Origin of the sequence: Priestia sp. JSM ZJ58, assembly GCF_044383985.1 — a bacterium.
Taxonomy (GTDB): Bacteria; Bacillota; Bacilli; order Bacillales; family Bacillaceae_H; genus Priestia; species Priestia zanthoxyli.
Map to the genome: position 1 here is coordinate 227,341 of NZ_JBISEM010000002.1, position 115,343 is coordinate 342,683.

Consider the following 115,343-nt stretch of genomic DNA (forward strand, 5'->3'; position numbering starts at 1 on the left):
TTTCATGTGAAAGGTGTTTAGAAATCTTACGAAAGCGGATTAAAAGCTTCCGGTCTGTTTTCACGGCGGTTGAAATAGTAGCTAATAGCATCACAAATGCGTTTAGAAGCTAAGCCGTCTCCGTAAGGATTCGATGCTTGTGACATTTGCTTATATACGTCTTCATCTATTAACAGCTCTTTTGCTAGCGTATAAATCGTTTCTTCTTCCGTGCCTGCTAGTTTGAGCGTTCCTGCTTCAATTCCTTCCGGGCGCTCTGTTGTATCGCGAAGTACCAATACAGGTACGCCTAATGAAGGAGCTTCTTCTTGAACACCGCCCGAATCTGTCAAAATAATATGAGCGCGCTCAGCGAAGTTATGGAAGTCAATCACATCTAACGGTTCAATTAAATGAATGCGCGGGTCATTTCCTAAGATATCGTTTGCTGTTTCTCTAACTACTGGATTCAAATGAACAGGATACACAACTTGCACATCTTCATGTTCATCTACAATACGCTTAACAGCACGGAACATATTTTTCATTGGTTCGCCTAAATTTTCGCGGCGATGTGCCGTTAACAAAATAAGACGATCATCTCCCAATTTCGTTAACACTTCATGCTCATATGTCTCTTTTACTGTTGTTTTTAACGCATCGATAGCTGTATTTCCAGTCACAAAGATTCGCTCTTCTTTTTTGTTCTCTGCTTGCAAATTAGCTGCAGACTTATCTGTTGGAGCAAAGTGCAAATCAGCGAGAACACCTGTAAGCTGACGGTTCATTTCTTCCGGGTATGGAGAATATTTATTCCATGTGCGCAAACCTGCTTCAACATGCCCGACCTGAATCTGATTATAAAAAGCTGCTAGCCCAGCAATAAACGTCGTAGTTGTATCACCGTGTACAAGTACCATGTCCGGCTTTACTTTTTTCATTACGTCGTCCAAGCCTTGTAATCCTCTGGTCGTTACGTCCATAAGGGTTTGGCGATCCTTCATAATGTTCAGGTCATAGTCAGGCTGAATGTCAAAGATGCTCAATACTTGGTCTAACATTTCACGGTGCTGAGCCGTTACTGTAACAATTGCTTCGAACTCTTCTGGTCGCTTTTTAAGCTCTAATACTAGAGGAGCCATTTTAATTGCTTCTGGTCTTGTCCCGAATATCGTCATTACTTTAATTGGCTGCTTCATGTTCATCACCCAAATCTACAAATTATTTTGTACCGAATAAACGATCCCCTGCATCACCTAAACCTGGAACAATATATCCATGGTCATTTAATTTTTCATCTAATGCTGCAATGTAAATATCTACGTCAGGGTGTGCTTCTTTTACAATTTCCACGCCTTCAGGAGCAGCAATTAAACACATAAATTTAATGTTTTTAGCGCCTCTTTTTTTCAGAGAGTTGATTGCTTCTACAGCTGACCCTCCTGTTGCAAGCATAGGATCTACTACAATAAAGTCACGCTCTTCTACATCATTAGGTAGCTTTACATAATATTCAACAGGCTGTAATGTTTCTGGATCACGATATAAGCCAACGTGTCCAACTTTAGCAGCTGGCATTAGTTTTAAAAATCCATCTACCATGCCGATACCAGCACGAAGAATTGGAACGATACCAAGCTTTTTCCCTGCAATAACTTTTGACTTTGTTTTGCAAACCGGTGTTTCAATTTCAACATCTTCTAGCGGTAAATCACGTGTTGCTTCAAAAGCCATTAAGCTTGCCACTTCATCAACTAATTCACGAAACTCTTTCGTTCCCGTTTTTACATCGCGTATGTAAGTTAATTTGTGTTGAATAAGCGGGTGATCAAATACGTATACTTTGCCCATTGATATCTCTCCTTATATATAAAGATGTACACATTAAAATACCATTCAACGAATTGAATGGTACGTACTAGTAAAAACATATCTCTTGCTAATTAAATTTATACATTGCATTCATTTTACAGAAAAAAGTTTTTGAGTTCAAGCATTATTCAAAAAATGATTGAATTGCTACCACTTTCTCCATAAAAAAAACAGGCACAAAGGCCTGTCTCTCTTAAAGTGATTTATACATTTCAAACTTGCTTGTTAAAGCTTCAACACGTGTTTTAGCTTCAGCTAACTTTTCTTCATCTTCAATATTTTTAAGCGTTAATCCGATGATAGAAGCAATTTCATCCATCTCTTCTAAGCCAAATCCGCGAGTTGTAACCGCAGCTGTACCAATACGGATACCGCTTGTTACAAATGGGCTTTGCTCATCATAAGGAATTGTATTTTTGTTTGTTGTAATACCTACATCATCAAGCGCTTTTTCAGCTACTTTACCTGTCAAATTCATTGAGCTTACGTCGATTAACACAAGGTGATTGTCTGTTCCTTCAGATACAAGAGCAAATCCTTCTTTCTTTAATCCTTCTGCTAAACGATTAGCATTGTCGATGATATTTTGAGCATAGTGCTTAAACTCATCTTGTAATGCTTCACCAAATGCTACTGCTTTTGCAGCGATAACGTGCATCAATGGACCACCTTGAATACCAGGGAAGATCGACTTATCAATCTTTTTCGCAAATTCTTCTTTACATAAAATCATACCGCCGCGTGGTCCGCGTAGTGTTTTATGTGTTGTAGTTGTAACGAAATGAGCATGTGGCACAGGATTTTGATGAAGTCCTGCAGCTACTAGACCAGCAATATGAGCCATGTCTACCATTAAATAAGCGCCTACTTCATCAGCGATTTCACGGAAACGCTTGAAGTCGATTGCGCGTGGATATGCGCTTGCACCAGCCACAATTAATTTTGGTTTGTGTGTACGAGCTTTTTCTAATACGTCATCGTAGTTAATGCGATGTGTTTCGCGATCTACACCATATTCGATGAAATTGTACTGAACACCACTAAAGTTAACAGGACTTCCGTGCGTTAAGTGACCGCCGTGCGATAAATTCATACCAAGTACTGTGTCTCCAGCCTCTAAAACAGTGAAGTATACAGCCATGTTTGCTTGTGCACCTGAGTGAGGTTGAACGTTCACGTGCTCTGCTCCGAAAATTTCTTTTGCACGATCACGAGCTAAGTCTTCTACTACATCCACGTGTTCACAACCACCGTAGTAACGTTTAGCTGGATAGCCTTCAGCATATTTATTTGTTAAAACTGAACCTTGTGCTTCCATTACCGCTGTTGTTACAAAGTTTTCTGAAGCAATTAGCTCAATCTTAGTACGTTGTCTTTGTAATTCATCCTTGATCGCATTATAAACTGCTGGATCTTGTTGCATTAGTTGTTTCTCCATCAAAATCCTCTCCTCGTTTCGTATTCGCAATGTTCGTTATTTGTTAATTCAACTACATTGTAACATGATTTATTTAGAATAAAAAAGAAAAAATGTGTATTATTTTAATATATTTAATTACGAAAGTTCGTAAAACGCTCTCATTCCACCGATTAGTTTTGGACGCGTCTTTGCTAAAGTAACATGAGCGTGTCCAACTGCGTTCAACGTACAACGAACGGGTACTGCGACATGCTTTAAATGCATACCAATGAATGTATCTCCAATATCAATCCCAGCATCAGCTTTAATAAACTCTACTAAAACAGGATCTTTAAGCTGGCCATAGGCCTGTGTAGCCATCGCTCCACCTGCTTTATGAATAGGAACAACACTAACGATTTCTAAGCGTTCTTTACGAGCTAATTCTCTTTCTACTACCAGTGCTCGATTAAGATGTTCACAGCATTGAAATGCTAAGTGGACACCCGTTTTTTTTCGAAAATCTGCTAGTGTATCAAAGATCATTTCTGCAACTTCCATTGCGCCTGCGGTTCCTATTTTTTCACCAATTACCTCGCTTGTACTGCATCCAATGACAAGTGTATGTTCTGAAGATAACTGCACTTGTGCTGAAAAATCAGATAAAACTGTTTCCAACTGCTCTTTCCATTTCGTAAGTTCAGACACGTTTTTCTTCCTTTCTTCCATTGAATACGTTCACATTATGCCGTTACTGTTGCATCACTTTGCTGCTCATACTGTTTAATTTTATTCACGCGATTTTCATGTCGCCCGCCTTCAAATTCTGTCGTTAACCAAATTTTCGCAATTTCACGTGCAAGTCCCGGCCCAATGACGCGTTCACCCATTGCTAAAATGTTGCTATCATTATGTTCTCTTGTGGCTTTTGCACTAAACGTATCATGCACTAGAGCGCAGCGAATTCCCTTTACTTTATTAGCTGCTATGCTCATACCGATGCCTGTTCCGCAAATAAGAATGCCTCGACTTACTTCTTGGCTCGCCACTTTTTGAGCAACGGGAAGTGCATAATCCGGATAATCGACAGATGCTGAGCATTCACACCCTAAATCCACATATTCAATATTTAATTCTTCCATTAAAGAGATAATTTCCTGTCGTAAATTTATACCGCCGTGGTCAGATGCAATAGCTACTTTCATCTTTGTTTCCTCCTCATACATACCTTCATCTTCTATTAATTTTTGTTCAGTTTAAGTCTGCAAAAATTTATGGGACCTTTTATAATTTGTCGACTATTTTGTTAATCATACGCTCTAACTCTTCTAAAGTCTGTTCGTACGTCTGTAATGATCCGCCGAACGGATCAGATACTTCACCTTGCTCGCCGGCAAATTCTTTTAGCGTAAATAATTTATCACTTACGTATGGAGCTTGGTTCAAAATTAGCATTTTATGCTGCTCCGTCATCGTAAAAATATAAGTAGCCCACATCAATTGTTCTTCCGTTAATGCTGCCGAAGCATGAGAACAAGCTATGCCTTTCTGTTGAAGGGCAACTTGTGCATGAACAGAAGCTTCACTTCCATTTGAAGCGAATACACCTGCAGACTTCACGTTTATTCCATCTATTTTTTTAGCTTTCAGCAACGCTTCTGCCATAGGGCTGCGGCACGTGTTTCCTGTACATACAAATAAGATGTTTTTCAAGATACATCCTCCCTTGCTTTCACTATGTGCGACTATGTTGATATTCCACCCTATTGTATCTCTATTGCTTGCATAAATCCAGTTAGCTTTTTTGGGTGTTTTTTATCCATGATCTCTTTATTTATCTTGAAAAAAACACCTTCGCTTTCCTTTTTTTATTGCTGTAATTTAAAAGAAGCAAAAAAAGACCATAACCTGCATGGTCATGATCCTTTACCTATTTATATATAGTTAAAAAGGTAATAGCAATTTGATGCCAAAAGCTAATAAAATGCTCCCGCCCAGTGCCTCACTATATGAACCAAGCCAGCCTTGTACTCTTCTGCCGAGCAACAGTCCTAACCAAGTTAATAGCATACTCACTACGCCAAAAACAATAATGGTCAAAAACGTTCTTGCCCCAAAAATACCTAAGCTAAGTCCAACAGAAAAACTATCTAGACTCACGCTGAGCGCAAAAAATAACAGTCCAAAGCCAACTGGTTTGATAAACGGCGTATCGTCATGCTTAAAGGAGGAATAAATCATCTGCGCCCCAAGAATCAGCAATAAAATTCCACCGCCATAGGTAGCAAACATTCCAAGTTTATCAGACAAAAGTCGTCCAATAAACATGCCCAATAGCGGCATCCAAATATGAAATATACCGATAACAACACCAATGTAGAAAATTTGGCGAAAGCGTAAACGAATTAACCCCATTCCCAAACCAACTGAGAAAGCATCCATTCCTAAGGCAAACGCCATAATGACTAACGTGATCATTTCACTAATTAACTGAGATACATTCATCTTTACCCTCCTCGGACGTGCTCCTATTTCAAAATATGCACATTCGAAAAGGTTTAGAAGATGAATTTTATTGCTTAATCACGTGATGTCCTGCAGCTTTCATTAATCGATTCATAACGGCATGACCGACTCCTTCTTCAGAAAAACTTTCACTAACGATAATATCTACATCGCACTCATTAAATGAACGAAGAGACTCATATAAGTGGCTAGCAACCGTCTCTAAATTTGAGCGAGATCCACATGTAATGACGGCATCGGCTTTATACACATTTTCATGTTCAGATGTCGTTAATACCCCTACTCGCTTACCCTGATCTTGATAGTGATCAATAATAGATTGGAAAAAATCTGAACTGCCGTCAACAATGACAAGCGGTGCATCAGGTGCGTAATGCGTATATTTCATACCTGGAGATTTTGGCGCTTCTTTATCACTTATTAACGCTCGATCTACTTTTACGGGACCAATTACACTTTCTAACTCTTTCTGAGTAATGCCGCCTGGACGTAAAATAATAGGAATCTCTTCAGTACAATCAAGGACAGTCGACTCTACTCCTACCCCTGTCGCTCCTCCGTCTACAACTCCGCTAATACGCCCTTCTAAATCATTCATCACGTGGTGAGCTAAAGTGGGGCTTGGCTTGCCGGAGAGGTTTGCACTAGGAGCCGCGATAGGCAAAGCCACTTTTTTCAATAATGCAAGAGCTACCGGATGTGATGGCATTCTCACTGCAATGCTGTTTAAACCAGCCGTAACCTTATCTGAAACTTGATCTTTTTTAGGTAATATCACGGTAAGAGGACCTGGCCAAAAAGCATCAATCACTTTCTCTGCTTTTGAAGGAATTGACTCTACAAATGTATGCAGCTGCTCTTTATCTCCAATATGAACAATAAGAGGGTTATCACTAGGACGTCCTTTCGCTGCAAAAATTTTATCCACAGCTTTATCCGATGTTGCATCTCCTCCTAATCCATACACCGTCTCTGTAGGAAAAGCAACCACTTCGTGGTTGCGCAGCAAATCTGCTGCTTCTTCTATATGTGGATAAATATCTTTTTCGTTCATAAAATTATCCACAACCCATAACTTAGTTTCCATCTTCTTCAACTCCTTTTTCTTTCTATATCTAGGTTTTTTTTACTTTAAAAGTACAATATGTATCAAAAACAGTAAAATACATGCATTCATTATATCAGCAAACAAGCTTTATCCACAAAATGTGGATAAAGCTTAGATTTTTGTGAATAACATTGTGGATACCCCATTAAAATGATTTATCCACATTTCCTTTTAACTAGCTGCATAAAACATCACGTAGACATCCTTAGGATTTGGTAACTGTTTTAAATACGAATGTTCTTTTAACAAATCAGGTAGCGCACTATAAGATGTTTGCTGAAAATTCATCATTTGAAAAAAATGCAGAGAGGATGCCTTATTTGTTAGTAAATATAGTTGCTTCACACCATGCTTTTGAGCCAGCTGAACGATACTTTTAAATAGCAGCAGAATATCAGATTGCATCAAAGAAGGTGACACGACAAGGGAGCGAAGAATTCCGTCCATGCCTTCTTTTTCAAACCCAACTGTTGCTAGCAGCTCGCCTTCATCACTTTCCATGATGACAAATTGATGAATATGTTCTTCTACACCCGCTGTGCTAATACCCGCTTTTTGTAAAAACTTCTGAATTCGAATATAATCATTTTTACTGGCAATTTTTAATTGTTCTCTCATTTTAATCACCTCAACTTGTTTTCTAGTAACAAATCTATGAGATGGTTAAAAAAAGTAGAACTGAATTTTATTTTTAATGATTCTATTAATTAAATACGGACGATACCCATTCTACTACAAAAAACTTAACTTCTACAGAATCTTCTTTCGATTTAGCATCAGCTTTTTTCTTAGATGAAACAGACTTTTCAGCTTCCTTACTTTCCTTTTTCTCAGCCTTAGCGCTTGTTTCTTCTTTCGCTGTGTTGCTTGTATCCTTTGCAGCTGCTTCTTTAGAAGATGCCGTTGGTTGAGAAGGTTCCTCAGCTTTCTGCTTAATAGAATCCGATGTAATAGTTGCAGATTGAATTTCTGTCTTCACTGCGGGTTCTTTACTTTCAGCCGACGTATCATCTGTTTTGTCTGCAGATTTTAATTCAGAAGCTGCTGGTTTTTCTTTTTCTGCCTTTGGTTCTTCTTCAGATGGCTCTGGCGCTTTTACCGCTTCACCGTTTGAAAAATCTAAGAAGCATAAAGGAGGAAATAGTACACACCACCAGTTTGCTCCTTCTCCTTTACCAAGAGTAATAAGCACGGCTTCATACTCACCTGCTGGATATAAAAACTGACCGTACAACTTAGTAGGAAACTCTACTTTTCCGAATTTAACGTGAACAGATTCATTTACGCCTTCTTCTTTTAGCACTTCTTTCGCAATTGTCTCAAGCGCTGGCAAATTTTCTTTAATTGTTTTTCGAGCTACAGTTACAGATGTTAAATCTTTTACCCATTCTGTAATTTGTTCGTTCACACGGTCACGAATCAGACGTTTTACGTACTGATCTTTTTCACCGTCGCTGTTTGCTAAAATACGCAGTCGAATTGCCTCGTCTGGAATGACTGCAGGCTGATCTGCCTGCACTTGGTTATGTGTATATATAAGTTGAGCATTTGCTCCAATAATTAATAAAATAAAATAAATGATAGCATATTTCTTCATTTCGGCCACCGCCCTTTCATAGGAACAGTATGGCCGAAAGCAAGATATCTTAAACTAGTAATTTAGTAAAAAAATGCATGATTTTCAAAAACCAAAGGGAAAATCATTCCCTCTGATTTTTTTAGTTATCACGAAGTTGTGCAAAAACCATTCGATCTTTTCCATTAATATCATATACACATTCTACAAAAGCTGTAGGAAACGTTTTTTGCAGCATCTCAGCTACATCTTTTGTCTGTCCGGCCCCGACCTCAAATCCAATAATACTGTTTGACTTCGTCACATATGGCAACTCTTCCATAAAACGTCGATAAAAATCCAGACCATCTTTTCCACCAAAAAGAGCTCGATTTGGCTCATGATCTTTTACCACTGTGGACAATTCATCATCTGCTGGAATATAAGGCGGATTAGACACAATTACATCAAATTTCTGATTTGATGATAGGAATGGTTGTAATAAATCTCCCTGTATAAACGTGACAGCAGCGTCCAGATTTTGAGCATTCTCCTTGGCTACATTTAAAGATTCTATAGCTATATCTGTTGCTGTAACATTGACGCTGTCAAGCTCCAACGCTAAAGTGATAGCAATCGCCCCACTTCCCGTTCCAATATCGACAAGCTCAATAGACTGGTGTTGAAATTCTTTTTTCATTCGAGAAATCATTCCATATACGAGCTCTTCTGTTTCCGGTCTTGGAATTAATACATGTTCGTTTACAATAAATGAACGTCCGTAAAATTCTTCTGTCCCGATGAGATATTGTACAGGCATCCCTGCTTTATGAGCATGGACATCTTGTTCAAACCTTTTTAGCGTTTCTTCTTCTAGTTCTTCCTGCAGAGCACCTAGCAAATGAGTTCTCGTCATCTGTAAGTGATGGCGAAGCAAGAGTTCTCCCGCGTTTTCATCTCGCTTTGCCTCTTTCAAAAAAGAAGAAGCCCACTTAAGGGCTTCAAATACTTTCATTAGTTCGAATCTTCCATTCGGCGCGCTTGGTCTTCCATTACTAATGCATCGATAATTTCATCAAGCTTGCCTTCTAAGATTTGATCTAGCTTTTGAATCGTCAGACCAATACGGTGGTCCGTTACGCGATTTTGCGGGAAATTATACGTACGGATACGCTCAGAGCGATCTCCTGATCCAACTGCTTGTTTGCGCGTTGCATCGTACTCTGCTTGTGCTTCTCGCTGGAATTTGTCGTACACGCGAGCACGCAATACTTTCATTGCTTTTTCTTTATTTTTAATTTGAGACTTTTCATCTTGACATGATACCACTGTATTTGTTGGTAAATGTGTTAAACGAACTGCCGACATCGTCGTATTAACACTTTGGCCACCAGGTCCACTTGAAGCAAATGTATCTACACGGATGTCTTTTTCATGAATGTCCACTTCAACTTCTTCCGCTTCAGGAAGACATGCTACCGTTGCTGTAGATGTATGAATACGACCGCCTGATTCTGTTTCAGGAACTCGCTGAACACGGTGTGCACCGTTTTCAAATTTCATCTTTGAGTACGCACCTTTACCGTTAATCATAAAGATAATTTCTTTATAACCGCCTACTCCAGTAGTCGTTGCTTCCATTACTTCTGTTTTCCAGCCTTGTGATTCAGCAAAACGAGAATACATGCGGTACAAATTAGCTGCAAATAACGCTGCTTCATCTCCACCAGCCGCTCCACGAACCTCCATGATTACGTTTTTATCATCGTTTGGATCTTTTGGAATTAATAAAATACGTAGCTTTTCAACTAGCTCTTCTTGCTGCGTTTCTAACTCGGCAATTTCTTCTTTGACCATGTCGCGCATATCTGCATCAAGCTTATCTTCAAGCATCGTTTTCGCTTCTGATAACTGCTCTTTTACATCTTTGTATTCCTGATAAGCGGCTACCGTTTGTTGTATATCTGATTGTTCCTTCGAATATTCTCTCAACTTAGAGGGGTTGTTTACGATCTCAGGGTCACTCAGAAGTTCGTTTAACTTCTCATAGCGCGCCTCTACCGCTTCTAAACGATCAAACACGTCATTCACCTCATTCTTTATCCATAACATTGTAATTATAGTATAGCTTTAAAATAGAGTCAAAACCTTGTTAATACACGTATATGAACAAAAAAACAGAACTGCGCGTTCTGTTTTTATCATCATAAAATTCTTGCTTTATTTTTCGACCATTTCGCTTGAGTCCACAGACACAGCCTGTCCTTTGGACTTTTGCACAACGTGGCAATGACGACATCTTGGTTCGTACGATTCAGACGCACCGACTAAAATAATAGGGTCGTCATAAGAAGCAGGCTCACCGTTAATCAAACGCTGCGTACGGCTCGCAGGAGAGCCACATGAAGCGCATACGGCCTGTAGCTTTGTTACCGATTCTGCAATAGCCATTAACTGGGGCATTTGTCCAAAAGGTTCACCTTTGAAGTCTTGGTCTAACCCTGCTACAATCACACGAAAGCCTTGATCTGCTAAAGATTGAACAATTTCTAAAATATCTGTGTCAAAAAACTGTACTTCATCTATCGCTACTACGTCTGTCTCTTCATTTACTCGCTTTAAAATATCGCGCGATGCTGAGATTGAATAAGCCATAACAGATGTACCATTATGTGAAACGACAGCTTCTTCACTATATCGATTATCAATTGCAGGCTTGAACACTTGTGCTTTTTGTTTAGCAAACTGCGTACGGCGCACACGTCGAATCAACTCTTCTGATTTCCCTGAAAACATACTGCCACAAATTACTTCTATCCAACCGCTTTGTTTCATTACGTACACCACTGCGGGACTCTCCCTTCTTCTCGTTCCGTTTCTGAGCGAACCGCTACTAACTTAATCTACGTCTTCTATGTAGATCTTATTCCTATGATAAAGTACCCACTTTTTTATCAAGCAGACACTGTTTTTCTACTTTTTTAAGCAAAAAAACAGGCAAGAAGTTAAGCTACTTGCCTGTTTGTTTCGACAATGTGATTATTTAAGACCGTATTTTTTGTTGAAGCGATCAACACGGCCACCAGCTTCAGCGAATTTTTGACGACCAGTGTAGAATGGGTGACATTCAGAACAAGTCTCAACGCGGATCTCTTCTTTTACAGAACCACTTTCAAATTCGTTTCCGCAAGTACATTTAACCATAACTGTTTTATAGTTTGGATGAATTCCTGTTTTCATTCGTTTCATCTCCTTCCGCCCTGAATCATTCTGAAACAGAGTTTATTGATAAAGATAGTGATGAAATAATAACTATTTCACTGTGTACTTTATCAACACACATGATGAAATTATAACAAGGGTTGTATGCTTTTGCAACCACATGTTTTATAACTTATCGTTTATTTGCTAGAAGCGTTTTTTTCTCTTCCGTTAACATCGAAAAGAACTCTTCATTTGTCTTTGTTTGACGTAAACGTTTTAAGAATTTTTCTGCAAAATCAGGAGCATCTGCCATTGATTTGCGAATTGCCCATAAGTGGTCTAAATGCTCTTTTGGAATTAACAGCTCTTCTTTACGTGTGCCTGAACGACGAATGTCAATCGCAGGGAAGATACGTTTTTCAGCTAGTGAACGATCTAGATGCAGTTCCATGTTACCTGTACCTTTAAATTCTTCATAAATAACATCATCCATACGAGAGCCTGTATCAATTAAGGCTGTTGCTAGAATGGTTAAGCTGCCTCCATCTTCAATGTTACGCGCAGCTCCAAAGAAGCGTTTTGGACGATGAAAAGCAGCTGGATCAATACCCCCTGATAGTGTACGACCGCTCGGTGGAATAACTAAGTTATAAGCACGAGCAAGTCTTGTAATGCTATCCATCAAAATGACAACATCTTTTTTGTGTTCGACAAGTCTCATCGCACGTTCAAGGACAAGTTCCGCTACTTTAATGTGATTTTCTGGCACTTCGTCAAATGTAGAACTGACAACATCACCGTCAACCGAACGCTCAATGTCCGTTACTTCTTCAGGACGCTCATCAATAAGAAGAACAATCAATTCCGCATCAGGATGATTGGTTGTAATGCTATTGGCAATTTCTTTTAACAGCATCGTTTTACCTGCCTTTGGCGGCGCAACAATTAGTCCCCTTTGCCCAAATCCAATTGGTGAAATCAAGTCAATAATACGCGTAGAGAAACTTCTTGGCTGAGTTTCCAGCAGCATTTGCTCATTTGGATAAATCGGGGTTAGTGCTGGAAAATGTACGCGTTCTTTTGACGTTTCTGGGTCTTCTCCGTTTACTGCTTCTACATGCAGTAACCCGTAGTAGCGCTCATTTTCTTTCGGAGGACGAACTTTCCCCGATACCTTGTCTCCATTACGCAGATCGAAGCGACGAATTTGTGAAGCTGAGATATAAATATCTTCTGAACTCGGTGAATAGTTAATTGGTCGTAAGAAACCGAATCCTTCTGACTGAATAATTTCAAGAACGCCTTCCATAAATAAAAGCCCATCTTGTTCAGCTTGAGCCTTTAAAATAGCAAAGACAAGTTCTTTTTTCGTTAATTTACTATAGTACGAAACTTTATACTCACGAGCATGTTCATATAGCTCTTTTAATTTCATATTTTCTAAACTGGATAATGTTAAGTTCATTAGGACACCACGCTTTATAATGAATAATTTTTAACCGTTCCTCCCATATTAAATTCAAATATAAAATTGAGAGATGATATGGATGGAATAAATCTGTGAAAATGGAGAATATAACCTTTGAAGTATAATAAGTAGAATCAATTGATTAACCATACACTTTTAGAAGAATAATTCCGACATAAAACCATTTATATTATCTTGATAAATTTAACGTAGCAATTTATATTCTAACCTTTTTCTATCTTTTTAATCAATCTTTTTTTACTTTAGAAGATGAATAAAAAAAAGGAAATTTAATAGCTTAAGAGAAGCAAGGAAAACCTTTTCATAATTTCACATTAAAGGAAATAAACTGGACGTTAAAATAAGAAGTGAAATTTATCTTTTAGCTTCCCCTTTTTATCTATTTACCCTATTCATAAATATATAAGCTACACAGACATAGAAGAACGTTCCTACACCTGTGTAGCTTATTTAACGGCTCATTTCTAGAATTTGCTTTCCTGACTGTTGTGCAATTTGCCTCTATGAATTTTGAAATTGTTCAATTTCTTCTTGAGTCATCTCTTCACGCCAAATCATTGCCCCTAAATCCGATAGCTTGTCTACTAAATGGCTGTAACCTCGGTCAATGTGCTCTAAACCCGTTACTTCTGTAATCCCTTTGGCCATTAAGCCTGCGGTTACAAGGGCTGCTCCTGCTCGTAAGTCCGACGCTTTCACACGTGCACCTTGTAAGTGAATGGGACCATTAATAATAGCTGAACGTCCTTCTACCTTAACAGATGCATTCATTCGTCTCAGCTCGTCAATATGCTTAAACCTTGCACCGTAAATTGTATCTGTCACAACGCTTGTACCTGATGCTCTTGTTAGAAGCGTCGTGAATGGCTGCTGTAAATCAGTTGGAAAACCTGGATATACTAACGTTTTAATATCTACGGGCTTCAACAGCTGACGAGTCGCTACGAGAATCTGATCTGAGCTTGTTTCGATATGAATACCCATTTCCCGCATTTTAGCCGTTAATGACTCTAGGTGCTGAGGGATAACGTTGTCAACAACAACTTCTTTTCCCATACTCGCTCCCATAATCATATACGTGCCTGCTTCAATTCGGTCTGGAATGATGGAATGACGGCATCCTTTTAATTGATCTACGCCATCAATTCGAATAACGTCCGTCCCTGCACCTTTAATACGGGCACCCATACTTGTCAGTAACGTAGCTACATCGATAATTTCAGGCTCTTTAGCAGCATTCTCGATAACGGTACGCCCTTTTGCTCTCACAGCAGCTAGCATGATATTGATTGTTGCTCCTACGCTCACAACGTCTAAATAAATTCGAGCACCAATCAGTTCATCAGCTCGAATGTAAATAGCTCCTTGCTCATTTGTTACTTTCGCACCAAGAGCTTCAAAGCCTTTAATGTGCTGATCGATTGGTCTTGGACCAAGGTAACAGCCTCCTGGAAGACCAACTACCGCTTTTTTAAAGCGTCCCAACATCGCCCCCATTAAATAATAAGAAGCGCGTAATTTTTTTACTTTTCCGTTCGGTAAAGGCATTGCAACCATTCCGGATGGATCTACTGTTAATTCGTCGTTATCAATGGTTACTTTCCCACCAATTTCTTCAACTAAATCCCCTAATAACTGCACGTCTGAAATATCAGGCAGACCTTCAATTGTAACAGGTGACTCGGCTAAAATTGTTGCTGGAATAAGCGCAACGGCACTATTTTTAGCACCACTGACGCGGACGGATCCACTTAAGGTAAAGCCACCTTGTATTTTTAACTTTTCCATTTATAGCTCCCTTCTAGTGAAAGAAAGTTTCTCACCTAGTAATTGAGGAAAATTTTGGTACAAAGAATACCTAAAAGAATGGTTATTTTTCCTATTACCTACTAGTGTACACGAAAATGAAAAAATCATGTATAGTTTCGACAAGATAAAAGAAAAATATGGCATTCACCTGTCAGGATGGTAAATGCCACACAAATTTATACATGTTTAGACATTTCGTTTTTCCCAATCTGCTAAAAATTGGTCAATTCCTGCATTTGTTAACGGATGTTTGAACAATTGCATTAAAACTTTGTAAGGAATTGTCGCAATATGTGCTCCATTTTTTGCAGCTTCTGTTACGTGCATCGGATGACGAATAGATGCTGCAATAATTTCGGATGGAATGTCATGAATTGCAAAAATATCTGCAATATCTGAGATTAAATCGAGGCCATTAAAACCAATATCGTCTAACCTTCCCAAGAAAGGCGATACGTAAGTAGCACCTGCTCTTGCTGCCATTAACGCTTGGTTAGCTGAGAAAATAAGCGTAACGTTTGTCTTAATACCTAAACTAGTAAATTCTTTTACTGCTTTTAAGCCATCTGGAGTCATCGGTACCTTGATTGTAATATTCGGCGCAATCGCAGCAAGCTCTTTTCCTTCGCGAATCATGCCTTCTGCATCAAGCGCAATCACTTCTGCACTTACAGATCCTTCAACGAACTCTGTAATTTCACGAAGACGATCTTCAAACGTGATGTTCTCTTTAGCTACTAAACTAGGATTTGTTGTAACCCCCGCTAACAAACCTAATGAATGCGCTTCCTTAATCTCGTCTAAATTAGCCGTATCAATAAAAAACTTCATGAATGCCATCCCCCTGTGTTATGTATTCAGAATGATAAGAAAATTATAGTAAAAATAAAACCGCCTTACAATAAAAATAAGACGGTTTTATTTTTCAGACTCAACTAACTGCAAACAGGCCATCCGAAGATTTCAAATTATGCTTTGTTAGAAGAACCGAATTCACGCATTTTACCTTGAACCGTTTCTTTGATTGCTTCGCGAGCAGGTCCTAAGTATTTACGTGGATCATATTGTTCAGGTTGCGCAGCTAATACTTCACGAACAGCTTTAGCTGAAGCAATTTGGTTTTCAGTGTTTACGTTGATTTTAGCAGTACCTAAAGAAACTGATTTTTGGATATCTTTTGTTGGAATACCAGTTCCACCGTGTAGAACTAATGGTAAGCCTGTACGATCTCCGATTTCTTTCATTTCAGCAAAACCTAGGTTTGGTTCACCTTTGTATGGTCCGTGAACTGATCCTAATGCTGGAGCTAAGCAATCGATACCTGTACGGTTAACAAGTTCTTCACACTCGTTAGCATCTGCATAGATAACACCCTCAGCAATAACGTCGTCTTCTTGTCCACCAACAGTTCCTAGTTCTGCTTCTACAGATACTCCGTGGAAGTGAGCTAGTTCAACTACTTTAGAAGTAATTGCAATGTTTTCTTCAAATGGGTGGTGAGAAGCATCGATCATTACAGAAGTGAATCCAGCATGGATTGCTTTTGCACATGATTCAAAGCTTGAACCGTGGTCTAAGTGAATTGCAACTGGTACTTGAACGTCGTAATCTTCGATTAGAGCTTCAACCATTGCTACAACAGTTTTGAAACCGCCCATGTAGCGTGCTGCACCTTCAGATACACCAAGAATAACTGGAGAGTTTTCTTCTTTTGCTGCTTGAAGAATAGCTTGAGTAAACTCTAAGTTATTTAAGTTAAATTGACCTACTGCATAGCCTTGTTCTTTTGCTGTAATAAGCATTTCTTTCATTGATACTAAAGGCATATTGAAATCCTCCTTAAAATCAACCTTAGATTAGATGCTAACCAAAAGGCACACTCAAATAGTATGCTCTTGAATTGAGTGTTTCATGTAGAAACAACGCGCATCTTTACATAATAGATTGTCGAATTATGAATACAGTAATTAGGATACCAACTAACAATGAAAACAGCAACATTTTTAGGCTGATATTCAAAATTTGTTAGTATGAAAACCCTACCAAAACCTTAATTCGACTTTACTGGTATATATTCCCTAACAACTTTACGGATTTCATCAATATCAAAAGGTTTTGCAAAGTGAGTTAACGCTCCTAGATCTTTTGCTTCTTGAATCATATCCAATTCACCATAAGCGGTCATAATGATGACTTTAATCGTTTCATCGTGCTGCTTTAACCTTTTTAAAATTTCGATTCCATCCATTCCTGGAATTTTCATATCTAATAAGACAAGATCCGGTGCTTGCTCTTTTGTAATATCAATCGCCTGGAAGCCGTTCGCCGCTTGAAATGTCGTATAGCCTTCTTTTTGCAGCACTTCCGTTAATAAAATACGTATACCATACTGATCATCAACAATTAAAATTTTCTCTGCCAATATAATCCCACCTTTTATATTCCTCTTCTACAGACAAAACTAACATATGTATTTCGCCTTTAAAACAAAAATCCCTGCTAATTAGAGAAATTGTTACAAAACATAGCTTTTTTTGTCATCCATCTAACTTCATTGCACTTTACTTTCATTGTAGCTCATTTCAAGATAGAATACAGATAGCTTTTTTCGTTATAATGTGTAGATAGACGGCTTTAGCCGCTTAAATCGAAGGGAGATTCTATGCTTAAAATTTTCACAACTCAACTTTCAGGTTTTTTTAAACGAATTGAAGAACAAGAAGAATTCCAATTTGAAGATGCCGCGCGTATTTTAGCACAGGCCTCTGTCGGAGAAGGATTTATCTATATTTATGGTGTAGAAGAAATGCATGCCGTTACACTAGAAGCACTAAGCAGTGCAGAACCTTTAAGTCAGGCAAAACCTTTGCCTTTACATGAATTGGATCAGCTGACTAGCGTCGATCGCGTACTGCTTGTCTCTCGATTTTCAACAGATCACAAAGCTGTGGAAATAGCTGAACGTTTAAAGAAACGCGATATTCCATTTGTCAGCATTGCTGCTGTCCCTAAAGAAATAACCGAACCTTCTTTAACAGCACTCGCAGATGCTCATATTGATACAAAATTGTTAAAGCCCCTTATTCCTGGAGAAGACGGCTCAAGATTTGGTTTTCCAGCAATGATGGTCGCTTTATACGCGTACTACGGTTTAATTTTTACATTAAAAGAAATCGTAGAAGAATATGAATAAAAAACACGCTGTCTAAAGACAGCGTGTTTTTATTTCACTTATTTGTTTTGGCCTGACTCCATTGATGCGCGAATAAATTCTTTGAACAATGGTTGCGGTCTTGTTGGACGAGACGTGAATTCTGGGTGGAATTGTGAAGCCAAGAACCATGGGTGGTCTTTAAGCTCTACAATTTCAACTAAACGGCCATCCGGGCTTGTACCAGAGAAGATAAAGCCTTTCTCTTCCATTTGCTGGCGATATTCGTTGTTAAATTCATAGCGGTGACGATGACGCTCATACACCACTTCATCTTGATATGCTTCATATGCAAGCGTATCTTCAGACAATTTACAAGGATATAATCCTAAGCGTAATGTACCACCTAAGTCTTCTACGTCTTTTTGTTCCGGTAATAAGTCGATAATTGGATAATTTGTTTCAGGTGCAATTTCTGCTGAATGTGCGCCTTCTAATCCTAATACATTGCGTGCAAACTCAACTGATGCTAGCTGCATACCTAAACAAATACCTAAGAATGGAACTTTTTGCTCACGTGCATATTGTGTTGCCACAATTTTACCTTCGATTCCACGATCCCCAAATCCACCTGGAACTAAGATACCGTCTACATCACCAAGTAAATCTTGAACATTTTCTTTTGTTACAAATTCAGAATTTACCCACTTGATATTTACATCTGCATCGAATGCATATCCAGCATGTTTCATTGCTTCTACAACAGAAATATAAGCATCTTGAAGCTCTACATACTTACCAACTAATGCAATTTTTGTTGTGTTTGAAAGTCCTTTTACTTTCTCAACAAGTGCTTTCCACTCAGTCATTTCTGCCTCTTTGCAATCTAATTTCAAGTGATCGCATGTGATTTGATCTAAGTGCTGCTCTTGTAGAGATAGTGGAATTTCATATAATGTTTCAGCGTCTGCACACTCAATAACTGCTTTTGGATCAATGTCGCAGAATAAAGCTAGCTTATCTTTCATATCTTCAGAAATTGGCATTTCTGTACGAACAACAATCACGTTTGGCTGAATACCTAAGCTACGTAATTCTTTTACACTATGCTGTGTTGGTTTTGTTTTCATTTCACCAGCCGCTTTTAAATATGGCACAAGTGTACAGTGAATATACATAACGTTGTCACGGCCAATATCGCTTTTGATTTGACGAATAGCCTCTAGGAAAGGAAGTGATTCAATATCTCCTACCGTTCCGCCGATTTCAGTAATAACAACATCTGCGTTTGTTTCTTTGCCTGCACGGAAAACGCGTTCTTTAATTTCATTTGTGATGTGCGGAATAACCTGAACTGTTCCGCCTAAATAATCACCGCGACGCTCTTTTTTCAATACTGTTGAATATACTTTACCTGTTGTTACATTGCTGTAGCGATTTAAGTTGATATCGATAAAACGCTCATAGTGACCTAAGTCTAAGTCTGTTTCCGCGCCGTCATCTGTTACGAATACCTCACCGTGTTGGTATGGACTCATTGTTCCTGGGTCTACGTTAATGTATGGATCAAACTTTTGAATCGTTACGTTCAACCCACGGTTTTTTAATAAACGGCCTAAAGAAGCTGCTGTAATCCCTTTTCCTAGAGATGATACAACACCGCCTGTTACGAAAATATACTTTGTCATCTATACTTCCCCCTCTAAATAATTTGAACTGTACAATATTAAAAGTTTTCACATAAACAATCACAATTCATTCATTGTGCATGCGAAATTATAAGAAACCTTATGAATGTGAAACGTTCAAGAACCAAAAGAAAGTTTCTATCAAGGATTTATAAGAACATATCGGGGTGTAAAACATTGATAAATAAAATAAAAAAATTGCTCCCAATACCAAAACTGGATTGGGAGCAATAGTCTATTTTAAATAAAAACTTTTTAAATGCTTGTTTAAAGAGCCCAAAAAAGATTCTACCTACTTCGCTTGAAAAAGTCAAGAAGGATTATTTTTCTTTTTCGTCCTCATAATCGTCTTCTTCATCTTCCTCATCATCGTCTAGATCATCTTCTAAATCGTCAAAATCGTCTTCTGCAAGATCATCTTCATCTTCTTCTAGCTCGTCGATGTCTTCAAAATCTTCTTCTTCGTCTAGATCGTCAACATCTTCATAATCTAAATCTTCTTCTAGATCATCAAAGTCTTCAACTTCTTCAACAACAGCTTTTTTCGCTTTTTTCTTTTTAGGTTTTGCCACCGGAATAACTTCTTCTTCAGCCTGGTCAAAAGGATACCATCCACGAAGACCCCAATGGTTGTCCCCTACTGTTAAAAAGCGACCATCAATATTAATATCTGTATAAAACTGAGCTAATCTCGTTTTTAATTCTTGATCTGACATTTCCGCTGCTGCTTTAATTTCAGCAATAATTTCTTGGAATGACATTGCTTGACGATCTGTTTTTTCTTCTAGAAGCGCGTAAGCAATCTCAATCATCGACATTTCTTTTAAATCCGTTTTTGAGTACTGTGCTAAACTCAAATCTGGCACATCCTTTCTATGGCTATGTATATCGAAAATCTATTAAATCAATTCATCATATGTGTAAATGATGGAAACGAATAAATACATACCATTCATTATAAACAAATTCAATACATTTATGCTAGCCTCGTTTCTAAAATTCTCGAGAATTTCGCATAAAACAACGAAAAAATAGACATTTTATTACTATAATACATTCTACTTGATACACCAACAGTATCCTTTGACCAAAAGGAATTCACCATCAGTTATTCTGAGTCCGTTAGGGTTAAGTCTATAAAAGCCGCGATGACCAAAAATAGTCATCGCGGCTTTTAATATATCACTATATACTAACGATACATTATTACATATTTCGACGATATTGCCCACCGCATTCATATAAAGCTCGCGTAATTTCTCCTAAGCTGGCTACTTTAACAGTCTCCATTAACTCTTTGAAAATGTTCTCTCCTTCTGTTGCAGCTTTCTTTAACCTTTTCAGCGCGTCTTCTCTTTTTTCTTCATGCTGCTGTTGAAACTTCTGAAGCTGATTAATTTGATGATTTTTTTCTTCTTTTGATGCGCGGGCTAACTGCATGTCATCAACTGAGGAACTTTCCTCTTCATTTGGATTAATATACGTATTTACTCCTATAATAGGTAAAGCTCCCGTATGTTTTTGCATCTCGTATTCCATGGATTCATCTTGAATCTTACCTCGCTGATACTGCATTTCCATCGCACCTAAAACGCCGCCTCGATCATTTAAGCGTTGAAATTCAGCCAATACCGCTTCTTCTACCAAGTCTGTTAGTTCATCAATAATAAAAGAGCCCTGTAATGGATTTTCATTCTTAGTGAGTCCATGCTCTTTTGTAATGATTAGTTGAATGGCCATCGCTCTACGTACAGATTCCTCTGTCGGTGTTGTAATTGCTTCATCATACGCATTGGTATGAAGAGAGTTGCAGTTGTCATGAAGAGCCATTAAGGCTTGGAGCGTCGTACGTATATCATTAAAATTAATTTCCTGTGCATGAAGCGATCGGCCGGATGTTTGAATATGATACTTAAGCTTTTGACTGCGTTCATTTGCGCCGTATTTATCACGCATCACAATTGCCCATATTCTTCTTGCCACACGTCCAATAACCGTGTATTCAGGGTCAAGTCCATTACTAAAGAAAAACGATAAATTAGGAGCAAAATCATCAATATGCATCCCTCGGCTTAAGTAATATTCCACGTACGTAAAACCGTTGGCTAATGTAAACGCGAGCTGAGAAATTGGATTCGCCCCTGCTTCAGCAATATGATAGCCTGAAATAGACACAGAATAATAGTTGCGCACTTTCTCGTCAATAAAGTACTGCTGAATATCTCCCATCATTTTTAACGCAAATTCTGTGGAAAAAATACACGTATTTTGGCCTTGATCTTCTTTTAAAATATCCGCTTGAACGGTTCCTCTTACTTGTTTCAACGTACCCGATTTTACTTCCTCGTATTCCTGTTCCGTTAAAGGACGCTTTAATTCTTCTTCTTTCTTTTCTACCTGCTGGCTGATAGCTGTATTCATAAACATAGCTAATAATATCGGAGCCGGCCCATTAATCGTCATCGAAACGGAAGTCGAAGGATGGCAAAGATCAAATCCCTTATACAAAAGTTTCATATCATCAAGCGTACAGACATTTACGCCGCTTTCGCCAATTTTCCCGAAGATATCCGGCCTTGGATCCGGATTTTCTCCATAAAGCGTTACAGAATCAAACGCTGTACTTAAACGCTTGGCCTCATCATCTTTTGACAAATAGTGAAAGCGGCGATTGGTTCGTTCTGGTGTTCCTTCACCTGCGAATTGACGCTTAGGATCTTCACCTTTTCGTTTGAACGGAAAAACACCTGCTGTGTATGGAAATGCACCTGGCACGTTTTCTTTATAAAGAAAACGAAGAACTTCCCCGTATTCATCAACCTTTGGAAGGGCCACGCGCGGAATACGCAGTCCTGATAGCGTATCAACTTGCAAAGACGTTTTAATTTCTTTATTTCTTACCTTTGTAATAAGTTCTTCTTGCCGATACTGACTTTTTAATTTAGGCCAGTTTTCCAGCTTTTCAATCGATTCGGCCGTTAGCTGTTTTTGATATTTCTCCTTTAGCTGAGTGAGCTCTTGCTTGGCTGTTTCTGTTTCCACTTCTTCGAGAGCACCCTCTAGCTGATAAAATTTACGCGCTGTTTGCGCTTGAACGTCCGTATTGCGGTGATAAGAGCGAACGCTGTTTACAATCTCCTGTAAATATTGCTGTTGATCATTAGGAATGATGGTATATTTCTTTTCACTTACGCGCTCTGATGATTTTTCTACGTGCCAAGACGTACGGTATGTTTGATACAGATGATTTACAAGATCTTCAAATAAAATATTTGTTCCCCCGTCGTTGAACTGACTCGCGATTGTTCCGTAAATTGGCATCGTAGAGAGACTATTTTCAAACAGCTGATGATTGCGCTGATATTGACGCTGCACTTGTTTTTTTGCGTCTTCGGAACCTTTTTTTTCAAATTTATTGATGACAATAAAGTCTGCGTAATCAATCATTTCAATCTTTTCTAACTGCGACGGCGCGCCAAATTCGCTTGTCATGACATAAAGAGAGACGTTTGCAATATCTTTAACTTGAGCATCAGCTTGCCCGATGCCGCTTGTTTCGACAATGATAATGTCGAAGCCCGCTTTTTTCACGACGGCAATTCCATCTCGAATGGCCGCCGATAGCTCATGTCCAGATGAACGCGTGGCCAAACTTCTCATATACACACGAGGAGACGCTGCGATGTTCATGCGAATTCGATCCCCAAGAAGCGCTCCTCCGGTCTTTTGTTTAGTTGGATCAACGGATAAAACAGCTACATGAATATCTGGAATATGTTCAATAAACCTTCTTACTAATTCATCCGTAAGCGAACTTTTCCCCGCTCCTCCTGTTCCTGTGATTCCAATAACCGGTATTTTTTGATCTGTCTCGCTGTCGATTACACTTTCTCGTATTTCTTCAAGAGCGGCTGCATGCTCTTTTGTGTATTCATAGGCTTCATTTTCAGCACATGTAATAAGCTGGGCAATTAAACGGTCATTAGCCGGCGTTAAGGTTCGATCATTCGGCAGTGCAGGGGGATTTGTGTAATAACAATCATCGATCATGAATTGAATCATGCCTTCTAACCCCATTTTTCGTCCATCTTCCGGAGAAAAGATTTTAGAGATGCCGTAATCATGAAGCTCTTGAATCTCACTCGGAATAATTACCCCGCCGCCGCCGCCATAAATTTTAATATGAGAAGCCTGTTGTTCTTGGAGTAAATCGTACATATACTTAAAATATTCTACATGGCCGCCTTGGTAAGAAGAAATGGCGATCCCCTGAACATCCTCTTGTATGGAAGCGTTAACAATTTCTTCAACAGATCGGTTATGCCCCAGATGAATGACTTCTACCCCCTTGGCTTGAAGAATCCGTCTCATAATATTAATAGACGCATCGTGGCCGTCAAACAGGCTAGAAGCGGTTAAAAAACGAAGCGGTCTTTTGCTTGTATTCAAACTGTCTCCCCCTCACACAGTTGTTGAAATGAAAAATTTTTAAGTAAAAAATCCAACTGCATATTTGTATATTCTTCTAGTGAATAATGCTTTTGCAGCCACCATCTGCGAAATGCCCACATCTGACCTTGAACAAATAAATGATGAGCAAACAGCGAAATTTCTTTATCCGTAAGTGCAAATTGATTGTTTTCTACGCAGCCTTCGATAATAACCTTAAACATTTCAACCATATCCAGCTCTTTTTTTAATACATATGGAAGCGCATCTTTAGACAGCGATTTCGCTTCTTGGTACATAACTAATACTTCATCTTGAAGCTCATCTACAACTTTAAAATAGTGTTGAATCGCTTGTTGAAGCTCAGCGATTGTATAACGATCCACTACCATCTCTTCTAATCGCTCTCTCACTTCGTCGTAAATGTTGTCACATACAAGATATAAAACATCTTCTTTAGATTGAATATATTCGTAAAGTGTACCGATACTGAACCCAGCGGCTTTGGCAATTTCCCTTGTTGTTGTTCGGTGAAAACCTTTTTCCTTAAATAGCGTGACGGCCCCTTTAATCATTTGATTACGACGCTCTACAATCAGCTTTTCATCTTTAATGGATGTGAGAACTTCTCTCTTTTTCATTTTTTCACCTCTCCTACAACAAGTGTTTTATTTAGCAAGATACCTAGAAATGACGAGACGCTGAATTTCTTGTGTACCCTCATAAATTTGCGTGATTTTTGCATCTCTCATAAAACGTTCTACTGGATAATCTTTTGTATAACCGTACCCTCCAAATACTTGAACAGCTTCTGTCGTTACTTTCATTGCTGTATCCCCAGCATATAATTTTGACATGGCTGATTCTTTGCCGTATGGCAGCCCTTGAGACTCGAGCCAAGCAGCTTGATAGGTTAACAGTCTGGCAGCTTCTATACTCGTGGCCATGTCGGCTAACTTAAACGCAATTCCTTGCTGAGAAATAATGGGCTTTCCAAATTGCTGACGTTCCTTTGCATAAGCCACCGCCGCATCTAACGCTCCTTGAGCAATTCCTACCGCCTGCGCTGCAATACCATTTCGGCCGCCATCTAGCGTCATCATGGCAACTTTAAATCCTTCTCCTTCATTTCCTAGCAAATTTTCTTTTGGAACACGGCAATCCTCGAAAATAATTTCTGTGGTAGGTGAGGAGCGAATGCCCAGTTTCTTTTCTTTTTTACCAACTGAAAATCCCGGCATATCTTTTTCAATAATAAAAGCGCTCGTGCGTTTTTCATTAGGATCGATGCGAGCAAATACGACGTAAATATCCGCTTCGCCGCCGTTTGTAATAAAGATTTTAGAACCATTTAAAATATAATCTTCTCCGTCCTTTACAGCGAGCGTTCTCATTCCTCCTGCGTCTGATCCAGCACTCGGTTCCGTTAACCCATAAGCACCTATTTTCTCACCCGTTGCCATAGGTTTCAGGTATTTTTGTTTTTGTTCTTCTGTTCCGAATGTATAGATTGGCCAGCCGGCAAGAGAAGTATGAGCCGACAACGTAACGCCTGTTGATGCACATACTCTAGATAGTTCTTCAACGGCAATGCAATAAGCTAGATAGTCACTGCCGATTCCTCCGTATTGCTCTGGCCATGGAATACCTGTTAATCCTAGATCAGCCATTTGTGTAAAGATTCCTCTGTCAAAACGCTCTTCTTCATCTCGTTGTGCAGCTGTCGGAGCCACTTCGTTTTTGGCAAAGTCTCGCACCATTTTTCGAATCATTTCGTGCTCTTCTGAAAGTTTAAAAAACATGATTATTCCCCCTATAGTTGACTGCTAATGACAATGCGCTGAATTTCGCTTGTACCTTCGTAGATTTCGCACACTTTGGCGTCACGAAAATACCTCTCTACTGGATAATCTTTCATATAACCATAGCCTCCCAAAACTTGAATCGCATCGATTGCTACATTCATAGCCGTCTGGGAAGCAAACAATTTCGCCATTGAGGCTTCTTTTTTGCAAGGAAGTTTTTGATCATATAAAAAAGCGGCTCTGTACATTAAAAGCTTCGCTGATTCAACAGCCGTTTCCATATCAGCCAGTTTAAAGGCAATTCCCTGCTGAGATAAAATCGGCTTTCCAAATTGATATCGTTCATTTGCATAGTTTTTGGCTGCCGTTAACGCACCTTCAGCAATTCCTACCGCCTGAGCAGCAATACCAATTCTTCCAGCATTTAAATTAGCCATAGCAATTCGAAATCCTTCACCTTCTTCTCCGAGACGATTTTCTACAGGCACCTGCATATTTTCAAAGTGCAGTTGAACCGTTCGAGAACCGTGAAGACCCATTTTATGTTCATCTTTTCCTACTGAAAATCCCTCCATCGTCTTTTCAACGATAAAGGCGCTCATCCCTCTCGACCCGCGTTCGGGATTCGTTTTAGCAAATACAATATATGTATCCGCTTCTCCCCCGTTTGTAATGAAAAGCTTTGACCCATTTAAAAGATAGTGGTCTCCTTTTCGTTCTGCTTTTGTTTTTAGGCTTGCGGCATCAGACCCTGCACTAGGTTCTGTTAGGCAAAAAGCACCTAAATATTCACCTGTCGCAAGTTTTTTTACATACTTTTGTTTTTGATCTTCCGTCCCAAATACGACAATAGGATTCGTACCTACAGAAGTATGAACAGACAAAATGACGCCGAGGGCTGGACTTACTTTTGATATTTCGTGGATGGCAATCATGTATGACACAAAGTCCAGTCCACCTCCTCCGTATGTTTGAGGAACGGGAATGCCCATCAGGCCAAGATCAGCCATCTGCTTTAATAAACCTCGAGGAAATTCACCCTTCTCCATGTTTGGCACAGCCGCAGCGACTTCTTTTTCACTAAAATCAGCTACCATCTTTTTAATCATGTGTTGTTCAGACGTAAAAAAGATCATTTTGCCACTCCTTTATGTTTCGTACGTAAAAAATCCTTTTCCTGTTTTTCGACCAAGCCATCCTGCCTTTACATATTTCCTAAGCAATGGACAAGGACGATATTTGTCATCACCAAACCCTTTATGGAGCGTTTCCATAATAAACAAACATGTATCGAGGCCGATGAAATCTGCTAATGTCAAAGGTCCCATTGGATGGTTCATTCCTAGTTTCATCACTTGATCAATATCCTCTTCGTTTGCTACACCTTCATAGAGCGTAAACACAGCTTCGTTAATCATTGGCATTAAAATTCGATTTGAAACAAACCCTGGAAAATCATGAACTTCCACCGGGGTTTTATTTAATTTTTTTGTTGTTTCATAGACTGCTTGATACACTTCATCAGCAGTAGCCAGCCCTCTAATAATTTCAACGAGCTTCATCACGGGAACAGGATTCATAAAGTGCATGCCAATTACTTTTTCAGGTCGAGTGGTCACAGCTGCAATTTCAGTAATAGGAAGCGAAGACGTGTTGGTTGCTAAAATAGTATGACTCGGGGCTAACGAATCCAACTCCGCAAAAATGGCTTGCTTGACTTCCATCTTTTCCACAACCGCTTCGACGATTAAATCTGCTTTTTGTGCTGCTGTTATTTCATTTGCCAAGTGAAGGCGCTCCATAATCCCTTCATATTCCTTAGCTGAGAGAGAACCTTTTTCCACCTGTTTTTTCAGACGTTTATCAATACCTTCTATTCCTTTTTGTGTATTTTTTTGATCAACGTCATACAAAGAAACTTGATATCCGTTCGCAGCAAATACTTGCGCAATGCCTGCTCCCATCTGACCTGCTCCAATAACCATAACTGTTTCAATATTCAAGTTGATTTCCCCCTTTTACACTTCTACCATGATGGCATCACCTTGGCCGCCGCCGCTGCAAATAGAAGCAATGCCTAGTCCGCCGCCTCGTCGTCTTAATTCATGAATGAGCGTTACAACAATACGGGCGCCGCTTGCTCCAATCGGATGTCCAAGTGCCACTGCCCCGCCGTTCACATTTACTCTTTCAGCCGGAAGCCCTGCAATCTCCATACTCATTAATGCTACTGCTGAAAAAGCTTCATTGATTTCAAACAGCGCAATATCGTCTACTGTCTTCTTTGTTTTTTGCAGTAGCTTGTTAATAGCAAACCCAGGCGTTTTCGGAAATTCCCTTGGCTCCATCGCAAGAGAAGTATGGTTTATAATCGTAGCCAACGGCTCATAGCCATTTGCTTTCGCCACATCTTCATCCATTAGCATGAGCGCAGCTGCTCCGTCATTCACGCTAGGTGCATTTCCTGCTGTAATGGTTCCACTGTGGCCAAATACAGGCCGAAGAGACGAGAGTTTTTCTAACGACGTATCTTTTCTTGGTCCTTCATCTTTTTGAACCGTTATCGTTCCTTTTTTAGACGGAATATCAACTGAAATTCTTTCTGCATCCCATCTCCCTTTTTCTTCTGACTCTACCGCTAATTGATGACTGCGAAGCGCCCATTCATCCTGCTTTTCTCGGGAAATATTCATTTCAGAAGCTATTTGATTTCCATACGTACCCATTTGCACCCCTGTAAAGCTGCATGTCAAACCGTCATGAACCATCAAATCCGTCACCACGCTATCTCCCATCCGGAATCCCCATCTTGCTTTTGGAAGAAGATACGGCGCGTTACTCATCGATTCCATTCCACCTGCAATGATTGTTTTTGCTTCTCCTAATCGAATCAGCTGATCAGCAGTTGTAATACTGCGCATACCCGATGCACAAACTTTATTAATGGTTTCCGTCTCTACTTGCCACGGTAAACCTGCATAATGCATGGCTTGCCTAGAAGGTAGCTGTCCTTGGCCCCCTTGCAGCACGCACCCCATAATAACGGAATCAATTTCTGTACGTCCCTTTGATGCTGCTTGAATCGCTCTCCCCCCTAGTTCTGCCGCTTTTAGTCCGCTTACGCTGCCACCTAATTTTCCAAAAGGTGTTCGAACTGCACTCACAATAACTGTTTTCCCCACTATTGTTTCCTCCCCTTTTTCCTACTCTTTGTCCTTGCCGATTGAACGCTTGCTCAATTTCTTTTCTTTAAAAAGTAGAGATGAATACCATCTCTACTTCTCCTTTATGAAACCTGTTCTTGCACGTCACCATAAATTGACTTTTCAAGCAGTTCTGCTACGTCATACGTATGAACCTTTTCTTCTACTTCTTTTGCTTTTGTTCCGTCACTTAGCATCGTTAAGCAGTACGGACAACCTGAACTGATAATGCTTGGATTAACGGCTAAGGCTTGTTCCGTGCGCGCTACGTTAATGCGCTGGCCGGTCGTTTCTTCCGTCCACATTAACCCTCCTCCTGCTCCACAGCACATACCATTTTCACGGTTGCGATCCATTTCAATCAAACTAACACCTGGAATCGCTTTCAAAATTTCTCTTGGTGGACTGTATACTTCGTTATATCTTCCTAAATAACAGGAATCATGGAAGGTAATTTTTTCATTAACCGCATGTTTTGGTGTCAGCTTACCTTCTTTCACCAACATAGCTAATAATTCTGTGTGATGATACACTTCTCCTTCAAAACCGAAATCTGGATATTCATTTTTGAAGATATTGTAAGCATGTGGATCAATCGTAACAATTTTTTTGATTTCATTTTTTTCAAATTCAGCGATATTTTTAGAAGCTAACTCTTGGAATAAAAATTCATTGCCCAACCTGCGGGGCGTATCACCAGAATTTTTTTCTTTATTTCCTAAAATCGCAAATGAAACACCCGCTTCATTGAGAAGCTTAGCAAACGATAGAGCGATTTTTTGACTGCGGTTATCATAAGATCCCATCGAACCTACCCAGAACAAATACTCAAACGTTTCACCCGCTTTACTTACTTCTTTAACAGTCGGAATGTGAACATCTTCTCTTACATGTCGCCATTCTTCACGCTCTTTTCGGTTTAATCCCCAAGGGTTTCCTTGACGCTCAATATTCGTCATGGCACGCTGAGCATCCGCGTCCATCTTTCCTTCGGTTAATACTAAAAAACGTCGTAAATCTATGATCTTATCTACATGCTCGTTCATTACGGGACATTGATCTTCACAGTTTCGGCACGTTGTACATGCCCAAATTTCTTCTTCCGTAATGACATCTCCAATTAGGGCGGGATTATATTCCGCTGTTGCTGCGGCTTCTGCTCCGCCTTGGCTGGCCGCCATCATCGCCAGCTGATTTCCTTTTGTTTTAGAGAATGCATACGTAGGAACCCAAGGAGCCTTAGATGTCACAACCGCTCCTTTTTCTGTTAAGTGATCGCGCATCTTCAAAATTAAATCCATTGGAGACAAAATTTTCCCCGTACCAGTTGCCGGACACATATTCGTACATCGACCGCATTCTACACAGGCATATAAATCAATGAGCTGATGCTGCGTGAATTCTTCAATCTTACCAACCCCAAACGTCTCCTGCGTCTCATCTTCAAAATCAATCTTTTCAAGCTTACCTGGCTTAGAAACACGGTTAAAAAATACGTTAGCCGGTCCAGCCAGTAAATGAGCATGTTTTGATTGAGGAACATATACTAAAAACGTCAATAACACGGCTAAGTGAATCCACCATGAAACATAAAAAATGGAGATAGCGGCAGTATCATTGATTCCCTTAAACAAGATGGCAATAGATGACGCAATCGGTTCTGTCCATGCTGGTTCATGATTATGCCAGATGATTGACATGCCGTTTCCAACAAGCACTGACAGCATAAGTGCTCCAATAAAAATCAGTACTAAACCAGATTTAAATCCTCTTTTTAAACGCACAAGCTTTTCTACATAGCGACGGTGAAAAGCCCAGACAACTGCTACTAAAATCAAAAACGTCACAATTTCTTGGAAAAATGTAAAGCCGGGATATAAAGGTCCAAGCGGCAAATGTTTACCTGGAAGCAAACCTTTTATAATGAAGTCTAACGCGCCGAACTGAACTAAAATAAACCCATAAAAAAACATGACGTGCATAATTCCACTTTTTTTATCTTTTAACAGTTTCTTTTGTCCAAACACATTCACCCAAATTTTTTGCAGCCTTTCTTTTAACCGCTGATCAAATTCAACTTTTTTTCCTAATTGAATGTACTCAATGCGTGTGCGAATTAAATATACAAACAAAGAGATAGCGTAAGCGGTTACAATAATAAAAAAGAGAAAATTCACCCACAGCAACCCTGTCATCTCGTCCCCTCCTTGAATAATTTGTTACCTTTCTTTCCTCCTGACGACTAAATTTTCTGATAATATATCTGTTTTCATTGTATATAATGAATGAGCATTCAGTCAATATCTTTTCGTTCTTTTGTTCATATTCTATTTAAACAAGGTGACACTAAGAACAACATAAAATGTATTTACATCGGGAAAAGAGGTGACATGATGAGCGGCATGATTGTGATTTTACTTTTTATTATTTTTATTGCTTGGCTTGCAATTGACCTTGGTGTTGGAAAGAAAGTATTTTCCCAGGCTGAAAATACTTTTCCAAAACGCCGTGCTTCTCTCTTTTTGTTCGCAGACGGGAATGTCTTGTATAAAGATTTATTTCACGAAATAGAAAATGCCTCTTCATTTATCCATTTATCGTTTTACATTGTACAAAATGATGAAATTAGCCAAGAATTTTTAGATTTACTAGTCCAAAAAGCACAGCAAAATGTTGAAGTCAGATTATTGGTAGACCGTGTAGGAAGCTATAAAATCAAGAAAAACAAAATTGCATTCTTAAAGAAACAAGGTGTTCATTTTGCTTACAGTCGAACGCTACGGTGGCCTTATTTGTTTTATACACTCAACGCACGCAATCACCGTAAAATGGCCGTTATTGATGGGAAAGTTGGCTACATTGGCGGTTTTAATATTGGAAGAGAATATTTAGGACTCGACGCCAAGCTTGGGGTGTGGAAAGATTACCACCTGCGTATGGAAGGGGAAGGTATACAAGACCTTCAAATGCAACTATTGAGCGACTGGTATGCTGCTACCGGCTTAGACCTGCGTAAAGTGGAAAGATACTTTCCACCAACCTCTGAAGGAGACTATGTTATTCAGCTAAAGTCGACTGAAGGTTTTTCACTTGAAGAAAGCTTTTTATCGATTATCAACCAAGCCAATAGGGAATTGTACATAGGTACTCCTTATTTTATTCCAAGTGAACCTTTGATGAATGCTTTACTCCAAGCTCGTGCACGGGGAGTAAAAGTTCATATTTTAATTCCAATGCGTGCAGATCAACCGCTTGTTCATCATGCTGCGTTTGCTTATCTTCCCACATTACTTCAAGCAGGTTGTATGATTTATCAATATTATTACGGTTTTTACCATGCCAAAGTATTAATTGCAGACAATGTTATCTGCGATGTAGGAACGGCTAATTTTGATAAAAGAAGCTTGTTCTTAAATGCTGAAATCAACTGTTTAATCTATGATGCAACGTATATTGAAGAAGTAAAGAACAGCTTTAAAGCTTGTATGGGGGAATGCCCAATTTTGTCTTTAGAAGATGTCAAAAACCGAAAATGGAGTGAAAAACTAAAGCAAGGATTTGCAACCTTTATTTCTCCGTTACTTTAATGAACGAAAAGAGGAAGATTTATCATGAAAATTAGATTTGGCTATGTATCACATGCACTGTCGCTTTGGGACTGCTCACCTGCTAAAACCCTCACGTTTACTAGATGGGGAAAAATGAAAAAAGATGAGAGGCTGGATAAGCTTCATCACGTCACAAAACAAAATTTGAATCATACTAAGCGCGCTTTGCATTTTAATATTGCCCACGAAATTATGCTGTATCGATTGTCATCTTCTCTTGTCCCTTTAGCTACTCATCCTGAAGTAGCTTGGAATTACATTGATGCGTTCCAAGAAGACTGGTCAGAGATAGGAGAATTGATTCGGAATCATCAGCTGCGCGTGAGTTTTCACCCCAATCAGTTCACATTATTTACAAGCGACAAAAAACACATTACAGAAAATGCGGTAAAAGATATGGATTATCACTATAGAATGCTTGAAGCGATGGGAGTAGCTGATCAAGCTCTTATTAATATTCATGTAGGAGGAGCTTATGGCAATAAAGAAAAAGCGATTGGTCGATTTCATGAAAACATTCAAACGCTGCCGCCTGCCATTAAAAAGCGCATGACTCTTGAAAACGATGATAAAACATACACAACTGAAGAAACATTAGCCGTATGCGAAAAAGAGAAAGTCCCTCTCCTCTTTGATTATCACCACCATAAAGCAAATGAAGGAGAAGAACCTCTTGACCTATTGCTCCCTCGTATCTTTGACACGTGGAAACATATCGGATTAAAACCAAAAGTACATATCTCTTCTCCTAAATCTGAAAAAGAATTTAGAAGTCACTCTGATTATGTCTCAACTGATTTCATCGCACCTTTTTTGCAAATAGCTAAAGATATGGGACAAGATTTTGACGTAATGATTGAAGCAAAGTTAAAAGATAAAGCGCTGCTAAAATTAGTGGAAGATTTAGCATCAATGAGAGGAGTAAAGCGTACGGGAGGCGCCACGCTTGTTTTTTAAATAAAAAAAGAGCCAAGAGGCTCTTTTTTTATTTACATTTTTTCAGGTGCTGAAACACCAATTAGTTTTAAGGAGTTTTGAAGCGTTACTTGAACAGCTTTCACTAGTTCAATACGCGCTTTACTTGTTTCTATATTATCGCTGTCTAATACTTTTTCTGCATTATAGAAGCTATGGAACGTAGAAGCAAGATCAAATACATAGTTCGTAATGCGGTGCGGAATACGTTTTGTTGCTGCTTCCGCTACGGCCTGAGGGAACTCTCCGATTTTCTTCAGCAGTTCCATTTCTTTTTCTGCACTAATTAATGAAAGGTCGGCGCCAGATGTTGATTGAATCCCCATCTCTTCACCTTGACGAAGAATACTGCAAATACGGGCATGAGCATATTGCGCGTAGTATACAGGATTTTCATTAGATTGAGAAACAGCTAAATCTAAATCAAAGTCTAAATGTGTATCCGCACTTCTCATCGCAAAGAAGTAGCGAGTTGCATCAAGGCCTACCTCTTCTACTAGGTCACGCATTGTTACTGCTTTACCTGTACGTTTGCTCATCTTCATTTTTTCGCCATTTTGATACAGTTGAACCATTTGAATAATTTCTACTTCCAGCGTATCTTTTTCATAACCAAGCGCTTGAATCGCCGCTTTCATACGAGGAATATATCCATGGTGGTCGGCTCCCCAAATATTAATTAGCTTATCAAATCCGCGTTGAATTTTGTCTTGGTGATACGCAATATCTGGCGTTAAGTACGTAAATGAACCGTCATTTTTAATTAACACACGGTCTTTATCATCACCAAATGTTGTAGAGCGGAACCACGTAGCACCTTCTTCTTCATATACGTGGCCTTGTTTTTTCAACGTTTCAAGTGCAACTGAAATTTTATCATTTTTATAAAGAGACGTTTCAGAATACCATACGTCAAATTTCACACGGAACTGTTCAAGATCACGCTTTAATTTAGCTAACTCATAATCTAATCCGTATTGACGGAAGAATTCAAAACGCTCTTCTTCAGAGGCGTTTACATACTTGTCTCCGTGCTCTTTTGCTAACTCTTTTCCGATGTTTATAATATCAGCACCATGATAGCCGTCTGCAGGCATTTCTTTCTCTAAACCAAGAGCCTGCATGTAGCGTGCTTCTACTGAATAAGCCAGGTTATTAATTTGGTTACCAGCATCATTGATATAGTATTCACGTGACACATCGTAACCTGCTTTTTCAAGAACATTACATAATGAGTCTCCAACTGCAGCACCGCGGGCATGTCCTAAATGTAAATCTCCTGTCGGATTAGCTGAAACAAACTCAACCTGTACTTTTTGTCCGTTCCCTACGTTTGTCTCACCGTATGCTTCACCAGCTTTTATAATCGTTGGAATAAGCTCTGTTAAATAAGAGTTATTCATATAAAAGTTGATGAATCCAGGGCCTGCAATGTCAATTTTTTCGATAGATGCTTTTGATTTATCGAAGTTTGCTACAAGCTCTTCAGCGATAACACGCGGTGCTTTTTTGGCAATACGAGCTAGCTGCATAGCCATATTGGTAGAATAATCACCATGTGTTTTATCTTTTGGTGTTTCTAATAGAACTTCTGGAAGTTCTGCTTTTTCAGCAAGTCCTGCTTTGACCACAGCATCTTGAATTTCAGCTTTTAATTTTTGCTGCACTTGTTCGACGATGTTCATTTTTTCTCCTCCTTGAATGTAATGGTTAACGCATATTTCCCGGTAGGCTGACCCTGTACTTCTAGATCATACGTTAAAAATAACCGACCCTTTTGAGTCATTTGTTTATATTCAATGTTATGAGCGAATGTTAGTAAATCCATACGTCCATAAGGGCTTATATAAGTTCCTTCGATCTGTACCTTTTTACGAAACGATTGCTTCATTTGAACAGCACCAGTTCGGTTAATTGATACTTCGTCTTCGCTAATTTTTACCATTGTTCTAATATCTCCGATTTCCTCTTGGCGCTCTGTGTATGTAAGATAAATTTTCGATCCTTTTTCATAATACATACCTTTTGCATTTACCGATGTTGTCTCTTTTCGGTGACCATCACGGATATCCGTCACAATTTTAACTTCAATGGGTTTTTTGACTTCTGAAGCGTTACTCACAAAAGACACTTCCTTATTAAAATGAATACGTTATAACTTAAATAGTATAAACATTCTAAAGAAAGAATTCAATAATACTTCAAAGGAAATATGATAGATAAGCCGAGAATTCCTTTTTTCACTGTGTTTGACGTACTCACATATTTCAAACAAAAAAGGCGGCCGTAGGCGGCCGCCTTTTTACTTTATTTATTTCTTTTGAACCCAGCCTAAGATCATTTCGCGAATAAGCTTGCTTGCTGTATTAGCTGTTTGTTCAGACGGATCATAAATTGGAGCTACTTCGACTAAATCTCCTCCGACAATACGAAGATCTGATTTAGCAATTGCGTGAATAGAAGCTAAAAGCTCTTTTGATGTGATACCGCCTGCATCTACTGTTCCTGTACCAGGAGCGTGCGCTGGATCTAATACATCGATATCAATTGTTACATAAACAGGACGACCTGCAAGTGTTGGTAGAATCTCTTTTAACGGCTCTAGAACTTCAAATTTTGAAATATGCATACCGTTTTCTTTTGCCCATTGAAATTCTTCTTTCATTCCTGAACGAATACCAAATGAATAAACATTCTCCGGTCCGATTAGTTCAGCAACTTTACGAATTGGAGTGGAATGAGAAAGTGGTTCTCCTTCATACTCTTCACGAAGGTCTGTGTGAGCATCCATATGGATAATGGCTAAATCCGGGTATTTTTTATACATAGCTTTCATAACAGGCCAAGAAACCAAATGCTCTCCGCCCATGCCTAATGGGAACTTGTCCGCTGCTAAAAGCTGGTCGATATACTCTTCAATTATGTTCAAGCTGCGCTGAGGATTCCCAAATGGAAGTGGAATATCTCCTGCATCAAAATATTTCACTTCTTCTAGCTCCCGATCTAAATACGGGCTGTATTCTTCTAATCCAATTGATACTTCACGAATACGAGTTGGGCCAAATCGTGAACCTGGACGATAGCTAACTGTCCAGTCCATTGGCATTCCGTAAAGAACCGCTTCACTTTCTTCAAAAACAGGGTGACTGCCAATAAATACATTACCTGAATAAGCTTCATCAAAACGCATATTTTGTTCCTCCTTCATTACTCATAGAAAAGATGCCAGCCTTAAACCTCTGGCATCTCACTTGTATGTGATAACTTATTTAATAAGATCTTGCACAAATTTAGGTAAGGCAAATGCCGCTTTGTGCAATTCTTTTGTGTAATATTTTGTATCAATATCAAAGAAACGATCTTCGCTTACTTCCAATGGATCATGTTTCTTTGAGCCCATTGTAAATGTCCATAAACCGCTTGGGTACGTTGGAATATTTGCTACGTATAGACGTGTAATCGGGAAGATTTCTCTTACATCACGCTGAACATTTGAGATAAGTTCTGGCGTGAACCAAGGGTTGTCCGATTGAGCAACAAAGATACCATCTTCTTTAAGTGCTTTTGAGATACCTGCATAGAATCCTTTTGTAAATAAATTCACAGCTGGACCTACTGGCTCTGTTGAATCCACTAAAATGACATCGTATTCGTTCTCGCTTTTAGCGATGTGCATAAATCCGTCATCTACTTGTACATCAACACGAGGATCTTCTAGTTTACCCGCAATTGAAGGTAAGAATTTTTTTGAGTACTCAATAACTTTTCCATCGATATCAACTAACGTCGCTTTTTTTACGCTTGGGTGTTTTAAGATTTCACGGATTACGCCTCCGTCTCCTCCACCTACAACTAGTACGTTTTCTGGATTTGGATGCGTAAATAACGGTACATGCGCAACCATTTCATGATAAACGAACTCATCTTTTTCTGTTGTCATAACCATACCGTCAAGTAGGAGCATGTTACCAAACTCTTCTGTTTCAACCATGTCTAATTTTTGAAACTCCGTTTGCTCTGTATGTAAAGTGCGATTAATTTTAGCTGTAATACCAAAGTTCTTTGTTTGCTTTTCTGTGAACCATAATTCCATTTCAAAATCTTCCCTTCTATTTTGAGAATTAACCTATGCATAGATTACCCTAACATAATTTATACAAACATGAAAAAAGTATAGATGAATTCAGCAAAAAAGCAAGTAAAATTTTTAGCAATGGAGGTTTAAAACCTCCTTTTCTATTTCATACTGATGATAGATACAAGCTTTAGAATCTACTTGCACCGCTCTTTTAATAGAATTTTGTTGTGTTGAAAGCAACATGTATGGTGCATAGTGACACATATTGGTGGTGAATAGAAATGGAAACGGTATTAACCGAACATTTAAAAAAGGCAAGACGCATCTTCCGAATTCTTCTCGTCCTTGGTATATTAGCGGGGGCTTTATTGTTGTTTGCCTACATAAGCATCTTTCTCTACGCCAAAATCGCTGGCCCCCCTCCGCTAAACGTTTCTCAAACAGCTGTTTTCTACTCAGCAAACGGTAAAGTTCTTGATGAAGTTCACAATGGACAAAAGCGCTACTGGGTTTCACTTAATCAAATTTCACCTTACGTAAAAGATGCGACTTTAGCCGTTGAAGATAAGCGCTTCTATGAGCATCACGGCTTTGATATGCATCGAATCGCCGGAGCAATTGTAGCTGATATAAAAGCTATGGGAAAAGTACAAGGTGCGAGTACTATTACTCAGCAGTATGCACGAAACTTGTTTTTAGAGCACGACAAAACGTGGACTCGAAAGCTTCAAGAAGCTCTGTATACGATTCGGTTAGAAATGAATTATAGCAAAGACCAAATTCTAGAAGGCTACATGAATACGATTTACTACGGCCATGGAGCTTATGGAATTGAAGCGGCAGCTAGGCTGTACTTTGATAAGCACGCCAAAAATTTGACGTTAAGTGAAGCGAGTATGTTAGCCGGTATTCCAAAAGGCCCTAGCTACTACTCTCCTCTTATTCATCAGGAAAATGCAAAAAAACGACAAAATATCATTTTATCTCTCATGAAAGAGGATGGAATTATTACGTCGAAGCAAGCAACAAAAGCGCTGGTAACTCCCCTAGCATTTTCAAAGCCTGCTGAAAAAGATCCTAACAAAGAAGACGCTTCTTACTTTATGGATGCAGCGCTAGCAGAATTAAAGCAAGATTTAGGCATTGATGAAACCATGATTTATACAAATGGACTTCGCGTTTATACAACGCTGGATGAAAAGATGCAGCGAACGGCAGAAGAAAAAATGAAAGATGTTATCAGCAGCTCTTCAGACGTACAAAGTGCATTTGTTGCGATGAATCCTAAAAATGGACAAGTGAAAGCTCTTATTGGTGGAAGAGATTATGAAAAGAGCCCGTTTAACCGCGCTACTCAAGCAGTAAGACAGCCTGGCTCAACGATGAAGCCATTTTTATACTATGCGGCATTAAAAGATGGTTTTACTGAATCCACTCCAATGAAAAGTGAAGAAACGACGTTCAAATTAGAAGATGGTGTTTCGACATACACGCCTAGTAACTATCACAATTATTACGCAGATGCGCCTATTACAATGGCTCAAGCCATCGCACTTTCAGACAATATTTATGCGGTCAAAACGCATTTGTTCATTGGGGAAAATCGCTTGATCGAAACCGCTAAAACACTTGGTATATCATCACCTTTAAAGAAAGTTCCATCTTTAGCTCTTGGAACTTCACCTGTCAAAGTCATTGATATGGTTAATGCGTACGGCATCTTTGCTAATGGCGGAAAAGAAATTCGTCCAACATTTATTAAACGAATTGAAACCCATGACGGAGAAGTTGTTTATCAAGCTCCTTCTGAACGGAAACAAGTCATTGATAGACGCTATGCTTTTCTTACTACCCATTTAATGACAGGCATGTTTAATCAAAAGCTAAATGGCTATACAACCGTCACAGGAAAGCCTATTTCTAAATATGTATCTCGTCCTTACGCGGGAAAATCCGGCACAACCTCTACGGATAGCTGGATGATTGGCTACTCTCCTCAGCTCGTTTCAGGCGTTTGGGTTGGATATGATCAAGGAAGGACAATGGATGATGTAGCTGAAAAAGGATACGCAAAAAAAATGTGGGCGCTATTTATGGAAGATGCTTTAAAAGGGAAGAAAAAAGAAAAGTTTAAAGCACCAAACGGATTAATGAGCGTCAACATTAATCCTCAAAATGGAAAGTTAGCATCCAAATCATGTCCTGTTCAATATAAAGCTTATTATTTAACTGGAACACAGCCTAAAACATATTGTACTGATCACATCGATCATGCAACAAAAACGAAGAAAAAAGAGCGTGAAACAGAAGGTAAAAAATTTCACTGGTTCCCAAAATGGTTTGATTAAAAAAAGCTTAAGGCCTTGGCCTTAAGCTTTTTTTAGCATTACGATGTTTGAAGCGCTTCTTTTAAGTCATCATTAGATAACGTCCAGATTTCTTCATTATGAGACTTCAAAAACTCACGAAGCAAAGCCTTAGACTTGTTATCCATTTCTTCTACCATAATGCGTCGTTTTAAGGATTTATCCATTTTGTTTACATGTTCAGGAAGTGACTTATAGCCGCGGCGAATTTCACGATCAACGGTCATTTCACATGCTGTCATACCTGCGTAGTAAGGTCCTTCTTGCTTGCGATCAATCGTTACCCATACAAGCCAATATAACTTGCCGTTTGGCACCTCGTCTTTATTCGGTAAGAACTTAATTCCTTTTTCTACTACACTTCTGGCATGCATCGCACCAATATCGACAAATACTTCTTCATCGCTTGGGCAAACAAAAACCGGTGAAATGTTTTCTAAACTTAACGCTCCAACCCCGTAGCCGCCGTGGCCGTCGGTTGAATCGTCTTTTATGATATTAAATCCTATACTTTTCTTTTTTGGCTGAGTCATAGTAAGCCTCCTCTATTTAGTAAATCAGTGGTGCTAATATCTGCTGAAAGATATTCATCACAAACGTTGCTGCTCCGTTTAGAAGCGGCCAGATTACAATTCGATCCAGAGGTGTAATCACAAGAATCAAAAATACAAAAATACCCCAAGACTCATACTGCGTCATTTTGGCTCGCGTAGACGGCGGAACGAGATCTTCAATCACGCGGTAGCCGTCTAAAGGCGGAAAAGGCAACAAGTTAAATACACCTAGTGTTAGGTTTATTTGAATAAATAATGTAAAAAAACGATAAAGCGCATCGTTGTCCACTGCGGCATTGTTCATCAAATAGTAAATAAGCAAGCCGATAAATGCCAACAACAAGTTGCTAAACGGTCCCGCTATCGATACTAGAATACCAGCTAAACGAGGCTTTTTAAAGAAATAGCGATTAACAGGAACCGGCTTCGCCCATCCAAAACCTGCGATAATTAACAAAAGCGTTCCAAATGGATCTAAATGTGCCAGCGGAGAAAGCGTTAGCCTTCCTTGCTTTTTAGCCGTGTGGTCTCCAAATAAATAAGCTACATACGCATGTGCAAACTCATGCAGTGTGAATGCAACAATAAGGGTCATCACCACGTAAGGAAGGTCTTGCAATGAAAAAGCTAAAAAATGTTCCACTCTTTATCTCCTTTATTTTAAAATAATTTCTACACATCATATCTACTAAATAAACCGTTTGCTTACGAAGAAGGATACAAGGCTTCTTGAACATGGCCTCAAAGGTCTCAAAAACCAGACATGGGCTCCCTATGGCCCCACCTGGTTTTTAGCATCGATGTTATGATAAAAAGTATACTACAGATTATGACCTGCATCACTACCTCATACTGTCATTTTATTCAGAAAACGGGTACACTAATCATATACTGACCAAAAAGGAGTGTACACATTATGCCAGTTGTAACTGTTAAGATGCTTGAGGGCCGTACAGATGATCAAAAAAGAGCTCTTGTTGAAAAAGTAACGGATGCTGTTGTAGAAACAACAGGTGCATCACCTGAAAAAGTATCCATTATCATCGAAGAAATGTCTAAAAACCATTACGCTGTAGCGGGCAAGCGCATGAGCGATCAATAACGCCTACATAAAAAAAATGCCATAGGAGTTGACCTATGGCATCTTTTTAATGTACAGACAGAGTTGCCTGAAGTTTTTCAATATATTCGTATGCTTCTGCAATGTCTTCTTCTGTATAGTTTTGCTTACGCTTTAACGTAAACACTTTTTCTTTTACTTCTTCTTTAGGTAAGTTATCAAAATATAAAATCGTAGAGACGAGCTCCAAAAATTTAGAGCTTTGCTCGTTCATATCCTTCATACATTCCTGCAAGTGAGGAAGCTCTAAGTCATAGTGACTTAAAAATCCTTCTCCCGCTTCTGTTAATACGTAACGATACTGCATATACCCGCCTTTTTTCTCTTTAATTTCACTTAAAAAGCCCAAGTTACACAGCTCCTCAATTCGAAGCGTTAATTCCTCAGAATAAGGTCCAAAAAAGTGAAAATTATACTTTTCATAAAAAGGAAACTTCAGTTTTTTTCCGATAAATATCATCTTTTGTAACTTTTTTCTGCCAACAACTTCTCCCGCCGCGGAAAATACTTTCACAATCTTTGCGTGATCGTTTAACACAGCCCCTTCAACTCCTATACTATTTAACTCTGATCTCCTTTTAGTAAGTTTATAATCTGATCTTTAACTTTTCGCTTAGACGACAATTGATCAATGAGATCTTGTGGAAAATATAATTTATGATCGGTTCTCTTTTTCCCTGAAATTGCTTCAACAATCTCCGACTGACGTGATAATTCACGCACTTCATTATTTGGCATCAACAGATGAATCGGCAAACGTTCTTCCTCTTCACCCGGTCGATAAAAATCGTATGGTAGGTCGCTTGAAGAATCGACGACTAAATAATAATCTGGGTTAATGCCCGCTTTTTTAAAAAGTGTTGTAAGCTCCATCCACATTTTCATTTGTGAATTTGGATTAAACTCAATGTATTTAAAAAGCTGACGATTCATAAATCTTCGGCATAGATCAGATAAAATTTCATCCTCTTCTTCTTCCCATGCTTGAAAATAAAATAAAATAACAGATTCATCTAATTTCAAATACTCTTTTAGCGATATTTCTTCTTCAAAAATCGAATAAAAATGAGTGGGCTCCTGCTTGAACTCATAGTAATGATGATGGAGCTCTTTCGCGCGATGTAAAATTTTTGTCAAAATAACTTCAGCACTTCTCGTAACAGGATGAAAATACACTTGCCAGTACATTTGGTAGCGGCTCATAATATAATCTTCAACCGCATGCATACCGCTGTGTTTAATCACGGCTTGGTCTTCCCGAGGACGCATAACACGAAGAATTCGTTCCATATCAAAGTGACCGTAGCTTACTCCTGTGTAATACGCATCACGCTGCAAATAATCCATGCGATCTGCATCAATTTGACTGGAAATTAAACTAACGACAAGCTTATTTTCATATGTTTTCGCGATTACTTCGGCCACTTTTTTAGGAAAATCCTTTCCCACTTTCGTCAACACTTGATTTACCTCCGTGTCACCTACGATAATGGCTTGTGTAAATTCTTCATGATCTAAGTGGAAAACCTTCTCAAATGAATGTGAAAACGGACCGTGACCTAAATCGTGCAGTAAAGCAGCACAAAGACAAAGAAGACGCTCATCTTCATTCCATTCAGGGCGTCCTTGAAAACCGTCATCAATAATACGGCGCACAATTTCATAAACACCTAAGGAATGACTAAAACGGCTGTGCTCAGCCCCATGAAACGTTAAGTATGTCGTTCCTAGCTGTCTAATACGACGCAGCCTTTGAAATTCGGCTGTCCCAATTAGCTCCCAAATAACACGATCTCTTACATGGATATAGCGGTGAACAGGATCTTTAAATACTTTTTCTTCACTGAGTTTTTCATTAGGATATGTCATTTACATACCTCTCTATCTTCACTTTGTTGTTGCTATAATTTTTCGACACTCACTTCCTATTTTCCTATTCAGAATAAAAAATCACCTTGTCAAGCAACCAAGGTGATTTACCTAACAAACAAGGCGATTCTGTTTGTAAGAAGCTCGTTCGACAAATAAGTAGCAGAAAAGCAGCTATTTATTGTTTCACTATCTATTTTTTTACTTTTTTTTCAATCTTCTCGATTAATTCGTCCTCTGTTGGCGCTGCTACAGGACGGTTATTTACAAATGCAAATGACTTTTTACGTCCGGGTCCACAGTAAGACTGGCAACCGATTTGTACTTCAGCTTGTTCATCTATTTTTTTAAGTCGAGGTAACAACGTTTTGACGTTTGTTGCCTGACAATCATCACAAATTCTAAATTCATTTGCCATGTTGACACAATCCTTTCAAAATTGGTTCATCATTTTGTCTAAGGGGTATTTTACCCCTATTTGAAGTCCGATGCAAGTTAAAGAAGGAAGCAAAATCTATCATACTCCTAGAAGAAATGGTATAAAGTATGGATTTTTTGTACATGATGATACTACAAAACATGATTACTATGAGTCATGGAAAATAGAGGAGTGAACAAAGTGAAAGATAGACAAGATGCTTGGACAGAAGAAAACGACTTATTATTAGCTGAAACAGTATTGCGCCATGTCCGCGAAGGAAGTACGCAGTTGAATGCGTTTGAAGAAGTTGGAGATGAATTAAATCGAACTTCAGCAGCATGTGGATTCAGATGGAATGCTGTTGTACGCCATCAGTATGAAAAAGCACTGCAGCTAGCTAAAAAACAGCGAAAACAGCGTATGCGTGCACTTGGACAAGAGCAAGGCAAAAAGAAATTATTATATACGCCACCAGCATCTGTAGAGCATGTGGAACAAATGATGTCTGCGCCTACAGCAACATATAGCTTACCTGAAACACACGTAGAAAGAAGCAGCAGTGAGGAGCTTTCAATGGCTGATGTTATTCGCTTCTTGCAAACAATGCCAAATCAAGCGAGCAATTTACAAGCATTGCAAAGCGAAAACAAACGCTTGATGCAAGAAAATGCAGAGTTAGCTAAGAAAAACACAGAGTTGGAAAAACAAATTAAACATCTCGAAGCTAATGCTACTACTATTCAAGAAGACTATGAAACATTAATGCAAATCATGAACCGTGCGCGAAAGTTAGCTCTATTTGATGAAGAAGAGCGTTCTTCTACTACGTTTAAAATGGATCGTAACGGAAATCTTGAGAAAATGGCTGAATAAGCTACACGAACGAAGAAAGAGGGATGTCAAACTTGGCTCTGCTTTCTTCTTTTTCTATTTTACAGACAATGACCTGACGCCTTTATGCTATAATATGTTCGTTTACTGTTTATAAAGGGGTTTGAGATATGCAGCAGAATAGTTTGAAACTTTTAGCACAGCCCGCTTGGCGTATTATTGATCAATCCAGTCTAGGTCCTCATTTTGATGCCCGTCATTCTTTTGCCATCGATGACACGCTTTGTACAACCGTTGGAAGAGGTGAATCTCCAGCTGTCATGCGCTCATGGGTGCATCACGATACGATTGTATTAGGCATTCAAGATACAAAGCTCCCTCACCTGGCTGAAGGTGCAGCTTATTTACATGAACAAGGGTATAAAACAATCGTCCGCAATTCAGGCGGCCTCGCTGTCGTACTTGATCAAGATGTTCTAAACATTTCTTTAATTTTTCCAGATGCAGAAAAAGGAATTGATATTGATCGTGGCTATGAAGCCATGTTTGATTTGATTAAGGCCATGTTTGCATCTTACGGTACCGCAATTGAAGCGAAGGAAATCGTAGGATCCTATTGTCCCGGCAGCTTTGATTTGAGCATTCGCAATCAAAAATTTGCAGGCATTTCACAGCGACGCGTTCGCGGCGGTGTGGCCGTACAAATTTACTTATGCGTTAACGGAAGCGGCTCTAAACGCGCTTCTCTCATTCAAGAGTTTTACAAAAAAGGGCTCCAAAACACAGAAACTAAATTTTCATACCCAGATATCGAGCCTCATACAATGGCTTCTCTATCTGAACTATTACAGATTGATTTAACCGTTTCTGATGTCATGCTGCTTTTATTGCAAACACTGAATAGCATGAGCTCTTCTCTTGTAAATATGCCTTTAAATGCTACCGAACAAATGCTGTTTGAGACGCAGCTGCAGCGCATGTATGACCGCAATGAAAAAGCGTTGGGTTCATTAGCCGAATAAAAAAACTCCGCCCTAGGACGGAGTTTTTTTATTAAAGTGCTTGAGCAGCTGTGATTAAAGCAAGCTTGTACACATCTTCTTCGTTACAACCGCGAGATAGATCGTTTACCGGTTTGTTTAGACCTTGTAAGATTGGACCTACTGCTTCGAAGTTTCCTAAGCGCTGTGCAATTTTGTAACCAATGTTACCTGCTTCAAGGCTTGGGAATACAAATACGTTTGCATCTCCTTTGATCACTGAACCTGGTGCTTTCTTTTCAGCTACAGAAGGAACAAATGCTGCGTCGAATTGGAATTCGCCGTCTAATGTTACGCTTGGTGCTAATTCTTTTGCAATTTCTACTGCGTTTGCTACCTTTTCTGTTTCCGGAGATTTTGCTGATCCTTTTGTTGAGAAGCTTAGCATAGCAACACGAGGATCGATATCGAACATTTCAGCTGTACGAGCACTTTCGATAGCAATTTCAGCTAAATCTTGGCTGTCAGGTGAAATATTAATTGCACAGTCAGCAAATACGTATTTTTGATCGCCGCGAACCATGATAAATACGCCAGATGTTTTCTTAACACCTTGTCTTGTTTTGATAATTTGTAGAGCAGGTCGCACCGTGTCTGCTGTAGAATGAGCAGCTCCGCTTACAAGACCGTCAGCTTTGTTCATATGAACAAGCATTGTGCCAAAATAATTTTCATCTAATAAAATTTTGCGAGCATCTTCTTCTGTTGCTTTGCCTTTACGACGCTCAACAAATGCTGCCACCATTTCATCAAATTCAGAGTAGCTTTGAGGATCTAAAACCTCAACACCGTCTAATTTTACGTTTAATTCTGCTGCTTTTGATGCTACCGCGTCTTTATTTCCAACAACGATAGGCTTTAAGATATTGTCGGCAGCTAAACGAGAAACAGCACCTAATACGCGCTCATCTAATCCCTCTGGGAATACGATTGATACATCGCTAGCTGATACTTTTTGTTTTAAACCTGTAAATAAATCACTCAAAGTAAATCCTCCTCGATATGTAAAAAACTTTTCTCATAATAGGATACTCCACTTTTTTTAAAAATCAAAGGCATGTCCTTCAAGAATCCATGATTACGAAAAAGTCTTTTAATTCTTAATTTTCCGCTAACACTCAAAATAAAACCTGTTTTTACTTTGCAACAATTGTTTAAAGTTTAGTCACAAAATCACAGGTTTTTCATTCCAGTTCTTCGGACAAACTATGATATAGTAGAATTGGAATTTATCATAATCGGACAATAGGAGTGAAACGAAATGGCAGAAGCAGCACAAACATTAGACGGTTGGTATGCACTTCATGATTTCCGTTCAATCGATTGGGGCGCTTGGAAGCAGTTATCAAGCGACGATCGCCAAGCGGCCATCCATGAATTTTTAGGTTTGATTGAGAAATGGAAAGGAACTGAAGCTGAAAAGCAAGGCAGTCATGCTTTATATACCATTGTCGGCCAAAAAGCAGATTTTATGCTAATGCTTGTTCGTCCTACTATGGAAGAACTAAATGAAATTGAAACAGAATTTAACAAAACAAAGCTTGCTGAGTTTACCATTCCTACTTATTCATATGTATCAGTAGTTGAATTAAGCAACTACTTACCTGCTGGGGAGGATCCTTATGAAAATCCTCAAATCCAAGCTAGACTATATCCAACTTTACCAAAAGCTAGTCACGTTTGCTTTTATCCAATGGATAAACGTCGTCAAGGAAATGACAATTGGTACATGCTTCCTATGGAAGAACGACGCAGCTTAATGCGCAGCCACGGAATGATTGGACGTCAATACGCTGGAAAAGTAAAGCAAATCATTACGGGTTCTGTTGGGTTTGATGATTATGAGTGGGGCGTTACTCTTTTTGCAGATGACGTTCTTCAATTTAAAAAATTAGTATACGAAATGCGTTTTGACGAAGTAAGTGCTCGCTACGGGGAATTTGGCAGCTTCTTTGTCGGAAATTTATTAAAAGAAGAAGCTATTGCACGCTTTTTACACGTTTAAACTAAGCTGCAAAAGCGTTCATCTCTTTTATAAAATTTAGTATATAAAAAACCTGTTTCCACTTGGAAACAGGTTTTTTTATTTTCTACCCATGGCATATTCGCATCTACAGGACCATATATATACAACAGTGTCACAAGTAAGCGAGGTGGGATAATGGCAGTCGTTGCACACAACGAAGAAGATGTTAAGCTCCTAGCCAGACTCATTCGAGCTGAAGCTGAAAGTGAAGGAAAACAAGGGATGTTACTGGTAGGAAATGTAGGCGTGAACCGCGCTAAAGCTCCCTGTTTGGATTTTAGAAATATAAGAACCATTCGTCAGATGGTATTTCAAAACCCAGGCGGATTTGAAGCAACTCAAAAAGGCTACTTTTATCAGCGTGCCCGCCAGTCTGAAATTACACTTGCACGACGTGTATTAAGAGGGGAACGTTTTAACCCCGCGGAAAACTCACTGTGGTTTTTCAAGCCCAGCGGCGACTGTCCTGCTCAATGGTATAACCAAAATAACACAGGACGATTTAAATCTCACTGTTTCTTTGCACCAACTCAAGCTGATTGTCCAGGAGTTTACTAATTTCTTTTTGTTTGAAGGAGGTTCCTATGAAAAAACCAAAGTCTAATCAACCGCAACAGCAATATATGCAAAATCCGTATATGAGTCCAAACTACCCTTATTATATGCCTCAGCCGCAGCAGCCCCAGCCAGGCGGCCAGCCGCAGGTTCAAGGGCAAAGCCAAGGAGGGCCACCCCCTACCTCTTCTGGAGGCAGTGGTGCCCCGCAAGACCCAAATCAACTGCCTATTGAAGAATCATATATTGAAAATATTTTACGTTTAAATCGAGGAAAAATAGCGACTGTATATATGACGTTTGAAAATAATACGCAGTGGAACGCGAAGGTCTTTAGAGGTATTATTGAAGCGGCCGGACGCGATCATATCATTTTAAGCGATCCACAGACTGGAACGCGCTATGTACTGCTTATGGTTTATCTTGATTACATTACCTTCGATGAAGAAATTAAATACAATTATCCATTTGGCGGTGGAGGCCAACAGTTGAGCAATTATTCTCCGCGTTAAAAAAACCCCTTTTCAGGGGTTTTTTTATAGCCATTTTACAGCTGCAACAACAATTAAAATCCAGGCTACAATAAAAGCAACTCCACCTAGGGGAGTAATCGCGCCAAGAACTTTAATACCGGACGTACTTAATACATAGAGACTGCCTGAAAACAGCACAATCCCTGCAAACATAATCCAGCCCGAAGCTGTTAACAAAGAAGACTGAGGAAATTTGCTTAATAAAAACGCAATAACGAACAGCCCCATTGCATGGAACATTTGGTACTGCACTCCTGTTTTCCATACCTCTAAATACTTCTCTGAGATTTTCCCTTCTAACCCGTGTGCTCCAAAGGCACCAAGAGCAACCGCTAACATCGCATTGATTGCACCGATTATTAAAAATAGTTTCATGTTTTTCTCCTCACTTTAGAAATCAAACAAACTATCGCCGTTTGCATCATCTGATTTCAATTTCGTTCCTTCAAAATTAGGTTTGGATGACTGAATAATCTGTTGCTGCATAATCTCAGGCGATTGCATAATTTCCGGTGAAGACATGACAACAGGTTTTGAAACCGAGACAGGTTTCGATGCTGAAACCTCTTCATTTTGATCTAATGCAAGCTCACACAGTGCTTTGATAGCAACCAATTGATCTCGAACGTTCCCACTATTCGAATGGTGCTTCGCTTTTTGTACTTCTGCACTAATTTTATCAAGGAGCTGCGCCATTTTTATATCCATGTAGACACCTCATCTTACATTCAATATGACTTTATACAGCTATTTTATCAAAAGATGAAATAGGAGGCTATGTCTGAAGCTAATCTTCATGAAATGCTCACTTTTACACATCATCAATTTGCCAATCGATGGATTGACGTCCGTGTTGGAGCAAAAACTCATTTGCTCGTTGAAAATGATTATTGCCAAAAAAGCCTCGATTAGCTGAAAATGGGCTAGGATGCGGGCTTTCCAAAATTAAATGGTGTGAATGATGAATGAGCTCTTTTTTAGCTTGTGCATGTTTGCCCCACAGCAAAAACACGACCGGCTCCTCTTTTTGTGCCACTAATTCAATAATGCGGTCCGTCAGCTGTTCCCATCCTTTTCCTTTGTGAGAATTCGCTTCCCCTCTTCTAACCGTCAAAACAGTGTTAAGCAAAAGAACACCTTGTTCTGCCCATTTGACTAAATAACCGTTATTCGGAATGTGATAGTCCATTTCATTTTTCAGCTCTTTGTAAATATTCACTAAAGAAGGCGGTGTTTTGACTCCTGGTTGAACAGAGAAGCTCAGTCCATGCGCTTGATTTGGTCCATGATAAGGATCTTGTCCCAATATGACAACTTTTACATTTTTATAATCCGTATAGTGTAAAGCGTTAAAAATATCATATTTATCAGGATAAATGGTGTGGTGATTATATTCATCCACTAAAAATTCTCGAAGCTGTATGTAATAGTCTTTTTGAAATTCTTCTTCTAATAAAGGAGCCCAGTCATTTTTTAAAATACTCATTGCTTATCACCTCATAATAATCTTTTTTGTTATTTTATCGTAAACTCTGCCGCCTGCTCAAACGTTGCCTGCTTTAAATACGCTGAGAGCCTGGGCATATTTTAATATTGTCATGTTCAATGAAACTTTGTATACACTTATAAAGAGTGTATTTTTATATTAAAGGAGGGATTCCATATGATCATCAGCAATCCCCACCAAATAGACGTAACCTACAGCCTGGGTGTTACACCCGTTGAACCAATGATACCAAGAAAATACACCGTTTTCCCAGGTCAACACACTTCTGTTCCTTCCATTCAAATCGGCATTGAATTTGCCTACGATCATATGCAAAAAGAGCGGAACGAATATTTAGCATCCTTCGTCTTCGATAAAGGTTTTTATTCCCTTACTGTGTATTATTACATCGGTGCGCATACATCAACAGATGAAACCATTACACGCTACCTTCACTTTTTAGAACAGCTCCCTGTTATTCTATCGTCTATCTATCACGCTGATGCTTCCTTTTTCGAAAAACATCCACTTTTAATGCACTGTCCTATTTTTATCATTGCCGATAGCCCTGAGCTGCCATTTTCAACAAAAAAATCTATCGGTTCCCTGTATCAATATAAATAAATGAGAAAAGCTACTGTTAAAATAACGGTAGCTTTTTCTCCGTATTCGAAACAAAATACTTTTAAACTTGTTAAAAACATGGAATAATAACTACAAATTGTTTTAATCTATTTGCGTTAACCCTTTAAAATCGTTACAATTTATTAGTAGTTCTATACATAAAGGAAAAGGTAAACAAGCAATCATTCGTTTGTTTATAAAGGCCGAGTTTAACGGGCAATGAATCCCCAGATTTCATTTAAGTGTTGTCTGTTAAAGCGGAAAAAAATTGAACGTAACTACGACAAAGTGAGGTCCTAGAAGTAATGACAAATGTACAACCAAAATCCATTATCGTAATTTTTGGCGCTACAGGTGATTTAGCAAAACGTAAGTTATTCCCCTCTATTTTCCGCTTATATAAAGCGAACAAACTATCGGAAGATTTCGCTGTTGTTGGTGTCGCAAGAAGACCTTGGACTAATGACGAATTACGCGAAAATGTAAAAAAATCAGTGAGCAGTTTCAAAAACAGTGACGCTGACATTGAAAAGTTTGCTTCACATTTTTATTACCAACCGTTTGACGTAACAGATGTCGCTTCTTATCAAGAATTAAAAAGCCTAACAGAAAGCCTTGATGAGCAATACAACGTGCCTGGAAATCGTATTTTCTATCTAGCAATGGCACCTGAATTTTTCGGAACGATTGCTTCGAATTTAAAAAATGAAGGTTTAACACAAACAGAAGGCTGGAGCCGCCTAGTCATTGAAAAGCCGTTTGGCCATGATTATCCTTCTGCTAAAGAATTAAATGAACAAATTCGCCATGCATTTAAGGAAGATCAAATTTATCGTATCGACCACTATCTCGGTAAAGAAATGGTGCAAAATATCGAAGTTATCCGTTTTGCAAATGCTCTATTTGAACCGATGTGGAACAACCAATACATTTCAAACATCCAAATTACGTCTAGTGAGACGCTTGGTGTAGAAGACCGTGGCCGTTACTATGAATCTTCAGGTGCCCTTCGAGATATGGTACAAAACCATATGCTTCAAATGGTGGCCCTACTTGCAATGGAACCGCCGATTAAATTAACACCGGAAGAAATTCGCAGTGAAAAAGTAAAAGTATTGCGTGCTCTTCGCTCTTTATCAGTGGATGAAGTAGATGATTATTTTGTACGAGGTCAATACGGCAAAGGTGTACTTGAAGGAGAAGAAGTTATCGGCTATCGCGAAGGAAACTCGGTTGATCCTGAGTCTAATACCGCTACATTTGTATCTGGTAAGCTTATGATTGATAACTTCAGATGGGCTGGCGTACCGATTTATATCCGTACAGGTAAACGCATGAAAGAAAAAGCAACGACAATTGTTGTACAGTTCAAAGACTTACCAATGAACCTGTACTTCAATAAAGATAAAGAAATTCATCCAAACTTGCTTGTCATTCATATCCAACCGGAAGAAGGCATTACGCTTCACTTGAACGCGCGTAAAACGCCAGGTGCCACATCATCCACACCGATTAACTTGAACTATTGCAATAACTGTGGAGATAAAATGAATACACCGGAAGCTTATGAACGCCTTATTTATGATTGCATGCTTGGAGATGCAACGAACTTTACTCACTGGGATGAAGTAGCCCTTTCTTGGAAATTTGTTGATACTATCTCAGAAGCATGGGAAAGCACAAAAGCACAAAACTTCCCGAACTACGAATCAGGTTCAATGGGACCAAAAGAATCAGACGCATTGCTTGCTGAAGACGGTTTCCACTGGTGGCCAGTCGGAGAAGACAACTTCTCACCTAAAGAGTAAATAAAAAAAGCAGCTGTAGTATACAGCTGCTTTTCTTGTTTTTTATTTTAACCACTCAGTATGGAATACGCCCTCTTTATCAACACGTTGATATGTGTGAGCTCCGAAGTAGTCACGTTGCGCTTGTAAAAGGTTCGCTGGTAGCGTTTCTGTACGGTAGCTGTCATAGTAAGCTAATGCACTTGAGAAACTTGGTACAGGAATACCTTGTTTAACCGCAATTGAAATAACTTCACGAAGAGCCGACTGATAGCCTTCTACGATATCCTTGAAGTATGGGTCTAACAATAAGTTTGTTAGATCTGCATCGCGATCGTAAGCTTCTTTAATTTTTTGTAAGAATTGTGCACGGATGATACAACCACCGCGGAAGATCATTGCAATATCACCATACTGTAAATTCCAGTCATATTCTTCAGAAGCTGCTTTCATTTGAGCAAACCCTTGCGCATATGAACAAATTTTACTCATGTACAATGCTTTACGAATTGCTTCTACTAATTCGGTTTTATCGCCTTCAAATGCAGCTGCATTTGGACCGCTCAATACTTTGCTTGCTTTTACACGTTCTTCTTTCATAGCTGAAATAAAGCGTGCAAATACAGATTCTGTAATGATTGGTAGTGGTACACCTAAATCAAGCGCACTTTGGCTTGTCCATTTACCTGTACCTTTTTGACCTGCAGTATCTAAAATAACGTCTACAAGTGCTTTACCTGTTTCTTCATCTTTTTTCGTAAAGATATCAGCTGTGATTTCAATTAAGTAGCTATCTAGCTCGCCTTTATTCCATTCAGCAAATACTTCATGTAATTCATCTGTTTCTAAGCCTAATACGTTTTTCATGATGAAGTATGCTTCACAAATTAACTGCATATCGCCATACTCGATGCCGTTATGAACCATTTTTACGTAGTGACCTGCACCATTTGGTCCAATGTATGTGCAGCAATCATCGCCTTCAACTTTCGCTGAAATAGCTGTTAAGATTGGTTTTACAAGTTCATATGCTTCTTTTTGTCCGCCAGGCATGATTGAAGGTCCTTTTAATGCGCCTTCTTCTCCGCCGGATACGCCTGTACCGATGAAATGGATACCTAATTCTTCTAGCTCTTTGTTACGACGAATTGTATCCTGGAAGAATGTATTTCCGCCATCGATTAAAATGTCGCCTTTTTCTAAGTATGGTTTTAACGAATCAATTGTTGCATCTGTAGCAGCACCAGCTTTAACCATTAATAAAATTTTACGCGGTTTTTCAAGAGAATTAATAAACTCTTCCACACTGTATGTACCTGCAAAATTTTTACCTTCTGCTTCTGTTTTTAGGAACTCTTCTGTCTTTTCAGGAGAGCGGTTATAAACTGAAACAGAATAGCCTCTGCTCTCAATGTTTAGCGCCAAGTTTTTCCCCATAACCGCTAAACCGATAACACCGATTTGTTGTTTTGCCATGTTAAATTCTTCCCTTCATGTGTAATATGAATTGGTCAACCTAATCGTAACTGAACATATCATAAAGAAAGTTACAGATTCAAGTTTGATATAACCATAATCATACGTTTTATTATACACATTTGAAAAGAATCATGCTCACCGAACATTGATTATTTTGAAGAAAATTTCGATAAAATAAGTGAAATGAACGCAGTTACTAATCATCCGTACATTCTTAACTACCTTTAGACGCATTTTAACATTTTCTTAAACAATTACTTTTGTTAAAATATTAAGCAGTTAATCATTTCAATGAATTGATGATCAACACGGTTGTTACCGTTTTACTATATTTACTGCAGCTAAAAAAGCTGCACTAGTACTTATTTTGTTTTACGAAGAGGGATTTTATATATGACAAAACCAATCAAAGATCCGTTCAAAGAAAATTTTGATACGCTTGAAGAATTTGCTGATCGCATTAGCGAGGTATTGAACTGCCCTATTACGATTGAAGATGCTAATCATCGCTTACTAGCTTACAGCACCCATGATGAAAGAACGGACCAAGCGCGTATTGCTACGATTATTGGAAGAAGAGTTCCGGAAAAAGTCATTAACAACTTATGGAAAGAAGGCATTATTCCGAAACTGCTTGAGACAAATGAACCTGTGCGTGTGAAAAATATAAATGAAATCGGGCTTGGAGATCGTATAGCCATTTCTATCTGGAAAAATGAAGAAGTTCTAGGATTCATTTGGGCTGTGGAAATTGAGAAAGCCTTAGGCGATGAAGAAGTGGAGCTATTAAAAAAAGCTGCGAATGTATTAAAAAACAAATTGCTGCAGCTTCAAATTCGAAAATACAAACGAGAGGAGCGCTCACAGGAATTTTTCTGGAAATTATTAACTGGCCACATTAAGTCTCGCCAAGAAATTTCAGAAGCGTTTTATGAAGCTCAAATTACGGCTCCATCAGCGTTTTCCATTGCTATCTTCCGCTTCCAAGAAGATATTACGCCTGAAGCTGAACGCCAAATTTCGTATATGTTGAAAACAATGCACCGCTTAAAAATCGTTCTTTATACGATTGATTGCAATGATTTAATCTTACTGCTTTCTTTGGATGCGGTTGAAAATCCTCTTGATGAACAGCGAGATTTTGTAGACTATTTTAGAGGAAACATGCATGAACGCTTTGATGTTACTCAAATTAAAGCCAGCTGCAGCAGTATTTATTCATCGCACGATCATATCGAAAAAAGCTATAAAGAAGCTTTGAACGTATTAGATATGAAAAGTAAGTTTCCAGAAGAAACAAAAGAGATTATTAACTATCAAGAATTAGGTATTTATCAATTTCTAGATGTTATTTTAGACAAGCGCGTTCAAGATCAATTTGAAAACCATTCTTTAAAGAAGCTAACTGATTATGACCTTCGTCATAACAGTAACTTGGTGGAGACTCTTGAAGTATTTTTAAATAATGATAACAATATTAATGAAGCAGCCAAAGAATTAAATGTGCATATGAATACACTTAGCTATCGATTAAAGCGAATTTCAGAGATTGGTGATATCAACTTAAAGGATGTTAATCAAAAAATGACTCTTTATATTGATATTAAGTTAATGAAATATAAAAAATAACAGATAATGTTATATTTTTTAACAGAAAGCTATTTATTTATTTTCCGATAAATAAATAGCTCTTTTTTTATGTTTTCTTCCCTTAACAATGTTAGATAACCTGACATAAAAATTAAAAATTCTGATAAGTAAGCGGTTACATTTGTGTGTTTAAACAAAAACCGCTTCTTCAATTCTTCTTTCTAGACAAAGAAATTTCACAAAACTTTCTTTATACTAAAGATACACAAACGACCAAGGGGGAAATTAATCATGATTATTGGCGTACCAAAAGAAATCAAAAACAACGAAAACCGAGTAGCGATTACACCAGCAGGCGTAGCATCATTTGTTGGTACAGGTCATCGTGTATTAATTGAAAATGAAGCGGGTATTGGAAGTAACTTCACAAACGAAGATTATGTAAAAGCCGGAGCTGAAATTGTTGAGACAGCAGCTGACGTGTGGGCACAAGCTGAAATGGTCATGAAAGTAAAAGAACCATTAGCAAGTGAATACGGCTATTTTAGACCAGGTCTTATCTTATTCACTTACCTTCACTTAGCAGCTGAACCAGCACTGGCAAAAGCATTAAAAGATAGCGGTGTAACGGCTATTGCTTATGAAACAGTGGCAGTCAATCGTACATTGCCTCTATTAACACCTATGAGCGAAGTAGCAGGACGTATGGCTGCTCAAATTGGTGCACAATTCCTTCAAAAATCAAACGGCGGAAAAGGAATTTTATTAGCGGGTGTTCCTGGAGTTAGCCGCGGAAAAGTAACGATTATTGGAGGCGGCGGTGTTGGTACAAATGCTGCAAAAATCGCAATCGGCCTCGGTGCTGATGTAACAATTATTGATTTAAGTCCTGAACGCCTACGTCAATTAGACGATATCTTTGGCAACCAAATCAATACGCTAGTGTCAAATCCCTATAACATTGCGGATGCAGTAGCAGAGTCAGATTTAGTGATTGGTGCAGTATTAATCCCAGGTGCAAAAGCTCCAAAACTCGTAACAGAAGAAATGGTGAAAACCATGAAGCCAGGTTCTGTTATTGTTGACGTAGCAATCGACCAAGGTGGTATTGTTGAAACAATTGACCACATTACAACACACGATCAGCCTACTTATGAAAAGCACGGTGTTGTACACTATGCAGTTGCGAACATGCCAGGAGCAGTTCCACGCACATCAACGATTGCTTTAACAAATGTAACGGTACCTTACGCACTTCAAATTGCTTCTAAAGGTGTTCACAAAGCAATCGCTCAAAACGAAGCGTTAAAATTAGGAGTGAACGTTGCAAACGGAGCTATTACGTACGAAGCAGTTGCACATGATTTAGGTTATGATTATGTATCAGTAGACGTAGCTCTGGAAAAAGAATTAGCTTCTATTTAATAGATAGTAAAAAACGTCCTTAACCCTCTGTTAAGGGCGTTTTTATTTTGAATAAACAGCAATTAGCTGTAAAAAACACGACTATTTAAAGCTTTGTGTATCTGTTCACCGGTAATCTCCGGTACCATTGGCCAGAATTCAGGAGTAGGAAACATAAGGTTGCTAGGCGTTCTATTATGATTACCATCTAATTCATGAAATGGTTCAGGATCATCTGTCTCGTTAAACCGATTCGTAATAAACATAAAGTGACCTAATTCATGTGCAAGAAGATACTCATCTGTACTTGCATTTGTCATAATCACAAGTGGAAAAGAGTTATAAGTTACAGCAAGAGTCGATGAATAGTCAAAATTAACAGGCCCAAATCTATTTCCATTCATATAAAATACGTATACATCAGCGTCTTGACAAACTTTTCGGCCAGTTTCAAGCATTGCTTGTACCATTGTAAGATGACTAGCTCCTCTAATTGGAAAATTTTCCTCATTACTTACAATGCCACTGATGTTTTCCAAAAAAACAAATGAACGTGTAATAGTAAATGTAACCCCCTGGATTAATTGGTTTTTCTCATATTGTTTCCATATCCTATTAGCAGCCGCTATGTCTCTTTTTACACGGTTGGGAACTGTAGACGGATTATCTTTAGAGTTTCAATCAACTTTAGCTCCTGGTAATACGATTATACAAACATTTAAAGTACCTGTCTTAACAGTTTTGAAGTTATCGCTCATTAAATTCGATTTCATATAACAGTCTTTGTGATTTCTCTTTTGAAGTTGTGATTGATTAGAAGAATCCGGGGCATCTTTATAACTGTCATGATTATAATGTTTTTTTATGTGAATCACCCTTTCTTAAGTTTCTATTCATTTTATTCATTAAGAAAAAGAGTGCTTGTACAATAAGGTAAAAAGCCTTTTAATAAGAAGTTTTTTAGCATCCGATTACTTGTGAAGGTGGTTACTCTTAAGTTTATGTAAAGTAAATGTTCAAATCACCTTATATCTCATTCGCTAACGTTCATTTAACTCATGCTTCACAGTCAGTCATGATAATTCTAAATTACACGTAGGATTCATACAGTTTTTAGAAATTGAATATCTACATTAAAAGCGATAAAATAGAAGAAAAAGTGAATGGAAGAAATTTATCTAAAACACATTGGGCAACTAAAAGCCGCCCGGTAGAAATTTTACTCTATTTTCTCTATGAACTTAAAATACGGGAGGATTTTTTATGACAATGAATAAAGCATTAACCATTGCTGGTTCTGATAGCAGCGGCGGAGCTGGCATTCAAGCGGATTTAAAAACATTCCAAGAACTTGGTGTTTACGGAATGACAGCTTTAACAACAATTGTAACAATGGATCCCGATAACAGCTGGTCTCATAACGTATTTCCACAACAAGCTTCCACTGTTGAACAGCAGCTGAAAACAATTGTAAAAGGCGTAGGCGTACAGGCTCTAAAAACGGGTATGCTTGGCTCAGTGGAAATTATTGAACTAGCGGCAAAAACAATTGAAGAATACGATTTAAAAAATGTTGTAGTAGATCCTGTGATGGTATGTAAAGGAGAAGACGAAGCGCTTCATCCGGAAACAACTGTCAGCTTGCGTGATGTACTAGTTCCAAAAGCAACAGTCGTAACGCCTAACTTATTTGAAGCTAGTCAATTAAGCGGACTTGGCCCTATCAAAACGGTTGATCAAATGAAAGAAGCAGCCGTGAAAATTTCTGAACTTGGTGCCAAATATGTATTGATTAAAGGTGGAAGTAAATTAGCACACGAAAAAGCAATCGATTTGCTTTATGATGGAAAGACATTTGAGATCTTAGAGTCTGAACGTATTGAAACGACATTTACACATGGTGCTGGATGCACATACTCAGCTGCGATTGCTGCTGAATTGGCAAAAGGCAGTGACGTCAAACAAGCTATTTATACAGCAAAAGAGTTTATTACAGAAGCAATTCGCCATTCATTTGCTTTAAATCAATATGTCGGACCAACAAATCACGGTGCATACCGTCGTAACAAAGAAAAAGTAACAAACTAAAAGCATGCCTAAAGGCATGCTTTTCTATTTTGCTTATTGTTTGACTGTTTCAAGCGCATTTAAGATAGCTTGAGCTACGCCGTGCTCGTCATTTGTGCCTGTTACGATATGGGCAAACTCTTTAATTTCTTGAGGGGCATTTCCCATCGCTACGGCACGTCCAACTCGCTGAAACATCGATACGTCGTTATAATTGTCTCCAATGGCCATCGTTTCTTCTAAAGAAATATGGCGTTCTTGAACAAATGATGTAACCGCAATTCCTTTTTGAGCATTTTCATCATTTATTTCAATATTTTCTTTACCAGATGCACTGACTGCAATAGAATCTAACTTCACAAGTTCTACTTTTGCCTGTTCTAACTTTCCTTCATCAAAAGAGAAAGCAAGCAGCTTATAAATGTCCTTGTTTGGATCTTGAAACAGCGCTTCATACTCTTCAATAAGCTTTACTCTGCCGCTATTGAAACGCTCTTTTGCCGCTTCTAACGATTTTTCATAATTATCTTTTAAGCTAGCACTTAAATAAATATCCATTAATACGGACAAAGCTTTTTCATAGTCATTTGAATACGTACCTTCACTTGTATAGACTTCAAAGTACAGCTGAAACTTCTTAAAAATATCTTCTACTTCACGAATAGCTTCCATCGTCATGCCTACTGAATATTGTTTTTCCCCTTGTGGATTGCGAAGCTCTGCTCCGTTTGCACAAATTAAATATGTATGAAGTCCTGCTTCTTCTAAAACATAACGCGCTTCTTCATAAGAACGTCCCGTAGCAACAACAACTTCCACCCCTGCCTTTTGAGCTGTCTTAATCGCTTGGGCATTTTCTTTACTTACAACTTGTTCACTATTTACTAGCGTTCCATCCATATCGATCGCAATACATTTAATCATGATGTACCCCTTCCTATGTATCTTTGCTCTCTTATTTTATTCTAGCATATGTTTTTTAGCGCTTTGCTACTTGCATGTAAAAGATTTACTAATTTTTTGTATACGCGCTGTTATAATCTGTTCCTTTTCTTGCTTTCTCGAAAACCTCTTTGATCGTCTTTACATGCAAATCAGCTGTTGAATATACGCGAAAATTCACATCCTCTTCCCTCAGATGCTTACCAACGCCGATAGAAACCATATCTGTTTGATTAATAGCTTTTATACCTGCCTCTCCATCTTCTATTGCCACACATGCATCGGGTTTTACTTTTAATTGATCGGCAGCTGTCAAAAATATTTCTGGATCTGGTTTTCCCTTCTTGATTTTCCTTACATCCACAATACAATCAAAAAAAGAGCGTATTCCTAGCGCATCTATTACAGTATTTGCATTCGAACTAGAAGAAGCAATTCCCATTTTAATGCCTTGTTTTTTACAATCTTCTAACAACATTTTAATGCCTGGAAGTAAATGATCTTCTGTCATTTCTCTTATTAAAGCCTGATAATGCTTATTCTTTTCATAAGCAAGCTCTTCTTTTTGTTCCACTGTCAGGTGTACATTGCCTTGCGCAGCAATGAGCTCTACAGTTCTCATCCGGCTGATTCCCTGCAGCTGTTGATTTAGTTCTTCAGAAAACGAAACGTTAAGTTGATCTGCTACTTTTTTATTTGCCCTATAATATAAATGTATTGTATCTGCAATAACACCGTCTAAATCAAAAATAATCGCTTGTAGCTCTTCTTTTTTCATATTATCCTCCTCTGTACCTATCTTTATGCCATTACTTAAATGCTTTTATTACATCCCACCATGTTAAAATACCGTTGATATTGTTCACTTTATCATAAAAATTTTTTCATCATTTATAATTTATGAATAAATTTTTCAAAAAAAGAGAAATTACAGTATTGCATTATGAAAGCCCTTTTATTACAATAGGTTTATGCAAACGGTTGCACTATCTTAAAAATATAGTTTATCAAAAAATAAAATGAAAACCCATACATAGGGGAAGGGGAAAAACTATGAAGAAGTTCTTTTCATTTGATTTTTGGCAGAAGTTTGGTAAGGCTTTATTAGTAGTAGTAGCGGTTATGCCCGCAGCTGGTATCATGATTTCACTTGGAAAACTAGTTGCAATGACTGGGGGAGACATCACTGCTGTACAAACAATTGCACGAGTGATGGAAGATATAGGATGGGGTATCATTACAAATCTTCACATCTTGTTCGCTGTTGCCATCGGGGGATCTTGGGCAAAGGAACGTGCTGGCGGTGCATTTGCTGCACTCATTGCATTCATTCTTATTAATCGAATTACAGGAGCCATTTTTGGAGTTAAAGCAGAAATGCTCTCAGATTCAAAAGCAACGGTGCAATCACTGTTTGGACAAGAATTAGTTGTAAAAGACTACTTCACATCTATTTTAGGATCTCCCGCTCTTAACATGGGAGTATTCGTAGGAATTATCGCTGGTTTCTTAGGCGCAAATTTATTCAACAAATATTACAATTATGATAAATTGCCTGAAGCTCTTTCGTTTTTTAACGGCAAGCGCTTCGTACCGTTTGTAGTCATCGGTGGTTCAGTTGTAACGGCACTGCTTTTATCCATTGTGTGGCCGTTCATCCAAGGTTCGCTAAACAGCTTCGGACAGTGGATTGCAACATCTAGAGATACAGCTCCTATTCTGGCACCATTTATTTTCGGAGCATTAGAGCGTCTCCTTCTTCCGTTTGGTCTTCATCATATGCTGACAGTTCCTATGAACTATACGGAGCTAGGCGGTACGTACAAAATTTTAACGGGTTCTGGAGCAGGTTCCACTGTTGCCGGTCAAGATCCTTTGTGGCTTGCTTGGATTGCAGACTTAAATAACTTCCGTGCTGCAGGAGATATGGACAGCTACAAGCAGCTCTTACATGACGTTACACCTGCACGATTTAAAGTAGGACAGATGATTTTATCTTGTGCGTCATTAATTGGAATTGCTTTAGCAATGTATCGCAACGTAGATCCTGACAAACGTTCGAAATATCGTTCAATGTTCTTTTCAGCTGGACTAGCTGTTTTCTTAACAGGCGTAACAGAGCCGATTGAATTTATGTTCATGTTCGCGGCGCCTCTTCTATACGTCGTATACGCCATTATGACAGGACTGGCTTTTGCCATTGTTGATATTGTTCATGTTCGCGTACACTCATTTGGCGTAATTGAACTATTAACACGTACACCAATGATTATCAAAGCCGGACTATGGGCTGACTTAATGAACTTTGTCATCGCCTGCCTTGTATTTTTTGGCTTAAATTTTGGAGTGGCAAACTTCTTAATTAAACGTTTTAACTTCCCAACACCGGGACGTAACGGAAACTATATCGATGAAGAAACAACTGCAACAAGCAGCAAGCAGGTGAAAAATGATTCGCTTGCCCCAGTCATTATTGGACTGCTTGGCGGAGAAAACAATATTGAAGACGTGGATGCTTGTATGACTCGCTTACGTGTAACGGTAAAAGATATACATGCCGTTGCAGGAGAAAGTGAATGGAAACAAAACGGAGCCCTTGGTTTAATCTTGAAAGATAAAGGGGTACAAGCTATTTATGGACCTAAAGCGGATGTTTTGAAATCCGACATTCAAGATTTGTTAGGAGCTTAACATAATGAAGCTATTAACGTTAAATTGCCACTCTTGGCAAGAGGAAAATCAGCTAGACAAGTTATCTTGTCTAGCTGAAGTAATTAAAAAAGAAAAATATGATGTCATTGCTTTACAGGAAGTAAGCCAAAAAATAGACGCGCCTTATGTATATGACTACATTCGCAGCGATAATTACGCTTGGCTTTTAGCAAAAGAACTGGGTAAGCAAGGTGAAGACTATCAATTGGTATGGGATTTATCTCATATAGGCTATGAAGTGTATGAAGAAGGAATTGCCATTTTAACGAAACACCCGATTATTGAAGAGCATTCATTTTTTGTTTCACAAACGTCAAATATTGACTATTGGAAAACGAGAAGAATTGTTGGAGCAACAATCGAATATGAAAAAGAACTCCTCACTTTTTATTCTTGTCATCTTGGCTGGTGGGATGACGAGGAAGAGCCATTCAAGCAGCAAGTTGATACGCTGCTAGCTCATGTACACAAAGATAACCCATTTTTCTTACTTGGAGACTTCAATAACGACGCTCATAGACGACATGAAGGTTACGACTACCTGTTGAGCCAAGGCCTCTATGATACGTATACTCTATCGAACAAAAAAGATAGCGGTATTACAGTTCAAGGGAACATCGCTGGATGGGATGATAATGAACGGGCGCTTCGCCTTGATCTCATTCTATCGAGTCATGCGCAGGATATTCAATCATCGACTGTAGTTTTTAACGGCATACATTATCCCGTTGTTTCTGACCATTTTGGGGTAAGCGTTGAAGTGAAATAAGTGACATAAAGCGAACGAATAGCGTTCGCTTTTTTCTTGTGATTATGATTATGTAAAAATCATCTTCTTTACTGCTTTATCTATCGTTTTAGAAGTGTCCGATAAACTTTCGCATTTTAAAAAGTAGGTGTGCTATAATATTGTGATGTTGACGATATGCAACCCATTTTTGCATGTTTATCAATGAAATCGCTCAACTTAATAGTAAGATGATACATGTAAGCTCTATTTAAATGAACACCCGTTGTCATTATCATAAACTAATAAAGAAAAATAGGTGTGAAACAATCATGAAAATTTTGTTGATTTCAAATATGTATCCTTCTGAACAATTCCCGAGCTATGGTGTATTTGTTCAAAACACTGAAAAAATTTTAGTTCAATATGGTATTCAAGTTGATAAAATTGTCATGCAAAAAAAGACAAGCAAATTAAGCAAGCTTTTTAGCTATGCTTCTCATTATGCTAATGTCATTGTGACGGGCTTAACAAAAAACTACGACTATCTTTACGTACATTATGCATCTCATAATGCTCTTCCGCTGCTGATTCTCAAAAAGCTAAAGAAGAATGTGAAGATTGTGACAAACGTGCATGGTTCAGATGTTGTACCTGAAGTAGCTTCACAGGAAAAATATCAGCCTAGAGTAAATGACTTATTGCACCATTCCACTAAAATTATTACTCCTTCTCCCTACTATAAAGGGCTCGTTGAAGAGAAATATAAGGTTCATAATCCAATCTATATTTTTCCAAGCGGAGGAGTGAATAAAGATCTGTTTCATCCTTATGCAGATAAAAGCAAAGCTTATCAAGAACTAAACTTGGACCCTACTATCCGTTATATTGGATGTGTAAGCCGCATTGATGTGGGTAAAGGATGGGAATACTACCTTCAAGCAATTGCAAAAGCTGAACAACAAACGCCCACTTCTTACAAATACTTATACGTTGGAAGCGGAAAAGACGAAGCTGCATTTAAGGAAATGATCAAGACTCTGGGCCTAGAGGGAAAAGTCATCCATTTTCCTCTGCTTCCTCAGTCGTCTCTTGCTTACGTATATAATGCGATTGAAGCATTCGTGTTTCCGACCGTAAGAAAAGGAGAAAGTTTGGGCTTAGTCGGCCTCGAAGCTATGGCTTGCGGAGCACCCGTGATTGGGAGTCAGATTGGTGGTCTAAAAGATTACATTATAGACGGAAAGAATGGTCTATTCTTTGAGCCTAAAAATGTAGATGAACTAGCTTCACAGCTACAGGCTTTTATTAATCTTCCTGAAGATGTGAAACAGCAAATGTCTCAACAGGCGTTACAAACAGCAAACCGCTACACAGTAGATGTAATTGCTGAACAACTCCCAACAATTTTTTTTGATGAGGTGGAAAAATGAAAGTCGCAGTTTTAATTCCTTGTTATAACGAGGAAGTAACAATTGGAAAAGTAATTGACGATTTCAAACGCGAACTGCCTAGTGCAGATATTTATGTATACGACAACAATTCAAAAGATCGTACAAGTGAAATTGCACTTGAACACGGCGCAATCGTCAAAAAAGAATTTAAGCAAGGAAAAGGAAACGTTGTACGTTCAATGTTTCAAGAAATTGATGCAGATTGTTATGTCATGGTAGATGGGGATGATACGTATCCTGCAGAATTTGTTCATCAATTAATTGAGCCTATTAGAAATCGAGAAGCTAACATGGTCATTGGAGATCGTTTATCAAACGGAACGTATCTCGAAGAAAACAAACGTGCTTTCCATAATTTTGGTAACAACTTAGTACGTTCTTTAATTAACGGCCTGTACAAAAGTAACATTAAAGATATCATGACAGGTTATCGTGCGTACGATAAATTATTTGTAAAATCAATTCCTGTGATGAGCCCAGGATTTGAGATTGAAACAGAAATGAGTCTTCACGCGTTAGATAAACGATTCCGCCTAAAAGAAATCGCGATCGATTATCGCGATCGACCTGAAGGCAGCGAATCGAAACTTAATACGTTCTCTGATGGATTTAAAGTGTTACGAATGATTTTTACGTTATTTAAAGAGTACAAGCCGCTTCAGTTCTTCTCCATTTGGACAGTGTTGTTTATTGTCGCAGGATTAGCTGTTGGTGCTCCGGTACTTTATGAATTTTTTGATACAGGCTTTATTACCAAAGTACCTTCATCTATCTTAGCAACTGGATTGATGGTGTTAGGTGTTTTATCTTTCGTCTGTGGATTAATTCTAGATACAATCGCTTCATTAAATCGCAAGCAATATGAATTAGAACTAAATAAAAAAATTGAACAGATTGAACAAGTAGGAGAATAACAATGATGAAGAATAAAAAAAGTATTTTACTGCTTACAGTAACAGCTTTAATTATTCTTATCGGTTTAAGTATTGGTAATCCAGACGGTGTTCACTATCTTTCCCTTTTTGCTGCACTTGTATTTACCATCATAAGCTCTATTTTTATTTATAAAAATAGAGCTTATGCTTCATTTAAACCGCTAGAATGGCTATTGCTGATTGTTTTTTCGTTTATCGTACAGTTTTCACTTTTAGATAACTTACATATGACGAGCTCAACTATTTTTTCACTCGTTTTGTATGCCATCAGCCGTACTTTATTGGCAATGCTGCTGACGGCCGCTGTACTCAGCGCTATCAAACAGATAAACGATTTTCACTATATATTTGCACACCCAAAGCGTTATCTAGGAATTGTTACGATTCTTATTTTAGCTGTTAGTCTATATTACTGGTTCGCCTTTTTCCCAGCGGCCATGACTCCTGATTCATTAGCACAGTGGAGACAGGCACATAACGGAGAATTTAACGATTGGCACCCTATTATGATTACGTGGCTCATTATGCTGCTGACAAAAATATGGGATAACCCAGGAATTGTAGCGTTCACGCAAATTGTTGTTGTAGTGAGCATATACGCCTATACATTTGACTTTTTCATTAAACGCAAAGCACATCCTGTTATGATTGGACTTTTAACAGCTATTATTGTCATTATTCCAAGCTTCTTAATCTTTTCAATTATTATTTGGAAAGACATTTTATACAGTGCTTTTCTGCTGTTTTTTACGGTTAACATTGCAAAAATTTATCTGTCAAAAGGTGCTTGGGTTAAAAGTAAAGCGAGCTTTTTCTTACTTTTACTTTCCGCATTTGGAGTAGCTTTCTTTAGACATAATGGTTTTCCTGTATTTGTTTTGACTTTCCTTTTAATGATTGTCTTATTCAGAAAAAATTGGAAACCTCTTGTCACGATTTTCTTAGTCGTCTTTATTTTACAAAAGATTGTTACAGGCCCTGTGTTCACGTGGCTTGATGTAAAACCTTCAGATCCAAATGAAGCTTTGTCTATTCCAACTCAACAAATTGCAAACATCATTTCAAATGATGGAGAGATGTCAAAAGAAGAGCGCGAATATTTTAATAAAGTGCTCCCTATTGAATTGTGGAAAGAAAAGTATAATCCATACAAAAGCGATCCAATTAAATTCACGTGGAAATACTACGACCGCGAGTTTATTTTTAATGATTTAGGCCTTTACTTTAAGAACTATGCTAGCATTGTCATCAAAAATCCTTATCTAGCAACGGAAGGCTTTCTCAAACAAACAGCTTTAGTATGGCAAATCAATCCTTTTAAAGATGGCTACACGGATACGTACGTAACCAACATTTATTACGGCAACGATTTAGGTCTTAAAAATAAAGTAATCGAGCCGTTTATTACACATACTGCCAATGCTTACTTAGCTATTTTTAAGCACCCTGTTTTTACATTCTTATGGAAGCCAGCTTTTTATCACTGTGTCATTTTATTATTTTCATTAATGCTAGTGATTCGAAGAGGAATTACGTCCCTTATTATTGTCATTCCTTGGGCACTTAACACGCTTTCTGTTCTTGCGGCACTGCCGGCTCAAGATTTTCGATATTTATTAGCAAGCGTATTTGTGTCTTTCTTCTTTATTGGTCTTCCTTTTATCCGATTTGATCAGAAAGAAAAGGATGTGACCTCCTGATGGAGAGCAATTATAACAAAAAGCTAGGAATCACACTCATTATCGTGGCTTCCCTGTTTACAGCTGTTGGACAACTTTTTTGGAAGTTGTCCGAAGCTTCATTTAACTTAAATTTAATTATTGGTTTTTTCCTTTATGGATTAGGAGCGGTGTTTATGATTGCCGCTTTTAAATTTGAAAGAGTTTCCTTGCTTCATCCATTTTTAAGCCTAGGATATGTCATCAGCATCGCTCTTGGTTTCTTTCTATTAAATGAAACCATTAGCCCTATGAAGCTGGTCGGTACTCTTATTATTATCGTAGGTGTAATTTTAGTAGGTGGCCAAGATGAATAGTATCCCACTTTTAATTATTATGACTCTTTTAGGTTCAGTTGGAGCTGTCTTTTTCAAGTATATTTCTACGTATTTAAATGAAAAAAAGATAAAGCTAGCGCTTATTTGTTTTGTGGGTGGCGGCCTTTTTTACGGGGCAGCAGCTCTGCTTAATGTGTATGTTTTAACGCTGTTACCTTATTCTATTGTATTTCCGCTCACGTCTATTACGTACATTTGGACATTAACATTCGGTTACTTTTTAATTAAAGAAAAAGTTACAACAAAACAAGTTATCGGCTGTATTCTTCTAATTGTCGGATGCTTCTTTATTGCTAATAGTTGATGAGATAACTTGAAAAGGTAGGAGTTTCGCATGAAAAACTTAAAATTCGCGAGCATTTTACTGCTCATATCAACATTATTTTTGAAATTTTCTAGTATGATTCGTGATTTAGTTATTGCTAACTATTTCGGTACAAGTTATATTGTCGATTCATACAACGCAGCAATGATTATTCCAAATGCTTTTATTTTATTTATGTTAACGGGGATGAAGGATGCGTTTATTCCTAGTTATTTACGTTATGAAAAAGAAAATAAAGGAAAGGTTCATTTGACTAATATTGTTAAATCAACCTTTCTTATTTGTTTCATTATTTCGGTTCTCGGATCAATTGCGGCTTTCTTTTACTTTCCCGCTTCGTATTCTAATTTTTCTAAAGCAGCAATTGAACTAGGAATTTATACGGGCGTTATGTACTTCTTATCTCTTTCACTAGTTGGAGTGAATGCCGTATACGAAGGTGTATTTGATGCACGAAGTCAATATTCTTTCTCTGTGTTTTCTCAAACGGTTGTTGTATTATTTACAATTTTAAGTACAATCCTATTACATTCAATTATGGGCGGCTATGCAATTGCTCTTGGCTATTTTATAGGAACTATTGCTTCTTTCTTAATTAAAGTTGTCTATTTTAAACCGCAGCATCTGCTGTTATGGAAGCAAAAAATTGACCGTGATGAAGTGGTGGCTTTTTATAAAGTATTCATCCCTGTTGGTGTAACCATTATGGTCGGTCAAATTAATTTAACTGTCAACTTCTTCTTTGCCGGTTCCTTTGGTGAAGGCGTTATTTCATACTTGAATTATGCTTTCAGACTTGTAAGTATTCCCCAGGCAATATTCGGGGTTACGGTCGCAACCATTATTTATCCGCTGATTGCAAGAGCCATTTCTGAAAAAGATGAAGAGCGCTTTAAATCAGGAATTGAAAAAGGGATTACGTTTATGCTGATGCTGCTGATTCCGACGATTGTTATCATGATCTTTTATATGAAAGACATTGTAATGATTGCTTACCAGCGCGGTGCATTTGACGCACATTCGACGTTAAAAACAACAGATGTATCTTATTATTACCTAGGTTCGGTGTTTTTCTATTCCCTGCAAGCTGTTCTTGCAAAAGGATTTTATTCTCTTCAAAAAGGTTATCTTATTATGAGAGCAGGCTTATTATCCATTGTGTTAAATATCATCTTTAACATGATTTTCACTAAATTTATGGGATACCAAGGATTAGCACTTTCCATGTCAGTAGTTGCCTTTTTCTATACGGCTATCGTATTCGTTATGCTGGCAAAACAAATCAATCACTTCCATTACGGATATCTAGTGAAAGAAACAGGAAAAATTCTTTTAGCTTCCGTACCTGTTACGATCGTCATGTTCTTCTTAAAGGACATCGCATTTTTGAATTCATTACATGTTATCTTACGATTTGGTATTGTCTGTATTGCAGGTGGTTTAGTATACTTAATGTCGACGCTATTATGCAGAGTAGAAGGTGTTATGCTTTTAGTTAAAAGAAAACGTTAATTCACGTAAAACAGGAGAGTACTATATGAAGAACACATACTGGTTATTTTTTCTGTTCGTTGGTTTTATTTCAATTCAGCCGATTATTGATATGCTAACGACGTACATGGTTTTGAACATGGATAGTGGTCTCTCAATTGGGGTTGTTATTCGCTTTCTATATATGATTTTTGCAGGTGTCCTACTTTTAGTGTTTGCCAAACAATCAAAATGGGCTAGATATTCGATTATCTACCTTATTGTTTTTGCACTCTTTCTTGGACTCAACATCTACTTAAATCATCAATGGAAAGATCCTTATTATATTGGGCAAGAAATTAAATTTTTCAATAAAGTTGTTTATATGAACGTTACGCTGCTTGGAATGATTGTGATGTTTTCACATTATCGATCATCTGTGGATGTAAAAAGAATACTGAGCAAAAACTTATTAACTGCTTCACTCATCATCAGTATTGTTTTTATCGGTACAATGCTAACGGGTACAGCACTAGAGAGTTATCAGTATAATAAAATTGGGTTTAAAGGCTGGTTTTATGCAGCGAATGAGCTAGGCGCAACCATTGCTATTTTGCTTCCTCTCACACTGCTTTTAGCTTTAGATAAAGTACGTTCGTTTTCAAAAGCTTATTACTGGATTCCTTTTATCTTGTTAGCCGTTTCGTCCATCATGCTTGGAACGAAAGTAGGCTTAGGTGCCGTTATTCTTTCTTTAGTTGTAGCAACAGTTGTCTTATTTGCTAAATTATTTACGAATAAACGCAGCTTAATTAAAGCCAACTTAGTAATCTCAATTCTGCTTTTAATTGTAACCGGAGCAACTACTCCGATTTCTCCAGCTTATAAAAACACATATACGCACATCGATATGTTAGAGGCTAAAAAAGAGAAAACAAAGCAAGAAAAGCCGGAAAAGAAAGAAAAAGAAAAGCCGGCTAAAAAGAAAAAACAAAAGGAATCAAATTTAGATGATAAAGATATTCAAAATCTGATTCTAAGCAGCCGTGAGCAATTCTTAGCTCATCATAAGGAAGAGTATGCAAAAGCACCTATTGCACGAAAAATGATAGGTATGGGCTTTTCTGGTGACTATACAAAACAGCTTCCGCCAAAGATGATTGAAATGGATTTTTATGATTTGTTTTTCTCTTTAGGTATCATCGGATTTTTACTATGGGTTCTTCCACTTCTAGTAGTTGGTTTAACCGTATTGGTTCGATTATTTAAAGAGCCATCACAGCTTCTTGATGAAAGCTTTATGATGTATAGTACAGCAATTGTATTAGCTCTTGGAATTGCTTTTGTAGCTGGGCATGTCTTTACAGCACCAGCCGTTACCATCTATTTCGCAGCAGCTGCTGCTTATCTGTTCGTCATTCATTTTAAACAAAGACAAGCATAAAAAAACAGGCCATGAAAGGCCTGTTTTTTTATCTTTTTAATGGCTGAAGGCTTAACACCGTATCGCCCGCATTGACGTTTATTTCTTGATCATGAGCAAAAAAACTCAATGCCTTTCCTTGCGTACTCACTGCTAGTAAAAGAGAATCATCGCTTTTCTCCTCAAGATATGTTTCGTACGTATATTCATCCGTGATTTTTGTATTGTAAATCGTATATCCATGCTCCATTTTATGATGCAGAAACTCCCACGTAATGCCTTTCTTAAAGAGCATACGTCCTCTTACTGTATGCATAATTTCATCAACATCTTCTCTTGAATCTTCTTGGTCACGAATGCTCAATTGAAAAACATTGTTCCGTCCCATATCTTGAAGAAAAGCAGTACAAACAAGCGCATTATATGCATCTAACTCAGTTGCAGCAATCACATATTCATAAGGAGTTAAGTCTAGATGATATTCTGTTTGCTCAGCTAGTACTTCTCCGTGATAAACATTTACCTCCGCTCTGCGCGCAACTCTTAACCGCTCCCACGAAGAATCAGCAACTAATACTGGATAGCCCAGCTGTTTTAACTTTGAAGCAAAGGCAACCGTAAAATCATTGCTTCCCACAAGCAAAATACCAGGTTCTTCGCCAATCGATAAATCCAGCTTTTTAGCTAGCCATGAAAGGGAAAAACCGTGTGCACAAACCGTAGCAAACACTAAAGCAAATGTCAGCGTTGTTAAGATCGAAGCATCTTTAAATCCTTCATCAATTAGTACTTTCGCAAAGTAGCTTGAGACCGTTAACGCCACAATTCCGCGCGGGGCAATCCAGCCAATCAGTATTTTTTCTTTTATAGATAAATCTGTGCCTACCGTTGATAAAAAGATGGAGACAGGTCTGACAATAAACAGCATAAGTAAAACAAACAAAATAATATTCCAATGAAAAATTTCAGTAATGGTCTTCATCGTCAGTCCAGCCGTTAACATGATAAAAATAGTAGAAGTTAATAGAACCGAAATATTCTCTTTAAAGTGTCGCATATCACTAATAGACGAAATATGCATATTAGCAAGGGTAATCCCCATCGCTGTTACTGCTAGAAGACCTGTTTCATGCTTAATTTCATCAGCTACTGTAAAGCAGGCAATAACGACAATAAATACGACCGGAGATTTTAAATACTCTGGAATATGCCCCTTTTGAAACATCCATCCTATTCCGCGGCCAAGAATCCATCCTATTAAAACGGCAATAATAGAGGCTACGAAGAAAAAGAGAATTGTTTTTCCACTCACTTCTCTCAGCACTAAAAATTGAACAATTTCAAACGAAAAAACGGCCAACAGTGCACCAAATGGATCGACAATAATACCTTCCCATTTTAAAATCGCTGCTGGTTTTGGTTTTAATTTAGCTTGTCGTAAAAGAGGTAAAATTACGGTTGGACCCGTCACAATAAAAAGCCCTCCGATAACAATTGCCACCGCCCAGGATAAATCCGCTATATAATGAGCAGCTAAAGAGCCTAACATCCAAGCTAGCATGGCTCCCAGTGTCACAATGCGAAACACGGGCTTTTCGATTCCTCTTACCTCTCTCATGTCTAAGTTCAAGCTGCCTTCAAATAAAATAACAGCTACAGCAATCGATACAAAAGGATCAAAAAGCTGAGCAAACTGTGCTTTAGGATCAATTAAACCTAAAATAGGGCCTGTTAGCAGTCCGATAATCGACATCACGACAATTGCTGGTAGCTTAAATCTCCAAGCCAGCCACTGAGATAGAACTCCTAGTCCCACTACAAGTGTGATATGTACAAGCATAGGTTCCATTGTATCTTCCTTCTCTCGTTCGCATAATGTGTATATATTTTCCCTAAAATAAACCGATGTTATACAGGAAGAAACAAACACTACCTTGTTTTACCACTTTTTCAAAAATGCTAAACGCCTCTCCCCTCTTTGAATCCAAGCTATTTTCCTTCGTTCGACACATATCTTACTCATGTTTGTCGAATTTCACTTTAGTATAAAATAGTAAAAAGCCTTTAGCTGCTGCTAAAGGCTTTTTACCGGATGATCCAATTCATATAGCTTTTGATAGTGACTGTTCGTAGCAAGTAATTCCTCATGCGTTCCGCGAATGGCTATCTTTCCATCTTGTAGGAATAAGATTTCATCCATCTTTTCCATCCCAACTAAATTATGTGTAACCCAAATTAAAGTTTTGTCGTGAAGAGTTTCAAAGATAGTGGATAACAAACTCTTTTCAGTCACGGTATCCAACCCTGCAGTTGGCTCATCCAGCATAACAATTGGCGTACGCTGAAGTAGAACACGTGCTAACGCAATCCGCTGACGTTCTCCTCCTGAAAAGCGCTGACCTGTTTCGAGCATGGACGTTTGATATCCTTGATGCAAACCTTTCACAAGGGAGTGCATATTGACTTGCTTCATTGCCTCAATTACCTCTTCTTTTGTAGCCTCTTCATTAGCTAGTAATAAATTGTTTGCTACGCTTGTATTAAATAAATAAGGATTTTGATTTAATACAGAGATGAGTTTTGGTACATCTTCACGAACTTCAGCAACAGACTGACCGTTTAGTTGAACTGTACCTTCTGTAGGCAATAAGGAGCCTTGCAGCAGCTTTAACAGAGTCGACTTTCCAGCTCCGCTCTTGCCAAGAATCGCAATTTTTTTCCCTTGCTCGACTTGAAATGAAAGATCATGAATGACTGACTCTTCCTCATTGCTATAGCGAAAGCTTACATGCTCGACTTTTAAGCTAACCGAGTCCCATGAACCTTTGTAAGGTAGGGAAAGAGTATGTTTTTTCTTTTCATTCACAGATTCCCAGTTATTTTCCATTTCCTGCACTCTATTTAATGACTCTTCAAATTGAGGAATTTTTTCTACTGCATTAGATACCGGCAGCAGTGCTTCAGATAAAGGAAATACTACTAAAATAAAAGCAGCAATAAAAACACCTGCAAGCTCTTTGTCTGCAAAAAGAGAAGCCCCAAACCAAATCATTGTGACAATTAAACCTGCTACAATAAATTGGCCAATCAATTCTCGGTAATACGTCCATAGTTTAAGCTTACGATCCATGCGGTCTAGCTCATCTTCTGTTTTGTTATACGAATGAAAAAATGACTGCTGCTGACCGCTTAACACCCAATCAGCAACTCCTAAAAACCCGTCTGTGACCTTAGCATATAACTGTGCTTTGCTTGATTTATATCGCTGATTGGCCGCTTTCATATGCCAAAGGGAAAAAAGCGGCATCACTACTACTAACAAAAATAAATAGATGGCAATCAAACATGCAAACTTTAGGCTAAAGAATCCTAAAGCTACAATCGAAATAACGTATAAAATAACAGCTGAGATTGTTGGAAGAATGGTACGCAAGAACAAGTCTTGTAAACTTTCAATATCTTCAGCGAGAACCGCTAAAACATCTCCCGTTCGATAGCGGGATGTAGCAACTAACGGTTCAATCAAATGATAAAGACGTGTACGCATTTTAGCTAAAATGCGAAGAATAAAATCGTGACTAACAAGACGCTCCGCATAACGAAAGGCTGCTCGACTTAAACCAAATGTACGCACAAGCACAATGGGAACGTACACCAGTAAGATTGTTTCTGGCCGTAAGGAAGAAGCTGAAATCAAGTAACCTGATGTGAACATTAGCGCACAAGCAGAACCAATCGTTAACAAGCTTAGTAATAAGATAGAAAAGATACGATATTTATACGTTTTAAAGTAGGGCCATATCCAACTTTTATATTTCATCATATCTCCTCCTCTTCATGTAAAAATTGATAGTAAGCTCCTTTTTTTCGAATCAGTTCTTGATGATTGCCGACTTCTGCAACCTTTCCGTTCTCTATTACAACAATGAGGTCCATATCTTTCATCCAATGCAGACGGTGCGTAGCTAAAATAAATAACTTGTCTTGAAACATCGTTAAGATATCTTGCTTTAATTCATATTCCGTTTCAATATCTACTTGCGCCGTTGGTTCATCAAGCATAATAATAGGGCGATCGCTCAGAAACGCCCTAGCTAGGGCAATCCTTTGAGCTTGGCCGCCGCTAAGCTGCCGTCCTCCATCTCCTATCACTTCATTTTCCTTCTTAGGCATCTGTTGAATCGTAGATAAAAGTCCTGCTTTCGTTAAAGCATCTTCATAATCATAAGAACCGCCTCTATCCTGATAAAATTCAATATTTTCTTTCACTGTTCCATTAAAAATAAATGGGTGCTGAGGGATATACGTAATCTGCTTTTGCCAAGCATCTGAGCGTAAATCAACCGGCACGCCGTTTACTTCAGCAGACCCTTCTGTAAATTGTACAAAGCCGCTCAGTATATCAATAAGCGTCGATTTTCCAGCTCCGCTTTTTCCTATAATCCCAATTTTTTTACTTCCTTTAACATGAAGTGACACATCTTCAAGAGAAGGCGGCTGCTCTTCGTCATATTTTACGGTGATATGACGCAATTGAATTTCACTGTTTTCCGTCCAATCAGGAACATCTTCTTCTTTAGCCGACGGTTTTTCAGCCTGCTTTACAATCTTAATTAATGCATCTCCGGATTCTTTTCCGTCTAATGTTGCATGATAATCGTTTCCGACTTCCCGTATCGGCAGGAAGTATTCAGGCGCCAGCAATAAAATCATAAGTGCAGGCTCTAACGTCATCGAACCGTTCACTAGCCGCAAACCGAGCATAACAGCCACGATGGCTACAGATAACATCGTAAAGAAATCTAAAGCAAACGTAGATAAAAAAGCAATTCGGAGCGTTCCCATTGTCGCTTTTCGATAGCGGTCACTGACTCTTCCAATCGTTTCAGCATGCTCCTTACTTTTCCCGAGAAATGTTAACGTTTCTAATCCTCGAAGCGAATCTACAAAGTGATTGGACAGCACATGATACGTCTCCCATTGGCTATCTATTTTTTTCTGGGCAGCCAGTCCAAGTAAAATCATAAATAAAATTAAAATTGGCATAGTTACAAGCAAAATAATGCCTGAAAGCCGATCTTGATACCAAACGAAAGCGAGCACTAGCCAAGGTGTAACGCTGATGGCGGCCAGTTTAGGCAAAAACAGCTCAAGATAAGCGCGAAGCTTCTGTAGGCCTGTGGTGATGAGCGTCACCAAGTTTCCTGTCCCTTCATTTTTGGTAAAGCGCGGTCCGAGTGCAAAAATGCTTTTCATGACCGTCAAACGAAGTTCCTGAGTCGTTTTGACTCCAAATTGATATGCTGTTTTTTTCACTATAAAACTTACGATCTGACGAATCATAAAGGCAGACAAAAACAATCCGATTGCTTTTGTCTGCGAAGTTAAACTTTCACCATGAAAAAGAGCAGTAATTACTTCGCCAAGCCACTTAGCTTGAAAAATAATGGCTACACTTTGAATAGTAATAAGCCCTATTAACACGGCAAGAACCATTTTTATTCCGTTGTAAACCATTAAATTTCTACCCATTAGTACTCCATATGCTCCTTATGATCTACACGTTTTCTAAAAACGTAGTAGCTCCAAATTTGATAACCTAACACAAAAGGCAGTAACGCAATAGCAGCGTAAGACATAATTTTCAAGGAATAATTCCCTGATGCTGCATTATGAATCGTTAAACTATAGCTTTCATTGACTGAACTAACCAAAACGGTTGGAAACAATCCTGCAAATATAGAAGAAATTGATAAAATTAAAATTAAGCCAGACATAGCAAAGGCCCATCCGTCTTTTTTCCGTGTAAGGAAAAATCCTGCTAGTAAATACACGAAAATACCGATAAAAAATGTGTATAGCATCAAGCGGCTATGATTGCTGAATAAATTTGTTTCAAAAAACGTCATGCCTGAAAAAATAAGAAGCAGCAAGGCATTAACAGGCAAAAGCTTCATGGCAACTTTTCGTGAACGATCTCTAATGTCATCCATCGTACGGATCGTCGCAAAAATAAGTCCGTGCCATAAGCAAAGCATCGTTAGCGTCACGCCGCCCGTTATGGTATATAGATTCACAATATCCGAAAAGCCGGCATTCATTTGCATGTTGCGCTCAACAGGCAATCCTTTCATTAGTGCTGAAAATAAGATGCCGAAAATGAGCGGTGGAAAAAGACTTCCAAAGAAGATAACCCAATCCCACGCATTTTTCCACGCTTGTTTTTCAACTTTTCCTCGAAATTCAAATGCTACACCGCGTCCGATAAGCGAAAGCAACAGAAGAACAAAAAGAACATATGACCCGCTTAATAGCGTTGCATACCAGTTTGGAAAAGCGGCAAACATAGCACCGATTGCTGAAATTAACCAAACTTCATTTGCATCCCAAAAAGGACCGATTGTATTAATAAAAGCTCGTCGCTCTAAGTCATTTCTTCCTAAAAAGCGAGACACCATTCCAATCCCAAAATCAAAGCCTTCTAAAAAGATAAAACCAACAAACAGAATGGATACTAGCAAATACCAGAATTCATTAAGAGAAAACATTGTATCCCTCCTTTGTAAACGGATCAGTTGATGTTACTTTTGTATGTGCTTCGTGATCGTGATCTGGACCTTTTTTAATTTCTTTAACGAACAAGAACACCATAATCACAGCTAAAATTAAATAAAAGAACGAAAACGAGATAATAGAAAATAGCAATTCACCTGCTGTTACACCAGGAGACACGGCATCTTCGGTTTTCATATAGCCAAATACAACCCAAGGCTGACGGCCAATCTCTGTCATAATCCAACCCGCTGAGCTTCCAAGGAATGGAAAGGCGATAGCAATCGTCATAATACGTAAAAATAGTTTGCTTTCTTGAAGTTTTTTACGAGAAAGCAAATACGTACCCCAAATGCCTAATGCACATAATACGCCACCTAGACCAGCCATAATGCGGAAACTCCAAAACGTTGTTCGAACGGGTGGAATATAATTTCCTTCTCCATATTTCGCCGTATACTGCTGCTGCAGCTCGTTCATTCCAGGAACGGAGCCTGAAAACTTACCGTATGATAAGAAGCTTAATAAGTAAGGTATTTTGATTTCACTCGTATTTTTCTTTTCATCAGGGTGAATATTTGCTGTTACTGTCCAAGCACCTGGACTTCCGCTGTTTTCCCATAATCCTTCACTTGCGGCCATTTTCATCGGCTGTGTTTTAACTAAATATCCGGCCTGTTCATGCCCAGATAGTGCAATTCCTACACCTGAAACTAGCCCTACAAGGATAGCAACTTGAAATGATTTTTTAGCAAAAGCCACATGTTTTTTCTTCAAGAGCATAACAGCGCTGACACCCGTGATAAAAAAGGCGCCTGTTGCAAACGAACCTAAAATTGTATGAGGGAATTCGACCCACAGCTGACCGTTCGTTAACAATTTAAAGAAGTCATTCATTTCTAAACGGCCATTATTTAGCTCCATTCCGACCGGATGCTGCATAAAAGAATTAGCCGTTAAAATAAAGAACGCTGAAAAGATAGTACCTAGACTAACAAGCCAAATACATAGACAGTGCAACCATTTAGGCAAACGATCCCACCCGAAAATCCACAGTCCAAGGAAAGTGGACTCCATAAAAAACGCGAGCAGTGCTTCAATAGCGAGCGGCGCACCGAATACATCTCCTACAAATCTTGAGTACTCTGACCAGTTCATGCCAAACTGAAATTCTTGTAAAATACCTGTTACGACTCCGACAGCAAAGTTAATCAGGAATAAGTGCCCCCAAAACTTTGCCATCTTTTTATACTGTTCATCTTTTTTTACTACGTACATCGTTTCCATGATCGCTACTAAAAAGACAAGGCCGATAGACAGCGGTACAAAGATAAAATGAAACAGCGTCGTTGATGCAAATTGAATACGTGATAGTATGACTGTATCCATCTTCTTTCTCCTTTCATATATAAGAACATTCATCATTTCCATAGATACTTTGCTCATTTCTGAGCATCTTTTACTTATATTGTGAAACATTGAGCATAACAATTCGAGAAATATGCTCAACATTTCACAAACATGTGTAATGTCTCTCTTTCTATTTACATAGTATAGTCTATTTTTTTAGCTGTGCACGTACATTTTTTGAACGTTTTTAGACTAAAACGTGACTTTCTTGTGACAAAAAAGGGAAGGATCTCTTTATTTTTTCATAAAAAAAGCACGCTCTGATTTGAGCTTGCTTCTCTACGGTCGATATTTTGCTTTCGCATTTAATTTAGATTGACGAATGATTTGGTTAATGACTTCAGAAAATACAATACCAATGGCAATTGAACCTGAAATCATAAAGGCTTTTGCTGCAAGACTAATCGCTTCATTATAATTATTTTCTACAAAGTTACGCATGGCATCGTATGCTGTTCCCCCTGGAACGAGCGGAATAATACCTGCTACGGTGAAAATAATGATCGGCGTACGATAAATTTTTGCGTAAATTTGACTAATAATAGCAATAAAAAAGGCCGATGCTACAGTGCTTGGAATTTCATCTACACCATAGAACGTTAGCAAATAGTAAATGAGCCAGCCAATCATTCCGACAAAGCCACTTTTTAATAATGATTCACGTGGAACATTAAAAATGATCCCAAACGCTGCTGAAGCAATAAAACTTGTAATTATCTGCTCTACGATATGCATATGATGCCTCCCTTCTATAGAAGCGTAAATACAATGGCAATACCTGCACCAATAGCAAATGCCGTCAGAAACGCTTCTGCTCCTTTTGATAATCCAGACAGTAAATGTCCCGCCATTAAATCTCGCACTGCATTGGTAATCGATAACCCAGGAACGAGAGGCATAACGGATCCAATAATAATTTTATCAATTTGCGTTCCTAGTCCTGAAGCGACTAAAAGAGCTGATAAAAGTCCAATAACTAACGAAGCGGTAAACTCAGCAAAAAAGCGAATCGGAATAAGACGGTGGAAATACACCACGGTTAAAAATCCGAGACCTCCTGAAAACATCGCTGGAATAAAGTCCGTCCATAAACCTTGAAACATGATTAAAAAGCATCCGCTAGAAATGGATGCAGCTGCAAGTTGAACCCATAGTGGAAAAGCTACGTTCGTTGCTTCAATTTCTTGTAGCATTTCATACGCTTCCTCCAAGGAGATGTTTCCTTGACTGATGGTTCTTGAGACGCTATTTACCATAGTTACTTTTTTTAAATCGGTCGTTCGTTCGGAAATACGAATTAACTTCGTTTTCGTCGGTTCTTTCGTTTCAAGTGAAAACATAATCCCTGTTGGCGTCACATAGCTGTGGGATTTTTTTATACCGTAAGACGCTGCAATCCGCATCATTGTGTCTTCTACTCGATACGTTTCTGCTCCGCTTTCTAACATAATTTTACCTGCTAGTAAGCTAACGTCCATAATTTCATATTTATCTAATTTTTGTTGTGTCATCAAATCGCTCCAAACATATTAAAGCTTGGTTTTTTCCCCTACAGCATACAGTGTATAAGAAAGAGGGAAGTGGACGCAATGGTTAATGCAAAAAAGTGTGGACTTTTTGTCTCACACTTTCAGGAATAGTATATACATTCCTTATCAATTCATACGTTTTGTGGTCTCACGCTCTACTAATACAGGTGCCATTTTATACTGTACCTGATCTATTTCTTGCTGACCCTGAATTTGCTGAAGTAAGAGGTTTACTGCTTTTTCAGCCATTTTTTCCATCGGTTGACGGATGGTTGTTAGCGGAGGTTGCGCTTCACTAGCTTCTGTAATATCATCAAACCCTATAACAGACAAATCCGCTGGAACGTGAAGTCCGTTTTGCCACGCACAGTGTATCACTTTCAGAGCAATGTAATCCGTAGCACAAATAAGCGCAGTTGGGGGCTCTGGATGATGAGCTAGCTCATTTATAAACTGATATAGTTCATCTGAGTTATTCATATCTTCTTTCACAAACTTTGCGTTTGCTGACGGTACATACTGATAAAACAGAGACAGACGGTGCTCGACTCCGCTTACAGCTTTTCCAACGAACCCGATATTCTTATGGCCAAGGTCCGTTAAGTGAGCAACAGCTAATTGTATTCCCACCGCATCATCTACATGTACAATTGGCCAAAGTGCAGAAGAGCCGTCTCCTGTAAGAGAAACGTAAGGCGTTTGATATTGTTTTAATACGTCTACAAACGGATGCGGAGCGGCTACATAATCTAATAAAATGACTCCATCAAACCAATGATTCATCATCACATTTAATTGACGCTCAGCCGTTGTTTCTTGGTAATCCGTATGTCCAATAAGAACGTCCATCCCTCGACTTTGAACTTGCTGCTGTACCTTTTTTAACAGCTCGATTAAAAATGGGTCTTTTAAATCTCTAATTAATATCCCGATAATCCCTGTTTTTTGGGCCCGCAGAGCTGCCGCAAATGGATTTGTCTGATACCCTAAATGAGCTGCTGCTTTTAGTACTTTTTGTTTTGTTTTTTCACTGATTTTAATTTTACCGTCTTTATTATTGAAGATTCTTGATACCGTAGCTAATGAAACACCCGCTTCTTTTGCTACTTCTGTAATCGTGACTTTTTTTCTCCCCATTCGTACCGACTCCTATTTCCTTTTAGTCTATCGACCAAGTAAACATTTTTCTTTATTATACTACTAGAAGTCGGAACCACCCAAAACTACCTTCCCTACTTTTCACTAAACAGCCACTTTAACACATCTTGAATTTTTTGATCCCAATATGCCCAGTCGTGACTTCCTTTTCCTTCTTCATATGTAAAACAAATAGGCTCTTGCTTACATCGCTCGGAAAAACGTTTATTTTCCTGATATAAAAAATCTTCCGTTCCACAGCATTGATAAATACGCGGAGTCACTTCTCCATAGCGCCGGCGATTTTCAAGCAGCCAGAAAAGATCATCCTCAGGTCTAATAACAGGCGGGATGCCAAAAATCAAAGGATAATCTAGGAACTGAACTTCCCCTCGCTCTCCAAGCCCTTCAATGTCCATCACTCCTGATAAACTGGCAGCTGCAGAAAATTGATGTGGTTTGCGAAACGCCCATTTTAAAGCGCCGTACCCTCCCATAGAAAGACCAGCCACAAAATTATCTTCTCTTTTTTCCGATAACGGAAAGAATGACCTAGCCAATTGAGGAAGTTCTTCTGTTACAAACGTCCAATACTTCTTTCCATAAGCCATATCTCTATAAAAGCTACGATCTACATTTGGCATTACAACTGCAAGTCCTAATTCTGATGCGTAGCGTTCAATCGAAGTTCTTCTCATCCATATCGTATGATCATCAGAAAGACCGTGTAATAAATAGAGCGTAGGGTGTTTCTCACTTCTTGTATTGGTTTGTAAACCAATCTGAGATTTTGTTTGCTGCGGTATCAAAACGTTCATTGAAGTACTTATTTGCAATACTTCTGAAAAAAAATCACATTGAATAAACGCCATATTTCTCTTCCCCCTTACTTTTTCTTCCCTATTGATTGATAACAAAACGTACATAATTCATATAAAAGTTAAAAAATAGTTTGATTATTTACAATTTTTAGTTTAACATAAAAACATCTTTTATGAAAACGTTTTACGTATAACGTTTTTTTAAATTAAAATAGTGAACGCGATTCAAAGGAGGAATTTATATGGGGATAGTAAAAGTAACTTCTGACGAGTATAAGGAGCAAAAAGGAAATCTATTTTTTGTTATTTTCATTTCATGTGCAGCTGCTTTTGGAGGGTTACTTTACGGCTATGACACAGCCGTCATTTCAGGGGCTATTGGGTTGATGGAAGTGCATTTTAATCTCAGTCCAACGATGGTAGGTTTTGTTGTATCCAGTTTGCTGCTCGGGGGTGCCGTTGGGGTACTTTCTTCAGGAAAACTGAGTGATCGATTCGGTAGAAAAGGTATCTTGCTTTTAGCAGCTTCTTTATTTATCGTATCCGCAATTATGCAAGCGCTATCTTCAACCATCTCTTTTGTGATTATTTCTCGAATTATTGGAGGGCTAGGCATTGGTATGGCCTCCGTTCTTTCTATTACCTATATTTCTGAAATAGCCCCTCCGCACATGCGCGGCCGCTTAGGCTCTCTTTATCAATTTGCTGTTGCCGTTGGGATTGTTTCTGTCTATTTTGTAAATGACTACATTTTATCTATTGGGGAAGACGCATGGCAGAATTCCACAGGATGGCGCTACATTATCGGTGCTTCTGGGATTCCAGCTCTTTTATTTCTTCTTATCCTTTCTCCTGTTCCTGAAAGTCCGAGGTGGCTAGTAAAAGCAAACCGCACTGTAGAAGCTATGGACATTTTAATTAAAATCAATGGTACACACATTGCACGCCAAGAGCTGTATCATATTGAGCAATCGTTAAAAGAAAATCAACCGGCTTCTCTTTCGCTTTTTAAAGAGGCAGGCCTTCGAAAAGCGTTGCTTATTGGTATTCTACTTGCAGCCTTTCAACAGCTTGTCGGAATCAATGCCATTATTTATTACGCCCCGCAAGTTTTTGAAGCAGCTGGAGCTAGAGGAGATTTATCGCTCCTTGTTACGTCTATGATTGGTGTAGCTGCCTTTTTAGGCGTTCTTTGTTCCATGTGGCTTATCGACCGGATTGGCCGCAAAGCTTTATTACTTATTGGCACAGCCGGTATGGCCGTTACGCAGCTTCTCGTTTCTTTTGGATTTCATTCACAGGGTACTGAAGGCTTGACTACTAGTTTACTTATTGTTTTTTATTTATTTCTTTTTAATATTTCTATGGGACCTGTTGTATGGGTTGTGATTTCTGAAATTTTTCCTAATCATGCGAGAGGCTATGCAATGTCTATTTCTACCTTTTTCTTGTGGATAGCTAATTGGTTTGTGTCTCAGTTTTTTCCTATTCTTTGGAACAAAGCTGGAGGATCTTTTACCTTTTTATCTTTTATGATTATGTGTATCGCTTCATTTTTGTTTATATGGAAGTGGGTGCCAGAAACAAAAGGAAAGTCACTTGAAGAAATTGAACATATATGGAAGTAAGGGAAGAGGTTGGGGTATAACTAAATGAATCCAATCTAAAGAAAAACAAATGGGATACATGAGCTAAACGGCTTATGACACCGTAGTTGATTTCCGTGCAAGACTTCGCTTTCCGCGGGAGTCTTCATCTCGCCCTCCAATCAACTACTAGAAGAATTTAAACAGATGAAAACTATGTTCACCCTAACAAAAAAACCGAACCACTAATCAAAAATTTTGATCAATGGTTCGTTTTTACTTTGTCTAAAATACTTTCGTCCCAGCCTCTTCTTTTTATCGAATTTGTCCATCTCCGTAAATAATATATTTTAATGTTGTTAATTCCTTTAATCCCATTGGTCCACGCGCATGAAGCTTTTGTGTACTAATTCCGATTTCTGCCCCGAAACCAAACTCTTCTCCGTCCGTAAACCTCGTCGAAGCATTCACATAAACAGCAGCTGAATTAACGCGCTGTAAAAAACGCTGAGCATGAGCATAATTTGTTGTTACAATCGCTTCAGAATGATGTGAACTATGAACATTAATATGGGAAATCGCTTCATCGATGTCATCTACGATTTTAACTGCCATGATGAAATCCAAATATTCTTTCTTCCAATCCTCATCCCCTGCTGGAACAAGATCTGGAACGATTGTGAGCGCACGTTCATCACCGCGTACTTCTACATCTTTCTCTCGTAGCGCTTGAACAATAATCGGCAAAAATTCATGAGCCGCCCGTTCATGAATAATCAGCTTTTCGGCTGAGTTGCACACCGCTGGACGAGATGTTTTTGCATTAATGACAATACTGGCTGCCATGTCACGGTCATATTCTTCATCAACATAAATGTGGCAGTTCCCGGTTCCTGTCTCAATAACAGGAACCGTTGCATTTTTTACCACCGCTTCAATTAAACCAGCACCGCCTCGAGGAATTAATACATCGATATATTCATTTAGCTTCATTAACTCCAGTGCTGTTTCTCTCGACGTATCTTCAATAAGCTGTACGCTATGCTCAGGAAATCCTGCACTTGCCGCAGCTTGGGATAATACAGAAACAATCGCTTGATTCGAATGAAATGCCTCACTGCCTCCGCGCAAAATAACCGCATTTCCTGCTTTTAAGCATAAGCCTGCTGCATCACATGTAACGTTTGGACGCGCTTCATAAATAATTCCTATGACACCAATAGGTACACGCTGCTGCCCAATTTGTAAGCCATTTGGTCGTTTGGCCATAGACAGCACTTCTCCTACCGGATCTGCAAGCGCAGCTACTTGGCGCAGGCCGTCTGCCATTCCATGAATCCGCTCTTCATTTAAAGATAGGCGATCCAACATCGCTTTTGACGTGCCTTTTTGAACGGCTTTTTCTACGTCTAATTTATTTGCTTTTAAAATCGTTTCTTGTTGATCCAATAAAGCAGCCGCCATTTTATAAAGTGCCTGCTGTTTTTGTTCGCTCGTTACATTTCCTAAGAAATAAGAGGCTTCTTTTGCCTGCTTTCCTTTAAGCTGCAATTCACTCATTTCATTACTCCTTCAGCTTGTTTTAAGAATAACGTTCCAATTTCTTGGCCTTCAATAATATCTCGCAAAATACTTGGTTCTTTCCCATTTGCTAGGATTAAGCTCACGCCTGCACTTGTAGCTGTTTTAGCAGCAGTCAGCTTTGTGACCATTCCGCCTGTTCCAACGTCAGTTCCACTATCTCCAGCAAAATTCTCAAGCTCCGGCGTGATGCCATCTATTACTTTCATTAATTTAGAGTTAGGGTTTTTTGTGGGATCTGAATCAAAGAAACCGTCAATATCAGATAAAATAACAAGTAAATCTGCGTGAATCAAAACTGAAACAATGGCGGATAAATTATCGTTATCTCCAAAACGCACGATGTTTTCAATCTCATCGATGGCAACTGTATCGTTTTCATTCACAATAGGAATCACTTTGTCTTCAATTAATTTTTCAAACGTGTTCACAACGTTATTGCGCACATGTTCATCTTCGATTACATCTTTTGTTAACAGTACTTGACCAACAATGTGACTATACTCACCAAAGAATTTACTATAGATATGCATAAGCTCACACTGCCCGACAGAGGCTGCTGCTTGTTTTTCTCGAATAGAAGTTGGCTTTTCTTTTAACTTTAGTTTTTTTACTCCCACTTGAACGGCACCTGATGTAACAAGCACAACTTCTTTTCCTGCATTCATTAAATCAGATAACACACGCGCTAGTTTTTCAATGCGTGCTAAGTTAATATCTCCGTTATCATAGGTCAACGTAGATGTCCCTACTTTGACTACGATACGCTTGCTATTTTGTAACTCTTGACGATGGTTCACTCATTTCATCTCCCTAACTAAAAACACCTAAATGCGTACTAATTTTTTTAAAAATTATAGCAGAGATTATGTGAAAAGTCTTATAGTTTTTCAAAGGGAATTTGAACTTTCTAATTTTTAAAATAATTAAGGGAAAAACTGGTGATAAAAGCGCTTTCTTCTTTTATAATGAAAGTTGTAAGGGGAACACACAATTACATAACGTTGTGTAGTAGTACAAACATCAGACAACTAAGGGATAGGGGGATTTGTAATGAATGCGGTTACGATTGTTATTGGATCTATCTGTATTTTAATGATTGCGTATCGGCTTTATGGAACATTCATGGCTGTTAAGGTCTTGAAACTAAACGATGCGCAAAAAACGCCGGCACATGAGCTTGAAGATGGAAAAGATTACGTGCCAACCAATCGATGGGTAACATTTGGTCATCACTTTGCAGCTATTGCAGCTGCGGGTCCGCTTGTTGGACCTATTTTAGCAGCTCAGTTTGGCTATTTGCCCGGACTGCTCTGGCTTTTAATCGGAGCTGTAATCGGAGGAGCCGTTCACGATGCAGTTGTGTTATTTGCATCTATGCGCCAAAAAGGCCAGTCGCTTTCAGAAGTGGCTAAAAAAGAGCTAGGACCCGTCGCTGGTTTTTGTACAGGTTTAGCTATGCTTTTTATCATTACCATTACAATGGCCGGTTTATCTATGGTCGTGTTACACGCCCTTGAGAAAAATCCTTGGGGTACATTCGCTGTTGGAATTACCATTCCGATCGCAATGGGGGTAGGTATTTACCACAAAAAAACAGGTAATTTAAAAGCGGCTTCTACCGTCGGCTTCATTTTAATTTTAATCGCCGTATTTAGCGGTCCTTATATTCAAGGAACAGCTTTAGGAGATTTTTTAACGCTAGATATTAAAACACTTTCAATTATTCTTCCCGTTTATGCATTTTTTGCAGCGGCCTTGCCCGTTTGGCTGCTTTTAGCACCTCGAGATTACTTAAGCAGCTTTATGAAAATTGGTGTCTTTATCGCGCTGATTGTAGGCGTGTTTTTCGTAAATCCAGCAATTCCATTTCCTGCAGTTACTGAATTTATTCACGGAGGCGGCCCTATTTTAGCAGGACCTGTGTGGCCGTTTATTTCCATTACGATCGCCTGCGGTGCTATTTCTGGCTTCCATGCATTTGTTGGTTCAGGAACAACCCCTAAGATGCTCGATCGTTGGAGTGACATTAAAGTTGTAGGCTTCGGCGCGATGTTAGTCGAATGCTTAGTAGGAATTATGGCATTAATTGCCGCAACTGCTTTACATCCTGGAGACTATTTTGCAATCAACTCTACACCTGAAGTATTCAAAACGCTTGGCATGAACGTAACGGCTCTTCCTCAGCTTAGCCAAGAAATTGGCCTAAACTTAGAAGGCCGTACAGGCGGCGCTGTTACACTGGCTGTAGGAATGACGTATATTTTCACGGAAATTCCTTGGTTCAGCCACCTGTCTTCTTACTTTTTTCAATTCGTTATTATGTTTGAAGCAGTGTTTATTTTGACTGCTATCGACGCGGGTACACGCGTTTCCCGCTATTTAATTCAAGACTTTTTCGGTGAATTTTATAAGCCATTGAAGCGAGTAGACTGGCTTCCTGGGTCCATTTTTGCAAGTGCCCTAGCCTGTTTTATGTGGGGATACTTATTGTTCTCAGGAGATATTGGCTCAGTTTGGGCGCTGTTCGGCGTATCGAATCAGTTAATGGCATCCATTGGTTTAATTATTGGTGCAACCGTTATTCTTAGAATTGCAGATAAGCGCTCCTATATGCTTACTTGTCTTATTCCACTAGCCTACCTTTACGTAACGGTTAACTACGCGGGTTATTGGATGGTTAAGAATGTGTATTTAAATGAAGCTGCGGCAGGTTACAGCATATTAAATGCGACTCTTTCAATCATCATGCTTATACTCGGTCTCATTATTATGATTGCCGCGATTCAAAAATGGACGCAGCTTTGGCGCACGCCTCAGGCTGAACTAGCGGCGAAAGCAAACTTATCACAAAATATATAAAACGAACACGCTTGCTTATATAAGCAAGCGTGTTTTTGATATGGTAATAGCCGGTCAAAATAATTGCACACCAGGCATTTTTATTATTAAACTAAATATACTATACAGAAAATTTTTAAAATAGTTCGTACACTTCACATGCTTATAACCCCCACTGATTACATCTCAAAATTAACACTTTAAATTATAATAATTATAATTTAGTATTGATTTTTTATTTAAAAATGTTATTATTATTTCTAACATAATAAAATTCAAATAAGAGGTGGTTCTAAGATGACAACAAACAAGAATAACTTAACGACTAGTTGGGGATCTCCGGTTGGAGATAATCAAAATTCGATGACCGCTGGTTCACGCGGACCTACTTTAATTCAAGATGTTCACCTTTTAGAGAAATTAGCCCATTTTAACCGAGAGCGTGTTCCTGAACGCGTCGTACACGCAAAAGGCGCCGGTGCCCACGGTTATTTTGAAGTGACAAACAATGTTTTAGCCTATACAAAAGCAGCTTTCCTTTCTGAAGTAGGAAAACGAACACCTCTATTTGTTCGCTTTTCAACAGTAGCTGGTGAAAACGGCTCAGCAGATACCGTTCGCGACCCTCGCGGATTTGCTGTTAAATTTTATACAGAAGAAGGCAACTACGACTTAGTCGGAAATAATACACCTGTATTTTTCATCCGAGATGCGATTAAATTTCCCGATTTTATTCATACACAAAAACGCGATCCACGCACGCATTTGAAAAACCCGACGGCCGTGTGGGATTTCTGGTCTTTATCTCCTGAATCTTTGCATCAAGTTTCTATTTTAATGTCTGATCGCGGTATCCCGGCAACGTTACGCCATATGCATGGATTTGGCAGCCATACATTTAAATGGGTTAATGCCGAAGGAGATGGCGTTTGGGTAAAATATCACTTTAAAACAGAGCAAAGCGTGAAAAATCTGTCTCCAGACGTAGCCGCAAAGCTAGCTGGTGAAAATCCAGATTATCATACTGAAGATCTATTTAATGCCATTGAAAAAGGCGATTTCCCTTCATGGAAGCTGTACGTTCAAATTATGCCATTAGAAGACGCTGATACGTACCGCTTTGATCCGTTTGACGTAACAAAGGTTTGGTCACAAAAAGACTATCCGTTAATTGAAGTAGGTCGCATGGTCTTGGACCGAAATCCAGAAAATTATTTTGCCGAAGTGGAGCAAGCTACATTCTCACCTGGAACGCTTGTACCGGGAATTGACGTATCACCTGATAAAATGCTGCAAGGTCGACTATTCGCATACAGCGATGCACATCGCTACCGCGTGGGTGCTAACCATCAAGCGCTACCTATTAACCGTCCGCGCAATGAAGTAAATAACTATCAGCGTGATGGTCAAATGCGCTTTGACGATAACGGCGGCCGTTCTGTTTACTATGAGCCAAACAGCTTTGGCGGTCCGACAGAATCTCATGAAAATAAACAAGCGGCATACCCTGTTTCAGGCGTTGCCGATAGTGTTGCATATGATCATAACGACCATTACACGCAAGCAGGTGACTTATACCGCCTCCTAAGCAAAGACGAGCGTACACGACTAGTTGCAAACATCGTTGAAGCTATGAAGCCTGTAGAAAAAGAAGAGATTAAACTGCGTCAAATTCAGCACTTCTACAAAGCGGATCCAGAGTATGGAACACGCGTTGCAGACGGTTTAGGATTGTCTGTTCCGCAGCAAGTAAAATAAAGATATCAGTTTTCCCAATGAGAAAATAAAGGTATTTTTCTCATTTTAGATTTTCGTTTTTTCTCAATTAGTTTAACATTTTATCACTAAATAAGTATCCATATTTTATGGATACTTATTTAAATTCTTGTAAAAAGAGGAAGGGATGAAGAAATGGTTGGACAAGAAATAAGATGTAATCAGTGTCATAGAGAAATAAAAGTACTAAAGCACAGTACACTTTGCGGTTGCGGAATAAAATTACGAACGCTAAAAAAAGAGAAGCAACCAGCATAATGAGGTTGCTTCTCTTTTTTACTAGATATGCTGTTTATATTCACTCACATTAAAGAGTAATCGTTACTTTAAATAAATCTCCGTCAATTTCAATATTCAATTCTCCTCCGTGCAAATCAATAATTGACTTAGCAATAGCTAAACCAAGTCCAGAGCCATCGGTTTGTCTTGAGGCGTCCCCTCTTTTAAATCGTTCAAACAGCTCGTTTTTTACAACTAAAACTACATATTCGTCCATTGCTTTCTCAGTCTCCTTTCAAAAGTATATCATGGGTCATTTCGTCTATGGGTTTTATTGTAAACTGCATTTCTTAAGAAAAAAGAAGGGGGAATCTTAAGATTTTCTTAAGCATCATATATTGAAAAAGGTTTAAGGAATAGGGATAACAGGAACGTTAAAAGAAAAAATATAATCAATTCCTCATTTGATTCTAAAGAACTATCCGTGAGCGATTATATCTTTTTATTTAAAAGGAGGATGATTTAACTTGGAACGGAATCATACAATTATGCAATTTTTCGAATGGCATGTGCCAGCTGATGGCGAGCATTGGAAACGCCTCAAAGAGCTCGCTCCTCAACTAAAAGAACAAGGAATTGATTCCGTGTGGATTCCCCCGGTTACAAAAGGTGTTTCATCAGAGGATAATGGCTACGGCGTTTACGACTTATATGATCTTGGCGAGTTTGATCAAAAAGGAACCGTTCGTACAAAGTATGGAACCAAGCAAGAGCTGCATGAAGCAATTGATGCCTGTCATAATCACGGAATTAATGTCTATGTTGATATTGTGATGAATCATAAAGCTGCAGCGGATGAAAAAGAAACCTTCCACGTCATTGAAGTAGACCCCATGAACCGAACAGAAGAGATTTCTGAACCCTTTGAAATTGAAGGGTGGACAAAGTTTACATTTGAAAGGCGCGGCGATCAATATTCTTCTTTCAAATGGAACTTTAATCATTTTAATGGCACTGATTACGATGATAAAAACGGAAAAGAAGGTGTGTTTCGTATTGCCGGGGAAAACAAAAGCTGGAACGAAAATGTTGATCAAGAGTTTGGCAACTACGATTATTTAATGTTTGCGAATATTGATTACGACCACCCTGAAGTTCGAGAAGAAATGATCAAATGGGGAAAATGGTTAGCAGACACCCTGCAGTGCGACGGTTACCGATTAGACGCCATTAAACATATTAACCATGATTTTATTAAAGAGTTTGCTCACGAATTGTCCTCTTCTCAAGAAAAGCCATTTTATTTTGTGGGAGAGTTTTGGAATCCAGAATTAACAGCCTGTCAGGAATTTTTAGACGTTATTGATTATCAAATTGATTTGTTTGACGTATCGCTGCATTACAAACTGCATGAAGCCTCTCAGCAAGGAAGAGATTTTGATTTAACCACAATTTTTGATGATACATTGGTTAAAACTCATCCGTTGAATGTTGTCACATTTGTAGATAACCATGACTCTCAGCCAAATGAATCTTTAGAATCTTGGGTAGAAGATTGGTTCAAACAAAGTGCTTACGCTCTAATTTTACTTCGTGAAGACGGCTATCCTTGTGTATTTTACGGAGACTATTTTGGGATAGGCGGAGAGCATCCAATTGAGGGAAAAGAAAAAGATATTTCTGCTCTCTTGCACGTACGCTATGACAAAGCATACGGACAGCAAGACGATTATTTTGATCACCCGAATACCATTGGATGGGTAAGGCATGGTGTAGAGGAATTTGAGAAGTCTGGATGCGCTGTGGTGATGTCAAACGGCGAAGACGGCGAAAAGAGAATGTTCGTCGGCGAACACCGAAGCGGACAAACGTGGATCGACTTCACAAAGAACCGAGAAGACCAAGTTGTGATTGAAGAAGACGGCTACGGACACTTCCCTGTAAATGGCGGCTCTGTATCTGTTTGGGCTGAAGCATAAAAAAAACAGTGGCCTGCGCCACTGTTTTTTTACCATAGACCTAGCAGTTTCCACCACAAGCCGCCAATTCCAATCCAAATGATAATATGAATAATTGAAATTAAAAAGCCGAGCGACCACCATTTTTGCTGCGTTACATATCCACTACCGAAGAACACCGGTGCCGGTCCACTGCCGTAGTGAGTTAAACAGCCAAATAAATTGCTAAAGAACGCTAAAATTAATGCTGACAGTAACGGAGGCGCACCAGCGGCCACGATGACAGATAAAAATGCTGCGTACATAGCGCTGACGTGAGCCGTGTTACTCGCAAAAAAGTAGTGAGAATAAAAATATGCAATAGCTAGTACAATCAACGCCGTCATCCAAGACATATGACTAACAGTGCCTTTCATCAGATCACTGAACCAAGGAATCATGCCTAGATCATTTAAGAAAGTTGCCATCATAACCAAAACAGCAAACCAGACTAATGTATCCCATGCTCCCTGTTCTTTTTTGATGTCCGACCAGCTTAACACTTGCGTTAAAAGCAGCGCACATAGACCAATAAAAGCAGTTGTTGTTGCATTAATATTTAAATTAGCGCCAAAAATCCACAGCACAAGAAGAAGTAAAAATACGCCAATCATGTACCATTCTTCTTTCTTTAGCGGACCCATTTCATTTAGTTTTTTTGCTGCAATTTCAGATGCTTCCGGCGTTTCTTTTAATTCTGGCGGATACAGCTTATAAATAACGAGCGGAATAACAATTAAACTAATAATTCCAGGTACGATTGCAGCCGCTGCCCATCCAACCCATGAAATAGTCTTTCCTGTAATTTGTTCCGTCATTTTAACAGCAAGAGGATTGGCCGCCATTGCCGTTACGAACATAGCCGATGTAATCATATCGCCTTGAAACGATACTTTTGTTAAGAAAGCACCGACTCTGCGCTCCGTACCGTCTCCAGTTCTCGATCCGTATGTTTCAGATAAAGAACGAATGATTGGAAGAATAATTCCTCCAGCTCGTGCTGTATTAGACGGCATTGCAGGTGATAAAAGTAAATCACTTACGATAAGAGAATACGATAGTCCCAACGTCTTTTTACCGAATAAACGAACAAAGATATAGGCAACCCTTGTTCCTAGACCAGTCTTAATAAAACCTCTAGAAATAAAGAATGCAATAACGATCAACCAAATCGTCGTATTTTGAAAACCGCTGAGCGATTGTTCAAGTGTTAATGTATTAGTTAATACAATAATGGTTAAAGATAAAATAGCTACACTGCCTAATGGCAACGGTTTAATGATAAGACCTACGATAGTAGCCACAAAAATAGCGAATAAGTGCCAAGCCTTCACATCAAGTCCGGACGGAGGTGTAATAAACCATAAAACAAGTCCGATTGCCAGACAAATTAATAAAGGAATAAACTTCACTTCGCCGGCAGGCTTTTTAGTTGTTTCAGCCATAATCTTTCTCCTTTCATGTTTTTAAATAATAATAGTAGTAGTATGCTCTTTCCCCTTCGTACCCAATACTTGTCCCATTTAAAATAAAATAATTGTAAAAATACGTTTCATAAGGATGATATTGTAAATTTGTGAAGTGTTGAGCATAATTCCTTTATTATTTTATCATACATATTGACAATTTTTATCTTTCACCTTCATTTTATTCCCTTCAAAATAGCTTGTAAGCGTTATTTCATCAAAATAAATAAGCTGCATGAGTTCATCATGCAGCCTTGCATTTAACGATTTACTTTTTGAATAAACACGACTTTGAGATAATCACCTGACTTAAATTCTTTTATTGTTTTAAAATCAGCTGGAAGAGAGAACTGCTCCATCATTTTGTAACGTTCCCCTTTTTCGTTAAAAGCTTTTTCAATAAACGAATGAAATTTTTTCATATCAAAATTACTTGCATTCGTCGAAGCTACAATGACACCATTTGGCTTTGTAAGAGCAATGGCTTCTTTTAATAAATCTTTGTAGTCTTTTGCCGCGCTGAACGTATGCTTTTTCGATTTAGCAAAGCTCGGCGGATCTAGCACCACAAGATCGAACGTCATATTCTTCTTAACCGCATATTTAAAATACTTAAAAACATCTTCCACAATAATGTCCTGTGCTTCGTGATCAATTCCATTTACACTAAATTGCTCAATTGTTTTTGCCAAGCTGCGATTGGCCAAGTCGACACTTGTTGTTTTCGCAGCTCCTCCAAGAGCGGCCGCCACTGAAAATGCGCCTGTATACGAAAACATGTTTAGAACGGTCTTTCCTTTTGCATATTTATCTCGAATCGTTTTACGGACGTCTCGCTGATCTAAAAAGACCCCAACCATCGCTCCGTCATTTAAATAAACGGCAAAACGAATACCATTTTCTCTTACAATTAAAGGGAACTCACCTTTATCCCCTACTACAAAATCATCTTCTTCAATATACTGCCCTTTTACGTTGAAACGTTTTTTCTGGTACAGCCCTTTAAAGTTAGGCGCAGATTTTAAAGCTTCAATAACGTATTCTTTAAATTGATAAATTCCTTCACTATACCAGCTCGTGACGTAATATCCGTCATAATAATCAATGATTAAGCCGCCAATTCCGTCACCTTCACTATTAAATACACGAAAAGCAGTTGTATCTTCAGACGCATAAAAATCGTGACGAGAGGCAATAGCTCGCTGAATTTTTCGTACAAAAAACGCCGCGTCAATTTGTTCACTTTTCTTCTTCGTCAGAATCCATCCGTAGCCTTTGTTTTGTTTTCCATAATAGCCTTTGGCTAAGAATTGATTTTTTGGAGTGACTAAGTTAATAATAACGCCTTCTTCTTGCAGTTTATGACCATCAACAAGCGCATCTTTTTCAATGAGTGGATAACCTTTATTCACTTTTTTAATAAAAGCTTCTTTGGCTATAACTTGTACTTCTTTTCTCATGTGTACACCCTATCTATTTAATTTAGTTCATTCTAGTTTTATCCATTTTACGAGAATAATCTACATTTATCTTAACATAGATAACCGGTAATGTTTCCAGTTACAAAATAGAAAAGCAGAGGATACCTTGAAGCACCCTCTGCTTGATATGAATGAAAAATGAAATGTATGTTTTATGTTTTAAGATAAAAAATTATGAGCACTCTTGTCCAGTATATGCATCGAACTTAAGCGTCTGCTGCTTGCTTCCGCTCACTAAAGTCACCACGTATACAGTTATTGAGTTTTCTGTTATAAGCTCAATATGCTCTACTTTTCCTTCTTGATGTTTTAAAGCAAGAACTTTTACAGCGGTCTCCGTTAACGGCTGAAGCTTATCATGTTTTACATGTGTGATTTCACCCGAAACCGCATCGATTGTAACGGTGTATTCCGTATTATCTTTGATTATTTTTACTGTGAAAATCGCTGCGTTTTGATCATATTCTACCATTTTCACCTTACCTGCATATGTAGCCAATGCAAGATCTTTTGCATCTTGTCTCGTTAATAGCTTCACTGCTTGCTGAGAAGTATTAACTACTTTTCCTGTGAAAGCATCTAACGTTACCGTATATTGAGTGCTATCTTTAAGAATCACTGCGACATACTGACTAGCGGATTCTTTAAACTCTAGACTATATACGTAACCACTATATTGTTTAACAATTGCTTCTTTTATTTTTTGCTCTGATATTAGCTGCGGCTCTTTTTTATTCTCATGAATGACTTTCCCCGTTAGACCATCCACGGTTAGCGTATATTCTACTTTGCCATCTACTACAGTTAACGTATATTCATGCATTTCTTTGTTAAATGTAATAGATTGAATCGCTCCTGTATACTGCTTAGAAATGGATTCTTTCACTTGATTTTGTGTCCATAACTTCACTTCTTGCTTCTTCACTACTTTTCCAGTGCTTGCGCTTACTTCTACGATTCTTTGCTCAAGGTTATTCGTTACAATTGTAATCACATACACACTTGATTCCTGCTTAAATTCCGTAGATGTGACCGTCCCTTTACAATCTTGCAGAGCAATACCATTTGCTTGAGCTTGCGAGATACTCACATGTTCAGTTGTCTCTGCTTTCGCTGTCTGCATTTCTGCAGCGTGACTCGTTGTAATAGAGCTAAATGCAACTGCAGCTCCTAAAGCAGATGTAGACAATACTTTTACCCATTTAATCATCTTTACATTTCCTCCTCTTTCACCATTAGACTTTCCGTCTATGGCGTTTTATCTAGTACGCCGTTCATTATGCAAAAGATTTCTGAGAATAAGACGAATAGAAGCTTAAAGTTAGCTGAAGATATAAGAATAGCTACTATTTTTCAGCTTGCTTTCAGCTATTATTCAGGGCTGTTTCAGATAAAAAAGCATAATAGAAAGTAGAGGAGCAAAGGAGTTTTCACCATGATGGATCAACTAAAAGGAATTAAAGTCTTACTTATAGATGACGAACCAACTATTTTACAGTTTTTATCTTTAGGGTTAACGAATGAAGGATTTGATATCAAAGCTGCCCAAGACGGAATGGAAGGCATTAATATAGCCAAAGAATTCAAGCCTCATATCGCTATTGTAGATGTTATGCTTCCGGGAATGGATGGATTTGAAGTATGCCGCTTGTTAAAGAAAATGGGGAATATAGCTGTCATTATGCTAACAGCAAAAGATCAAGTAGACGATCGAGTAAAAGGGCTGACTATTGGAGCAGATGATTATATGGTCAAACCCTTCAGTTTTGAAGAACTTCTTGCGCGCATTCAAGCTAGAATCCGCAATCAATTTCCCAACTTATTAGACGAAGTATCCATCGGTCCATTTAAAATTGATGACCGCCGCAAAGAAATTAAATACCTTAATCACATACTTGATTTATCCCCTACTGAATATGCACTCTTAAAATTCTTAGTTATTAATCACGGTCTCGTACTAAGTAAATCCACCATTTTAGATCGAGTGTGGGGATATGATTTTGGAGGAGAAGAAAACATTGTTGAAGTATACATTCGATCACTGAGAGAAAAATTACAGGACCATAGCCGAACCGTTATTCGAACGCTTCGCGGTGTAGGGTACCGGATTGATATTTCATGAAGCACAAACGTTTCTTTCATTTGAACTCTCTTCGCCTTCAGCTTTTATCTAGAAGTTTACTCGTTATTTTGAGTTTACTGATGCTGATAGGCGTTTTTCAATACGTATTTATGAAGCAATTTATTTATACAAATAAAATTAGAAGCATCGAAGACCAAATTCACTTGATTCCCGATGATGTCTGGAAGCACGATATTGAAACAAGCCAGAACGTAAAACAATCATCAAGACCAATGGTTTATTTCCCGGGTGTTAATATTACCTTTATCAATCAAAAAAGCACCTTTTTACGGCTGGCTAAGGATCCACATCATTCTTACTTCCCTAAGCTTTCTGCATCTGCATACAAACAAGTAATGAAAAACAGCAACCAGCCGGACAACACGACGAGCCTCATAAAAAAAATGGATGGTCATCAAGAGCAAGTCATTGTTTTAAAACCCATTATCTTTGATGGAGAAATACAGGGAGTTATTCAAATTAATACTCCCACAGAATCATTAAGAGACCTCTTAATCAGACAAATGCTCATCTTTTTAATGCTTTCACTTACCGCAATGACCATTGCTTTTTTTGTTTTTTCTTCTGTTTTAAAACAGACGTTAGTCCCTTTGTTTACTACTACTAAAAAAGTAGAGCATATTAATGCCGGAAGCTTACATGACCGCTTGCCTGTTAATCAAGGACAAATCGAAATGGATCGCCTTTCTCTTTCTATTAATGAAATGCTTGAACGTCTTGAAAAAGCATTTAAAGCAGAAACAGAGGCCAAAGAACAAATGCGGCGTTTTGTTGCGGATGCTTCGCATGAACTGCGAACGCCGCTTACATCTATTCACGGCTTTTTAGAAGTTTTATTAAGAGGGGCTAGCAGTAATCCAGAACAATTAAACGACGCATTAAAAAGCATGTATGGAGAGTCCAAAAGACTGCACAAACTTATTCAGGATCTTCTGCTTCTTGCTCAGCTTGATCAACTTCCACCGTTTCAAAAAGAATACTGTTTTGTAGATGAGTTGATTTTAGATATGAAACCTCAACTCATACTATTGGCGGGGAACAGAAAGGTTTTATTCGACTTTCCAAGCCGTTTACCATCAGACATTAACAAAGATCAATTTAAACAAGTTGTTTTAAACTTATTTTCCAACGCCGTACAGCATACAAATCCAACTACAGGAGTTATTCAAGTGATAGGAAAAATAAATGAGAAAGAACTTTCGTTAATAATACAAGATAACGGTCATGGTATTCCTCAAGAACACCTTCCTCATTTATTTGAGCGATTTTACAAAGCTGATGCTTCACGCTCTCGGGCATATGGAGGAGCGGGCTTAGGCTTGGCCATTAGCGCATCTATTATAGAGCTGCACGGGGGGAAAATACGTGTAGAGAGCAAATTGAATGCAGGAACTGCTTTTGAAATCCTATTGCCCTTGACGTAAAAAAGACGATTGCCGTGAAGCAATCGTCTTTTGTATCAAATCAGCACACTTTTCCTGTTTGAGAACTGATTTTTACAGTATGTTGTACGTTGTCTGTTCCTTTAATGACAAACGTGTACGCTTGTTCACTGAATGAAACAGATTGAACCGTTCCTTTGTGCTGTTGAAGAGCAGCTTGTTTAGCTTGTTCTTGCGTAAACTTTACCGCTTCGACTTTGATTACTTTTCCTGTTTCAGCGTTTATTTTCACATGGTGATCTTTGTTATCTTTTCCGTGAATTAAAAATGTGTATACATCATTTACATATGAACTCGATTGAATCGTTCCACTGCAATTTTTTAATGCAATTGATTGAACCTGTGCTTTTGTAAATGCAGCGCTTTGAATTTGAATCACTTTTCCACTTTGTGCATTGACTCTTACGTGGTGATCACGGCTATCGTTTCCATGAATTAAGAACGTATACACTCCATCGTTGAAGCCTACCGACTTAACCGTTCCTCCACAGTTTTTCACCGCTACTGCTTGTGCCTCACTTTGAGAAAAAGATAGTTTTTCAACCTTTACCACTTTTCCGCTGTGTGCATTTACTTTCACATGATGGTCTTGATTATCTTTTCCGTGAATTAAAAACGTGTAGGCGTTATTTTCAAAAGAAACCGATTGAACCGTTCCTCCGCAGTTCTTTAAGGCAATTGTTTTTGCTTGAGCTTGTGTATATGTGGCCGCTTCAGTATGAGCCGACGCTTTTGTTGAAGTAATGTGCTGACCGTCTGAAGCAAATGCACTTGTCATTGAACCAAGAGCAATAGCTGTTCCAATTGTGGCACCTCCCACGGCTTTTGCTACTACTGCTTTTCCTGCTAATACTTTTCCAATCATGATTATACCTCCGCGTAATTTCCAATGTATTTACAGCACAAGCTAAAGGTTTTAACAGCGGTCATTTATCAAAATAGCGCCATTGGAGTAACGTTTTTTTCTGCTAAAATACCTTTCACTTTTGCTGTACGAGCCAAAGCGCTTCTTGTCCTCTTTAGCTATGTGTTTATTGTAAGAGCGGAACATGAATTCACTATGAAGCCCAGCTGAATGCTATCTGAACAAATTCTGAAAGATAGCTGAATAACTTCTAGTTAAACTTGTCATCTAAATGTTCAACGTTCTTAACAACAGCTCAACAAATCCAATGCTTCTCTTCATATTTCCTCAACAATCAAATGATTTAATAAATGTATGAATACGATTTGGAGGTTATCAACCATGAAAAAACGAGTATCTCTTGGACTATCTCTCACTCTCTTAGCTTCTAGCGCCGCTTCTGCTTTTGCAGCAGAGCATCATCCAGTTCAACATCCAAAACAAATCAAAAGCGTCGAGTTTCAGCCAATGAAAGCACCTACTACGATTGAGAATATGATTAAAACGTATACAGAGGCCTCTGTAAAAGTAACGTATAAAGATGGAAGTGTGGAAGAAACGCCGCTTAACTATAACCAACTCTTTCTTTCAAAAGATAAAATTGTCGATAATAAAGGAGAATTAATCGCCGCAGGTACACCAATCGATGCAAACGGGGATCCAATTATTGACCGAAGCGTTCCTGATCAGCCATCACCGTATGTATCAGACGCGCCGGATTCAAACAGCTTTATTACCATTAACGGTAAGTCTTATATTATTTCACATTATGAATACGAATCTGTTAATAATGCTGGAAAAGAGATTTCCGGTCTTCCTGCTTCCATGACGCTTACACAAGTTGACCGAGATGATAAAACAGGAAAACTAACCGTCAACCATGCTAAAAAAATTGATTTTTCTAATGTAAATGGTTTGTGGACGCCGTGTAATGGCTCTACAACGGATTGGGGTACTCACCTCGGTTCAGAAGAATACGAGCCTGATGCACGCGCTTTTGAAGACCCTGCATCTAGCTCTTATAAAGACGTTACGAACTTCGCTAAGCTTTATTTCGGTGACACGTCAAAAGCAAACCCTTACTACTACGGCTGGATTCCAGAAATTTCAGTGGATGAAAGCGGCGATGCGTCTGTCGTAAAACATTACAGCACAGGCCGTTTTTCACATGAAATGATGCAGGTACTTCCAGATAATAAAACCGCTCTTTTTGGAGACGATGGGTCTAATACCATGATGTTTATGTATGTAGCAGATAAGGAAAAAGACTTCTCAGCAGGAACTCTTTATGCCGCAAAGTTTAAACAAACGAGCACAAAAAATGGAGGGAAAGGCGACCTTCAGTGGATTAAGCTTGGCCATGCAACAGACAATGAAGTGAAAACAATAATCGACAAAGGCACAAAATTTAGTGATATTTTTGAAACAGCCGACCAGCCTACAAAAGGATTTAAAGCAGTCAAAACCGCCGCAAGTAAAAAAGTTGAATATTTAAAAGTAAAGCCTGGCATGGAAAAAGCAGCTGCCTTTTTAGAATCACGCAGATACGGTGCGATTCTAGGTGCCACGTCTGAATTCAACAAGATGGAAGGACTAACGGTTAATAAAAAAGACAAAAAAGCGTATATGGCTATTTCTTACCAAAATAGTGCCATGCTAAAAGAGCCTGGTGCTGTACAAGATGATATTCAGCTTCCAAAATTAGAGTCTGGTGTGACCTACCAGCTGAACTTAGGCTCGCATCAAAAAGACCAAGCAAAAGGCAAGATTAACAGCCGCTACGTTCCTGCAAGTATGGAAGGGCTATTGATTGGACAAGACCTAGAAAAAGCAGATGCATACGGCAATACAGCGGATCCAAATAAAATTGCCAACCCTGATAACCTTACGTATTCAAATGACTTAAATACACTGTTTATCGGAGAAGACAGCTCACTGCACACAAACAACTTTGTATGGGCCTATAATGTAAAAACCAAAAAACTATCACGCATCCTTTCGGTTCCAGTGGGAGCAGAAGCAACGGGACTTCGTGCAGTAGAAAACATTAAAAACTCTCGCTACGTACTAAGCAACTATCAGCACCCGGGCGAGGACATCAGCGACAAAAATATTACCGCTGTTGATAAAGAAGAGTTAGCTAATGCAATGAAAGAAAGCATTGGCATTCAAGAAACTGGTGGTGTCGGATACATTTCTGGACTGCCTTCTAAGGACGGCGCTCCTTACAAAAAGCATTAATACGTAATGAAACCACGTCTGTTGTGAGTGACAGACGTGGTTTTAGTATGTTTATTTTATGTATTATAGAATAACTCCACTATGATCTATGAACAAATCACCTAGGATATAACCCGCTACTCTCCTATGTTATGATAAAGTAAAAAGCTACTTAAGGAGGATGACTAATGAAGAAAAAAGTAAAAGTCGTTGCCGCAGTAATCGAAAATGAAAAAGAAGAAGTACTTTGTGCCTTGCGCTCCAATAATATGTCACTAGCGAACTTATGGGAATTTCCTGGTGGTAAAGTAGAAGAAGGCGAAGATATTTACTCTGCTTTAGTTAGAGAAATTGAAGAAGAGCTACATTGTAAAGTAAAAACGATTGATTTACATAATGAACACGTACACGAATACGAAACATTTATTATTGAACTTATTGCAATTAAAGCAGAAATCATAGAAGGTACCCCTCAACCAACCGAGCATGCAAAGCTGCTTTGGCTAAACAAAGAAAATCTCCTTTCACTTGTTTGGGCTCCTGCAGATATTCCGGCAGTTGAATTATTGGTGAAAGAAAAATGAGGATGGGACATAACGAAATGAATTCCATCTAACGACGAACAAATGGGATACACGAGGTGAATCGCTTGTGACACCGCAGTTGATTTCCGTGCAAGGCTTCGCCTTGCACGGAAATCAACTGCTAGAAGGAACGAAACAGATAAGATCTACGTTCACCGTAACAAAAAAACGAACTACTAATCAAACAGTTTGATTAATGGTTCGTTTTTCACTTCAACTACACTACTTTTGTCCCGCCTTCATACTTTTTCAGTAAACTCCGTATACAAAAGCTTTGGCACTTCGTGTTCAAGCTCTAAAATAACTGTGATTGGCTTTTCACCATGATACTCGACCGTGTTTCCTTTTCCAATATAGATGAACGGCTCGGTCTTACCGTCAATTTCACGGTATTTTCGTATAAATAAGTGTAGATGAATGCCTCTGTCTTTATTAAAAATAATATTCTTTCCTCGCTCAGACGTCTGTGCCGTACTGTTTGGTGTTTGCCAGTGGAACGTACGCTTATCAATGAACTTGTCCTGATAGTTAATACTTTCTTTAATATCTTCTTCCTTATGAAGATCAATAAATAAAAAGAACTCTTTTTCATTTACTAACAAGCCAGAACCACGGAATGAGCTATGCGTTTTACGATAGTTTGATAACAATGCGGGGTCCATCATGGTATATTGTTCATACAGTTTTAAATGTGGAATTCCATAATCTTCTTTTCCAAACTCTTTTTCATAGCGGAAAATTCCATAATCAATCGCGTCCTTAATGAACTGCTTAAACTGTGTATTATCCAGCACATTGGTAAAGCGCTCTGTTTTTACCGCTTCTTCTCCAGTAAACTCAATTAGCTTGAGCTTTGAACGAAGTTGACCGCTGTCGTAGTAGTCTTGATTTAACACTTCAAATGCGTGTTGTACTGAATCTTCTTCAACGTTATCTACATATTTTAAAACTTCTTGCTTCGCCTGGGACAATGAAATGTGATTGTGATTTAATAAATATTTTAAAATAACAAACTCGTAAACTCTCTTGATTGGCAGCTTGCTAGATAGCTCTTTTAGTGCACTTTCAAAGTCTTTATGCAATAAAAGTAATCTGAGCTGGTCGTCTTTTTCAGTCTTCGCTACAAACTGAAGATACGACTTTTCTTTATTAATAAACTTGATTGGATCTGGTGCTCCGTCAAATGTTAAATAATCCAACAAATAATAAGGAATTCTTCCTTGGTTTAGCTTTTTAAATTCATTGTATTCTTCTTTCAAATATTTCATGGAATTAAAGTTTTCATGATCAATTTGAGCTAAAATGCGATCGCGAGAAATCTCATCCATTTGAATATGCGTTGCCCCTGGAATACTTGGAAACCCTGTTGCGATGGCAACTTTTAAGCTTTCTTTATCGTAATAGCGGCTGCCGTTTAGCGCGAGCGCAATTAAAAAGACTTTGCTATGGTTTCCTATAAAGTCGAGCACTGTTAGAAATGATTTACTCTCATGCTTACGCAAGCCGCGACCTAACTGCTGTATAAATACAATAGGAGAGTTCGTTGGGCGAAGCATTAACACCGAATTTACTGATGGTATGTCGACACCTTCATTAAAAATATCAACAGAAAAAATAACTTCTAGTTCATCGTCCTCGTTTTCTAAACGCTCAATATATGCTTGACGATAAGGAATCGAGTGACTCCCATGTAAAACCTCACTTTTATAGCCTCGCTTATTGAACTCTTCTGCCATATACTCTGCATGCTCAACGCTTGCGCAGAATCCGAGCGCTTTACGCTTTAGACCATCATGACCATAAAACTCCATTTTTTCAATAATAAAATCAACGCGCTCATTTACTTTTAAACGCTTGGTAACCTCTGTAATATCATCAATATCTATATCGCTTAAATCTACACCTTCAACATCTGTGATACCAAAGTAATGAAACGGCACCACCAATTGATCTTCCAACGCTTCATGAAGTCTCACTTCAATTCCAACATTATTATCAAACAGATCAAATACGTTCATGCTGTCACTTCGCTCCGGTGTAGCTGTCATTCCTAGCATAAAGACTGGGGTGAAATACTCCATTATCCTTTGATAAGATGGGCTCGTTGCGTGATGGGCTTCATCATAAATAATATAATCAAATTGGTCTCGATCGAATTCACTGTAATATTTCGTTAGTGTTTGAATCGTCGCAAATATGTAATCTGCCTCTTTATCCTTTGAATTCCCTGTCAAAAGACCAAAAGTTATCGATTCATTAACAAACAGTATTTCAAATGTTTCTTTTGCTTTTTTTAAAATCTCTTCTCTGTGCACAATAAAAAGCAGCCTTTTGGGTTTAACTTTCTGAACGTCAAAAGCTGACATATACGTTTTCCCTGTACCCGTAGCCGCAATTACAAGCGCTTTTGTTTCGCCAAAGCTACGCAAGCGTCTCAAGTTTTCCATCGCTCGCTGCTGCATTTTATTCGGGACAATATAGTTACTTCGTTCGAATACCTGCTGAGGCTTGTACGATGCTTCTTTTAACGTACCTAAAAATTTCTCGTACTCCGTCAAAAACTCGCTCGTCGCATCATCACTGATCTCCCACAAATACTCATATTCCTTTAGTACATCTTGAACAAAAGGAGACTCACCCTTTGACACAACTTCCACATTCCACTCAATATTGCTTTTTAAAGCGCTTTGCGTTATATTCGCGGAACCTATAATCACTTTATAATCGTTTTCATACTCAAAAATATAAACCTTCGTATGAAACCCCTTCTCTTCGACTTCACTAAACACTTTAAGGTCAATATGATCAAAGTTCTTAATTTTCTCTAATGCCTTCACTTCTGTAAAATTCAGATAAGTTGATGTAATAATACGCCCTTCCACGCCTCGACTAGCCGCTTCCTTCAAAGGATCTAAAAGAAGCTGAAGTCCGCTAAAATTAATAAAAGCCACACTAAAATAAAAGCTTTTACACTGTTTTAAAGACGTTACAAGCTCATGCAAGAGACTGGTGTTTTTTGAATTGACTAGTAACCGATTATTCATTGACTCCACCTTTTTCCATTAAACTGTTAGTTTTAGTTTAGAGGTTCGGAAAGAAGGGATCAATAGGGTTGATTAATTAAAAAAATGTCAAAGTTAGACTTAGAGATCTTTTTAATACTTTTTATTTATGGTATGGTTTTCCGTCAAAACAAAATGTCTTGTTCCCTTGCACTTTTCGTTCCATACCATTAAAGTATATATTGGTTGAAGTTTATACTAGCATTCAACCTTATAAAAGAAATTACACTTTTTAATTTTGGGAAGATGTTTTCCCTAAAAGAAAGGGTTTAGATATAAGATGAAAGATAATTTTTGGCATGAGTTGCCGCGTCCGTTTTTTATTTTGGCACCGATGGAAGCTGTGACGGATGTCGTTTTTCGCCATGTTGTGACTGAAGCAGCGCGACCTGACGTATTTTTTACAGAGTTTACGAATACGGAAAGCTACTGCCATCCGAAAGGAAAAGATAGCGTAAAAGGACGTTTGACGTTTACAGATGATGAACAGCCAATCGTTGCGCACATTTGGGGAGACAAGCCTGAATACTTCCGTCAAATGAGTATCGGCATGGCCGAAATGGGCTTTCGCGGCATTGATATTAATATGGGTTGTCCTGTGCAGAACGTTGCAGGAAACGGAAAAGGTTCTGGTCTGATTCGACGTCCAGATACTGCGGCTGAGATTATCCAGGCAGCCAAAGCTGGAGGGCTTCCAGTAAGCGTAAAGACTCGTCTTGGCTATACGCAAGTTGATGAGTGGTACGAATGGCTGAAGCACATTCTAGAACAGGATATCGTGAACCTTTCTATTCACCTTCGTACGAAAAAAGAAATGAGCGATGTTGACGCGCACTGGGAGTTAATTCCGGAGATTAAGAAGCTTCGTGACGAAATTGCGCCTCATACGCTACTAACAATTAACGGTGATATTCCTGACCGCCAGAAAGGTCTTGAACTTGCGGAGAAGTACGGCGTTGATGGAATTATGATTGGACGCGGAATTTTCCATAATCCGTTTGCGTTTGAAAAAGAAAAGAAAGAGCACACAAGCGAAGAGCTCTTAGAACTTCTTCGCCTGCAGTTAGACCTTCATGACAAGTATTCTGAAGAGCTAGAGCCGCGCCCTTTTAAACCGCTTCGACGCTTTTTCAAAATTTACGTTCGCGGATTCCGCGGTGCAAGTGAATTAAGAAATCTGCTCATGAGCACGGAAACGACTGATGAAGTGCGTGCATTGCTTGATGAGTTTAAAGACAGAGCTGGAGTGAAAGAAGACGAAGGTTTTTCTGTTTCTTAAATAAGAGCTCGTTTGCTTAAACTCAATTGTTCTATTTTATAGACGTTTGCTATTTATCCACATATGATAAAAGCTGAGGCAGAAGGTTTTACATTTCCTTCTGCCTCAGCTTTTGATGAAAAAATATCCACACGTTCTATTTATGATAAGGTTCATTTCGAATAATACGAAAAGCTCGGTAAATTTGTTCTACTAATACTAGGCGCATAAGCTGATGAGGAAAGGTCATTTTTGAAAAAGAAAGAGCTGCGTTTGAACGTTTCATTACTTCGCTGCTTAAGCCAAGCGATCCGCCAATGACAAACGCTACTTTACTTTTTCCGTAAGTAGCTAATGAATCGATTTCTTTTGCCAGTTCCTCGGAAGATTTTTGTTTTCCGTTGATAGCTAATGCGATCACGTGAGTATCATCTGAGATTTTCGCTAAGATGCGCTCTCCTTCTTTTTGTTTCACCTGTTCCATTTCAGATTCACTTAAGTTTTCGGGCGCTTTTTCATCTGCAAGCTCAATAATTTCTACTTTTGCATAGCTTGATAAACGCTTTAAATATTCTTCAATGCCTTGTTTTAAGTATTTTTCTTTTAACTTCCCAATGGTTATAATAGAGATATTCACAGGCTATTCTCCTCTCCTTTATCCCTTATCCACAGATATTATCCACATATCCACATGCTATATCCACATTTTGTATAAGAATATTAGTTCCCTACTACATATATAGCTTCATTGTCACAATATTCGCAGCTTTTTTTGTCGGTTGAATTTTCTATTTTTTCAAAAACCGGTGCTAGCTCAATCTCATCTACCATTACATCCAGCGCTAGTTCCGTGTGTTCTAAACAGCAATATATCTTCATGTATTTATCTTCCTTTCTCTATTCTTTTCATTAAAAAACCACAGGAGTTTATCCCCTGTGGATAACTTTTCTTTTACTTCATTTGACGAGTTAATTTTACTTCTGTGGATTTCTTTTTGCCATCACGATAGAACGTTACATTCATTTTATCGCCAATTTCTTTTTCAATGTAGAGGTGTTTGCGAAGTGTCGCAATATCCCTTACTTTGCTGTGATCTAGCTCAACAATCACATCATATTCCTTCAACCCAGCTTTAGCGGCTGGCGAACCTGGCTCGACTTTTAGAACAGCGACTCCGTTTACTACATCATGCGGTAACTTAAGGGTTTCTTTTAAATGATACCCTGATACCTCACTTAATGATAGTGTACTAACTCCAAGATACGGACGTCTAACTTCACCATATCGTTCTAAGTCATTAATAATGGGCCTAGCCATGTTAATTGGTATTGCAAGACCAATGCCTTCAACTGCTTCTTGGGCAATTTTCATGGAATTAATGCCTATTAATTCACCATCAATATTAACAAGAGCACCCCCGCTATTGCCAGGGTTAATTGCGGCATCTGTTTGAATGACTTCTGATTGCCAATCAGGATTTCCATCGCCATTCAAATCTTGAGGAATGACACGGTTAACTCCTGAGACAACTCCTTGTGTAACGGATCCAGAAAATTGAAGGCCTAGCGGGTTTCCGATAGCAATCACTGGTTCACCAGCTTTAAGCTTATCAGAATTTCCGAAGGTAGCCACTTTTGTCACGTGACCTGCATCAATTTCAAGAACTGCTAAGTCCATTAAATCATCGCTGCCAAGAATTTTAGCTGATACCCTTGTACCGTTACTGAAGCTCACTTCAATTTCGTTAGCGCCTTTAATGACATGATAGTTTGTCACAATATAAGCTTTATTGCCTTGCTTTTTGTAAATAACACCTGAGCCTGTCCCGGCATCAGTTCGTTCATCATTCCAAAAGCTTTCAGAGTTCTGAATGTTTACAACTCCTACAACTGCTGCATTGGCTTCGGAAACAGCTTTTGTGACGGCCGTAGTGACGTCAAGAGATACTGACTTTTGTATCGTAGACCCTGTTTGTTCATCTCCGTTTTCATCATTCATCCATCCGTATGGCAAAATCCCGTTCCTCACCAAGGCTGGCATAAGAAGCAGTACAATAAGTGCACCTATAATAGCTCCAATCAGAGCAGAAGCGAAATATCCTCTGCGGCGTTTAGGCGGCCGACTATTCGGCTCTTGGCCTTCATCATAATGTTCCACACTATCACCGAACCCTTCATTTATCATCGTGAATGTCTGCATTCACGTACTAAATGAAGTTATTTTTCGCTTCCTTTCTAGAGACTATACATAAACAATATCAGTTGGTCTTTTTGGATCAGTATCACATAGGAGAATATTGTCCTCTACATTGATGTCTTTTTGTTGTAACACTTGTGCAACCGACATGCGGGCAATTTCCTTCATGTTATTGTCTTGACTCAAATGCGCCAAGTAAATGCGTTTGGTTTGATCTCCAATTACATCTGCCATTGCAAGCGCCGCGTCTTCATTTGATACATGTCCTACGTCGCTTAAAATTCGTCTTTTAATGCTCCAAGGGTAGCGCCCCATTCTCAGCATTTCAACATCATGATTGCTTTCAAATACGTACATATCACTATTTTTAATCGTACCTTTCATGCGGTCACTTACATAGCCGGTATCTGTAATAAGGGTCAATTTTTTAGACCCTTGATGAAAGACATAAAACATAGGCTCTGCGGCATCATGCGAAACGCCAAAAGACTCCACTTCCAATTGACCAAACGATTTCGTTTGGCCAATTTCAAAGTGAAACTTCTGTTCCGTATCAATGTTGCCGATCAAGCCGTCCATTGCGTTCCACGTTTTTTCATTTGCGAAAATAGGGAGCTTATATTTACGTGCCAGAACACCTAGTCCTTTAATATGGTCACTATGTTCGTGAGTCACTAAAATTCCTGATAAATCCGGGATATTGCGATTTACTTGTTGAAAGAGAGCTTCCATTTGTTTTCCGCTCAGCCCCGCATCAACTAGTAAGGAATGTTCTCCATCACTTACTAAAATCGCATTTCCTGTGCTCCCACTCGCTAGCACGCTGAAATGCAGGCTCATTTATCTCACTCCAAATACTTATTTATTTCCTTTTTTAATAATCTGCCCTTCAAAGGCATTTACAAAATAACTCGTATCTCCATTTACAACAATGTGCCAAGTTGGTGCTAAAACTTGAGAATTTAGTAGCGGCAGATCAAACGTATAGTACCCAAACTCTACGTTTGTTACAGAATCTTTCTTTTTCAATTCACCCTTCAAAAACAAATTTTCTAATGCTTTTAAAGGCGTTAAAACATCCTGCTCATCATCTAACGTTTTCACAGAACCTAGCATTGTTTGTTCATACGAAATAATTTCACCTTTATCATTTAAATGAGCAATGATCATGCCATTTTCATTATCAAAGATTTTATGCTTCTTATATTGTTGAAAGAATGTAACTGTTTTTTTCTCTTTGTTAACATTCCATAGCTCATAATCCTTACCTGAGATAACATACCGTTTTAGAAATTGACTTAGCTTTGCTTCGGGACTTTTTTCAGATACTGAAAAAGGTTTGTCTAGTACGCTTCGAATTGTTTTTTCCTCAAGCAGCGCTGCTTTTTGCTCTTTCAGCTTTTTTAAATCTTCATCTTTAAACAGCTTACTTTTAGCATTTAACGACGAAGCTTCCTTCACATCTACAGGTAAATGTTTATATTCAATGCCTTCACTCGTCAATTGTTCTTCCACGCTCGACTCTACAAATAGAGAGTACTGATCTTCTTGATGAGTTTTAAAAATCTGATAGCCTAAGTAAATATTAAGAATCAAGAAAGTGAAAATAAAGATGGTTTTTGTTCTATTCCAATCCATCGTTATCGCCTCCTTCGGTCGGCGGTGCAATTCGATACCATTTGCTATTATAATAATAGAACCAAGAAGGAACGAGTTTGACAGAATTAGAATTAAACTCAACCGTCTTTTCGCCGGTTTTCGGCTGCTGTGACACTTCTTCTAGCTGATAGCCTATTGAAATATCTTTTAACAGATTCGGGTCAAAGTTTTGATGTTTTTCAATTAATTGAATCACCTTTTGAGATGACTGCAGCTTTTCTACACTCGAGTCCTGTACTCTTACAAAACGATAAAGAGGACGACGGTAATTTAAAATCTCCGCATTTCCCCATCTTTGATATATTTCAGTCATTCCCTGATTGCTGTACACTGGATAGTTATCTTTATAATAACGATAGCTAATTTCTTTTGTAATGCGATTCCAGCTGTTGAACCTGTAATTAGATTCTGTCCAGCCGCCGTGGTCATTAACGAAGCTAAAGCTGCGATTTATTAAATTATAATCTTCCATTACCTCGGTCGTGGAATTTACAAGATTCACATATTCCATCACATCTGTCTTCGTATTGACATTGATCACTTTTGTACCTTCAGTGTAGACATCTCGGTTTGTAGACGTTTCTTTCCGTGCATAGTCTGGGTTGTTAAAAAGCGCTTCTTTATATTTTTCAATATCTAAATGCCTCATGCTCGTATAGTAGACTTCACTATTCATCGTAATATTATTTTCCGGAAGGAAGATATACCGATTTTTGTTTTCTTTATATACAAGGCTCGGGGCATACGTACGCTTCATTTTATCTTCTAATTCTTTGATATCATCTTTGGCCAAATTCTTGACTGTAACCGAATAAATCTTTTTTTGCTCATAATTCACAAGATACACGCTCACGAAAAAGGAAGGTGTACGCTTAATTTTAATGAGTACACGGTCAAATGTTTGATTAGGCAAAGACGTTTGAGAAAATGAAAAAAGCTGTTGAAATGTTTTCAAAGGTAGCGCGTCTGGATACAGCACTTCAATAGAATTACTTCCATGGACATAATTTAAAAATCCATCAGGAGAAATAGCATCCGAAACGTCCGTCACATTCGAAAATTTCCACTTTTTCATTTCATTTACCCATTTGTTTACATCATCTTCATCGTGAGACATGTAGTGATTATCGTTTCGATGATAGAGAACTTCTGTTGGAAGAATATGATCTTCTATTTTACTTTTTGAACTCACTTCAACTTCTTGCAAATGTTGATTTTTTGAAATGACCTTATAAGAAGGCTGATACGTCCATATATGATACGTCATAATTAAACTGGAAGCGACGAGAACAACTAAGATGGCCGTTTTGATATGTTCATATCTCATTCCCATTCGTCATCATTCTCACTTTCAATCGGAAGAGTAAAGTAAATCGTTGTTCCTTTTCCTTCCTGACTATCTGCCCAAATGCGTCCATCATGTGCTTCAATAATTTCCTTGGCAATAGCAAGCCCTAATCCTGTTCCGCCTAATTTACGCGTTCGTGCTTTATCTACACGATAGAAGCGTTCGAAAATTTTAGCTAAATTTGATTTTGGAATTCCCATACCTTGGTCTTTAATGCTCACAACAATTTCATGCGTATGCTGAGCAATTGAAAATGTAATGGTTCCGCCTTCAGGTGAATATTTTATTGCATTGGAAATAATGTTATCTAATACTTGTGTAATTTTATCTTGATCGATAGCGACATAGATTGCTTCATTTGGCAAGTCGCGCACGAACGAAATACCTTGTTCAATCGTCATTTCAAAGCGATCAATGATGTAATGATAGAACTTTACAAAATTGATTGGGTCACGACTAAATCGGTAGTCTTGACTATCTAGCTTAGATAATTGAAGCAAGTCGTTAACGAGACGAATCATTCGCTCTGTCTCCGTTTGCGTTACATTTAAAAATGTTGGAGCTAAGTCCTTATCTTGCCAAGCACCGTCTGCAAGCGCATCTAAATAACTGCGCATCGTTGTTAACGGCGTACGCAATTCATGTGAAACATTCGCTACAAATTCTCGGCGATCTTGATCAATTTTCTCCTGCTCTGTAATATCATGCAGGACAATGATAATCCCGTTAATAAAACCGGTCTCTTTTTGAATAGCAGAAATGGTAGCTCTTAAAATAAAAGGATCCGATTTTGTACTAAAGTCCAAAATTAATGACTCTTGATTAGCGAGCAAGCTTTCAAACGTATGCGTTTCTTCAAGATCTAATAGGGAAACAACTGGGTCAGACAAAACCGTTTCACGTGAAACATTTAGCATAGCTGCGGCTGGATCATTAATTAAAATTACTCTTCCTTTTCGATCCGTCGCAATAACGCCGTCCGTCATATGAGCTAATACCGAACTAAGCTTACGGCGCTCCCCTTCTGTCGTTGCCTGTGCTTCCTGAAGCTTTCTTGTTAAGTTGTTGAATGTGAGAGCTAGCTGACCAATTTCATCATATCCGTATACCTTAGCTTTTCTCGTAAAATTCCCTTTGGCCATCTCAAGTGCTTGTTTTCTCATTTCAGACATTGGACGAGTAATCGTCTGAGCTAAAAACACGCCTAAAATAGCTGTAATAAAAAGAGCGATCACCGTACCTGCTTTAAAGATCTGATTGATATTACTCATTTGATCGTAAACAGGCTCCATGGAAGCTGTTAAGTAAATAGCGCCTAAGATTTCTTCGCTAGACTGAACTTTTCCATTTTTATTAGTTGAATTTGATTGACTGGCACCTACTTTATCCTGTAAACGAATAGGCTGTATCATAACTCTGATTCGCTGTCCGCTTTGATCAACAAATACATTATCAGAGTTCGTTCCTGCTAACAACGCATTTGTAATCGCTAAATCATTAGTCTTTTTACCTATAATCTGTTGAGGATTTGAGTTCGATGTAGCAATGATTCTTCTATTTTGGTCAATGACTCTTACTTCAGAGATGTCATTCATATCATTTGAAGCTAAATTGGGTCTTGAAGCAAAATCTCGTAAAATAGTCTTTAAGTCTTCCTCAAGAGTGGGTGAATCATCATCACGATTTTTCACCATTTCTTGTCCAATGTTATACGTCAGCAAGTCTGTCCGCTCTTGAAGAGACGTTCGAAAGTTGTTAACTAATTCTTTTTCTAATTGTCGAGCAAAATAGACCCCAATAATTTGCATCGCAATTAAAATAAGCAGCACATAAATCAATACAAACTTTAAATGAATAGATTGCAGGAGCCTTACTTTCTTCATCTAAAATTACTCCTGCTCTGGGCTGCGTAAATAATAGCCTACTCCACGTCTTGTTACAATCCACATTGGATGGCTTGGATTATCTTCAATTTTTTCACGTAATCTTCGAACTGTTACATCTACCGTACGCACATCACCAAAATAGTCATAACCCCATACAGTTTGAAGCAAGTGTTCACGCGTCATGACTTGTCCAATGTGCTTCGCTAAATAATGCAGCAGCTCAAATTCACGATGAGTCAGTTCAATCGTTTCTCCGCGCTTAGACACAATATAAGCATCTGGATGAATAACAAGTGCTCCAATCGTAATTTCATTCGTTTCACTTTCTTCTGTTGGAACAGCTACCTGCTGATGTCTACGTAAATTAGCTTTTACACGTGCTAATAATTCACGCGTACTGAACGGCTTAGTTACATAATCATCTGCACCTAATTCTAGACCTAAAACCTTGTCAATTTCAGAGTCTTTTGCTGTTAACATGATAATAGGCATATCATATTTTTTGCGCACTTCTCGGCAAACTTCCATTCCATCTTTCTGAGGAAGCATA

General features: G+C 38.5%; 102 protein-coding genes and 1 pseudogene (1 of these 103 running past the window's edge). 33 read left to right on the forward strand and 70 right to left on the reverse strand.

Annotation, left to right across the window (positions count from 1 at the left end; translation table 11 throughout):
* Positions 1 to 26: 26 nt before the first annotated feature.
* The 19 genes from wecB to ACH6EI_RS22640 form a co-directional block, all read right to left on the reverse strand.
* Positions 27 to 1,178, reverse strand: a complete 1,152-nt coding sequence (gene wecB, locus ACH6EI_RS22550; protein ID WP_033580399.1) for a non-hydrolyzing UDP-N-acetylglucosamine 2-epimerase — start codon at positions 1,176 to 1,178, stop codon at positions 27 to 29.
* Between the two features lie 22 nt (positions 1,179 to 1,200).
* Positions 1,201 to 1,830, reverse strand: a complete 630-nt coding sequence (upp, locus tag ACH6EI_RS22555; protein ID WP_013059810.1) for a uracil phosphoribosyltransferase — start codon at positions 1,828 to 1,830, stop codon at positions 1,201 to 1,203.
* A 214-nt stretch (positions 1,831 to 2,044) separates the two neighbouring features.
* Positions 2,045 to 3,289, reverse strand: coding sequence for a serine hydroxymethyltransferase (locus ACH6EI_RS22560; protein ID WP_013059811.1), 1,245 nt, complete (start codon positions 3,287 to 3,289; stop codon positions 2,045 to 2,047).
* A 117-nt stretch (positions 3,290 to 3,406) separates the two neighbouring features.
* Entirely contained in the window at positions 3,407 to 3,958 is a 552-nt protein-coding gene (locus tag ACH6EI_RS22565; protein ID WP_028411982.1) for a TIGR01440 family protein, read from the reverse strand.
* A 35-nt stretch (positions 3,959 to 3,993) separates the two neighbouring features.
* The gene (gene rpiB / locus ACH6EI_RS22570; protein WP_028411981.1) at positions 3,994 to 4,455 is read right to left on the reverse strand and encodes a ribose 5-phosphate isomerase B; all 462 of its coding nucleotides are present in this window, start codon (positions 4,453 to 4,455) and stop codon (positions 3,994 to 3,996) included.
* A gap of 79 nt (positions 4,456 to 4,534) precedes the next feature.
* Positions 4,535 to 4,963 (reverse strand): low molecular weight protein arginine phosphatase, encoded by a 429-nt coding sequence (locus tag ACH6EI_RS22575; protein ID WP_028411980.1) that lies wholly within the window; start codon positions 4,961 to 4,963, stop codon positions 4,535 to 4,537.
* A gap of 231 nt (positions 4,964 to 5,194) precedes the next feature.
* On the reverse strand, positions 5,195 to 5,755 hold the full coding sequence (locus ACH6EI_RS22580; protein ID WP_028411979.1) for a manganese efflux pump MntP: 561 nt from the start codon (positions 5,753 to 5,755) through the stop codon (positions 5,195 to 5,197).
* A gap of 67 nt (positions 5,756 to 5,822) precedes the next feature.
* Positions 5,823 to 6,863: an L-threonylcarbamoyladenylate synthase gene (locus tag ACH6EI_RS22585; RefSeq protein ID WP_099331347.1), complete on the reverse strand. Its 1,041-nt coding sequence runs from the start codon at positions 6,861 to 6,863 to the stop codon at positions 5,823 to 5,825.
* A gap of 192 nt (positions 6,864 to 7,055) precedes the next feature.
* Positions 7,056 to 7,502 carry a GNAT family N-acetyltransferase gene (locus ACH6EI_RS22590; RefSeq protein WP_047749577.1) on the reverse strand — a complete coding sequence of 149 codons (447 nt, stop codon included), beginning with the start codon at positions 7,500 to 7,502 and terminating at the stop codon, positions 7,056 to 7,058.
* A gap of 85 nt (positions 7,503 to 7,587) precedes the next feature.
* Positions 7,588 to 8,481, reverse strand: coding sequence for a stage II sporulation protein R (spoIIR, locus tag ACH6EI_RS22595; RefSeq protein ID WP_033580396.1), 894 nt, complete (start codon positions 8,479 to 8,481; stop codon positions 7,588 to 7,590).
* A gap of 121 nt (positions 8,482 to 8,602) precedes the next feature.
* Positions 8,603 to 9,454: a peptide chain release factor N(5)-glutamine methyltransferase gene (gene prmC, locus ACH6EI_RS22600; protein WP_028411975.1), complete on the reverse strand. Its 852-nt coding sequence runs from the start codon at positions 9,452 to 9,454 to the stop codon at positions 8,603 to 8,605.
* Positions 9,454 to 10,521 carry a peptide chain release factor 1 gene (gene prfA / locus ACH6EI_RS22605; RefSeq protein WP_013059820.1) on the reverse strand — a complete coding sequence of 356 codons (1,068 nt, stop codon included), beginning with the start codon at positions 10,519 to 10,521 and terminating at the stop codon, positions 9,454 to 9,456. The genes prmC and prfA overlap by 1 nt, the downstream gene beginning before the upstream one ends.
* Positions 10,522 to 10,659: 138 nt before the next feature.
* The gene (locus ACH6EI_RS22610) at positions 10,660 to 11,274 is read right to left on the reverse strand and encodes a thymidine kinase (RefSeq protein WP_153252841.1); all 615 of its coding nucleotides are present in this window, start codon (positions 11,272 to 11,274) and stop codon (positions 10,660 to 10,662) included.
* Between the two features lie 204 nt (positions 11,275 to 11,478).
* Complete coding sequence (rpmE, locus tag ACH6EI_RS22615) at positions 11,479 to 11,679, reverse strand: 50S ribosomal protein L31 (RefSeq protein ID WP_013085477.1); 201 nt, start codon at positions 11,677 to 11,679, stop codon at positions 11,479 to 11,481.
* Positions 11,680 to 11,833: 154 nt separating this feature from the next.
* The gene (rho, locus tag ACH6EI_RS22620; RefSeq protein ID WP_014457752.1) at positions 11,834 to 13,108 is read right to left on the reverse strand and encodes a transcription termination factor Rho; all 1,275 of its coding nucleotides are present in this window, start codon (positions 13,106 to 13,108) and stop codon (positions 11,834 to 11,836) included.
* A 525-nt stretch (positions 13,109 to 13,633) separates the two neighbouring features.
* A complete protein-coding gene (locus ACH6EI_RS22625; protein WP_028411974.1) occupies positions 13,634 to 14,920 on the reverse strand; it encodes a UDP-N-acetylglucosamine 1-carboxyvinyltransferase in 1,287 nt (428 codons plus the stop codon).
* Between the two features lie 207 nt (positions 14,921 to 15,127).
* Positions 15,128 to 15,772, reverse strand: coding sequence for a fructose-6-phosphate aldolase (gene fsa / locus ACH6EI_RS22630; protein ID WP_013059825.1), 645 nt, complete (start codon positions 15,770 to 15,772; stop codon positions 15,128 to 15,130).
* Between the two features lie 137 nt (positions 15,773 to 15,909).
* On the reverse strand, positions 15,910 to 16,767 hold the full coding sequence (locus ACH6EI_RS22635; protein ID WP_013059826.1) for a class II fructose-bisphosphate aldolase: 858 nt from the start codon (positions 16,765 to 16,767) through the stop codon (positions 15,910 to 15,912).
* Between the two features lie 224 nt (positions 16,768 to 16,991).
* Positions 16,992 to 17,366 carry a response regulator gene (locus tag ACH6EI_RS22640; RefSeq protein WP_087944205.1) on the reverse strand — a complete coding sequence of 125 codons (375 nt, stop codon included), beginning with the start codon at positions 17,364 to 17,366 and terminating at the stop codon, positions 16,992 to 16,994.
* 237 nt (positions 17,367 to 17,603) lie between these two features.
* Between ACH6EI_RS22640 and ACH6EI_RS22645 the strand changes: the two genes are divergently transcribed.
* Positions 17,604 to 18,134 (forward strand): DUF2529 family protein, encoded by a 531-nt coding sequence (locus ACH6EI_RS22645; RefSeq protein WP_033580394.1) that lies wholly within the window; start codon positions 17,604 to 17,606, stop codon positions 18,132 to 18,134.
* Between the two features lie 38 nt (positions 18,135 to 18,172).
* On the opposite strand, the gene ACH6EI_RS22650 is transcribed toward ACH6EI_RS22645, so the two are convergent.
* The 9 genes from ACH6EI_RS22650 to ACH6EI_RS22690 all read right to left on the reverse strand — a co-directional run bounded on the left by ACH6EI_RS22650 (position 18,173) and on the right by ACH6EI_RS22690 (position 31,432).
* The gene (locus tag ACH6EI_RS22650; protein WP_033580393.1) at positions 18,173 to 19,780 is read right to left on the reverse strand and encodes a CTP synthase; all 1,608 of its coding nucleotides are present in this window, start codon (positions 19,778 to 19,780) and stop codon (positions 18,173 to 18,175) included.
* Positions 19,781 to 20,100: 320 nt separating this feature from the next.
* Positions 20,101 to 20,637, reverse strand: coding sequence for a DNA-directed RNA polymerase subunit delta (gene rpoE / locus ACH6EI_RS22655; protein WP_033580392.1), 537 nt, complete (start codon positions 20,635 to 20,637; stop codon positions 20,101 to 20,103).
* A 349-nt stretch (positions 20,638 to 20,986) separates the two neighbouring features.
* Positions 20,987 to 24,229 carry a fused isobutyryl-CoA mutase/GTPase IcmF gene (gene icmF, locus ACH6EI_RS22660; RefSeq protein WP_098112253.1) on the reverse strand — a complete coding sequence of 1,081 codons (3,243 nt, stop codon included), beginning with the start codon at positions 24,227 to 24,229 and terminating at the stop codon, positions 20,987 to 20,989.
* Positions 24,226 to 24,870, reverse strand: a complete 645-nt coding sequence (locus ACH6EI_RS22665) for a TetR/AcrR family transcriptional regulator (RefSeq protein ID WP_014457745.1) — start codon at positions 24,868 to 24,870, stop codon at positions 24,226 to 24,228. Before ACH6EI_RS22665 ends, icmF begins: the two co-directional genes overlap by 4 nt.
* 27 nt (positions 24,871 to 24,897) lie before the next feature.
* Positions 24,898 to 26,031, reverse strand: a complete 1,134-nt coding sequence (locus ACH6EI_RS22670; RefSeq protein ID WP_013059833.1) for an acyl-CoA dehydrogenase — start codon at positions 26,029 to 26,031, stop codon at positions 24,898 to 24,900.
* Between the two features lie 11 nt (positions 26,032 to 26,042).
* Positions 26,043 to 27,170: an acyl-CoA dehydrogenase gene (locus ACH6EI_RS22675; protein ID WP_028411970.1), complete on the reverse strand. Its 1,128-nt coding sequence runs from the start codon at positions 27,168 to 27,170 to the stop codon at positions 26,043 to 26,045.
* A gap of 12 nt (positions 27,171 to 27,182) precedes the next feature.
* Positions 27,183 to 28,037, reverse strand: a complete 855-nt coding sequence (locus ACH6EI_RS22680; protein ID WP_028411969.1) for a 3-hydroxybutyryl-CoA dehydrogenase — start codon at positions 28,035 to 28,037, stop codon at positions 27,183 to 27,185.
* Between the two features lie 15 nt (positions 28,038 to 28,052).
* Entirely contained in the window at positions 28,053 to 29,216 is a 1,164-nt protein-coding gene (locus tag ACH6EI_RS22685; protein ID WP_028411968.1) for an acetyl-CoA C-acetyltransferase, read from the reverse strand.
* A gap of 104 nt (positions 29,217 to 29,320) precedes the next feature.
* On the reverse strand, positions 29,321 to 31,432 hold the full coding sequence (locus ACH6EI_RS22690) for a (Fe-S)-binding protein (RefSeq protein WP_034263992.1): 2,112 nt from the start codon (positions 31,430 to 31,432) through the stop codon (positions 29,321 to 29,323).
* A 198-nt stretch (positions 31,433 to 31,630) separates the two neighbouring features.
* On the opposite strand from ACH6EI_RS22690, the gene cls reads away from it, so the two are divergent.
* Complete coding sequence (gene cls / locus ACH6EI_RS22695; RefSeq protein ID WP_051137078.1) at positions 31,631 to 32,824, forward strand: cardiolipin synthase; 1,194 nt, start codon at positions 31,631 to 31,633, stop codon at positions 32,822 to 32,824.
* A gap of 24 nt (positions 32,825 to 32,848) precedes the next feature.
* Positions 32,849 to 33,802, forward strand: a complete 954-nt coding sequence (uvsE, locus tag ACH6EI_RS22700; protein WP_034263994.1) for a UV DNA damage repair endonuclease UvsE — start codon at positions 32,849 to 32,851, stop codon at positions 33,800 to 33,802.
* A 32-nt stretch (positions 33,803 to 33,834) separates the two neighbouring features.
* On the opposite strand, the gene argS is transcribed toward uvsE, so the two are convergent.
* The 4 genes from argS to speE all read right to left on the reverse strand — a co-directional run bounded on the left by argS (position 33,835) and on the right by speE (position 37,913).
* Positions 33,835 to 35,505: an arginine--tRNA ligase gene (gene argS, locus ACH6EI_RS22705; RefSeq protein ID WP_033580387.1), complete on the reverse strand. Its 1,671-nt coding sequence runs from the start codon at positions 35,503 to 35,505 to the stop codon at positions 33,835 to 33,837.
* Complete coding sequence (locus ACH6EI_RS22710) at positions 35,502 to 35,942, reverse strand: YwiB family protein (protein WP_014457736.1); 441 nt, start codon at positions 35,940 to 35,942, stop codon at positions 35,502 to 35,504. Before ACH6EI_RS22710 ends, argS begins: the two co-directional genes overlap by 4 nt.
* A 189-nt stretch (positions 35,943 to 36,131) precedes the next feature.
* Complete coding sequence (gene speB, locus ACH6EI_RS22715) at positions 36,132 to 37,010, reverse strand: agmatinase (RefSeq protein ID WP_028411962.1); 879 nt, start codon at positions 37,008 to 37,010, stop codon at positions 36,132 to 36,134.
* Between the two features lie 75 nt (positions 37,011 to 37,085).
* Positions 37,086 to 37,913, reverse strand: coding sequence for a spermidine synthase (gene speE, locus ACH6EI_RS22720; protein WP_013059843.1), 828 nt, complete (start codon positions 37,911 to 37,913; stop codon positions 37,086 to 37,088).
* Positions 37,914 to 38,179: 266 nt separating this feature from the next.
* On the opposite strand from speE, the gene ACH6EI_RS22725 reads away from it, so the two are divergent.
* Complete coding sequence (locus tag ACH6EI_RS22725; protein ID WP_099331348.1) at positions 38,180 to 40,246, forward strand: transglycosylase domain-containing protein; 2,067 nt, start codon at positions 38,180 to 38,182, stop codon at positions 40,244 to 40,246.
* A 38-nt stretch (positions 40,247 to 40,284) separates the two neighbouring features.
* On the opposite strand, the gene ACH6EI_RS22730 is transcribed toward ACH6EI_RS22725, so the two are convergent.
* Entirely contained in the window at positions 40,285 to 40,797 is a 513-nt protein-coding gene (locus ACH6EI_RS22730; protein ID WP_013085495.1) for a YwhD family protein, read from the reverse strand.
* A 16-nt stretch (positions 40,798 to 40,813) separates the two neighbouring features.
* A complete protein-coding gene (locus tag ACH6EI_RS22735; protein ID WP_028411960.1) occupies positions 40,814 to 41,461 on the reverse strand; it encodes a site-2 protease family protein in 648 nt (215 codons plus the stop codon).
* Between the two features lie 273 nt (positions 41,462 to 41,734).
* On the opposite strand from ACH6EI_RS22735, the gene ACH6EI_RS22740 reads away from it, so the two are divergent.
* Positions 41,735 to 41,920, forward strand: coding sequence for a 2-hydroxymuconate tautomerase (locus ACH6EI_RS22740; protein WP_013085497.1), 186 nt, complete (start codon positions 41,735 to 41,737; stop codon positions 41,918 to 41,920).
* Between the two features lie 46 nt (positions 41,921 to 41,966).
* Here the strand turns inward: ACH6EI_RS22740 and ACH6EI_RS22745 are convergent, their stop codons facing one another.
* From ACH6EI_RS22745 to ACH6EI_RS22755, 3 genes are all read right to left on the reverse strand, one after another.
* Entirely contained in the window at positions 41,967 to 42,476 is a 510-nt protein-coding gene (locus ACH6EI_RS22745) for a YwgA family protein (protein ID WP_013085498.1), read from the reverse strand.
* Between the two features lie 23 nt (positions 42,477 to 42,499).
* A complete protein-coding gene (locus ACH6EI_RS22750) occupies positions 42,500 to 43,807 on the reverse strand; it encodes an HD domain-containing protein (protein ID WP_013059849.1) in 1,308 nt (435 codons plus the stop codon).
* 193 nt (positions 43,808 to 44,000) lie between these two features.
* Entirely contained in the window at positions 44,001 to 44,225 is a 225-nt protein-coding gene (locus ACH6EI_RS22755) for a YuzB family protein (protein ID WP_013059850.1), read from the reverse strand.
* A 201-nt stretch (positions 44,226 to 44,426) separates the two neighbouring features.
* Between ACH6EI_RS22755 and ACH6EI_RS22760 the strand changes: the two genes are divergently transcribed.
* The gene (locus tag ACH6EI_RS22760; RefSeq protein WP_033580385.1) at positions 44,427 to 45,101 is read left to right on the forward strand and encodes an RsfA family transcriptional regulator; all 675 of its coding nucleotides are present in this window, start codon (positions 44,427 to 44,429) and stop codon (positions 45,099 to 45,101) included.
* Between the two features lie 128 nt (positions 45,102 to 45,229).
* Positions 45,230 to 46,081, forward strand: coding sequence for an octanoyl-[GcvH]:protein N-octanoyltransferase (gene lipL / locus ACH6EI_RS22765; RefSeq protein ID WP_028411958.1), 852 nt, complete (start codon positions 45,230 to 45,232; stop codon positions 46,079 to 46,081).
* Positions 46,082 to 46,112: 31 nt separating this feature from the next.
* On the opposite strand, the gene pta is transcribed toward lipL, so the two are convergent.
* Positions 46,113 to 47,084, reverse strand: a complete 972-nt coding sequence (gene pta / locus ACH6EI_RS22770) for a phosphate acetyltransferase (protein WP_013059853.1) — start codon at positions 47,082 to 47,084, stop codon at positions 46,113 to 46,115.
* 276 nt (positions 47,085 to 47,360) lie between these two features.
* Between pta and hemQ the strand changes: the two genes are divergently transcribed.
* From hemQ to gerQ, 3 genes are all read left to right on the forward strand, one after another.
* Positions 47,361 to 48,104 carry a hydrogen peroxide-dependent heme synthase gene (hemQ, locus tag ACH6EI_RS22775; protein WP_013059854.1) on the forward strand — a complete coding sequence of 248 codons (744 nt, stop codon included), beginning with the start codon at positions 47,361 to 47,363 and terminating at the stop codon, positions 48,102 to 48,104.
* Between the two features lie 156 nt (positions 48,105 to 48,260).
* On the forward strand, positions 48,261 to 48,683 hold the full coding sequence (locus ACH6EI_RS22780; RefSeq protein ID WP_016765947.1) for a cell wall hydrolase: 423 nt from the start codon (positions 48,261 to 48,263) through the stop codon (positions 48,681 to 48,683).
* 26 nt (positions 48,684 to 48,709) lie between these two features.
* Positions 48,710 to 49,192 (forward strand): spore coat protein GerQ, encoded by a 483-nt coding sequence (gene gerQ, locus ACH6EI_RS22785; RefSeq protein WP_028411957.1) that lies wholly within the window; start codon positions 48,710 to 48,712, stop codon positions 49,190 to 49,192.
* 24 nt (positions 49,193 to 49,216) lie between these two features.
* Here the strand turns inward: gerQ and ACH6EI_RS22790 are convergent, their stop codons facing one another.
* The 3 genes from ACH6EI_RS22790 to ACH6EI_RS22800 form a co-directional block, all read right to left on the reverse strand.
* Positions 49,217 to 49,588, reverse strand: a complete 372-nt coding sequence (locus ACH6EI_RS22790) for a DUF423 domain-containing protein (RefSeq protein WP_013059856.1) — start codon at positions 49,586 to 49,588, stop codon at positions 49,217 to 49,219.
* Positions 49,589 to 49,603: 15 nt separating this feature from the next.
* Positions 49,604 to 49,921, reverse strand: coding sequence for a YwdI family protein (locus ACH6EI_RS22795; RefSeq protein ID WP_028411956.1), 318 nt, complete (start codon positions 49,919 to 49,921; stop codon positions 49,604 to 49,606).
* A 103-nt stretch (positions 49,922 to 50,024) separates the two neighbouring features.
* Positions 50,025 to 50,699: a uracil-DNA glycosylase gene (locus ACH6EI_RS22800; RefSeq protein ID WP_028411955.1), complete on the reverse strand. Its 675-nt coding sequence runs from the start codon at positions 50,697 to 50,699 to the stop codon at positions 50,025 to 50,027.
* Positions 50,700 to 50,876: 177 nt separating this feature from the next.
* On the opposite strand from ACH6EI_RS22800, the gene ACH6EI_RS22805 reads away from it, so the two are divergent.
* Positions 50,877 to 51,323, forward strand: a complete 447-nt coding sequence (locus ACH6EI_RS22805) for a staygreen family protein (protein ID WP_013085507.1) — start codon at positions 50,877 to 50,879, stop codon at positions 51,321 to 51,323.
* Positions 51,324 to 51,628: 305 nt separating this feature from the next.
* Complete coding sequence (gene zwf / locus ACH6EI_RS22810) at positions 51,629 to 53,131, forward strand: glucose-6-phosphate dehydrogenase (protein WP_013085508.1); 1,503 nt, start codon at positions 51,629 to 51,631, stop codon at positions 53,129 to 53,131.
* 42 nt (positions 53,132 to 53,173) lie between these two features.
* Here zwf and gndA read toward each other — a convergent pair whose 3' ends face one another.
* A complete protein-coding gene (gene gndA, locus ACH6EI_RS22815; protein ID WP_013059861.1) occupies positions 53,174 to 54,586 on the reverse strand; it encodes an NADP-dependent phosphogluconate dehydrogenase in 1,413 nt (470 codons plus the stop codon).
* 396 nt (positions 54,587 to 54,982) lie between these two features.
* On the opposite strand from gndA, the gene ACH6EI_RS22820 reads away from it, so the two are divergent.
* Both ACH6EI_RS22820 and ald read left to right on the forward strand, forming a co-directional pair.
* Positions 54,983 to 56,218, forward strand: coding sequence for a PucR family transcriptional regulator (locus ACH6EI_RS22820; protein WP_028411954.1), 1,236 nt, complete (start codon positions 54,983 to 54,985; stop codon positions 56,216 to 56,218).
* Between the two features lie 252 nt (positions 56,219 to 56,470).
* On the forward strand, positions 56,471 to 57,604 hold the full coding sequence (gene ald / locus ACH6EI_RS22825; RefSeq protein ID WP_013059863.1) for an alanine dehydrogenase: 1,134 nt from the start codon (positions 56,471 to 56,473) through the stop codon (positions 57,602 to 57,604).
* Between the two features lie 62 nt (positions 57,605 to 57,666).
* Here ald and ACH6EI_RS22830 read toward each other — a convergent pair whose 3' ends face one another.
* Complete coding sequence (locus tag ACH6EI_RS22830; protein WP_224980621.1) at positions 57,667 to 58,053, reverse strand: hypothetical protein; 387 nt, start codon at positions 58,051 to 58,053, stop codon at positions 57,667 to 57,669.
* Positions 58,054 to 58,846: 793 nt separating this feature from the next.
* Between ACH6EI_RS22830 and pdxK the strand changes: the two genes are divergently transcribed.
* The gene (gene pdxK, locus ACH6EI_RS22835) at positions 58,847 to 59,671 is read left to right on the forward strand and encodes a pyridoxine/pyridoxal/pyridoxamine kinase (RefSeq protein WP_047749570.1); all 825 of its coding nucleotides are present in this window, start codon (positions 58,847 to 58,849) and stop codon (positions 59,669 to 59,671) included.
* Positions 59,672 to 59,704: 33 nt separating this feature from the next.
* Here pdxK and ACH6EI_RS22840 read toward each other — a convergent pair whose 3' ends face one another.
* Both ACH6EI_RS22840 and pgmB read right to left on the reverse strand, forming a co-directional pair.
* The gene (locus tag ACH6EI_RS22840) at positions 59,705 to 60,574 is read right to left on the reverse strand and encodes a Cof-type HAD-IIB family hydrolase (RefSeq protein ID WP_028411952.1); all 870 of its coding nucleotides are present in this window, start codon (positions 60,572 to 60,574) and stop codon (positions 59,705 to 59,707) included.
* A gap of 88 nt (positions 60,575 to 60,662) precedes the next feature.
* Entirely contained in the window at positions 60,663 to 61,370 is a 708-nt protein-coding gene (gene pgmB, locus ACH6EI_RS22845; RefSeq protein ID WP_028411951.1) for a beta-phosphoglucomutase, read from the reverse strand.
* A 275-nt stretch (positions 61,371 to 61,645) separates the two neighbouring features.
* Between pgmB and ACH6EI_RS22850 the strand changes: the two genes are divergently transcribed.
* From ACH6EI_RS22850 to ACH6EI_RS22890, 9 genes are all read left to right on the forward strand, one after another.
* A complete protein-coding gene (locus ACH6EI_RS22850) occupies positions 61,646 to 63,283 on the forward strand; it encodes a PTS transporter subunit IIBC (RefSeq protein WP_025752447.1) in 1,638 nt (545 codons plus the stop codon).
* 4 nt (positions 63,284 to 63,287) lie between these two features.
* The gene (locus ACH6EI_RS22855) at positions 63,288 to 64,073 is read left to right on the forward strand and encodes an endonuclease/exonuclease/phosphatase family protein (RefSeq protein WP_028411950.1); all 786 of its coding nucleotides are present in this window, start codon (positions 63,288 to 63,290) and stop codon (positions 64,071 to 64,073) included.
* Positions 64,074 to 64,363: 290 nt separating this feature from the next.
* Complete coding sequence (locus tag ACH6EI_RS22860; RefSeq protein WP_098112260.1) at positions 64,364 to 65,464, forward strand: glycosyltransferase family 4 protein; 1,101 nt, start codon at positions 64,364 to 64,366, stop codon at positions 65,462 to 65,464.
* Entirely contained in the window at positions 65,461 to 66,399 is a 939-nt protein-coding gene (locus ACH6EI_RS22865) for a glycosyltransferase family 2 protein (protein ID WP_013059871.1), read from the forward strand. Before ACH6EI_RS22860 ends, ACH6EI_RS22865 begins: the two co-directional genes overlap by 4 nt.
* Before the next feature lie 2 nt (positions 66,400 to 66,401).
* A complete protein-coding gene (locus ACH6EI_RS22870; RefSeq protein ID WP_098112261.1) occupies positions 66,402 to 68,120 on the forward strand; it encodes a DUF6020 family protein in 1,719 nt (572 codons plus the stop codon).
* The gene (locus ACH6EI_RS22875; protein ID WP_013059873.1) at positions 68,120 to 68,455 is read left to right on the forward strand and encodes an EamA family transporter; all 336 of its coding nucleotides are present in this window, start codon (positions 68,120 to 68,122) and stop codon (positions 68,453 to 68,455) included. Before ACH6EI_RS22870 ends, ACH6EI_RS22875 begins: the two co-directional genes overlap by 1 nt.
* Positions 68,448 to 68,780, forward strand: a complete 333-nt coding sequence (locus tag ACH6EI_RS22880) for an EamA family transporter (protein WP_014457712.1) — start codon at positions 68,448 to 68,450, stop codon at positions 68,778 to 68,780. Before ACH6EI_RS22875 ends, ACH6EI_RS22880 begins: the two co-directional genes overlap by 8 nt.
* A gap of 30 nt (positions 68,781 to 68,810) precedes the next feature.
* Entirely contained in the window at positions 68,811 to 70,313 is a 1,503-nt protein-coding gene (gene murJ, locus ACH6EI_RS22885; protein ID WP_099331349.1) for a murein biosynthesis integral membrane protein MurJ, read from the forward strand.
* 25 nt (positions 70,314 to 70,338) lie between these two features.
* The gene (locus ACH6EI_RS22890; RefSeq protein WP_028411945.1) at positions 70,339 to 71,715 is read left to right on the forward strand and encodes an O-antigen ligase family protein; all 1,377 of its coding nucleotides are present in this window, start codon (positions 70,339 to 70,341) and stop codon (positions 71,713 to 71,715) included.
* 28 nt (positions 71,716 to 71,743) lie between these two features.
* On the opposite strand, the gene ACH6EI_RS22895 is transcribed toward ACH6EI_RS22890, so the two are convergent.
* From ACH6EI_RS22895 to ACH6EI_RS22935, 9 genes are all read right to left on the reverse strand, one after another.
* Positions 71,744 to 73,543, reverse strand: coding sequence for a cation:proton antiporter (locus ACH6EI_RS22895; protein WP_047749567.1), 1,800 nt, complete (start codon positions 73,541 to 73,543; stop codon positions 71,744 to 71,746).
* Positions 73,544 to 73,768: 225 nt separating this feature from the next.
* On the reverse strand, positions 73,769 to 75,514 hold the full coding sequence (gene cydC / locus ACH6EI_RS22900) for a thiol reductant ABC exporter subunit CydC (protein ID WP_234943086.1): 1,746 nt from the start codon (positions 75,512 to 75,514) through the stop codon (positions 73,769 to 73,771).
* Complete coding sequence (cydD, locus tag ACH6EI_RS22905) at positions 75,514 to 77,226, reverse strand: thiol reductant ABC exporter subunit CydD (RefSeq protein WP_099331351.1); 1,713 nt, start codon at positions 77,224 to 77,226, stop codon at positions 75,514 to 75,516. The genes cydC and cydD overlap by 1 nt, the downstream gene beginning before the upstream one ends.
* Positions 77,226 to 78,242: a cytochrome d ubiquinol oxidase subunit II gene (cydB, locus tag ACH6EI_RS22910; RefSeq protein ID WP_028411941.1), complete on the reverse strand. Its 1,017-nt coding sequence runs from the start codon at positions 78,240 to 78,242 to the stop codon at positions 77,226 to 77,228. The genes cydD and cydB overlap by 1 nt, the downstream gene beginning before the upstream one ends.
* Positions 78,229 to 79,635, reverse strand: coding sequence for a cytochrome ubiquinol oxidase subunit I (locus tag ACH6EI_RS22915; RefSeq protein WP_028411940.1), 1,407 nt, complete (start codon positions 79,633 to 79,635; stop codon positions 78,229 to 78,231). Before ACH6EI_RS22915 ends, cydB begins: the two co-directional genes overlap by 14 nt.
* Before the next feature lie 300 nt (positions 79,636 to 79,935).
* Entirely contained in the window at positions 79,936 to 80,391 is a 456-nt protein-coding gene (locus ACH6EI_RS22920; RefSeq protein ID WP_013059882.1) for a threonine/serine exporter family protein, read from the reverse strand.
* A 14-nt stretch (positions 80,392 to 80,405) separates the two neighbouring features.
* Complete coding sequence (locus ACH6EI_RS22925) at positions 80,406 to 81,167, reverse strand: threonine/serine exporter family protein (protein ID WP_013085528.1); 762 nt, start codon at positions 81,165 to 81,167, stop codon at positions 80,406 to 80,408.
* Between the two features lie 144 nt (positions 81,168 to 81,311).
* Positions 81,312 to 82,322: a LacI family DNA-binding transcriptional regulator gene (locus ACH6EI_RS22930; RefSeq protein ID WP_099331352.1), complete on the reverse strand. Its 1,011-nt coding sequence runs from the start codon at positions 82,320 to 82,322 to the stop codon at positions 81,312 to 81,314.
* 95 nt (positions 82,323 to 82,417) lie between these two features.
* Positions 82,418 to 83,194, reverse strand: a complete 777-nt coding sequence (locus ACH6EI_RS22935) for an alpha/beta hydrolase (RefSeq protein WP_099000259.1) — start codon at positions 83,192 to 83,194, stop codon at positions 82,418 to 82,420.
* Between the two features lie 191 nt (positions 83,195 to 83,385).
* Between ACH6EI_RS22935 and ACH6EI_RS22940 the strand changes: the two genes are divergently transcribed.
* On the forward strand, positions 83,386 to 84,771 hold the full coding sequence (locus ACH6EI_RS22940; protein WP_048021674.1) for a sugar porter family MFS transporter: 1,386 nt from the start codon (positions 83,386 to 83,388) through the stop codon (positions 84,769 to 84,771).
* Positions 84,772 to 85,044: 273 nt separating this feature from the next.
* Here ACH6EI_RS22940 and ACH6EI_RS22945 read toward each other — a convergent pair whose 3' ends face one another.
* Together ACH6EI_RS22945 and proB are read right to left on the reverse strand one after the other, a co-directional pair.
* Positions 85,045 to 86,289 carry a glutamate-5-semialdehyde dehydrogenase gene (locus ACH6EI_RS22945; RefSeq protein ID WP_099331354.1) on the reverse strand — a complete coding sequence of 415 codons (1,245 nt, stop codon included), beginning with the start codon at positions 86,287 to 86,289 and terminating at the stop codon, positions 85,045 to 85,047.
* The gene (proB, locus tag ACH6EI_RS22950; protein WP_013085533.1) at positions 86,286 to 87,110 is read right to left on the reverse strand and encodes a glutamate 5-kinase; all 825 of its coding nucleotides are present in this window, start codon (positions 87,108 to 87,110) and stop codon (positions 86,286 to 86,288) included. The genes ACH6EI_RS22945 and proB overlap by 4 nt, the downstream gene beginning before the upstream one ends.
* 253 nt (positions 87,111 to 87,363) lie before the next feature.
* Between proB and cstA the strand changes: the two genes are divergently transcribed.
* Positions 87,364 to 89,172, forward strand: a complete 1,809-nt coding sequence (gene cstA, locus ACH6EI_RS22955) for a carbon starvation protein CstA (RefSeq protein WP_014457699.1) — start codon at positions 87,364 to 87,366, stop codon at positions 89,170 to 89,172.
* Positions 89,173 to 89,448: 276 nt separating this feature from the next.
* Positions 89,449 to 90,909, forward strand: coding sequence for a catalase KatA (katA, locus tag ACH6EI_RS22960; protein WP_099331355.1), 1,461 nt, complete (start codon positions 89,449 to 89,451; stop codon positions 90,907 to 90,909).
* A 325-nt stretch (positions 90,910 to 91,234) separates the two neighbouring features.
* Here the strand turns inward: katA and ACH6EI_RS22965 are convergent.
* Positions 91,235 to 91,435 (reverse strand): annotated as a pseudogene (locus ACH6EI_RS22965) (ATP-binding protein); the annotation flags it as partial.
* 238 nt (positions 91,436 to 91,673) lie between these two features.
* On the opposite strand from ACH6EI_RS22965, the gene ACH6EI_RS22970 reads away from it, so the two are divergent.
* Positions 91,674 to 93,125 (forward strand): alpha-amylase, encoded by a 1,452-nt coding sequence (locus tag ACH6EI_RS22970; protein ID WP_397378141.1) that lies wholly within the window; start codon positions 91,674 to 91,676, stop codon positions 93,123 to 93,125.
* Positions 93,126 to 93,154: 29 nt separating this feature from the next.
* On the opposite strand, the gene ACH6EI_RS22975 is transcribed toward ACH6EI_RS22970, so the two are convergent.
* The 3 genes from ACH6EI_RS22975 to ACH6EI_RS22985 all read right to left on the reverse strand — a co-directional run bounded on the left by ACH6EI_RS22975 (position 93,155) and on the right by ACH6EI_RS22985 (position 97,300).
* Positions 93,155 to 94,588, reverse strand: coding sequence for an anion permease (locus ACH6EI_RS22975; RefSeq protein WP_028411930.1), 1,434 nt, complete (start codon positions 94,586 to 94,588; stop codon positions 93,155 to 93,157).
* Between the two features lie 281 nt (positions 94,589 to 94,869).
* A complete protein-coding gene (locus ACH6EI_RS22980) occupies positions 94,870 to 96,069 on the reverse strand; it encodes a class I SAM-dependent rRNA methyltransferase (protein WP_049166318.1) in 1,200 nt (399 codons plus the stop codon).
* 193 nt (positions 96,070 to 96,262) lie between these two features.
* Positions 96,263 to 97,300: a PepSY domain-containing protein gene (locus tag ACH6EI_RS22985; RefSeq protein WP_099331356.1), complete on the reverse strand. Its 1,038-nt coding sequence runs from the start codon at positions 97,298 to 97,300 to the stop codon at positions 96,263 to 96,265.
* Positions 97,301 to 97,528: 228 nt separating this feature from the next.
* Here ACH6EI_RS22985 and ACH6EI_RS22990 point away from each other — a divergent pair, with 228 nt between their 5' ends.
* Together ACH6EI_RS22990 and ACH6EI_RS22995 are read left to right on the forward strand one after the other, a co-directional pair.
* Positions 97,529 to 98,212, forward strand: a complete 684-nt coding sequence (locus ACH6EI_RS22990; RefSeq protein WP_028409748.1) for a response regulator transcription factor — start codon at positions 97,529 to 97,531, stop codon at positions 98,210 to 98,212.
* Complete coding sequence (locus tag ACH6EI_RS22995) at positions 98,209 to 99,657, forward strand: sensor histidine kinase (RefSeq protein ID WP_028411927.1); 1,449 nt, start codon at positions 98,209 to 98,211, stop codon at positions 99,655 to 99,657. The genes ACH6EI_RS22990 and ACH6EI_RS22995 overlap by 4 nt, the downstream gene beginning before the upstream one ends.
* A gap of 40 nt (positions 99,658 to 99,697) precedes the next feature.
* On the opposite strand, the gene ACH6EI_RS23000 is transcribed toward ACH6EI_RS22995, so the two are convergent.
* Entirely contained in the window at positions 99,698 to 100,540 is an 843-nt protein-coding gene (locus ACH6EI_RS23000; protein ID WP_099331357.1) for a PepSY domain-containing protein, read from the reverse strand.
* A 381-nt stretch (positions 100,541 to 100,921) separates the two neighbouring features.
* On the opposite strand from ACH6EI_RS23000, the gene ACH6EI_RS23005 reads away from it, so the two are divergent.
* Together ACH6EI_RS23005 and ACH6EI_RS23010 are read left to right on the forward strand one after the other, a co-directional pair.
* The gene (locus ACH6EI_RS23005; protein WP_033580363.1) at positions 100,922 to 102,820 is read left to right on the forward strand and encodes a PhoX family protein; all 1,899 of its coding nucleotides are present in this window, start codon (positions 100,922 to 100,924) and stop codon (positions 102,818 to 102,820) included.
* A 167-nt stretch (positions 102,821 to 102,987) separates the two neighbouring features.
* The gene (locus ACH6EI_RS23010) at positions 102,988 to 103,383 is read left to right on the forward strand and encodes a (deoxy)nucleoside triphosphate pyrophosphohydrolase (RefSeq protein ID WP_033580362.1); all 396 of its coding nucleotides are present in this window, start codon (positions 102,988 to 102,990) and stop codon (positions 103,381 to 103,383) included.
* A gap of 239 nt (positions 103,384 to 103,622) precedes the next feature.
* Here the strand turns inward: ACH6EI_RS23010 and ACH6EI_RS23015 are convergent, their stop codons facing one another.
* Positions 103,623 to 106,427, reverse strand: coding sequence for a DEAD/DEAH box helicase (locus ACH6EI_RS23015; protein ID WP_099331358.1), 2,805 nt, complete (start codon positions 106,425 to 106,427; stop codon positions 103,623 to 103,625).
* A gap of 298 nt (positions 106,428 to 106,725) precedes the next feature.
* Between ACH6EI_RS23015 and ACH6EI_RS23020 the strand changes: the two genes are divergently transcribed.
* The gene (locus ACH6EI_RS23020; protein ID WP_028411924.1) at positions 106,726 to 107,724 is read left to right on the forward strand and encodes a tRNA dihydrouridine synthase; all 999 of its coding nucleotides are present in this window, start codon (positions 106,726 to 106,728) and stop codon (positions 107,722 to 107,724) included.
* A 136-nt stretch (positions 107,725 to 107,860) separates the two neighbouring features.
* Here ACH6EI_RS23020 and rlmH read toward each other — a convergent pair whose 3' ends face one another.
* The 8 genes from rlmH to yycF all read right to left on the reverse strand — a co-directional run.
* Positions 107,861 to 108,340 (reverse strand): 23S rRNA (pseudouridine(1915)-N(3))-methyltransferase RlmH, encoded by a 480-nt coding sequence (gene rlmH, locus ACH6EI_RS23025; protein WP_028411923.1) that lies wholly within the window; start codon positions 108,338 to 108,340, stop codon positions 107,861 to 107,863.
* Positions 108,341 to 108,423: 83 nt separating this feature from the next.
* On the reverse strand, positions 108,424 to 108,582 hold the full coding sequence (locus ACH6EI_RS23030) for a CxxH/CxxC protein (protein ID WP_016765983.1): 159 nt from the start codon (positions 108,580 to 108,582) through the stop codon (positions 108,424 to 108,426).
* A gap of 73 nt (positions 108,583 to 108,655) precedes the next feature.
* Entirely contained in the window at positions 108,656 to 109,888 is a 1,233-nt protein-coding gene (locus ACH6EI_RS23035; RefSeq protein ID WP_033580481.1) for a S1C family serine protease, read from the reverse strand.
* A gap of 57 nt (positions 109,889 to 109,945) precedes the next feature.
* Positions 109,946 to 110,740 carry an MBL fold metallo-hydrolase gene (locus tag ACH6EI_RS23040; RefSeq protein WP_014457688.1) on the reverse strand — a complete coding sequence of 265 codons (795 nt, stop codon included), beginning with the start codon at positions 110,738 to 110,740 and terminating at the stop codon, positions 109,946 to 109,948.
* A gap of 18 nt (positions 110,741 to 110,758) precedes the next feature.
* Positions 110,759 to 111,538, reverse strand: coding sequence for a two-component system regulatory protein YycI (locus tag ACH6EI_RS23045; protein WP_028411921.1), 780 nt, complete (start codon positions 111,536 to 111,538; stop codon positions 110,759 to 110,761).
* Complete coding sequence (locus ACH6EI_RS23050; protein ID WP_028411920.1) at positions 111,525 to 112,892, reverse strand: YycH family regulatory protein; 1,368 nt, start codon at positions 112,890 to 112,892, stop codon at positions 111,525 to 111,527. Before ACH6EI_RS23050 ends, ACH6EI_RS23045 begins: the two co-directional genes overlap by 14 nt.
* Positions 112,883 to 114,790, reverse strand: coding sequence for a cell wall metabolism sensor histidine kinase WalK (walK, locus tag ACH6EI_RS23055; RefSeq protein WP_014457685.1), 1,908 nt, complete (start codon positions 114,788 to 114,790; stop codon positions 112,883 to 112,885). The genes ACH6EI_RS23050 and walK overlap by 10 nt, the downstream gene beginning before the upstream one ends.
* A gap of 6 nt (positions 114,791 to 114,796) precedes the next feature.
* Positions 114,797 to 115,343: the 3' portion of a response regulator YycF gene (gene yycF / locus ACH6EI_RS23060; RefSeq protein ID WP_013085552.1), read on the reverse strand. 161 nt of this gene lie beyond the right edge of the window; only the last 547 of its 708 coding nucleotides appear in the window; the start codon falls outside the window, past its right edge — the gene reads right to left on this strand; the stop codon is at positions 114,797 to 114,799.

What these genes read in the sequence shown, in the direction of transcription:
- wecB (WP_033580399.1), bottom strand. Translation starts at nt 1,178, where the DNA reads ATGAAGCAGCCAATTAAAGTAATGACGATATTCGGGACAAGACCAGAA.
- upp (WP_013059810.1), bottom strand. Translation starts at nt 1,830, where the DNA reads ATGGGCAAAGTATACGTATTTGATCACCCGCTTATTCAACACAAATTA.
- ACH6EI_RS22560 (WP_013059811.1), bottom strand. Translation starts at nt 3,289, where the DNA reads ATGGAGAAACAACTAATGCAACAAGATCCAGCAGTTTATAATGCGATC.
- rpiB (WP_028411981.1), bottom strand. Translation starts at nt 4,455, where the DNA reads ATGAAAGTAGCTATTGCATCTGACCACGGCGGTATAAATTTACGACAG.
- ACH6EI_RS22580 (WP_028411979.1), bottom strand. Translation starts at nt 5,755, where the DNA reads ATGAATGTATCTCAGTTAATTAGTGAAATGATCACGTTAGTCATTATG.
- ACH6EI_RS22585 (WP_099331347.1), bottom strand. Translation starts at nt 6,863, where the DNA reads ATGGAAACTAAGTTATGGGTTGTGGATAATTTTATGAACGAAAAAGAT.
- ACH6EI_RS22590 (WP_047749577.1), bottom strand. Translation starts at nt 7,502, where the DNA reads ATGAGAGAACAATTAAAAATTGCCAGTAAAAATGATTATATTCGAATT.
- spoIIR (WP_033580396.1), bottom strand. Translation starts at nt 8,481, where the DNA reads ATGAAGAAATATGCTATCATTTATTTTATTTTATTAATTATTGGAGCA.
- prmC (WP_028411975.1), bottom strand. Translation starts at nt 9,454, where the DNA reads ATGAAAGTATTTGAAGCCCTTAAGTGGGCTTCTTCTTTTTTGAAAGAG.
- ACH6EI_RS22610 (WP_153252841.1), bottom strand. Translation starts at nt 11,274, where the DNA reads ATGAAACAAAGCGGTTGGATAGAAGTAATTTGTGGCAGTATGTTTTCA.
- rpmE (WP_013085477.1), bottom strand. Translation starts at nt 11,679, where the DNA reads ATGAAAACAGGAATTCATCCAAACTATAAAACAGTTATGGTTAAATGT.
- rho (WP_014457752.1), bottom strand. Translation starts at nt 13,108, where the DNA reads ATGAACTTAACATTATCCAGTTTAGAAAATATGAAATTAAAAGAGCTA.
- ACH6EI_RS22625 (WP_028411974.1), bottom strand. Translation starts at nt 14,920, where the DNA reads ATGGAAAAGTTAAAAATACAAGGTGGCTTTACCTTAAGTGGATCCGTC.
- fsa (WP_013059825.1), bottom strand. Translation starts at nt 15,772, where the DNA reads ATGAAGTTTTTTATTGATACGGCTAATTTAGACGAGATTAAGGAAGCG.
- ACH6EI_RS22635 (WP_013059826.1), bottom strand. Translation starts at nt 16,767, where the DNA reads ATGCCTTTAGTATCAATGAAAGAAATGCTTATTACAGCAAAAGAACAA.
- ACH6EI_RS22645 (WP_033580394.1), top strand. Translation starts at nt 17,604, where the DNA reads ATGCTTAAAATTTTCACAACTCAACTTTCAGGTTTTTTTAAACGAATT.
- ACH6EI_RS22650 (WP_033580393.1), bottom strand. Translation starts at nt 19,780, where the DNA reads ATGACAAAGTATATTTTCGTAACAGGCGGTGTTGTATCATCTCTAGGA.
- ACH6EI_RS22665 (WP_014457745.1), bottom strand. Translation starts at nt 24,870, where the DNA reads ATGAAAAAGAGAGAAGTTCTCACATCCATTAAAGATGAAAAGCTGATT.
- ACH6EI_RS22670 (WP_013059833.1), bottom strand. Translation starts at nt 26,031, where the DNA reads ATGTTTTTTAAACTTTCAGAAGAGCACGAAATGATTCGAAAAATGGTG.
- ACH6EI_RS22675 (WP_028411970.1), bottom strand. Translation starts at nt 27,170, where the DNA reads ATGATCTTTTTTACGTCTGAACAACACATGATTAAAAAGATGGTAGCT.
- ACH6EI_RS22690 (WP_034263992.1), bottom strand. Translation starts at nt 31,432, where the DNA reads ATGACAGGGTTGCTGTGGGTGAATTTTCTCTTTTTTATTATTGTAACC.
- cls (WP_051137078.1), top strand. Translation starts at nt 31,631, where the DNA reads ATGAGCGGCATGATTGTGATTTTACTTTTTATTATTTTTATTGCTTGG.
- uvsE (WP_034263994.1), top strand. Translation starts at nt 32,849, where the DNA reads ATGAAAATTAGATTTGGCTATGTATCACATGCACTGTCGCTTTGGGAC.
- argS (WP_033580387.1), bottom strand. Translation starts at nt 35,505, where the DNA reads ATGAACATCGTCGAACAAGTGCAGCAAAAATTAAAAGCTGAAATTCAA.
- speB (WP_028411962.1), bottom strand. Translation starts at nt 37,010, where the DNA reads ATGCGTTTTGATGAAGCTTATTCAGGTAATGTATTTATTGGCAGTCAC.
- speE (WP_013059843.1), bottom strand. Translation starts at nt 37,913, where the DNA reads ATGGAATTATGGTTCACAGAAAAGCAAACAAAGAACTTTGGTATTACA.
- ACH6EI_RS22725 (WP_099331348.1), top strand. Translation starts at nt 38,180, where the DNA reads ATGGAAACGGTATTAACCGAACATTTAAAAAAGGCAAGACGCATCTTC.
- ACH6EI_RS22730 (WP_013085495.1), bottom strand. Translation starts at nt 40,797, where the DNA reads ATGACTCAGCCAAAAAAGAAAAGTATAGGATTTAATATCATAAAAGAC.
- ACH6EI_RS22740 (WP_013085497.1), top strand. Translation starts at nt 41,735, where the DNA reads ATGCCAGTTGTAACTGTTAAGATGCTTGAGGGCCGTACAGATGATCAA.
- ACH6EI_RS22750 (WP_013059849.1), bottom strand. Translation starts at nt 43,807, where the DNA reads ATGACATATCCTAATGAAAAACTCAGTGAAGAAAAAGTATTTAAAGAT.
- ACH6EI_RS22755 (WP_013059850.1), bottom strand. Translation starts at nt 44,225, where the DNA reads ATGGCAAATGAATTTAGAATTTGTGATGATTGTCAGGCAACAAACGTC.
- lipL (WP_028411958.1), top strand. Translation starts at nt 45,230, where the DNA reads ATGCAGCAGAATAGTTTGAAACTTTTAGCACAGCCCGCTTGGCGTATT.
- hemQ (WP_013059854.1), top strand. Translation starts at nt 47,361, where the DNA reads ATGGCAGAAGCAGCACAAACATTAGACGGTTGGTATGCACTTCATGAT.
- ACH6EI_RS22780 (WP_016765947.1), top strand. Translation starts at nt 48,261, where the DNA reads ATGGCAGTCGTTGCACACAACGAAGAAGATGTTAAGCTCCTAGCCAGA.
- gerQ (WP_028411957.1), top strand. Translation starts at nt 48,710, where the DNA reads ATGAAAAAACCAAAGTCTAATCAACCGCAACAGCAATATATGCAAAAT.
- ACH6EI_RS22790 (WP_013059856.1), bottom strand. Translation starts at nt 49,588, where the DNA reads ATGAAACTATTTTTAATAATCGGTGCAATCAATGCGATGTTAGCGGTT.
- ACH6EI_RS22795 (WP_028411956.1), bottom strand. Translation starts at nt 49,921, where the DNA reads ATGGATATAAAAATGGCGCAGCTCCTTGATAAAATTAGTGCAGAAGTA.
- ACH6EI_RS22800 (WP_028411955.1), bottom strand. Translation starts at nt 50,699, where the DNA reads ATGAGTATTTTAAAAAATGACTGGGCTCCTTTATTAGAAGAAGAATTT.
- ACH6EI_RS22805 (WP_013085507.1), top strand. Translation starts at nt 50,877, where the DNA reads ATGATCATCAGCAATCCCCACCAAATAGACGTAACCTACAGCCTGGGT.
- zwf (WP_013085508.1), top strand. Translation starts at nt 51,629, where the DNA reads ATGACAAATGTACAACCAAAATCCATTATCGTAATTTTTGGCGCTACA.
- gndA (WP_013059861.1), bottom strand. Translation starts at nt 54,586, where the DNA reads ATGGCAAAACAACAAATCGGTGTTATCGGTTTAGCGGTTATGGGGAAA.
- ACH6EI_RS22820 (WP_028411954.1), top strand. Translation starts at nt 54,983, where the DNA reads ATGACAAAACCAATCAAAGATCCGTTCAAAGAAAATTTTGATACGCTT.
- ald (WP_013059863.1), top strand. Translation starts at nt 56,471, where the DNA reads ATGATTATTGGCGTACCAAAAGAAATCAAAAACAACGAAAACCGAGTA.
- ACH6EI_RS22830 (WP_224980621.1), bottom strand. Translation starts at nt 58,053, where the DNA reads ATGGTACAAGCAATGCTTGAAACTGGCCGAAAAGTTTGTCAAGACGCT.
- pdxK (WP_047749570.1), top strand. Translation starts at nt 58,847, where the DNA reads ATGACAATGAATAAAGCATTAACCATTGCTGGTTCTGATAGCAGCGGC.
- ACH6EI_RS22840 (WP_028411952.1), bottom strand. Translation starts at nt 60,574, where the DNA reads ATGATTAAATGTATTGCGATCGATATGGATGGAACGCTAGTAAATAGT.
- pgmB (WP_028411951.1), bottom strand. Translation starts at nt 61,370, where the DNA reads ATGAAAAAAGAAGAGCTACAAGCGATTATTTTTGATTTAGACGGTGTT.
- ACH6EI_RS22850 (WP_025752447.1), top strand. Translation starts at nt 61,646, where the DNA reads ATGAAGAAGTTCTTTTCATTTGATTTTTGGCAGAAGTTTGGTAAGGCT.
- ACH6EI_RS22855 (WP_028411950.1), top strand. Translation starts at nt 63,288, where the DNA reads ATGAAGCTATTAACGTTAAATTGCCACTCTTGGCAAGAGGAAAATCAG.
- ACH6EI_RS22860 (WP_098112260.1), top strand. Translation starts at nt 64,364, where the DNA reads ATGAAAATTTTGTTGATTTCAAATATGTATCCTTCTGAACAATTCCCG.
- ACH6EI_RS22865 (WP_013059871.1), top strand. Translation starts at nt 65,461, where the DNA reads ATGAAAGTCGCAGTTTTAATTCCTTGTTATAACGAGGAAGTAACAATT.
- ACH6EI_RS22870 (WP_098112261.1), top strand. Translation starts at nt 66,402, where the DNA reads ATGATGAAGAATAAAAAAAGTATTTTACTGCTTACAGTAACAGCTTTA.
- ACH6EI_RS22875 (WP_013059873.1), top strand. Translation starts at nt 68,120, where the DNA reads ATGGAGAGCAATTATAACAAAAAGCTAGGAATCACACTCATTATCGTG.
- ACH6EI_RS22880 (WP_014457712.1), top strand. Translation starts at nt 68,448, where the DNA reads ATGAATAGTATCCCACTTTTAATTATTATGACTCTTTTAGGTTCAGTT.
- murJ (WP_099331349.1), top strand. Translation starts at nt 68,811, where the DNA reads ATGAAAAACTTAAAATTCGCGAGCATTTTACTGCTCATATCAACATTA.
- ACH6EI_RS22890 (WP_028411945.1), top strand. Translation starts at nt 70,339, where the DNA reads ATGAAGAACACATACTGGTTATTTTTTCTGTTCGTTGGTTTTATTTCA.
- ACH6EI_RS22895 (WP_047749567.1), bottom strand. Translation starts at nt 73,543, where the DNA reads ATGGAACCTATGCTTGTACATATCACACTTGTAGTGGGACTAGGAGTT.
- cydC (WP_234943086.1), bottom strand. Translation starts at nt 75,514, where the DNA reads ATGAAATATAAAAGTTGGATATGGCCCTACTTTAAAACGTATAAATAT.
- cydD (WP_099331351.1), bottom strand. Translation starts at nt 77,226, where the DNA reads ATGGGTAGAAATTTAATGGTTTACAACGGAATAAAAATGGTTCTTGCC.
- cydB (WP_028411941.1), bottom strand. Translation starts at nt 78,242, where the DNA reads ATGTTTTCTCTTAATGAATTCTGGTATTTGCTAGTATCCATTCTGTTT.
- ACH6EI_RS22915 (WP_028411940.1), bottom strand. Translation starts at nt 79,635, where the DNA reads ATGGATACAGTCATACTATCACGTATTCAATTTGCATCAACGACGCTG.
- ACH6EI_RS22920 (WP_013059882.1), bottom strand. Translation starts at nt 80,391, where the DNA reads ATGCATATCGTAGAGCAGATAATTACAAGTTTTATTGCTTCAGCAGCG.
- ACH6EI_RS22925 (WP_013085528.1), bottom strand. Translation starts at nt 81,167, where the DNA reads ATGACACAACAAAAATTAGATAAATATGAAATTATGGACGTTAGCTTA.
- ACH6EI_RS22930 (WP_099331352.1), bottom strand. Translation starts at nt 82,322, where the DNA reads ATGGGGAGAAAAAAAGTCACGATTACAGAAGTAGCAAAAGAAGCGGGT.
- ACH6EI_RS22935 (WP_099000259.1), bottom strand. Translation starts at nt 83,194, where the DNA reads ATGGCGTTTATTCAATGTGATTTTTTTTCAGAAGTATTGCAAATAAGT.
- ACH6EI_RS22940 (WP_048021674.1), top strand. Translation starts at nt 83,386, where the DNA reads ATGGGGATAGTAAAAGTAACTTCTGACGAGTATAAGGAGCAAAAAGGA.
- ACH6EI_RS22945 (WP_099331354.1), bottom strand. Translation starts at nt 86,289, where the DNA reads ATGAGTGAATTGCAGCTTAAAGGAAAGCAGGCAAAAGAAGCCTCTTAT.
- cstA (WP_014457699.1), top strand. Translation starts at nt 87,364, where the DNA reads ATGAATGCGGTTACGATTGTTATTGGATCTATCTGTATTTTAATGATT.
- katA (WP_099331355.1), top strand. Translation starts at nt 89,449, where the DNA reads ATGACAACAAACAAGAATAACTTAACGACTAGTTGGGGATCTCCGGTT.
- ACH6EI_RS22975 (WP_028411930.1), bottom strand. Translation starts at nt 94,588, where the DNA reads ATGGCTGAAACAACTAAAAAGCCTGCCGGCGAAGTGAAGTTTATTCCT.
- ACH6EI_RS22980 (WP_049166318.1), bottom strand. Translation starts at nt 96,069, where the DNA reads ATGAGAAAAGAAGTACAAGTTATAGCCAAAGAAGCTTTTATTAAAAAA.
- ACH6EI_RS22985 (WP_099331356.1), bottom strand. Translation starts at nt 97,300, where the DNA reads ATGATTAAATGGGTAAAAGTATTGTCTACATCTGCTTTAGGAGCTGCA.
- ACH6EI_RS22990 (WP_028409748.1), top strand. Translation starts at nt 97,529, where the DNA reads ATGGATCAACTAAAAGGAATTAAAGTCTTACTTATAGATGACGAACCA.
- ACH6EI_RS22995 (WP_028411927.1), top strand. Translation starts at nt 98,209, where the DNA reads ATGAAGCACAAACGTTTCTTTCATTTGAACTCTCTTCGCCTTCAGCTT.
- ACH6EI_RS23000 (WP_099331357.1), bottom strand. Translation starts at nt 100,540, where the DNA reads ATGATTGGAAAAGTATTAGCAGGAAAAGCAGTAGTAGCAAAAGCCGTG.
- ACH6EI_RS23005 (WP_033580363.1), top strand. Translation starts at nt 100,922, where the DNA reads ATGAAAAAACGAGTATCTCTTGGACTATCTCTCACTCTCTTAGCTTCT.
- ACH6EI_RS23010 (WP_033580362.1), top strand. Translation starts at nt 102,988, where the DNA reads ATGAAGAAAAAAGTAAAAGTCGTTGCCGCAGTAATCGAAAATGAAAAA.
- ACH6EI_RS23015 (WP_099331358.1), bottom strand. Translation starts at nt 106,427, where the DNA reads ATGAATAATCGGTTACTAGTCAATTCAAAAAACACCAGTCTCTTGCAT.
- ACH6EI_RS23020 (WP_028411924.1), top strand. Translation starts at nt 106,726, where the DNA reads ATGAAAGATAATTTTTGGCATGAGTTGCCGCGTCCGTTTTTTATTTTG.
- ACH6EI_RS23030 (WP_016765983.1), bottom strand. Translation starts at nt 108,582, where the DNA reads ATGAAGATATATTGCTGTTTAGAACACACGGAACTAGCGCTGGATGTA.
- ACH6EI_RS23035 (WP_033580481.1), bottom strand. Translation starts at nt 109,888, where the DNA reads ATGATAAATGAAGGGTTCGGTGATAGTGTGGAACATTATGATGAAGGC.
- ACH6EI_RS23040 (WP_014457688.1), bottom strand. Translation starts at nt 110,740, where the DNA reads ATGAGCCTGCATTTCAGCGTGCTAGCGAGTGGGAGCACAGGAAATGCG.
- ACH6EI_RS23045 (WP_028411921.1), bottom strand. Translation starts at nt 111,538, where the DNA reads ATGGATTGGAATAGAACAAAAACCATCTTTATTTTCACTTTCTTGATT.
- ACH6EI_RS23050 (WP_028411920.1), bottom strand. Translation starts at nt 112,892, where the DNA reads ATGGGAATGAGATATGAACATATCAAAACGGCCATCTTAGTTGTTCTC.
- walK (WP_014457685.1), bottom strand. Translation starts at nt 114,790, where the DNA reads ATGAAGAAAGTAAGGCTCCTGCAATCTATTCATTTAAAGTTTGTATTG.